Raw genomic sequence first — 115,343 nt, 5'->3', positions numbered from 1 at the left:
CACCGCACCGTCCTGATCGGACACCAGCGGCAGCCGCGGGTCGCGCAGCGGGCAGTCGCCGAACGCCGCGGCCGAAGCCAGGTGCCGCAACGCCTCGAACGCGGGTGCGTGCACCGGTGGCCGCATCGTGTACAGCGAATAGCCGCCCACCGCGCTGATCCGCCGGGTGAACTCCGCCAGTTCACCCTCGCGCAGCGAGACCATGTGGAAGCCGTCGTCGACGACGCCGGAGATCTCGTACCACGAGAGTTCGCCGAGGACCGTCCGCCAGCCGTCGTCGGGCACCCGCATGACGGTGTGCGTGACGACGTCCTGGTGGTGTGACGCGAAGTACTCCGCTTCGCAGGCCGCCTGGACCGCGGTCAGCCGTACCGCGTCGGCGAAGGCCAGCGCGCCGGAGTACACGGCGGCGGCCTTCTGCCCGAAGCTGACCCCGGTCACCGCGCCGGGGCGGATCGGGACCCCGTCGCCCAGTGCGACGCAGCTGACCAGGAAGGCCAGCTGCGCGGCGGCGGAGTAGTCGTCTTCGCTTGCGGCGTAGGCGTCGAGCACGGAGTAGCCGACGACTTCGTCGGCTTCCGCGACGCGCCGCCTGCCGCGCGGGTTCAGCACGAGGAACTTCGTCAGCTCCGCGAACCGGCTCGGCGCCATGCCGGGGAAGACGAGCGCGGTGCCGCTCATCCGGCGAGCCCCGCGCCGGCCCTGGCGAGCTCTTCCATGTGCTTCTTGTCCGGCTTCCCGTTGCGGTTGACCGGGAACTCGTCCACGACGACGACCCGGTTCGGCTGCTCGTAGGCGGGCAGCACCTCGCCCAGCACCTCGCGCCAGTAGCCGCTTTCCCGCCGTTGCGGGTCGGCGACGAAGAACACCAGCTGGGCGCCCTTGCGCTCGTCGGGCAGCGAGACGATGCGGGTGCTGCAGCCCCGCGCGGCGACCTTCCGCTCGATGATCTCCGGGTGCAGCGTGTAGCCCATGCGGTGCACGGCGGCCTTGCGGCCGGCGATGAACAGGTTGCGGTTCGCGTCCAGGTAACCGAAGTCCCCGGTGGGGTACCAGCCCTGCTCGACCGGGGTGACGACGCCGTCGTCGCCGAGGAGCCCGGTCAGCATGTCCGGGCAGTCGACGACGACCTCGCCGATCTCCGTCGCGGCGACCTCGCGGCCGTCGTCGTCGACCACCTTGACGCCGATGCCGTCCATCACCTGGCCGGTGCCGACCGGGTTGTCCAGGGTGGCGAAGGCGAGGTTGCCCAGCTCGGTGCTGCCGTAGCTGTCGAGCAGCGTCATGCCGAACTCGGCCTCGTACTCGGCGACCACCGGGCTGTCCAGCGGGGCGGCACCGCTGCAGAACATCCGGACCTTCGCCAGCGCGGCCCGGGCCTCCGGGCGCTTGCGCACGATGTTCAGCATGCTCTGGTAGGTGCTCGGGGCCGCGTCCACGACGGTCGCGCCGCACTGGCCGGCCATCCGCAGCGCGCGGTCCAGCCGCCGGTAGGGCGCGATCACCAGCGAACAGCGGGTCAGCCAGGCGATCATCACCATGGAGATGCCGTACTGGTGCGAGAACGGCAGCAGCGGCAGCAGCACGTCGTCCGGCCGGTGCCCGACCTGCTCGGCGTTGCGCCGCATGTTCTTCAGGAACCGGGCGCCGTTCTTGACGATGCCCTTCGGCGAGCCGGTGGAGCCGGACGACCACATGATGATGCTGTCGGCCAGTGCGGACCACCGGTCGAAGCACAGCCGCTCGCCGGGCTCGGCCGGCACGGCGTCGGCGAGGAGTTCGTAGAGGTACACGGGGGTTTCGTCGTCCGGCAGCGGTGCGTCGTCGTCCACTATGGACATCCGGACGCCGGCCCGGTCGAGGATCTCGCGGGTCGGCTGGGCCTTCTCCTGCGGGTCCACGAGGACGATCGAGACGCCCAGGTGCATCAGCGCGAAGAGCGTGGTCACGTAGCCGGCGGAGTTGCCGGCCTTCAGCATCACGCGGTGGCCGGGCAGCAAGCCCCGCGCGCCCAGCGCGTCGGCCACGCCCAGTGCGCGCAGCTCGAACTCGTCGAGGGTCTGCACCGAGTCCGCAGCAAAGAGTTTCGCCGGCATCGGCCCGTCCTTTCGGTGGAATTTCCGATCCGAGGTGGGCTCGAATATAGGAATGGACGGCGAACGCGCGCCACCCCTATCTCCACCCTCGGCCGTTAGGGGTCCATCGCCAGGTCGGGACCTAGGGGCGGTTAGGGGTGGGGGACGGCCGCCGGATCTCGGTAGCCTCCCGGCAGGGTGCGGGAATTCCGCGTGACGAGCCCGCCGATTCCCGTCGGAAATCGACCGCTGGAGAACGAGGGAAAAATGGTGAACCCCATCCGGGACCTCGGGGCCCTTTCCGACCACGACCGTTCCCGCGTCCTCGGTGAATTCGTCCGGGCGCACCTGGCTGCCGTGCTCGAGGAGCCGCCGGCCGGCGAGCACCGCTCGTTCCTGGACCTCGGCCTGGACTCGGTCGGCGCGGTCGCGCTCCACGCGCGTCTCGCCGAGGCCACCGGGTTGAGCCTGCCGGTGACCTTGGCGTTCGACCACCCGACGCCGGCGCGCTTGGCCGCGTACCTGCGGGACCGGCTGCTCGGCGGGACGGCTCCGGCCGCCGCCGACGTCCCGTCGTGGTCCGGCGAGCCGATCGCGATCGTCGGCATGAGCTGCCGGTTCCCCGGCGGCGCCGGCACCCCGGAGGAGTTCTGGCGCCTGATCGCCGACGGCGGCGACGCCACTTCGGACTTCCCCACCGACCGCGGCTGGGACCTCGAGGCGCTCTACGACGCCGACCCCGACCGGCCCGGCACGACTTACGCGCGTCGCGGCGGTTTCCTGCACGACGCCGCCGGATTCGACGCCGCCTTCTTCGGCATCAACCCGCGCGAAGCCGTCGCGATGGACCCGCAGCAGCGGCTGCTGCTGGAAAGCACCTGGCACGCCTTCGAGGACGCGGGTTTCGACCCGACGGGCCTGCGCGGCAGCCGAACCGGTGTGTACGTGGGCGCCGAGTCGCAGGACTACGGCCCGCGGCTGGAGGACGCGGACGGCGCCGAGGGCTACCTGGACATCGGCACCGCGGGCAGCGTCGCGTCCGGCCGGATCGCCTACACGTTCGGCCTGGAGGGGCCCGCGATCACCGTCGACACGGCGTGCTCGTCGTCGCTGGTCGCGCTGCACCTCGCGGTGCAGGCGCTGCGCCGCGGCGAGTGCGGGCTGGCGCTGGCCGCCGGTGTCGCGGTGATGTCGAGCCCCGGCGGGTTCCTGTCGTTCAGCCGTCAGCGCGCGCTCTCGGAGGACGGCCGCTGCCGCGCGTTCGCCGCCGACGCGGGGGGCACCGGGTGGGCGGAGGGCGTGGCCACGGTGGTGCTGCAGCCGCTCGCGGAAGCCCGCGCGCGGGGGCACCGGGTGCTGGCCGTGGTCAGCGGGAGCGCGGTCAACTCCGACGGCGCGAGCAACGGCCTCACGGCGCCGAGCGGCCCGGCCCAGCAGCGGGTGATCGAGCAGGCCCTCGCCGACGCCGGGCTGCCGCCCGCCGAGGTGGACGCGGTCGAGGCCCATGGAACGGCGACCCTGCTCGGCGACCCGATCGAGGCGAACGCCCTGCAGGCGGTGTACGGAACGGCCCGCCCGGAAGGGCAGCCGCTCTGGCTCGGCTCGGTCAAGTCCAACATCGGCCACACCCAGGCGGCCGCGGGGCTGGCCGGGGTGATCAAGATGGTGCTGGCCATGCGGGCGGGGGAGCTGCCGCGGACGTTGCACGTCGAGCAGCCGACCCCGCACGTGAACTGGGCCGGTGGCGGGGTGGAGCTGCTGACGGAGCCACGGCCGTGGCCGGAGACGGGCCGTCCGCGCCGGGCCGGGGTGTCGTCGTTCGGGATGAGCGGAACGAACGCCCACGTGATCCTGGAGGCAGCTCCGGACGAGGTGGACGCGGCGGTGGGAGCCGGGGGACCGGCGGCCGAGCCCGGCCGGCCGGTGGCGGAGCCTGGCGAGTCGTCGGCCGAACCCCGTCAACCCGCGGCCGAGCCGCCCGGCGACCAGCCGGGCGGGCCGGTCCTGCTGCCGATCTCCGCGAAGACTCCCGCCGCCCTGCGCGCTCAGGCTGCCGCACTCACCAGCCACCTCGACCGCTACCCCCTGGCCGACCTCGGTGCCGCGCTGGGCACCACCCGGGCCGCGCTCAAGCACCGCGCCGTCCTGCTCGCCGACGACCTCCGCTCCGCCCGGGCCCAGCTCGAAGCCCTCGCCGCCGGGGAAGATGCCCCCGGCCTGGTCCGGGGCCGGGTCACCGACGGCGGCCTCGCCGTCCTCTTCCGCGGTGAGGCGCCGCGGGACCTCGACCTGCTCCGGCGCACCTACCCCGTGTTCGCCGCCGCCCTCTCCGAGGCCTGCGGTCACCTCAACGTGCAGCTCGACACCGCGCTCCTCGACCCGGCGGCACCCGAACCCGGCCGGCCCGAGTTCGCCTTCGCCGGGGAGGTGGCCCTCTACCGGCTGTTCGAGTCCTGGGGCGTGGCCGCGGACGTCGTCGCCGGGGCCGGCTTCGGCGAGCTCGCCGCGGTGCACGTCGCCGGGGTGCTTTCCCTTCCGGACGCCTGCGCACTCGCCGGGGCCGTGGCCCGGGGCGCGGGAGAAGACGAGCTGCGGAGGCTCGTTCGGGCACTGACCTTCGATCCCCAGCGGAGGCCCGTGCTCGACGTCACGACCGGTGACCGGCGGGAGGCCACGACCCTGGCCGACGCCGGGCACTGGGCGCGGCTCGCGGAGCCGGTCCAGCCGGAAGCCGGCTGGCTGGACCGGCACGGCGTGCGCGACCTCCTCGAGCTCGGCCAGGCGGCGAACACCACCGAGGCACTCTCCACGCGCTACGTCCGCGGCGCCGGCGTCGACTGGCGCGCGGTCCACCCGGACCGCGACGTGCGCGACGTGCGGCTCCCCGGGTACGCCTTCCAGCGCGAACGGTTCTGGCTGAACGCCACGAGCCCGCGCCACACGCTCTTCGAGACCGTCCTCACCCACGCCGCCAAGGACGAGGTGACGCTCACCGGACGCTTGTCACCGCACACCCACCCCTGGCTCGGCGACCACCGCGTGCAGGGCGCCGTCATCCTGCCCGGCACCGCGTTCCTCGAGCTGGCCGTGCAGGCCGGCGGGCACGCGGGCTGCCGCACGGTGGCCGAGCTGACCCTCCACACCCCGCTCGTCCTGCCCGAGGCGGGCGTGACGATCCAGGTCACCGTCGGCGAGCCGGACGCGCGGGGCCACCGCGCCTTCACCGTCCACTCGCGACAGGAGGGCCCGTGGACGCAGCACGCCGACGGGGTCCTGGCCGTCGCGCCGGTCACCGCCGGGAGTGCCGTTCCCCGGCCGGAAGCCGGTGGCGTCGACATCAGCGGGGTGTACCCGGCGCTCGCCGGCACCGGGCTCGGCTACGGACCCGCCTTCCGCGGCCTGACCGCGGCCTGGCGCACGGACGACGCCGTGGTCGCCGAAGTCGTGTTGCCCGAAGGGGTTCCGGGCGGCTTCGCGCTGCACCCGGTCCTCTCGGACGCGGCCCTGCACGCCCTGGAGCTGTTCGAAGGTGCCTTCGGGGGCGACGGACGCGCCTGGCTGCCGTTCTCGTGGAGCGGCGTCACCGTCCACGCGACCGGCGCGACCCGCGCCCGGGTGCGGCTGACCCGGACCGGCGAGGACACCGTCGCCGTGACGCTGGCCGACCTCGAAGGCACGCCGATCGCCACCGTGGAATCCCTGACGCTGCGGCCGATGCCGGTGGTGGCCGACCCGCTGTACACCACCCAGTGGGTTCCGCTGACGGCGGAAGAAGCCACCGGCACCTGGGCGACCCTGGGTGAGCCCGCGCACCCGGACCTCCCCGCGCTGCTGCTGTCCGAGGTCCCGGACTTCGTGCTCGCTCCCGTGCCGGCGACCGCCGGTCCGCACGCGGCCGCGGCCGGCGTCCTCGGCCTGCTCAAGTCCTGGCTGGGGACCCCGCGGACGGCGGAGTCCCGGCTCGTGGTCCTGACGGCCGGCGCCCTCGCCGCTGTCGGCGGGGACGCCGTGCCCGGCCTCGCGCAGGCCACCGTCCCCGGGCTGGTGCGGTCCGCGCAGGACGAGGAAACCGGCCGGATCCTGCTCGTGGACACCGACGGCAGCGCCCCGAGCGAAGCCGCGCTCCCCGCCGCGGTGACGGCCGCCGTCGCCGCGGGGGAGACCGAACTCGCCCTGCGCGACGGCGTGGCGCTGGTCCCGCGGCTCGGCCCGCGACCGTCGACTGAGGACGGCAGCGGACTCGACCCCGAAGGCACCGTGCTCATCACCGGCGGCACCGGCGTGCTCGGCCGGCTGGTCGCCCGGCACCTCGTGCGGCACCACGGGATTCGCCGCCTGGTCCTGCTGAGCCGCACCGCCCGCCCGGACGCGGACCTGACCGGTCTGGACGCCGACGTCGAGGTTGTCGCCTGCGACGCGGCCGACCGGGACGCCCTCGCCGCGGTCCTCGCCGGCATCCCCCGGCTCACCGCCGTCGTGCACGCCGCGGGGGTCCTCGACGACGGCGTGCTCGGTTCGCTCACCGCCGAGCGGCTGGCGAACGTGCTCCGGCCGAAGGTCGACGCGGCCCGCCACCTCCACGAGCTGACGAACGACCGGCCGCTCGACGCGTTCGTGCTGTTCTCCTCGTCCGCCGCGGTGCTCGGCGGGGCGGGGCAGGCCAATTACGCCGCCGCGAACACGTACCTGGACGCCCTCGCCCAGCACCGCCGGGCCGCCGGCCTGCCCGCGCTGTCCCTGCAGTGGGGCCTGTGGGAAGAGGCCAGCGGGCTGACCGCGAAGCTCGGCGAGGCCGACCACGCCCGGCTCCGGCGTTCGGGGATCGCGCCGGTGCCGACCGACCGCGCGCTGGCGATGCTCGACGCGGCCCTGCGGACCTCGGCTCCCGTGGTGGCGCCGGTGCTCCTGGACCACCCGGCGCTGCGGGCGAAGACCGGCGTCCCGCCGCTGCTGCGCGGGCTCGTCCGCCCGGCGCCGAAGATCGCGCCCGTCGCCGAGGTGCGTCCCGCGGACCTCACCGCGCTGGTGCGCGAGCACGTCGCCGCGGTCCTCGGGCACGCCGCCCCGAACGCCGTCGACCCGGACCAGGCGTTCACCGAACTGGGCTTCGACTCGCTGACCGCCGTCGAGCTGCGCAACCGCCTCGGCACCGCGCTCGACCGGCGGCTGCCCGCGACGCTGATCTTCGACTACCCGACGCCGGCCGCGCTGGCCGCGCACCTGGCCGAGGAGGCCGGCACCCGGGTGACGGCCGCCGCGCCCACGAAGGTCGCGGACGAGCCGGTGGCGATCGTCGGCATGGGCTGCCGCTACCCCGGCGGGGTCACCGATCCGGACGGCCTGTGGCGGCTGGTCGCCGAGGGCACCGACGCCATCGGCGGCTTCCCGGACGACCGCGGCTGGGACCTCGACGGGCTCTACGACCCGGACCCGGACGCGCCGGGCAAGATGTACGTCCGCAACGGCGGCTTCCTCCCGGACGCCCTCGAATTCGACGCCGGGTTCTTCGGGATCTCGCCGCGCGAGGCCCTGGCCATGGACCCGCAGCAGCGTCAGCTCCTGGAGGTCGCCTGGGAGGCCCTCGAGCACGCGGGGATCGACCCGGGCAGCCTGAAGGGCAGCCGCACCGGCGTGTTCGCGGGCGTCATGTACCACGACCACGCGGCGCGCCTGCGCGAGGTTCCCGAGGAGCTGGAAGGCTTCCTCGGCAACGGCAGCGCCGCCAGCGTCCTCTCCGGCCGCGTCGCCTACACGCTCGGCCTCGAAGGGCCCGCGATGTCGGTCGACACCGCGTGTTCGTCTTCGCTGGTGTCGCTGCACCTCGCCGCGCAGGCGCTGCGCCGCGGCGAGTGCTCGATGGCGCTGGCCGGCGGCGTGACGGTGTTGTCCACGCCCGAGGTCTTCGTCGACTTCAGCCGCCAGCGCGGGCTCGCCCCGGACGGCCGCTGCCGCGCGTTCTCGGACGACGCCGACGGCACCGGCTGGGCCGAGGGCGTGGGCGTGCTCGTGCTGGAACGCCTTTCGGACGCCGAACGCCACGGTCACCGGATCCTCGCCGTGGTGCGGGGCTCGGCGGTGAACTCCGACGGCGCGTCCAACGGCATGACGGCCCCCAACGGTCCTTCGCAGCAACGCGTGATCGCGGCCGCGCTCGAGGACGCCGGGCTGGGCACCGGCGACGTCGACCTCGTGGAGGCGCACGGCACCGGCACGTCCCTCGGCGACCCGATCGAGGTCCAGGCCCTGCAAGCGACCTACGGCGCCGGGCGCCCGGAGGACCGTCCCCTGTGGCTCGGCTCGCTGAAGTCGAACCTCGGGCACGCGCAGGCCGCCGCCGGGGTCGGTGGCGTGATCAAGGTGGTCCAGGCCCTGCGGGCCGGCGTCCTGCCGAAGACGCTGCACGCGAAGACACCGTCGTCGGAGATCGACTGGGACGGCGGGGTGGAGCTGCTGCAGGACACCCGTCCCTGGAAGTCGGACGGCCCCCGCCGGGCCGGCGTGTCGTCGTTCGGGATCAGCGGCACGAACGCGCACGTGATCCTCGAAGAGGCACCGCCGGTCGAGACCCCCGAGCCGGCCGGGACGCCGGTGGGGCCGCTGCCGGTCGTCGTCCACGCGAAGACGCCGGAGGCGCTGCGGGACCAGGCCGCCCGGCTGCGTGACCACGTGCTGGCGCACCCGGAGTTCTCCGTCGCCGACGTCGGCTACTCGCTGGCCACCGGCCGGACTTCGTTCGCGCACCGCGGCGCGGTGGTCGCCGCGGACCGCGACGAGCTCGTGGCGGGACTCGCCGAACTGGCCGCGGGCGCGGAGTCGGCGGTGACCGGGTCCGGCTCCGCCGACGCCCGGGTGCTGATGGTGTTCCCCGGCCAGGGTTCCCAGTGGGTCCACATGGGACTGGAGCTGGCGGAGCACGAGCCGGTGTTCGCCGAACGCCTGCGGGAGTGCGACGAAGCGTTGTCGGAGTTCGTCGAGTGGTCTCTGTTCGACAAGCTGGCCGACGAGTCCGCGCTGGGGCAGGTGGACGTGGTGCAGCCGCTGCTGTGGGCGATGATGGTGTCGCTCGCCGCACTGTGGCGCTCCTACGGTGTCGAGCCTGCCGGGGTGGTGGGTCACTCGCAGGGCGAGATCGCCGCGGCGACGGTGTCCGGCGCGCTGTCGCTGAGCGACGGCGCTCGGGTGGTGGCGTTGCGGGCGAAGGCGTTGCGGGCGCTGGAAGGCGTCGGGGGCATGGCGTCGATCCTGGTGTCGGCGGACCGCGCGGCCGGGCTGATCGAGCCGTGGGGGGAGAAGCTCGCGGTGGCGGCGGTGAACGGTCCGGCGCAGGTGATCGTGTCCGGCGACGTGTCCGCTTTGGACGAACTCGCCGTGGTCTGTGAGAACGAGGGCGCGCACTACCGCCGGATCGGCGTGTCGTACGCGTCGCACCACCCGCAGGTGGGGCAGCTGGCCGACGTCATCCTCGGCGACCTCGCCCCGGTGGCCCCGGCGACCACCGCAATTCCCTTCTACTCCACGGTGTCCGGTGCGGCGATCGACACCGCCGCCCTGACCGGCGAGTACTGGCTGGAGAACCTGAAGAGCCAGGTCCGGTTCTTCCCGACCGTCGTCAAGGCGCTCGAGGACGGCTTCACGCACGTCCTGGAGATCAGCCCGCACCCCGTGCTCGGCGCACCCCTCGAGGAGGCGGCGCCGGACCTCCCGGTGCTCGCCACCCTGCGCCGCGGCGACGGCGGCCCGAGCCGGTTCCGCACGTCGGTGACCGAGTTCACCGTCGGCCAGGGCAGCCTCGACTGGACCGGCCTCTACCTGAAGGCGGGCGCGCGCAAAGTTCCGCTGCCCACCTACGCCTTCCAGCACGAGCGGTACTGGCTGGACGCCCGCCCGGGCACCCAGGACGTCGGCACCGCCGGCCTGCGCCCGGCCGGGCACGGGCTGCTCGGCGCGGTGCTGCAGGCCGCCGGCGACGGCACGGTCTACCTCAGCGGACGGCTGTCCCTGGCCACCCGGCCGTGGCTCGCCGACCACGCCCTCGGCGACACCCCGCTCCTGCCCGGCGCGGCGATGGTGGACATGGCCGTGCACGCCGGCGACCAGCTCGGCTGCCCGCACCTGGAGGAGCTCACCCACCACGCGCCGCTGCTGCTGCCGCGCACCGGATCCGTGGTCGTCCAGCTGATGGTGACCGCCCCCGACGAGGACGGCCGCTGCGGCCTGACCCTCCATTCGCGACCCGAAGGCGACGACGACTGGGAGCTGCACGCGTCCGGCCTGCTCTGCCGCGAGGCCCCCGAACGCCCGGCGGCTCCGGCCACCTGGCCGCCGGAAGGCGCGAAGCGGATCGACACCACGGACGCCTACCGCGTCCTCGCCGAGCAGGGGTACGCCTACGGGACCCTGTTCCAGGGCCTCGAAGCCGCGTGGCGCACCCGCGGCGCGCTGTACGCCGAGGTGAGCCTGCCGGACGCCCTGGAGGACGACGGTTTCGTGCTCCACCCGGCGCTGCTCGACGCCGCCCTGCACGTCATCAGCCTGGCGAACCCCGGCGAGGACACCGCGATCCCGTTCTCGTGGCAGGGCGTCACCGTGCACGCGAGCGGCGCCCGCCGCCTCCGGGTGTGCGTCACCGGCGGCGACGACGACACCGTCGCCATCACGGCCTTCGACGGCGCCGGCACGCCGGTGCTCGACGTCCGCACCCTGGTTTCCCGGGCGCTGCCGCCGCAGGCGCTGTCCCGGTTCGTCAACATCCGGGACAGCCTGTTCCAGGTCGACTGGCCGGAGTGGACGGCCGAAAGCGGTTCGGCGGTCGTCGTCGAGAAGCCGGCGTTCGGCGTGCTCGACGACACCAGCGGGCTGCGGTCCTGGTTCGCCGAGGCCGGCTGCGAGCCCGTCCTGTACCGCGGCTGGGACGAGGTCGCCGTCACCCGCGAGACGCCGGACCTGGTGCTGTGGGACACCGCTTCGCTCGTCCGCCGTCCGGTGGACCTCGACGACGGCCCGGAGCTCGCCGAGACGGCGGGCCGGCTGGTCGAAGCGGTGCTGATGCGCCTGAAGCGCTGGCTCGCGCTGCCGCAGTCCGAGCGCACCCGGCTCGTCGTGGTCTGCTGGGGCGGCCTGGCCGTCGCGGGCGTCGCCGGCCTGATCCGGTCGATGAGCACGGAGTTCCCGGACCGCCTGGTGCTGCTCGACGTCCGTGGCAAGGGCACCGTCGACGTCCCGGCCCTGATGGCGGTGCTGGCCACCGACGAGAACGTGGTGGGCCTGCGCGACGGCGTCGTCCGCGTGCCGCGGCTCGGCCGGACGGTCTCGGAGCTGGCGATCCCGGACGGCGAGGCCTGGTCGGTCGCGTCGGACGGACGCGGGACGCTCGACGGCGTCGGCCTGGTCCCGTCGGACGCGGCCACCGCCGAGCTCGGCCCGGGCGAGGTGCGCATCGCGGTGCGCGCCGCCGGCGTCAACTTCCGGGACGTGCTGATCAGCCTGGGCATGTACCCCGACGAGGGCGCGATGATGGGCAGCGAGGCCGCCGGTGTGGTCCTCGAAACCGGCGCGGACGTGCGTTCCGTGCGGCCGGGCGACGCCGTGATGGGCCTGTTCACCGAGTGCTCCGGCTTCGGCTCGCACGCGGTGACCGACGCCCGGATGGTCGTCCCGGTGCCCGAGGGCTGGTCCTTCGAACAGGCCGGCGCCGCCCCGGTCGTCTTCCTGACCGCGTTCTACGCGCTGCACGACCTCGGCAAGCTGGCCGCCGGCAAGCGGGTCCTCGTCCACACCGCCACCGGCGGCGTCGGCATGGCGGCCCTGCAGCTGGCCCAGTACTGGGGCGCGGAGGTCTACACCACGGCGCACCCGGCCAAGTGGCCGGTCCTGCGCACCCTCGGGGTGCCGCGCGAGCGGATGGCGAACTCGCGCACCGCGGACTTCGAGGCCGAGTTCCTGGCAGCGACGCGGGGCGCGGGCATGGACGTCGTGCTGAACTCCCTGGCCAACGAGCAGACCGACGCCTCCCTGCGGCTGCTGCCGCGCGGCGGGCGGTTCGTCGACATGGGCAAGACCGACGTCCGCGACCCGAAAGCCGTCGCCCACGCGCACCCCGGGGTGCGGTACCGGGCCTTCGACCTCGTCGAGGCCGGGCCCGACCGGATCCGCGACATCCTCACCGCGCTGCACGAGCTGTTCACCGCGCGGGTGCTGCTGCCGCTGCCGGTCAAGGCCTGGCCGATGCAGCAGGCCCGCCGCGCGCTGCGGTTCGTGCGGGAGGCGCGGCAGATCGGCAAGGTCGTGCTGACGCTGCCGGAGGAGATCGACCCGGACCGCCCGGTGCTCGTCACCGGCGGCACGGGCACGCTGGGCGGCCTGCTGGCCCGGCACCTGGTCACCGAGTACGGCGTGCGGGACCTGGTGCTGACGTCGCGGCGCGGCCTCGGCGCGGTCGGCGCGGCGGACCTGCGGAACGAGCTCCTCGAAGCCGGCGCGGACTCGGTCGCCGTCGTCGCCTGCGACGTCGCCGACCGTGACTCCCTGGCCGCGCTGTTCGAGCAGACCGGGCCGGTCGGGGCGGTGTTCCACACGGCGGGCGTGCTCGACGACGGCCTGTCGGTGAACCTCCGCCCCGAGCAGGTGCGGCGGGTGCTGGCGCCGAAGGTGCAGGCGGCGACCTACCTGCACGAGCTGACCCAGGACATGGGGCTGTCGCACTTCGTGCTGTTCTCCTCGGCCGCCGGCGTGCTCGGCGACGCCGGGCAGGCCAACTACGCGGCGGCGAACACCTACCTCGACGAGCTGGCCGCGCGGCGCCGCGCACTGGGCCTGCCGGCGCTGTCGCTGTCGTGGGGCCTGTGGGCGGACGAGTCCGGCATGACCGGGCACCTCGACGGCGTCCACCACGACCGCATGGCCGCGAACGGCATGCGCGCGCTCTCGGCCGGGCACGCGCTGGGGTTGCTGGACGTCGCGCTGACGTCGACGCACCCGCACTACGTGCCGATCTCCCTGACCGTCGGCGCCCAGAGCGAGCCGATCTTCCGGGCCCTGGTCCAGCCGAAGCGGGCGCAGGCCGGCGCGGGTGCCGTCGCGCAGGACGGGCTCGCCGAGCGGCTGTCGGTGCTCAACGCCGAGCAGCAGCTGGACCTGCTGGAGCAGCTGGTGGCCGCGCAGGTCAACCTCGTCCTCGGGCACGCCGAGGAGCACCCGGTCGACCCGGACCAGCCGTTCACCGTGCAGGGCTTCGACTCGCTGACCGCGGTCGAGCTGCGCAACCGGCTGGGCGCCCGGACCGGCGCGCACCTGCCCGCGACCCTGATCTACGACCACCCCACCCCGCGGCACATCACGCGGCTGCTGCACCGGACGCTCGCGCCGGAACAGGAGCCGTTGTCGGCCGACGACGAGGACAAGCGGCGGCTGCAGGAAGTCCTGGCCACCGTGCCGGTGTCCCGGATCCGGGAGATCGGGCTGCTCGACGCGCTGCTGAGCCTGGCCGAAGAGCCGGACGCCGCGGGCTTCGCCGCCTCGGCGGCGGACGTGGACGACATGGACACCGACGCACTCATCGCGTTGGCGATGGAGGGATCCGAGAACTCATGACTGCACCTGAGGAGAAGGTCGTCGCCGCACTCCGCGCGTCGGTCAAGGAGGCCGAGCGGCTGCGCCGGCAGAACCAGCAGCTCCGCGCCGCGGCCCACGAACCGGTCGCGATCGTCGGGATGGGCTGCCGGTTCCCCGGCGGGGTCGCCTCCCCGGACGACCTGTGGCGGCTGGTCGACGGCGGCGCGGACGTCATCGGCGAGTTCCCGGCCGACCGCGGCTGGGACGCGGACGCGTTGTACGACCCCGACCCGGAAACCGCCGGGAAGGCGTACGTGCGCACCGGCGGGTTCCTCCACGGCTCGAACGGCTTCGACGCGGGCTTCTTCGGGATCTCGCCGCGTGAAGCGCTGGCCATGGACCCGCAGCAGCGGCAGCTGCTGGAGGTCGCCTGGGAGACCCTGGAGAACGCCGGGATCGACCCGGTTTCGCTGAAGGGCAGCCCGACCGGCGTGTACGTCGGCGTGATCCACAGCTCCTACGCCGACCGGCTGCCTTCGGTGCCCGGCGAGCTGGAAAGCTACGTGGACAACGGGAACCTCAGCAGCGTCGCGTCCGGGCGGATCTCCTACACCCTCGGCCTGGAGGGGCCGGCGGTGTCGGTCGACACGGCCTGCTCGTCCTCGCTCGTGGCGCTGAACCTCGCGGTCCGCGCGCTGCGCAACCAGGACTGCACGCTGGCGCTGGCCGGTGGGGCCACGATCATGGCGAGCGAAAGCTCGTTCGTGAACTTCAGCCGTCAGCGCGCGGTCGCGCCCGACGGCCGCAGCAAGGCGTTCTCCGAGGACGCCGACGGCTTCGGCGTCTCCGAAGGTGTCGGTTTTCTCTTGCTGGAACGGCTGTCCGACGCGGTGCGCAACGGGCACGAGGTCCTCGCCGTGGTGCGGGGTTCGGCGGTGAACTCCGACGGCGCGTCGAACGGGCTCTCCGCCCCGAACGGTCCTTCGCAGCAGCGCGTGATCACGGCCGCCTTGGAAGACGCGCGGCTGTCCGCGGCCGACGTCGACCTGGTCGAGGCGCACGGCACGGGGACCGCGCTCGGCGACCCGATCGAAGTCCAGGCGTTGCAGGCCGTTTACGGGGTCGATCGGGCGGACCGGCCGCTGTGGCTGGGTTCGCTGAAGTCGAACATCGGCCATGCCCAGGCCGCCGCCGGGGTCGGCGGGGTGATCAAGGTCGTGCAGGCGTTGCGGGCCGGGGTCATGCCGCGGACGTTGCACGCGTCGACGCCGTCGTCGAAGATCGAGTGGGGCGGTGGCGGCGTCGAGCTGCTGCAGGACGCTCGTCCGTGGGATTCCGAGGTGCGCCGGGCGGGGGTGTCGTCGTTCGGGATCAGCGGAACCAACGCGCACGTGATCCTGGAGCAGGCACCCTCCGCCGAGGCTGAATCGGCCGAGATCGCGGGGCCGCTGCCGTTCCTGCTGCACGCGAAGACGCCGGAGGCGTTGCGGGACCAGGCTTCCCGGCTGCGGGAGCACGTCTTGGCGCACCCGGAGTTCTCCCTGGGCGACCTCGGGTTCTCGCTGGCGGGCCGGAGCCGGTTCGCCCACCGCGGCGCGGTCGTGGCTTCGAACCGCGATGAGCTGCTGGCCGGGTTGGCGGACCTGGAGCCGACCGGTTCGGGTGCCGGGCCCAGCCGGGTGCTGATGGTGTTCCCCGGCCAGGGTTCCCAGTGGGTCCACATGGGACTGGAGCTGGCGGCGAGTGAGCCGGTGTTCGCCGCGCGGCTGCGTGAATGTGACGCGGCGCTGTCGGAGTTCGTCGAGTGGTCGCTGTTCGACAAGCTGGCGGAGGAGACCAGCGAAGTCGACGTGGTGCAGCCGTTGTTGTGGGCGGTGATGGTGTCGCTCGCGGCCCTGTGGCGGTCCTACGGTGTCGAGCCGGCGGGGGTGGTCGGTCACTCACAAGGCGAGATCGCCGCCGCGACCGTGTCGGGTGCGCTGTCCCTGGGCGAGGGCGCCCGGGTGGTGGCGTTGCGGGCGAAGGCGTTGCGGGCGCTGGAAGGCCGCGGCGGGATGGCCTCGTTGCGGGTTTCGGCCGAGCGCGCGGCGGAGCTGATCGACGAGCGGCTCGCGGTGGCGGCGGTGAACGGCCCCGCGCAGGTGATCGTGTCGGGCGACGTGTCCGCGTTGGACGAACTGGCCGGGACCTGTGAGAGTTACCGTCGCATCGATGTTTCCTACGCCTCGCACCACCCGCAGGTGGGGCAGCTCGCCGACGTGATCCTCCGGGACCTGGCACCCGTCGCCCCGAAGAGCACGGAGATCCCGTTCTTCTCCACGGTGTCCGGTGCGGCGATCGACACCGCGACGTTGACCGGGGACTACTGGCTGGAGAACCTGCGCAGCCAGGTGAAGTTCTTCCCGACGGTCGTGGACGCGCTCACCCGGGGCTTCACCCACGTGGTGGAAGTGAGCCCGCACCCCGTGCTCGGCGCCCCCCTCGAAGAAGCCGCCCAAGGGCTTCCGGTGCTGTCGACCTTGCGCCGCGAAGGTGGTCAGGCGCGGTTCCGGACCGCCCTCGCCGAATTCCACGTCCACGGTGGCCACGTGGACTGGACGCCCGTGTTCGAGGGCGCCCGCCGGGTTCCGTTGCCCCCCTACGCCTTCCAGCACGAACGCTACTGGCTGGAGTCCGCCGACGGCGCCCAGGACGTGGCCGCGGTCGGCCTGCGCCCGGCGGAGCACGGTCTCCTCGGCGCGGTCCTGCACGCCGCCGACACCGGCGCGGTCTACCTGTCGGGCCGGTTGTCCCCGGCCGCCCAGCCGTGGCTGGCCGACCACGCGCTCGGCTGCACCGTGATCCTGCCCGGTGCCGCGATGCTGGAGATGGCCGTGCACGCCGGCGACCAGCTCGGCTGCCCGCGCGTCGAGGAGCTGACCCACCACGCGCCCCTCGCGCTCCCCGCGCAGGTCCAGGTCACCGTGCACGCGCCCGACGAGACCGGCCGCAGCGCCTTCTCCCTCCACTCGCGGTCCGCGGACGAGGAATGGGTCCAGAACGCCGAAGGCGTCCTGACCCAGGGCACCGCCGCGGCCGACAGCGGCCTCGCGGAATGGCCGCCACGGGACGCGCGGCCGGTCGACGTCGAAGCCTTCTACCCGGCGCTCGCCGAAGCGGGCCTCAGCTACGGGCCGGTGTTCCAGGGACTCCGGCGGGCCTGGCGGCGCGGCGACGAGCTGTTCGCGGAGGTCGTCCTGCCCGACGGCCAGGCCACCGACCGGTTCGTCCTCCACCCCGCGCTGCTCGACGCGGCCGTGCAGACCGCCGAGCTCGACGGCGACGGCACCACCCGGCTGCCGTTCTCCTGGCGCGGCTTCTCGGTGTTCGCCACCGGCGCCCGCGCGCTGCGCGTCCGGGTCGCCCCGGCGGGCGAGGACGGCGTGACCATCACCGCCGCCGACTCCACGGGGGCACCGGTCGCCCAGGTCGACGAGCTGATCTCCCGGCCCGTCCCGGTGGGCGGCCCCGCCGTCCGGCTGCGGGACGCGATGTACCGCGTCGACTGGCAGGACTGGACCCCGGCCTCGGGCTCGCAGCCGGCGCCGGCCGAGACCGTGCGGTGGCGGGTCCCCGGCGGGCAGACCGCGAGCGAGGTCATCGAAACCACGCTGCGGCGCATCCAGGAGTGGCTGGCCGAGCCGGGCGAGGCCCGGCTGGTCGTCGAATGCGCCGACACTCTCGAGACCGCCGGCTTGCCGGGCCTGGTCCGCACGGTGGCGGCCGAGTTCCCCGGCCGGGTTTCGCTGCTCGTCACCGATGGGTCCGAAGTGGACGTTCCGGCCACGGACGAACCCGTCATGGGCGTCTTCGACGGAACGGTGCGGGTTCCGCGCCTCGGCCGCGTCGGCGCCGAACTCACGCTCCCCGAAGGCGGCTGGCGGATCGGCAACGACGCCGACCCGGTGCCGTACGACACGGGCACCGCGCCCCTGGCACCCGGGCACGTCCGGGTCCGCGTGCGCGCGGCGGGCGTCAACTTCCGGGACGTCCTGATCGGCCTGGGCATGTACCCGGACCCCGACGCCGTGCTGGGCAGCGAAGCCGCGGGCATCGTGGTCGAGGTCGGCCCCGGCGTCGATTCGGTGCAGGCCGGGGACGCCGTCATGGGCCTGTTCACCGAGTGCGCCACCTTCGGCGCGGTCGCCGTGACGGACGCCCGGCTCCTCGCGGAAATCCCGGACGGCTGGACCTTCGAGCAGGCCGGCTCGACGCCCGTCGCGTTCCTCACCGCGTTCTACGCCCTCGCCGACCTGGCCAAGCTGACCACGGGCGAAAAGGTCCTGATCCACACCGCCACCGGCGGCGTGGGCATGGCGGCCCTGCAGCTGGCCCGGCACTGGGGCGCGGAGGCGTTCACCACCGCGTCCCCGGCGAAGTGGGGCGCGCTGCGCGAACTCGGCGTCCCGCCGGAGCGGATCGCCAGTTCCCGGGACCTCGGCTTCGAAGCCGACTTCCGGCGCGAGACCGGCGGCGTGGACGTCGTCCTGAACTCCTTGGCCCACGAGCACACCGACGCGTCCCTGCGGCTGCTGCGCTCCGGCGGCCGGTTCGTGGACATGGGCAAGACCGACGTCCGCGACCCGGAGACCGTCGCCGCGGACCACGAAGGCGTCTGCTACCGGGCGTTCGACCTCATCGAGGCCGGGCCGGACCGGCTGCGCGAGATCCTCACCGAGCTGTCCAAGCTCTTCGGCGAAGGCGTGCTCGAACCGCTGCCGGTGCGGGCGTGGCCGATGCAGCAGGCGCGGCAGGCCCTGCGGTTCGTGCGGGACGCCCGGCACGTCGGCAAGGTCGCGCTGACCCTGCCCGAGCCCCTCGACGCGGCCCGCCCGGTGCTCGTCACCGGCGGCACCGGCACGCTCGGCGCCCTGCTGGCCCGCCACCTCGTCGCGCGACACGGTGTCCGGCACCTGGTCCTCACCTCGCGCCGCGGTCCCGCGGCGGCCGGGGGCCTCGGCGACGAACTCCGGGAGCTGGGCGCCGAGTCCGTCGACGTCGTCGCGTGCGACGTCGCCGATCGCGAGGCCGTCGACGCGCTGGTCGCCCGGTACCCGCGGCTGGGTGCGGTGTTCCACACGGCGGGGGTCCTCGACGACGGCCTTTCGGTGAACCTCACCCCCGAGCAGCTGGCGAAGGTGCTGCGGCCCAAGGTGCACGCGGCCACCCACCTGCACGAGGCGACCCTCGCGCACGGGCTGTCGCACTTCGTGCTGTTCTCCTCGGCGGCCGGCGTGCTGGGCGACGCCGGGCAGGCCAACTACGCCGCCGCGAACACCTACCTCGACGAGCTGGCCCGACGGCGTCGCGCGCGGGGCCTGCCGGGGTTGTCGCTGTCGTGGGGCCTGTGGGAGGACGCGTCCGGCATGACCGGGCACCTCGGCGACACCGAGCGGGCCCGGCTGGCCGGCGCCGGGATGCGCCCGCTCGCGGCCGGGCACGCCCTCGGGCTGCTGGACGCCGCGATGACGTCGACGCACCCGCACTACGTGCCGATCGCGCTGACCGTCGGGGCGCAGCCGGAACCGCTGTTGCGCGCGCTGACCAGGACCACGCGGCAGACCGCCGTCACCACCACCGGAACGACCGGACCGGCCGGGCAGCTGGCCGCGCTGAACCCGGAGCAGCAGCTGCACCGGCTGGAGACGATCGTGGCGGCGCAGGTGAACCACGTCCTGGGGCACGCCGAAGACCACCGGACCGACCTGGACCAGCCGTTCACGGCCCAGGGGTTCGACTCGCTGACCGCGGTCGAGCTGCGGAACCGGCTCACCGCGCAGACCGGGGTCCGGCTGACGGCGACCCTCATCTACGACCACCCGACCCCGCGGCACGTCGCGCGGCTGCTCCACGCGGACCTCGCGCCGGGATCGGCCGCGTCTTCGGTGCTCGACCGGCTCGACAGCCTGGAGTCCGCGCTGGCCGGGGCCGCCGGCGACGAGGACCGCGCGGAGATCACCGCGCGGCTGCGGGCGCTGCTCGACCGGTGGACCGGCAGCACGGAGGGCGAGGCCGGCGGGGACGACGTCGACGACGCCTCGGCCGACGAACTGCTCGACATCATCGCCAAGGAATTCGGAAGGTCCTGACCCATGCCGAACGACGAGAAGCTGCTCAAGGAACTGAAGTGGATGACCACCGAGCTGCGGCGCAGCCGCCGTCGCCTGGTGGAGGCCGAGGACGCCGCGCACGAGCCGGTGGCGATCGTCGGGATGGGCTGCCGCTTCCCGGGCGGGGTGGCTTCGCCCGGCGACCTGTGGCGTCTGGTCACCGACGGCGCCGACGTGATCGGCGAGTTCCCCGCCGACCGCGGCTGGGACGCCGGCGCGCTGTTCGACCCCGACCCCGACGCGGCCGGGAAGACGTACGTGCGTTCCGGCGGGTTCCTCCGCGACTCGAACGACTTCGACGCGGGGTTCTTCGGCATCTCGCCGCGCGAAGCGCTGGCCATGGACCCGCAGCAGCGGCAGCTCCTGGAAGTCGCGTGGGAAACCCTGGAGGACGCCGGGATCGACCCCGGTTCCCTGAAGGGCAGCCTCACCGGCGTCTTCGCGGGCGTGCTGCAGAGCGACTACTCGACCCGGCTGAGCAGCGTCCCCGCCGACCTCGAGGGCTACCTCGACAACGGCAACATGGCCAGCACCGCCACCGGCCGGATCGCCTACACCCTGGGCCTGGAAGGGCCCACGATGTCGGTCGACACGGCGTGCTCGTCGTCCCTGGTCGCCGTGGACCTCGCCGTGCGGTCGCTGCGGAACCAGGACTGCTCCCTGGCCCTGGCCGGCGGCGTCACGATCATGTGCACCCCGGCCACCTTCACCAGCCTCAGCCGTCAGCGCGCGCTGGCCCCGGACGGCCGGTGCAAGGCCTTCTCGGACGACGCGAACGGGTTCGGCGCCGCCGAGGGCATCGGCTTCCTCCTGCTGGAACGGCTGTCCGACGCGGTCCGCGACGGGCACCGGATCCTCGCCGTGGTCCGGGGTTCGGCGGTCAACTCCGACGGCGCGTCCAACGGCCTGACCGCGCCCAACGGCCCGTCGCAGCAGCGCGTCATCCAGGCCGCCCTGCGGAACGCGCGGCTCGGCGCCGCCGACGTCGACGTCGTGGAGGCGCACGGCACCGGCACGGCGCTGGGCGACCCGATCGAGGTCCAGGCCCTGCAGGCGGTCTACGGCGAGGGCCGGTCGCCGGACCGGCCGCTGTGGCTCGGTTCGCTGAAGTCGAACATCGGGCACGCCCAGGCGGCCGCCGGGGTGGGCGGGGTGATCAAGATGGTGCAGGCGTTGCGGGCCGGGGTGCTGCCCCGGACGCTGCACGCGTCGACGCCGTCGTCGAAGATCGACTGGGACGGCGGCGGGGTCGAGCTGCTGCAGGAGGCTCGTCCGTGGGATTCCGAGGTGCGTCGGGCAGGGGTGTCGTCGTTCGGCATCAGCGGCACGAACGCGCACGTGATCCTGGAGCAGGCGCCCTCCGCCGAAGCCGAAGCCGAAGCCGACGCCGACGCCGGCTCGGCCGAGGTGGCGGGCGCGGTGCCCGTGCTGCTGTCCGGGCGGACGCCGGAGGCCCTGCGGGACCAGGCCGTCCGGCTGCGGGACCACGTGCTGGCCCACCCCGAGTTTTCCCTGGGGGACCTGGGCTTCTCCTTGGCGACGGGCCGGGCCGCCTTGGCCCACCGGGGAGCCGTGGTCGCCGCGAACCGGGAGGAACTGCTCGCCGGGCTGGCGGACCTGCCGCTGACGGGTACGGGGTCCGGCGGGCCGAGCCGGGTGCTGATGGTGTTCCCGGGTCAGGGTGCGCAGTGGGTCCACATGGGACTGGAGCTGGCCGCCGGTGAGCCGGTGTTCGCCGAGCGCCTCCGCGAGTGCGATCGGGCCTTGTCGGAGTTCGTCGACTGGTCGGTGTTCGACAAGCTCGCCGACGAGTCCGCGCTGGGCCAGGTGGACGTGGTGCAGCCACTGCTGTGGGCGATGATGGTCTCACTGGCGGCGCTGTGGCGGTCCTACGGCGTCGAGCCCGCCGGTGTCGTGGGCCACTCGCAGGGCGAGATCGCGGCGGCGACCGTGTCCGGCGCGCTGTCGCTGAGCGACGGCGCCCGCGTGGTGGCGCTGCGCGCGAAGGCGTTGCGCGCGTTGGAAGGCCTCGGCGGCATGGCGTCGATCCGGGTTCCGGCCGAACGTGCCGCGGAGCTGATCGGCGACAAGCTCGCGATCGCGGCGGTGAACGGCCCGGCGCAGGTCATCGTGTCCGGCGAAGTGTCCGCCTTGGACGAACTCGCGGCCCGGTGCGAGAGCTACCGTCGCATCGATGTTTCCTACGCCTCGCACCACCCGCAGGTGGGGCAGCTCGCCGACGTGATCCTCCGGGACCTGGCACCCGTCGCCCCGAAGAGCACGGAGATCCCGTTCTACTCGACGGTTTCCGGCGAGCGGGTCGACACCGCGTCGTTGACCGGCGACTACTGGTTCGAGAACCTGCGCAGCCAGGTCAAGTTCTTCCCGACGGTCGTGGCGGCCCTCGAAGACGGCTTCACGCACGTCCTCGAAGTCAGCCCGCACCCGGTGCTGAGCGCGCCCCTGGAGGAGGCCGCCCAAGGCCTCCCCGTGCTGTCCACCCTGCGCCGCGACGGCGGCCGGACCCGGTTCCGGACCGCACTGGCCGAACTGCACGTCCGGCACGGCCGGGTCGACTGGACGCCCCTGTTCGAAGGCGCGCGGCGGGTTCCGTTGCCCACCTACGCGTTCCAGCACGAGCGGTACTGGCTCGACGCCCCGAAGACCACGGGTACCGCGGACGCCGCCGAGGCCGCCTTCTGGGCCGCCGTCCGCGAGGAAGACGTCGACGAGATCGCGAAGACCCTCGGCGTCAAGGACGAGCAACGCGACTCCCTCGGCACGGTGCTGCCCGCCCTGGCCGACTGGCAGCGACGGCGTGCGGAGCGGGCCTCGCAGGACGCCCTCCGCTACCGGGTCGCGTGGACGCCGTTGTCCCGGCCGGCCGCACCGCGGCTCACGGGGCGTTGGCTGGTGCTGACCCCGCCCGGCGCCGAAGCTCCGCAGCTGGCCGGCCGGGGCGCCGAGATCGTGCACGCCGACGCCGCCGGGGACCGCGCCGCGTTCGCCGAGCTGCTCTCCGGCGAGCCGTTCACCGGCGTGCTGTCCCTGCTGGACCTCACCGCGACCCTGCACCTGACGCAGGCTCTGGGCGACGTCGATTCCGGCGCCCGCCTGTGGTGCCTGACCCGCGGCGCGGTCTCCACGACCCGGGACCCGAGCGCCGTCGACCCGGTGCAGGCCCAGCTCTGGGGCTTCGGCCGTGTCGTCGGCATCGAGGCCCCGCAGCGCTGGGGCGGGCTCGTCGACTTCCCGGCCGGGAGCGACCCGGACCTGCTGGTCGCGGCGCTCTCCGGCACCGAGACGGAGGTCGCCGTCCGGCCCGAAGGGCTGTTCGGGCGGCGGCTGGTCCGCAGCCCGGTCGGCGGGGCCGCCGGGCAGGAGTACCGGCCACGGGGGACCGTGCTGGTCACCGGCGGCACCGGGGCGCTCGGCGCGCACGTCGCCCGCTGGCTCGCCGGGAACGGCGCCGGCCACGTCGTGCTCACCAGCCGGCGCGGCGAGGCCGCGGAAGGGGTCCCCGAGCTGGCCGAAGAGCTGCGGACCTGGGGTGCCGAGGTCACCGTCGCCGCGTGCGACGCCGCCGATCGCGAAGCCCTGCGCGGGCTCCTGGCCACCGTCGAGCCGCTCACCGCGGTCTTCCACGCCGCCGGGGTGCTCGACGACGGCGCGCTGGACTCGCTGACCCCCGAGCGCCTGGCCACCGTCCTGCGGCCCAAGGTGGACGCCGCGCGCAACCTGCACGAACTCACGCGGGACCTCGACGCCTTCGTGCTCTTCTCGTCCTTCGCCAGTGTCATCGGCAACGCCGGGCAGGCCGGCTACGCCGCCGCCAACGCCTACCTGGACGCGCTCGCCGAACAGCGCCGCGCGGCCGGGCTGCCGGCCACCTCGGTGGCCTGGGGCGCGTGGGGCGGCACCGGGCTCGCCGCGGACGCCGCGATCGCCGAGCGGCTCGGCAGGGAGGGCGTCGCCCCGATGGCCGCGCCGACCGGCATCGCCGCCCTCGGCCTCGCCCTGGACCACCAGGACGTCGTCGTGGGGGTCGCCGACGTGGACTGGCCGAAACTGGCCGGGCGGCACGGCCCGCGGCCGCTGCTCGACCAGCTGCCCGAGGCCGTCCCGCCCGTCACGGTGGAGACCACGCCCGACGCGGGCCCGACGCTGCGGCAACGGCTCGCCGAAACGCCACCGGCCGACCGGACGGCCCTGCTGCTGGACCTGGTCCGCACCCAGGCCGCCGCGGTGCTCGGGCACGCGTCACCGGCCGCGATCGACCCCGACCGGGGGTTCACCGAGCTGGGCTTCGACTCGCTCACCGCCGTGGAAACGCGGAACCGGCTGAACGCGCTCACCGGGCTGCAGCTGCCGACGGCGTTGACGTTCGACTACCCCACGCCCGCCGCGCTGGCCGCGTACCTGGCCGGCCGGCTCGTCCCCGAGGACACCGCCTCGGCCGCGTCTCTGCTGGCCCAGCTGGACGAGCTGGGCCGCGTGTTCGCCGCCGCGGCCCCGGACGGCATCACGCGCGGCCGGCTCAAGGTCGGGCTCCAGTCGTTCCTCTCGAAATGGGCCGACCACGGCGGAGAATCGAATTCCGCCGGGGAAAACTTCGATTTCGGCAGTGACGAGGAACTGTTCGAGTTCATCGACAACGGCCTGGGCGCCTGACCCTCCCGCCCCCTGCGCCCCCGCCGAGCTCCCGCAGCTCGGCGGGGGCGCAGGGGTGTCTAGGGGAACGCTAGGGGTTGTCGGCGCCTCGGCCGGTCCATAGCGTGGAAAGCGAATCCACGGTGGTTTTCGGGGGTTCCGGGTGGCGGAGCCCCCGGCCCGGGGCGACGCCCCGGATGTCCCAGCGGTAGGCAAATCATCACGCTGAATGAGGTCGTGGCTGAATGGCGAACGAGGAGAAACTCCGGGAATACCTCAAGCTGGTGACGGCGGATCTCAAGCAGACCCGCCGGCGCGTGCGCGAGCTCGAGGACCACGATCCGATCGCCGTCGTCGGCATGGGCTGCCGCTACCCCGGCGGCGTGCACGGCCCCGACGAGCTCTGGCGGCTCGTGGCCGAGGGCACCGACGCCATCTCCGGGTTCCCCACCGACCGCGGCTGGGACCACGAAGCGATCTTCGACCCCGAGCCCGCCCGGCCCGGCAAGACCTACGTCCGCCACGGCGGCTACCTGCGCGGCGCCGACCGGTTCGACGCGGAGTTCTTCGGGATCTCCCCGCGCGAAGCGGTCGTGATGGACCCGCAGCAGCGGCAGCTGCTCGAAGTGTCGTGGGAGGCGATCGAGCACGCCGGCATCGACCCGCGGTCGCTGCGCGGCAGCCGCACCGGCGTGTTCATCGGCGGCTGGTCCGACGACTACACCGCGGCCGCGCGCGGCATCTCCGAGGAGTACGAGGGCTACCTGTTCACCGGCAGCGCGGCCAGCGTGCTCTCCGGCCGGATCGCCTACACCTTCGGCCTGGAAGGGCCCGCGGTCACCGTCGACACCGCGTGCTCGTCTTCGCTCGTTTCCCTGCACCTCGCGGTCCGCGCCCTGCGCACCGGCGAGTGCACCCTCGCCCTCGCGGGCGGCGTCACGATCATGTCGACCCCGCAGGGGCAGATCGAGATCAGCCAGCAGCGCGCCCTCGCCCCGGACGGCCGCTGCAAGGCGTTCGGCGACGGCGCCGACGGCTTCGGCGCGTCCGAAGGCGTCGGGGTCATCGTGCTGGAACGGCTCTCCGAAGCCCGCCGCAACGGCCACGACGTCCTGGCCGTCGTCCGCGGCACCGCGACCAACCAGGACGGCGCGAGCAGCGGCCTCAGCGCCCCGAACGGCCCGTCGCAGCAGCGGGTGATCCTCGCCGCGTTGCAGGACGCGCGGCTGTCCACCGGCGACGTCGACGTCGTGGAGGCGCACGGCACCGGCACGTCCCTCGGCGACCCGATCGAGGCCGACGCGCTGATCGCCGTCTACGGCAGGGACCGCACGCCCGGCCGTCCCCTGTGGCTGGGGTCGCTGAAGTCGAACATCGGGCACTCCGCCGCCGCGGCCGGGGTGGGCGGGGTGATCAAGATGGTCCAGGCGCTGCGCGCCGGCGTCCTGCCCCGGACGCTGCACGCCGCGACGCCGTCGTCGAAGATCGACTGGGCCGGCAGCGGTGTCGAGCTGCTGCAGGAGGCCCGCCCGTGGGAGCCGGACGGCCCGCGCCGCGCCGGGGTGTCATCGTTCGGGATCAGCGGCACCAACGCGCACGTCATCCTCGAGCAGGCGCCCGACGCCGAACCCGGGGAGGGCGCCGGAGCACCGGCCGGCGCGATCCCGGTGGTGCTGTCCGGGCGCACCCCCGAAGCCCTGCGGGACCAGGCTTCGCGGCTGCGCGAGCACGTGCTGGCGCACCCGGAGTTCTCCGTCGCCGACCTCGGCTACTCCCTGACCGGCCGGACGGCCTTCGCGCACCGCGGCGCGGTGGTCGCCGCGGACCGCGCCGAGCTCCTGGCCGGGTTGGCGAACCTGGAGCTGGTCGCCTCGGGGTCCGGTGGCCCGGCCAAGGTGCTGATGGTCTTCCCCGGCCAGGGTTCGCAGTGGGTCCACATGGGACTCGAACTCGCCGTGCTGGAGCCGGTGTTCGCCGCGCGGCTGCGGGAGTGCGACGCGGCTCTGTCGGAGTTCGTCGAGTGGTCTCTGTTCGACAAGCTGGCCGACGAGTCCGCGCTGGGGCAGGTGGACGTGGTGCAGCCGCTGCTGTGGGCGATGATGGTGTCGCTGGCGGCGTTGTGGCGTTCGTATGGCGTCGAGCCCGCCGGGGTGGTGGGCCACTCCCAGGGCGAGATCGCCGCCGCCACGGTCTCGGGTGCGTTGTCCCTTGAGGACGGTGCCCGGGTGGTGGCGTTGCGGGCGAAGGCGTTGCGGGCGCTGGAAGGCGTCGGCGGGATGGCGTCGATCCTGGTGTCGGCGGACCGCGCGGCCGGGCTGATCGAGCCGTGGGGTGAGAAGCTCGCGGTGGCGGCGGTGAACGGTCCGGCGCAGGTGATCCTGTCCGGCGATGTGTCCGCTTTGGACGAACTGGCGGAGACCTGTGAGCACTACCGCCGCATCGAGGTCTCGTACGCCTCGCACCACCCGCAGGTGGGTCAGCTGGCCGACGTCATCCTCGATGACCTCGAGCCGGTGTCGCCGAGCTCCACCGCGATCCCTTTCTACTCCACGGTGTCCGGTGCGGCGATCGACACCGCGACCCTCACCGGCGACTACTGGCTCGAGAACCTGCGCAGCCAGGTGAAGTTCTTCCCGACGGTCGTCGAGGCCCTCGAGCACGGCTTCACCCACGTCCTCGAGGTCAGCCCGCACCCCGTGCTCGGCGCGCCCCTCGAAGAAGCGGCCCAGGGCATCCCGGTGCTGTCGACGCTGCGCCGCGACACCGGGCAGAAGCGCTTCCGGACCGCGCTGGCCGAGCTGCACCTGCACCACGGCCACGTCGACTGGACGCCGCTGTTCGAAGGGGCCCGGCGGGTCCCGTTGCCCCCCTACGCCTTCCAGCACCAGCGGTACTGGCTGGAGCCCCGGCAGAGCAGCCGGGACGTCGCCACGGTCGGCCTGCGCCCGGCGGAGCACGGCCTGCTCGGCGCGGTCCTGCACGCTTCCGACACGGGCGCGGTGTACCTGTCCGGCCGGCTCTCCCTGTCCGCCCAGCCGTGGCTCGCGGACCACGCCCTCGGCGACACCGTGGTGCTGGCCGGGTCGGCGATGCTGGAGATGGCCGCGCACGCCGGCGAGCGGCTCGGCTGCCCGCGCGTCGAGGAGCTCACCCACCACGCGCCGCTCGTCCTGCCGCCTGCCGGCGCGGTCGCCGTCCAGGTCACGGTCAACGCCCGCGCGTTCACCCTCTCCTCCCGCGCCGAGGACGACGACGAATGGGTGGTCAACGCGTCCGGCCTGCTCGCCCCGGCCGTCCCCGGAGCGGGCGCCGCCGAACTCGCGACCTGGCCGCCGCGGAACGCCGAACCCCTGGCCCTCGATGACTTCTACGAGACCATGGCGGACGCCGGTGTGCACGCGGGCCCGGCCTTCCAGTGCGTCGGCGCGGCCTGGCGCCGCGGCGAGGACGTCTTCACGGAGCTGGCCCTGCCCCAGGATCTGCACCGCGAAGCCGGCTCGTACGTGCTGCACCCGGCGTTGCTCGACGGCGCGCTCCAAGGCGCGTGGTTCGGCGTGCTGGGCGACCCCGGGCAGGGGCGCGGCCCGTTCAGCTGGAGCGGCGTCAGCCTGCGCCGCCCCGCCGGGACGACGCTGCGCGCCCGGATCCGCGCCGCCGGCCCCGACGCGCTTTCCGTGCTGGTGAGCGACGAAACCGGCACCGAGGTCGCCTCCGTGCGCTCGCTGGTCATGCGCCCGGTCGGTGACGGCACCGCGCCGGTCGAACCGCCGCTGCGCGTCGACTGGGTCGACCACCCGGAGGTCGCGCACCCCACGACGTCCGGCACCTTCGCGCTCATCGGCACGGACGAGCTGCAGGTCGGGGCACCCGTGGCGCGGTACGCCGATCTCGCCTCGTTGGCCGCCGCCGGGGGACCGGCGCCCGAGTACGTGTTCCTGCCGCTGCCGCCCCGCCCGGCGGGGCACCTGGCCGAGCAGGCCCGGGCCCTGACCGTCTCGATGCTGAAGACCGTCCAGGAGTGGCTCGCCGAGCCGAGCCTGCGGCACTCGCGCCTGGTCGTGGTGACCAGCGGAGCCGTCGGCGACGACGCCGATCTCGCGCAGGTCCCGGTCTGGGGCCTGGTGCGTTCGGCGCAGGCGGAGAACCCCGAGCGGTTCGTGCTGGTGGACACCGACGGCACCGACGAGTCCACCGCGGCCCTGATCGGCACGCTCCTGGGCGGGGAGAACCAGTTCGCCCTCCGCGAGGGCCGCGCGTCCGTGCCCCGGCTCACCCGGATTTCTCCGCGGCAGCAAGGGGAAACGCCGAAGTGGGACAAGGGCACGGTCCTGGTGACCGGCGGCCTCAAGGGCGTCGGCTCGCTGATCGCCAAGCACCTGGTCACGACGCACGGCGTCCGCCGCCTGCTGCTGCTCGGCCGCCGGGGCATGGACACCCCCGGCGCCGGCGCGCTGGTCGCCGAGCTCGCGGAACTCGGCGCCGAGACCCAGGTGTGCGCGTGTGACGGCGCCGACCGGGACGCGCTGGCGGCCGCGCTGGCCACGGTTCCGGCCGAGTACCCGCTCACCGCCGTCGTCCACTCCGCGGGCGTCTTCGACGACGGGCTGCTCCCCGACCTCACGCCGGGCCAGGTCGAGCGGGTGTTCGCGCCCAAGGTCGACATGGCGCTGAACCTCCACGAGCTGACCACCGACCTCGAGGCGTTCGTCCTGTTCTCCTCGTTCGCCGGGACCTTCGGGGGCGCGGGGCAGGGCCCGTACGCCGCGGCCAACCTGTTCCTCGACGCCTTCGCCGCGCACCGCGCGGCCCGCGGCCTCCCGGCCACGGCACTCGCGTGGGGGCTGTGGGAGGAGCGCAGCGGCATGGCCGGCGCTCTCGGCGACGCGCAGCTGCAGCGCCTGGAGGGCGGCGGGCTCGTCCCGATGACCGCCGGGCACGGCGCCGCGTTGTTCGACGCCGCCTGTGCGTCGGGCGAGTCCGCGCTGGTCCCGGTGCCGTTCGACCGCGCCCGGCTGCGGGCCGACGCCAAGGCGGGCGCGCTCCCGGCGATCCTGTCCGGGCTGGTGCCCGCGCCGGCCCGGGGGAGCGCGGAGCCCCGGACCGTCGACGCCGCCCGCTTCCGCGCCGAGCTGGCCGCTCTGTCCACTGAGGACCGGGAGAAGCGGCTGCTGGACCTGGTCCGCACGACGGCCGCGTCGGTGCTCGGGCACGCCGGGCCCGCCGAAGTCGGGGCCGACCGCGCCTTCGGGGCGCTGGGCATCGACTCGCTGACGGCGCTGGAACTGCGCAACCGGCTCACCGCCGCGACCGGGCTGCAGCTGCCCGCGGCGCTGGTCTTCGACTACCCGAACCCGCGGGCCGTCGCCGGGTTCCTGGCCGGGGGGCTCGGCGAAGCGGACGCGCCGGTCCCGCTGCTGGCCGAACTCGACCGGCTCGAAGCCGCGCTCGCCGCGCTCACGCCCGATTCGGTGGCCGCGCTCGTCCCGGACGAGACCGCGCTCGCCCGGATCACCGGCCGGGTGCAGGCGCTGCGCCCGCTCTGGGACCAGGCCCGCGGCGCCACCGCGGTGTCGGGCGGCTCCCTCGACGCCGCCACCGACGACGACCTGCTCGACCTGCTGGGCGACCGCTTCGGCACGGCCTGACGCTTTCGAAGAGGGACAACGCATGGACAACGAGGACAAGCTCCGCCGCTACCTCAAGCGGGCGGTCGCCGAGCTGGACGACGCCCAGGCGCGGCTGGCGGACGCCGAGCGGCGCACGACCGAGCCGATCGCGATCGTCGGCATCGGCTGCCGGTTCCCCGGCGGCGCGGACACCCCGGACAGGTTCTGGGACCTCCTCGCCGGGGGCGTCGACACCGTCGCCGAGGCGCCGGGGGACCGCGGCTGGGACCTGGACCGCCTCTACGACCCCGAACTGAGCCGTCCCGGCACCAGCTACGTCCGCAGCGGCGCCTTCCTCGACGCCGCAGGCAACTTCGACGCCGGCTTCTTCGGCATCTCCCCGCGCGAAGCGCTGACGATGGACCCGCAGCAGCGGGTGCTGCTCGAGACGTCGTGGGAAGCCGTCGAGCGCGCCGGGATCGACCCGGCTTCGCTGCGCGGCCGGCGCGTCGGCGTGTTCGCGGGCACCAACGGCCAGGACTACGGCAACCTGCTGCAGCGGGCGCCGGAGGGCGAGGGCTACCTGTCCACCGGCTCGGCGGCGAGCGTCGTCTCCGGCCGGATCTCCTACACCCTCGGTCTCGAAGGGCCTTCGGTCACGGTCGACACCGCCTGCTCGTCTTCGCTGGTCACACTGCACCTCGCCGCCCAGGCCCTGCGCGGCGGCGAGTGCTCGCTGGCGCTGGCCGGCGGCGCGACCGTCGTCTGCACCACCGACCTGTTCGCCGAGTTCAGCAAGCAGGGCGGGCTCTCCCGCGACGGCCGCTGCAAGCCCTTCTCCGCGGCGGCCGACGGCTTCGGCATCGCCGAGGGCGCCGGCATGCTGCTGGTCGAACGGCTTTCCGACGCCCAGCGGCTCGGCCACCCGGTGCTCGCCATCGTCCGCGGCTCCGCGGTGAACTCCGACGGCGCGTCCAACGGCCTCACCGCCCCCAACGGCCCGTCCCAGCAGCGGGTCATCCGGCAGGCCCTCGCCGCCGCCGGACTGTCCACATCGGACGTCGACGTCGTCGAGGCGCACGGCACCGGCACGTCCCTGGGCGACCCGATCGAGGCCGACGCCCTCCTGGCCACCTACGGCCGCGACCGCACCGAGCCGTTGTACCTGGGTTCGGTCAAGTCGAACGTCGGCCACACGCAGGCCGCGGCCGGCGTCGCGGGCGTGATCAAGATGGTCCTGGCCCTGCGGAACGACCTGTTGCCGCGCACCCTGCACGCCGACGAGCCGACCCCGCACGTCGAGTGGGCGGCCGGGGCCGTCTCCCTGCTCACCGAGGCCCGTCCCTGGCCCGAGGCCGGCCGGCCGCGGCGCGCGGCGGTGTCGTCGTTCGGCATCAGCGGCACGAACGCGCACGTCATCCTCGAACAGGCACCCGTCACCGAGCCGGAAACCCCCGGCGCGGAACCGGAGATCGTGCCGCTGCCCCTGTCCGCCCGGACGCCCGAGGCGCTGCGGGCCCAGGCCGGGCGCGTGCTCGACGTCGTGCGGGCGGGGACCCGCCGCACCGACGTCGGGTTTTCGCTGGCCCGCAGCCGGGCCGGGCACGAACACCGCGCTGTCGTGCTCGGGAATCCGGAGGACGCCCTGGCCGCGCTCGCCGCCGGGGAGCCGGACGTGAACGTGGTCACCGGGTCCACAGTGGACGGCAAGCTCGCCGTCCTCTTCTCCGGGCAGGGTGCCCAGCGGCTCGGCATGGGCCGGGAGCTGGCCGCGCGGTCCGAGGTGTTCGCGGCCGCCCTGGACGCGGTGCTCGCCGAGCTGGACCCCGCGCTGCGGGACGTCATGTGGGGCGACGACGCCGCCGCGCTCGACCGGACCGGCCACACCCAGCCCGCGCTGTTCGCCCTCGAAGTCGCGCTCTACCGCCTGGTCGAGTCGTTCGGGGTGCGCCCCGGCTTCGTCGCCGGGCACTCCATCGGCGAGATCGCCGCGGCCCACGTCGCCGGGGTGCTCACCCTGGCCGACGCCGCCCGGCTCGTCACCGCCCGCGGCCGCCTCATGCAGGCGCTGCCCGCGGGCGGCGCGATGATCGCCCTCCAGGCCGGCGAGGCCGAAGTCGTCCCGCTGCTCACCGACGGCGTCGCGATCGCCGCGGTCAACGGCCCGGAAGCCGTGGTCGTTTCCGGCGCCGAGGACGCGGTCACGGCGATCGCCGGGCGGTTCGCCGACCGCAAGACCAAGCGGCTGCCCGTGTCGCACGCGTTCCACTCGCCGCTCATGGAACCGATGCTCGACGAGTTCCGCGCGGTGGTCGGCCGGCTCGCCTTCGCCGAGCCGAAGATCCCGGTCGTCTCCACCCTCACCGGCGGCGAAGCCGACCTCACCGAGCCGGAGTACTGGGTGCGGCACGTGCGGGAGGCCGTCCGGTTCGCCGACGGCGTCGCCGCGCTGCGCGAGTCGGGTGTCCGCACGTTCCTCGAACTGGGCCCGGACGGCGCCCTCTCGGCGCTGGTCGAGGGCGCGATCCCCGCGCTGCGCAAGAACTTCGACGAGCAACGGGCGGTGTTCTCCGCGCTCGCGCGGCTGCACGTCACCGGGACGACGGTGGCCTGGGATTTCCCCGGCGCCCAGCTGGCGGACCTGCCGACGTACCCGTTCCAGCACGAGCGCTTCTGGCTCACCCCGCCCGAGACCGGCGGTGACGCCGGCGCGTTCGGCCAGGCCGCGGGCGGGCACCCGCTGCTCGGGGCGACGCTGACCCTGCCCGGGGGCGCGCTGGTCGCCACCGGGTGCCTGTCCCTGCGCACGCACCCGTGGCTCGCCGACCACGTGGTCCTGGGCACGGTGATCCTCCCCGCGACCGCGTACCTCGACCTGGCCCTGCACGTCGGCGGCGGCGACGGCCTGGCCGAGCTGACCCTGGCCGCGCCGCTGGTGGTGCCGGAGCGGGGCGCGGTGGCGCTGCGGCTGCACGTCGGCCCGGCCGACGAGGCCGGCCGGCGCCCGCTGCGGCTCGACTCCCGCCCGGCCGGCAGCGACGACGACTGGACGGCGCACGCGAGCGGCTTCCTCGGCACGGACGCGGGCGGGCCACCGCGGCCGGGGGCCGAGTGGCCGCCCGCCGGTGCCGAGCCGGTCGCGCTGGACGGTCTCTACGACCGCATCGCCGACAGCGGCCTGACGTACGGCCCGGCGTTCCGGGGCGTCCGCCGGGCGTGGCGCCGGGAGAACGAGTTGTTCGCCGAGGTCGCGCTGCCGGAGCACGTCGGCGCCGGGGACTTCGGCCTGCACCCGGCGCTGCTCGACGCGGCGCTGCACCCGGCGGTCGGGCTTCCCGGCCTGCTGGCCGAAGCCGCCGACGCGGGCCTGCCGTTCTCCTGGACGGGCGTCCGGCTGCACCGGACCGGCGCCGACGCGCTGCGCGTCCGGCTGGGGGCCACCGGCGCCCGCGGCCTCACCGTGGAAGCCGCCGACGTCGAAGGCAACCCGGTCTTCGCGGCCGAATCGCTGGTCTCGCGCCCGCTTTCGCCCGAACTCCTCGCCGGAGCCCGCGTCGAGAAGGATGCGCTGTTCACCGTCGACTGGGTGCCGGTGCCGGACGCGCCCGCCCCGCGTGGCCGGGTCGCACTGGGCGCCGGTCCCGCGGCGGCGTTCGCCGACCTGGGCTCGTTCGCCGACCTGCCCGCGCTGCTGGCCGAACTGGACGACCTCCCCGCGCCCAGCGCGGTCTTCACGTCCCTGCCGGTCGAGGGCAGCGGCGCGGAAGCGGCCCACGACGCCGCCGGACAGGCCTTGCGCCTCGTCCAGACCTGGCTCGCCGAACCCCGCCTGGCGGGCACGCCGCTGGTGTTCGTCACCTCCGGCGCGGTCGCCACGACCGCGGGCGAGGACGTCCCGGACCTGGCCCACTCGACCGTGTGGGGCCTGGTCCGCGCGGCGCAGTCGGAGAACCCCGGCCGGTTCGTCCTCGTGGACACCGACGGCTCGGCCCCGCTGCTGGCGGCGGACGAACCGCAGCTCGCCGTGCGGGGATCGCGGCTGCTGGCGCCGCGGCTGGCGAAGGCCGAAGTGTCCGAAGCGGACGAGTTCCCGCTCGGCGGCACGGTCCTCGTCACCGGCGGCACCGGCGGGCTCGGCTCGATCGTGGCCCGGCACCTGGCCGCCGCCGGAGCGGAACACCTCGTCCTGGCTTCGCGCCGCGGACCGGACGCGCCGGGAGCGGCGGACCTGGCCGACCTCGGCGCCGACCTCGGCGCCGACATCGTGGCCTGCGACTTCGCCGACCGCGCCGCCGTCGAAAAGCTGGTGGCGGACCACCACTTCACCGCGGTGGTGCACACCGCCGGGGTGCTCGACGACGGCCTGGTGACGAACCTGACCGCCGAGCAGCTGCACGAGGTCCTGAAAGCCAAGGTCGACGCGGTGACGAACCTGCACGACCTCGTCGACGCCGAGGCGTTCGTGCTGTTCTCGTCGGCCTCGGGCGTGCTCGGCAGCCCGGGCCAGGCGAACTACGCGGCCGCCAACGCCTACGTGGACGCCCTCGCCCAGCACCGCCGCGCGAACGGGCTCCCGGCGCACTCCCTCGCGTGGGGTTCGTGGGAGCACACCGGCGGCGGCATGACCAGCACCCTCGCCGACGGCGACCGCGGGCGCATCAACCGCAGCGGCGTCCTCCCGCTGTCCGTGGCAGACGGTCTGGCGCTGTTCGACCGGAGCGTCCGCGGCGGAAACCCGCTGCTCGTCCCGATGCGCCTGGACCTCGCCACGCTGCGGGCGAAGGCCGGTGACGGCGTTCCCGCGCTGCTGCGCGGCCTGGTCCGCGCGCCGCGAAAGAGCGTCGAGAAGGCGCAACCGGTGACCCAGCGGCTGGCCGGGCTGTCCGGCGAAGAACGGTCGAAGGCTCTGCTGGACCTGGTCCGCACGCAGGCCGCGCTCGCCCTCGGGCACCGCGGACCGGCCGACATCGGCGCCGAGCGCGGCTTCCTGGACCTCGGCTTCGACTCCCTCACCGCCGTCGAGCTGCGCAACCAGCTCGACGCGGCGACCGGCCTGCGGCTGCCTGCCACGCTGATCTTCGACTACCCGAACCCGGCCGCGCTGGCGAAGTTCCTCGACACCGAACTGCCCAGCGCCGAAGCCGAAGCCGGCGGGGCGCTGCGCACCGCGCTGGACGGCCTCGAAGGCCTGCTGACGGCCGTCGACGCCGAAGAAGCCCAGCGCGCCGCCGCCCGGCTGCGGGCGCTGGCCGCCGAGTGCGTCGCGCGGTTCTCCGGCGACGGGGCTGCACAGGCCGAGCTGGACTCGGCGACCGCGGATGAACTTTTCGACCTGCTCGACAACGAGCTGGAAAGCTAGGGAGCCCGCTGTGGCGAACGAAGACAAGTACCTCGAATACCTGAAGCGGGCCACGGCGGACCTGCGCGAGACGCGCCGCCGGCTCCGCGAGGTCGAGGAGGCGAGCCGGGAGCCCGTCGCGATCGTCGGCATGGCCTGCCGGTTCCCCGGCGGGGTGCGCACGCCCGAGCAGCTCTGGCGGATCGTCGCCGACGGCGTCGACGCGGTCGGCGAGTTCCCCGGCGACCGCGGCTGGGACCTGGCCGAGCTGTACGACCCGGGCATGACGCGGCCGGCCACCAGCTACGTCCGCACCGGCGGGTTCCTCGACGACGTCGCCGGCTTCGACCCCGCGCTCTTCGGCATCTCGCCGCGCGAGGCCCTGGCCATGGACCCCCAGCAACGGCTGCTGCTGGAGACGTCGTGGGAGGCCCTCGAGCGCGCCGGGATCGACCCGATGTCGTTGCGGGGCAGCCGGACCGGCGTGTTCGCCGGCGTGATGTACCACGACTACCACACCCGCCTCGGCCGGGTTTCCGAGGAACTGGAGAACTTCCTCGGCAACGGCAACTCCGGCGCGGTCGCCTCCGGCCGCGTCTCCTACACCTTCGGGCTCGAAGGCCCGGCGCTGACCGCGGACACCGCGTGCTCGTCGTCGCTGGTGACCCTGCACCTGGCCGTCCAGGCGCTGCGCAACGGCGAATGCTCGCTGGCCCTCGCCGGCGGGGTGGCGATGATGGCGATCCCCGAGCCCTTCATCCAGTTCAGCCGTCAGGGCGCACTGGCGAAGGACGGCCGCTGCAAGGCGTTCGCGGACGCCGCCGACGGCACCGGCCTGTCCGAAGGCGCCGGGATGCTGCTGGTGGAACGGCTTTCCGACGCCCGGCGCCTCGGTCACCCGGTGCTCGCCGTCATCCGCGGCTCCGCGGTCAACCAGGACGGCGCGAGCAGCGGCCTCACCGCCCCGAACGGCCCCTCGCAGCAGCGCGTGATCCGGCAGGCGCTCGACGCCGCCGGGCTGTCCGCCGCCGACGTCGACGTCGTCGAAGGGCACGGCACCGGCACGTCGCTCGGCGACCCGATCGAGGCCCAGGCCGTGCTCGCCACCTACGGCCGCGACCGCGACCGGCCGCTCTACCTGGGCTCGCTGAAGTCGAACCTCGGCCACACCCAGGCCGCGGCGGGCGTCGGCGGGATCATCAAGATGGTCATGGCCATGCGCCACGGCGTGCTGCCGGCGACGCTGCACGTCGACGCGCCGTCGTCCAAAGTGGACTGGTCGACCGGGTCCGTCGAGCTGCTCACCGAAGCGCGCGAGTGGGTTTCCGACGGCCCGCGCCGCGCCGGGGTCTCGTCGTTCGGCATCAGCGGGACGAACGCCCACGTCATCGTCGAAGAGCCGCCGCCCGCCGAACCCGCCGAGCGCGCCGCGGCGACGCTGGGCCACACGCCGTGGGTGTTGTCGGGCAAGACCGCCGAAGCCCTGCGCGCCCAGGCCCGCCGGCTCGCCGACCACCTCCGGCACCACGACGTCGATCCGGCGGCCGCCGCGGCGACCCTGTTCACCGGCCGCGCCCGTCTCGACCACCGCGCGGTGATCCTGGCTCCGCGCGGCGAAATCCCCCTGGCCGACCTGGACTCGCTGGACAGCGCCATCACCGGGACCGGCACCGGCGGCGCCCTCGCCGTCCTGTTCTCCGGCCAGGGTTCGCAGCGGCCGGGCATGGGCCGCGAGCTGTACGGCACGTTCGACGTCTTCGCGAAGGCGTTCGACGAGACCTGCGCCGCCCTCGACGAACACACGCGCGTTCCGGTGAAATCCGTGGTCTTCGGCGAAGAGGCCGGGCTGCTGTACCAGACCGAGCACACGCAGCCCGGGCTGTTCGCCGTCGAAGTTGCCCTCTACCGGCTCCTGGAGTCGTTCGGCGTACGCCCGGACTACCTGGCCGGGCACTCGATCGGCGAGCTGACCGCAGCGCACGTCGCGGGGGTGTTGTCCCTGCCGGACGCGGCCGGGCTCGTCGTCCGGCGCGCCCAGCTCATGCAGACGCTCCCGCCGGGCGCGATGGCGACCCTCGCCGCGACCCCGGGCGAGCTGACGCTGGACCCGGACGCCGTCTCGATCGCCGCCGTCAACAGCCCGGATTCCCTGGTGGTCTCGGGCGACCCGGACGCCGTCGCAGCGCTCGTCGACGAGTGGAAAGCGCGGGGCCGCCAGGCGAAGGCGCTCAAGGTCAGTCACGCGTTCCACTCGCCCCACACCGAGTCGATCCTCGATCGGTTCCACGCGTACGCGGCCGGGTTGACCTTCCACGAGCCGCGGATCCCGATCGTCTCGAACGTCACCGGCGAGCTGGGCGACGGGTTCACCGACCCGGACTACTGGACCCGGCACATCCGCGAAGCCGTCCGGTTCGGGCCCGCCGTCGAGACGCTGGCCGCGCAGGGCGTCACCGGTTTCCTCGAAGTCGGCCCCGACACCACGCTGACCACCCTGGCCGGGCACACCCTCGGCGCCGGCGACCACGTGGTCGCGGCGCTGCTGCACCCCGGCAAGCCCGAGGAACGCAGCGTGCTCGCCGCGTTGGCGGCCCTGCACGCGCGCACCGCCGTCACGCCCGACCTGAGCGCCTGGCTGCCCGCCCGCGACACGGCCGAGCTGCCCACCTACGCCTTCCAGCGCAAGCGGTACTGGCTCGACGCGACGGACACGGGCGGCAACGTCGCGACCGCCGGGCTCGGCGCCGCCGGCCACCCGCTGCTCGGCGCGGCCACCGGGCTGGCGGGCGGCGACGGCTTCCTGTTCACCGGACGGCTCTCCACGGCGACCTCGCCGTGGCTCGCCGAGCACGTCGTGCTGGGCAGCGTCCTGCTCCCGGCGACGGCCTACGTCGACATCGCCCTGCACACCGGCGCCCACCTCGGCGCCGGCCACCTCGCCGAGCTGACCCTCGCCGCCCCGCTGGTGCTCCCGGAGGACGGCGCGGTGCGGCTCCAGGTCTTCGCCGGCCCCGCGGACGACCACGGCCGCCGGGAACTGACCGTGCACTCCCGCGACGAGCGGGCCGGCGACGACGAGCCGTGGCAGCTGCACGCCACCGGTCTCCTGACCGGGACCGCGCCCGCGCAGCCGGCGGCCCTGGCCGCGTGGCCGCCGCCGGACGCCACCCCCGTCGACGTCAGCGAGCTCTACGCCGAACTCGCCGCCGCCGGGCTGGACTACGGGCCGACGTTCGGCACAGTGCGGGCCGCTTGGCGGCACGGGGACGAGCTCTTCACCGAGGTCGCCCTGCCCGAAGAGCGGCACGAAGAAGCCGCGGCCTTCGGCCTCCACCCGGCGCTGCTCGACGCGGCGCTGCACGGCATCGCGCTGTTCGCCGAGGACGGCGGCGCCCCGGAACTCCCGTTCGCCTGGCAGGGCGTCGCCCTGCACGCGGCCGGCGCCACCGAACTGCGCGTGCGGCTCGCCCGCACCGAGACCGGCTCGGTGGCGGTGACGGCGTTCGACGGCGCCGGGGCGCCGGTGCTGGCCGCGGCCGCCCTCCGCACCCGCGCCGTCGCCGAGGCCCGGCCCCGGACGCGGTCGGACGCGCTGTTCCAGCTCGGCTGGACCGTCCTCGAACCGGCGAAGACCCCGCGCCCCGAGCGGATCGGCGTGCTCGGCGCGGACCCGACCGGCCTGCACGAAGCCGTGCCGTCGGTCGTCCGCTACCTCGACGTCCCGGCCGTGGCGGCCGCGGCGGAACCGCCGGAGGTGGTGTTCGCTTCCCTGTGCCAGAACGGTTCCGGCGACCTGGTCCGCGACGCCCACGCGGCCGCGGAGCAGGCGCTGGCCCTGGTGCGGTCGTGGCTGGCGGATCCCCGGCTGGCCGGCTCGACGCTGGTGCTCGTGACGCGCGGTGCGACCGCCGTCGCGGACGAGGGCGTGCCGGACCTGGCCCACGCCCCCGTGTGGGGCCTCGTGCGGTCGGCGCAGTCGGAGCACCCCGGCCGGTTCGTGCTCCTGGACACCGACGCCGCCCGGGTCTCGATCGACCCGGTGCTCGCCGCGCTGGCCGCGGGCGAGCCCCAGCTGGCCCTGCGCGACGGGCTCCTGTTCGTGCCGCGGCTCACGCCGGTCGGCCTGTCCTCAATGGACGGCCCGGCGTTCTCCCCGGCCGCCCGGGTGCTGGTGACCGGCGGCACCGGCGGCCTCGGCTCGGCGGTCGCCCGGCACCTGGTCACCGGCTCCGGCGTGCGGCGGCTGGTCCTGCTGTCCCGCCGCGGCCCGGCCGCCCCCGGTGCCGAAGAGCTGCGCGCCGAGCTCACCGGGCTCGGCGCGGAGGTCGACGTCGTGGCCGCCGACGTCGCCGACCGGGCCGCGCTGGCGGACGTGCTGGCCCGGTTCGCCATCACCGGCGTCGTCCACACGGCCGGCGTCCTCGACGACGGCCTCGTCACCGGCCTGACGCCCGAGCAGCTCCACCGGGTCCTCGCCGCGAAGGTCGACGCGGCCACCCACCTGCACGAGCTGACGACGGACCTCGAGCAGTTCGTGCTGTTCTCCTCGGCGTCGGGCGTGCTCGGCAGCCCCGGCCAGGCCAACTACGCCGCGGCCAACGCCTTCCTCGACGCGCTGGCCCAGCACCGCCGGGCGGCCGGCCTGCCCGCGCACTCGCTGGCCTGGGGCTCCTGGGAGCCCACCTCGGCCGGGATGACCGCCGGGCTCACCGACGCCGGCCGCGGCCGGCTCACGCGGTCCGGCGTCACCGAACTCGGCGTCGCCGAAGGCCTGCGGCTGTTCGACCTCGCCTGCGCCACCGACCGGGCCCTGCTGGTGCCGATGCGGCTGGACCGCGCCGCCTTGGCCGGCGTGCCCGACCTGCCGCCGCTGCTCAGCGGCCTGGTGCGGACGCGGCTGCGGCGTGCCGTGCAGGCCGCTCCGCAGGCCGAGGCCGGTGCGTTCGCCTCGCTCGACCCCGCCGACCGGCTGCCCGCGCTGTCGGACCTCGTCCGCGGCCAGGTCGCCGCCGTGCTCGGGCACGACTCGGCCGCCGACGTCGAGGAGCACAGCGCGTTCAGCGAACTCGGCTTCGACTCGCTGACCGCGGTGGAGCTGCGCAACCAGCTCGCCGCGGCCACCGGCCTCCGGCTTCCGGCCACGCTGATCTTCGACTACCCGAACCCGAAGGTCCTCGCCGCGCACCTCGCGGCGGAGCTGTTCGGGACCGGCGACGCCGTCGCCGCCGCCTCGGCCGTTTCGGCAGCCGCGGACGACCCGATCGCCATCGTCTCGATGGCCTGCCGCTTCCCCGGCGGGGCCGGCTCACCGGAAGCGCTGTGGGACCTGGTCAGCGGCGGCACCGACGCCATCGGCGAGTTCCCCGCCGACCGCGGCTGGGACCTCGACGCGCTGTACGACCCGGACCCCGACCGGCCCGGCAAGTGCTACACGACCCGCGGCGGGTTCCTCTACGACGCGGGTGACTTCGACGCCGAGTTCTTCGGCATCTCGCCGCGCGAGGCGCTGGCCACCGACCCGCAGCAGCGCCTGCTGCTGGAAACGTCCTGGGAGGCCGTCGAGGCCGCCGGCATCGACCCGCGGTCGCTGCGCGGCAGCCAGACCGGTGTGTTCGCCGGCGTCATGGGCGCCACCTACGGCACCGGCATCGGCGACATCCCCGACGAGGTCGAAGGCCACCTGAGCACCGGCGCGGCGGGCAGCGTCGTGTCCGGCCGGGTGTCCTACACCTTCGGTCTCGAAGGCCCGTCGATGAGCATCGACACGGCCTGCTCGTCGTCGCTGGTCGCGCTGCACCTCGCCGCGCAGGCCCTGAGCTCGGGGGAGTGCACGCTCGCCCTCGCCGCCGGGGTACACGTCACGCCGACCCCGGACGCGTTCGTGTTCTTCAGCCGCCAGCGGGGCCTGGCGCCGGACGGCCGCTGCAAGGCCTTCTCGGAGGACGCCGACGGGTTCGGCGCCGCGGAAGGCGTCGGCGTCGTCGTGCTCGAGCGGCTTTCCGAGGCGCGGCGGCACGGGCACCCGGTGCTCGCGGTCGTCCGCGGCTCGGCGGTCAACTCCGACGGCGCGTCGAACGGGCTCAGCGCCCCCAACGGGCCTTCGCAGCAGCGGGTGATCCGGCAGGCGCTGGCCAACGCCGGACTGTCCGCTTCGGACGTCGACGTGGTCGAGGCGCACGGCACGGGAACGCCGCTCGGCGACCCGATCGAGGTGCAGGCCCTGCAGGCCACCTACGGCGCCGGCCGCCCCGCGGACCGGCCGCTGTGGCTGGGCTCGCTGAAGTCGAACATCGGCCACGCCCAGGGCGCGGCCGGCATCGGCGGGCTGATCAAGACCGTCCAGGCGCTGCGCGCCGGCGTCCTGCCGAAGACGCTGCACGCCGCGACGCCGTCGTCCAAGATCGACTGGGATGGCGGCGGGGTCGCCCTGCTGCAGGAGTCCCGGCCGTGGGTTTCGGACGGTCCCCGGCGCGCCGGGGTGTCGTCCTTCGGGATCAGCGGAACGAACGCGCACGTGGTGCTGGAGCAGGCTCCCGAGATCGCGGTTCCCGCTCCGGGCACCGCGCCGGTCGTGCCCGTGGTCCTGTCCGGGAAGACCCCGGAAGCCCTGCGGGGCCAGGCCGCGCGGCTGCACGAGCGGGTGCTGGCCGACCCGGACCTCGCCCTGGCGGACCTCGGCTTCTCCCTGGTGTCCGGGCGCACGGCGTTCGCGCACCGGGGCGCGGTGCTCGCGGCGGACCGCGACGAACTGCTCGCGGGGCTGGCGGAGCTGGCCGCGGGGGAGGACGAGAACGTCGTCACCGGCACCGGTTCGGGGACCGACCGCGTGCTCATGGTCTTCCCCGGCCAGGGCGCCCAGTGGGTCCACATGGGACTCGAACTCGCCGGGCACGAGCCCGTCTTCGCCGCCCGCCTGCGGGACTGCGACGAGGCGCTCTCCGAGTTCGTCGACTGGTCGCTGTTCGACGTGCTGGCCGACGAAACCGCGCTCGAGCGGATGGACGTCGTGCAGCCCGCGCTGTGGGCCGTCATGGTCTCCCTCGCCGAGCTGTGGCGTTCCTACGGCGTCGTCCCCGCCGGGGTGGTGGGCCACTCGCAGGGCGAGATCGCCGCGGCCACCGTGTCCGGTGCGCTGTCGCTGCGGGACGGCGCCCGCGTGGTCGCGTTGCGGGCCAAGGCGTTGCTCGCGCTGGAAGGCACCGGCGGGATGGCTTCGGTCCTCATGACCCCGGAACGGGCCGCCGAGGCGGCCGGGCCGTGGGGGCTGACGGTCGCCGTCGTCAACGGGCCGTCGCAGGTCATCGTCGCCGGGGACACCGCCGCGCTGGACGGGTTCGGCGCGGCCTGCGAACGCGACGGCGTCCGGTACCGGCGGGTCAACGTCAACTTCGCTTCGCACCACCCGAGCGTCGAGCGGTGCGAAGCGGAGATCACCGAGGCCCTGCGGCCGGTCCGCCCGGCCGGCACCGACGTCCCGTTCTTCTCTTCGACGCGCGGCGAGGCGATCGACACCGCCCTGCTCACCGGCGAGTACTGGTTCGAAAACACGCGGAACCCGGTGCGGTTCCACGCCACCGTCCGTGCCGCACTGGCGCAGGGCTTCACGCACCTGGTGGAAGTCAGCCCGCACCCCGTCCTCGGCGGTCCGCTGGCCGACGCCGCGGACACCGCCGGCCGGCCGGTCCCGGTGCTGGCCACGCTGCACCGCGACGGCGGCCAGCGGCGGTTCCTGACGTCGGTGGCCGAGCTGCACGCGCACCACGGCGCCGTCGACTGGACGGGCTTCTTCACCCGCTGCGGGGCGCGGAAGATCCCGCTCCCGACGTACGCCTTCCAGCACCGGCGGTACTGGCTGACCCCGCGCCCCGGCCAGGGGCAGGCCACCGGCTTCACCCGGAGCGGGCACCCGATCCTGACCGGCACCACCGACCTGCCCGGGACCGGCACCCACCTGTTCACCGGACGGCTGTCCCTGAGCACGCACCCGTGGCTGGCCGACCACGCGGTGAACGGCGACCCGCTGCTGCCGGGCACGGCGCTGCTCGACCTCGCCCTGCACGCCGGGGCGCGCACCGGGCGCCCGCACGTGGCCGAGCTGACCCTGCAGAGCCCGCTGGTGCTGCCCGCGCGGGGCGCGGTGCAGCTCCAGGTGACCGTCCGCGAGGGCGGCGAGCTCGACATCCACTCCCGCGGCGCCGACGAAGACAGCCAGGGCCCCTGGATCCAGCACGCCACCGGGCTGCTGGCTTCCGCCGCTCCGGCCGCGGACTTCGCGTTGACGGCCTGGCCGCCGGCCGGCGCCGAGGAGATCGACCTCGACGGCCTCTACGGCGAGCTGGCCGCCAGCGGATTCGGGTACGGCCCCGCGTTCCAGGGCCTCCGGGCCGCCTGGCGCGACGGCGACGACGTCTACGCCGAGGTCGAGCTGCCCGAGCCGGTGCGCGAGGACGCGCCGGGCTTCGGCGTGCACCCGGCCCTGCTGGACGCGGTGCTGCACGCGATGTCGCTCGGGGAGTTCGTCGCGCCGAGCGTGCGCCCGGACGTGCTGCGGCTGCCGTTCTCGTGGGCCGGGGTGAGCCTGCACGCGACCGGCGCCACCACCCTGCGCGCCCGGCTTTCGCCCGCGGCCGAGAACATCGTCGCGATCCGGCTCGCCGACCCCACCGGGGCGCCGGTGGCCGAGATCGAGGCCCTCGAGTCGGCGGAGGTCGACACGCGGCAGCTCGGCGCGTCCGCCGTCGCCGCGAACGACACGCTCTTCGGGCTGGACTGGGTCACGGTCGGCCTGCCGGCCGGGACCACCGCCGGGGTCGCGCGGCTCGGCGTGGACCACCACGGCGTCGCCGAGGTGTTCCCCGACGTCGCCGAGCCCGCCGACGTGGTCCTGGCCGCGCCGCAGTCGGTCGCCGAAGCGCTCGACCTCGTCCAGGACTGGCTCGCCGCGGATCGGGACGGGCGGCTCGTGCTGCTGACCGCACTGGCCGCGGGCCCGGACGTCACCGACCTCGCCACGGCCGGGATCTGGGGCCTGGTCCGGTCCGCGATGTCCGAGCACGGCGACCGGTTCGCGCTGGTCGACCTCGACGGCAGCGCCGAGTCGCTGGCCGCCCTGCCGTCGGCGATCCGGAGCACCGAGCCGGAACTGCTGCTGCGCAAGGGGTCCGCGCTGGCCCCTCGCCTGACCCGGACACCGGGGGCGGTCACCGCGCCACGGACGTTCGATCCCGACGGCACGGTGCTCATCACCGGCGGCACCGGCGTGCTCGGCTCGCTGGTCGCCCGCCACCTCGTCGCGGCCGGCGCGCGGCACCTGCTGCTCACCTCCCGCTCCGGGGCCGCGGCGCCGGGCGCGGCCGAGCTGACCGCCCTCGGCGCTTCGGTGACCGTCGCCGCGTGCGACGCCGCCGACCGCGAGGCGCTGTCCGAGCTCCTCGACGGCATCCCCGGCGAGCACCCGCTCACCGCGGTGATCCACACGGCCGGGGTCCTCGACGACGCCGTCGTCGCGAACCTGACGCACGAGCAGCTGGACCGCGTCCTGCGGCCCAAGGCCGAAGCGGCGTGGCACCTGCACGAGCTGACGAAGGACGCCGACCTCGCCGAGTTCGTCCTGTTCTCCTCGGCCGGCGGGGTGTTCGGCGCGCCCGGCCAGGCGAACTACGCCGCGGCCAACACCGCCCTCGACGCGCTCGCGCAGTACCGCGTCGCCCAGGGACTGCCGGCCTGCTCGATGGCGTGGGGCCTCTGGGCGGACACCAGCGCGCTCACCGGCGGCCTCGGCGACGCCGACCGCGCGCGGCTCGGCGCCGGGCTGAGCGCTTCGGAAGGGCTCGCCCTGTTCGACACGGCCCGCGCCCACGGGGCGGCGGTGCTGGTGCCGGCCAAGCTCGACCTCGCGGGAATGCGGGCGCAGTCCGCCGAAGTCCCGGCGTTGCTGCGCGGGCTCGTCCGGCCGGCGGCGGCCCTGCGCTCGGCCGCGGCGGCGTCCGCGGCTTCGGCCGACGCCCTGCGGCAGCGCCTCACGCCGATGACCGGCGCCGAACGCGAGCAGGTCCTCCTCGACCTCGTGCTCACCGAGGTCGGCCGGGTGCTCGGCTTCGCGGCCGGCACACCGGTCGACGCGGGCGCGGCGTTCACCGAACTCGGCTTCGACTCGCTGACCGCGGTGGACCTGCGCAACCGGCTGGGGGCCGCGACCGGCACCCGCCTGCCCGCGACGCTCGTCTTCGACTACCCGACGGCGAACGCGTTGGTGGCGTACCTCGACGGCGAGCTGGCCCCGGCCGAGCCGCCGGTGCTCGCCGAGCTGGACCGGCTGGCAGCGTCCTTGGCGGGCGTCGGCGACGACGTGCGCAGCCAGGTCCGCGACCGGCTGACCGCGCTGCTCGGCACCTGGGACGGCGACCGGGCCGGCGACGACGTCGCCGACCGGATCTCCGGGGCCAGCGACGACGAAATGTTCGAGTTCATCGGCAAGGAACTGGGGATCTCATGACCGCCACGGAGGACAAGCTCCGGCACTTCCTCAAGCAGGTGACCACGGAGCTGCACCAGACCCGGCAGCGCCTGGCCGAGGCCGAGGAGCCGATCGCGATCGTCGGCATGGCCTGCCGGTTCCCCGGCGGCGTCGACTCGCCGGAGTCGTTGTGGCGCCTGGTTTCCGACGGCGTCGACGCCGTCGGGGAGTTCCCGGCCGACCGCGGCTGGGACCTGGAGGGGCTGTCCGACCCGGACGGCACCGACACCTCGTACACGCGGCACGGCGGGTTCCTCGACGGCGCCACGGAGTTCGACGGCGGCCTGTTCGGCATCTCGCCGCACGAGGCACTGGGCATGGACCCGCAGCAGCGGCTGCTGCTGGAGACGTCCTGGGAGGCCCTGGAGCACGGCGGCATCGACCCCCTGTCCCTGCGGCGCGCCAAGGTCGGCGTGTTCGTCGGCCTGATGAACAGCAGCTACGCCGGCGGCGCCACGGCGATCCCGGCGGAGACCGAGGCGCACGCGGCGCTGGGCAACTCCACCAGCATCGCCTCGGGCCGCCTCTCCTACACCTTCGGGTTCGAAGGCCCGTCGGTCAGCGTCGACACCGCTTGCTCGTCGTCCCTGGTCACCCTGCACCTCGCCGCGCAGGCCCTGCGCGGCGGCGAGTGCTCGCTGGCACTGGCGGGCGGGGCCACCGTCGTCTCCCAGCCCGACGCGTTCATCAGCTTCAGCCAGCAGGGGGCGCTGTCCCGAGACGGCCGCTGCCGCGCCTTCGCCGAGGAGGCCGACGGGTTCGGCATGGCCGAGGGCGCCGGGATGCTGGTTGTCGAACGGCTGTCCGACGCGCGGCGGCTCGGCCACCGCGTGCTGGCCGTCGTCCGCGGCTCGGCGGTCAACTCCGACGGCGCGTCCAACGGCCTCACCGCGCCGAACGGCCCGTCCCAGCAACGCGTGATCCGGCAGGCGCTCGACGCCGCCGGTCTGTCCACTTCGGACGTCGACGTCGTCGAGGCCCACGGCACCGGCACCTCCCTCGGCGACCCGATCGAGGCACAGGCCCTGATCGCGACCTACGGCAAGGAGCGCCCCGCCGGCCGGCCACTGCTGCTCGGGTCCCTGAAGTCGAACATCGGCCACTCGCAGGCCGCGGCGGGCGTCGGCGGCGTCATCAAGATGGTGCAGGCGCTGCGGGCCGGCGTCGTGCCGAAGACCCTGCACGCGGCGAACCCGTCGTCCCACGTGGACTGGAGCGCCGGGACCGTGGCGCTGGTACCGGAGAACGTGCCGTGGCCATCGGCCGGGCGGCCGCGCCGGGCCGCGGTGTCGTCGTTCGGGATCAGCGGCACCAACGCCCACGTCATCCTGGAACAGGCGGCCGAAGAGCCCGCTGCCGGCTCGCCGGACGGCGTCTTCCCGCTGGTGCTCTCGGGCAAGACGGCGTCCGCCCTGCGCGACCAGGCCGCCGCGTTGCGCGCCTTCCTCGACGAGAACCCCGCGCCGAGCCGCGCCGATGTCGCGCACACCCTGGCGACGGCCCGCGCCGCGCTCGCCCACCGCGCGGCCGTCGTCGGCGAGGACGTCCGCCGCGGCCTCGACGCCCTGGTCGACGACGAGCCGAGCGACCTGGTGGTCCGCGGGATCGCCCGCGCCCAGGGCAAGGTCGCGTTCGTCTTCCCCGGCCAGGGCTCGCAGTGGCCGGCCATGGCCCGCGAGCTCCTGGAGCACGCGCCCGCGTTCGCGGCGTCCGCCGAGGAGTGCTCGACGGCCTTCGACGCGCACCTCGGCTGGTCCGTCCTGGCCGTGCTGCGCGAAGAACCGGGCGCGCCGGAGCTGAACCGCATCGACGTCATCCAGCCGGTGCTGTTCACGGTCATGGTCTCCCTGGCGGCGCTGTGGCGCGCGCACGGCGTGCGGCCCGCGGCCGTCGTCGGCCACTCCCAGGGCGAGGTCGCCGCGGCCTACGTGGCCGGTGGCCTCGACCTCGCCGACGCCGTGCTGATCGTGGCCGCGCGCAGCAAGGCGTCGGCCCGGTTGTCCGGGCACGGCGCGATGGCGACCGTCGCCCTGAGCCAGGACCGGCTGACCCCGCGCCTCGAGCCCTGGGGCGACCGGCTTTCGGTCGCGACGGTCAACAGCGCCTCCTCCTGCGGCGTCTCCGGCGAGCCGGAAGCGCTGACCGAATTCCTCACGGCGTGCGAAGCCGACGGCGTCTGGGCGAAGCGCGTGCCCGGCCTGGACACCGCGGCGCACTCCGCGCAGGTCGACGCGCTGCGCGAAGACCTGCTGCGCGACCTGGCGTCGATCCGCCCGCGGCGTTCGACGATCCCGATGTATTCGACGGTCACCGGCTCGGTGCAGGACACCGCCGGGTTCGACGCCGGGTACTGGTACCGGAACCTGCGTCAGCCGGTGCTGTACCAGCCCGCCGTCGTCGCGCTGGCCGAAGACCGGCACACCGTCTTCGTCGAGTGCAGCCCGCACCCGGTGATCGCGATGCCCACCCGGCAGACCCTGGAGGCCGCCGGCACCGAAGCGGCCGTCGTCGCTTCCCTTCGCCGCGAGGACGGCGGACTCGCGCGGTTCCACGCCGCGCTCGCCGAGGCCCACGTGCACGGCGCCGTCGTCGACTGGGCCGGCGTGGTCCCGGGACACTTCACCGACCTGCCCACCTACCGGTTCCAGCGGCAGCGCTTCTGGCTGGACGCGCTGAAGACGGGCACCGGCGACGTCGCCGCGGCCGGCCTCACCGGCACCGGCCACCCGCTGCTCGGCGCGGCCGTGTCCCTGCCCGAGTCGGACGCGGTGCGCTACACCGGCCGCGTCTCCCTGGCCACGCACCCGTGGCTCGCCGACCACGCCGCGATGGACGCCGTGCTGCTGCCCGGCACCGCGTTCGTCGAGATGGCCGTCTCCGCCGGGGCCGAGCAGGGCTACGGGACGCTGGCCGACCTCACCCTGGCCGCCCCGCTGGTCCTGCCGCCCGAGTCCCCGGTGCAGCTGCACCTGGCGCTGGGACCGGCCGGCGCCACCCGCTCGGTGGACGTCTACTCCCGGACCGACGGGACGGAGTGGACCCTGCACGCCACCGGCTCCCTGCTGCCGACCACCGACCCGGCCGAGCCCGGCCCGTGGCCGCCCGCGGACGCCACGCCGGTCGACCTGACGCACATCTACGCCGAGCTGGCCGCGATCGGCCTCGGCTACGGCCCGGCCTTCCAGGGCGTGCGCTCCGCCTGGCGGCGCGGCGACGAGGTGTTCGCCGAGGTCGACCTCGACGCCGCCCCCGACGGGTTCGCCGTCCACCCGGCGCTGCTGGACGCGGCCCTGCACGGGGCCCTGCTGGGCGGGCTGCTCGGCACCGGGCGCCCCGGGCTGCCGTTCTCCTTCACCGGCGTGCGGGTGCGGCCGTCCGCGACCACCGCGTTGCGCGTCCGGCTGTCGCCCGGCCCGGACGGGATGCGGCTGGTGGCGGCGGACCCCGCCGGCGTCCCGGTGTTCTCCGTCGACGCCGTGCAGACCCGGGACCTGGCTCCGGTCGACCCGCTCTACCAGGTGGACTGGACGCCCGTCGCCGTGCCCGAGTCCACTTCGGACATCGCGGTGCTGGCGCCGGACCGGCTCGGCCTCGGGCTGCCGGTGATCGATGCGCCGTCCTCCGCCCCGGCCGTCGTCCTGGCCACAGTGGACACTTCCGGCGCGGACCTCGCCGAGTCGGCGCGGAACGCCGCGCGGTCGGCCCTCGATCTCGTCCGCCGCTGGCTCGCGGAAGGACCGCCGGACAGCAAGCTCGTGCTGGTCACCCGCGGTGCCGTGGCGACGGCGCCGGGGGAGCAGGTGCCGTGCCCGGCGGCCGCGGCCGCCCGCGGCCTGCTGCGGTCGGCGGCCGCGGAGGAGCCCGGCCGGTTCGGGCTGCTCGACCTCGGTCCCGGCGACGTGCTGCCCGCGGTCTCCGACGAGCCCGAACTGGCCGTGCGCGACGGCGTCGTGCTGGCCCCCCGGCTGGCGAAAACTCCTTCGCCCGCCTCTCCGGTCCAGCTGAACCCCGACGGCACCGTGCTGATCACCGGCGGCACCGGGGCGGTCGCCGGGCTGCTCGCGCGGCACCTCGTGACGTCCTACGGCATCCGGAACCTGCTGCTGGTCAGCCGTCGTGGCCCGGAAGCGCCGGGCGCCGACGCGCTGTCCGCCGACCTGGCCGCCCTCGGCGCCACAGTGACGGTCGCGGCGTGCGACACCGCCGACCGCGGCCGGCTCGCGGAGGTGCTGCGGACGGTTCCCGCGGCGCACCCGCTCACCGCCGTCGTGCATTCCGCGGTGGTGCTCGACGACGGCCTGGTCAGCGGCCTGACCCCGGAGCGCCTGGACCGCGTGCTGCGGCCGAAGGTCGACGCTGCGGTGGCGTTGCACGACCTGACGGCCGGTGCCGACCTGGCGGCCTTCGTGCTGTTTTCGTCCGCGGCCGGCGTCTTCGGCAACCCGGGACAGGGCGCCTACGCGGCGGCCAACGTCTTCCTCGACGCCTTCGCCGAACATCGCCGGGCTTCGGGCCTCCCCGCGCACTCGATGGCGTGGGGTCTGTGGGAGGAACGCGGCGAATCGACCTCCGACGTCACCGGAAGCGGTCTGCCGACGGAAGCGGGTCTGGCGCTGTTCGACGCGGCGCTGGCCGGGTCCCGGGCGCTGTCGGTGCCTCTCCGGCTGGACCTGCCCGCCGTCGTGCGGGCCCAGGACGGCGCGGTGCCGCCGCTGCTGCGGCGTCTGGTGCGGGTGCCGGCCCGGCGGAAGGGGGCTTCCCCGGACCAGTTCCGCGCGCGGGTTCTCGGCGCGGAGCAGGCGGAAGCGGAGAAGCTGCTGGTCTCGCTCGTGCGGGGGCACCTCGCCGACGTCCTCGGGCTGGGCTCCGCCGAGGAGATCGATGCTTCGTCCCGGTTCCTGGAGCTGGGCGTCGACTCGCTGACCGGGGTCGAGCTGCGCAACCGGATCAACGCCGCCACGGGGCTGACATTGTCGGCGACGCTGGTGTTCGAGCAGCCGACGGTCCTCGACGTCGCCTCGACGGTGGCTTCGGCTCTGCGGGGTGCTGCTGCTCCTGCTGCTCCTTCCGAACCGGCGGGGGTGTTCGGCCCGATGCTGGCGGAGGCCGGCCGGACGGGCCGGTTCGGCGAGTTCGTCGAACTGCTGGCCCGCGCGGCGCGGTTCCGGCCGTCGTTCGACGCCGGGTCCCGGCCCGGCGGCGTCGACGTCGTGCGGCTGGCCAAGGGGACGGCGGGGACCGAGCTGATCTGCGTGCCGTCGGTGCTGGCGATGTCGGGGCCGCAGGAGTACGCGCGGTTCGCGGCGGCCCTGCGGGACCTGCGGGACACGTCGGTCCTGACGCTGCCCGGCTACCACGCGGGCGAGCCGCTGCCGGCGTCGGTTCCCGCGCTGGTGGAGGAGCTGGCCGACGTCCTGCTGCGGCACACCGCGGGCCGTCCGTTCGCCTTGGCGGCACACTCGTCGGGCGGTCCGGTGGCGCACTCGCTCGCCCGGCACCTGGAGAGCCGGGGTTCCGCTCCGCGTGGGCTGGCTTTGCTGGACACGTACTTGCAGAGCGCGGACGTCCTCGCGGACGTCCAGGGCGAGCTGGCCGGGGAGATGACCGGCGCCTCGGTCAGCGACGCCCGCCTGACGGCCATGGGCGGCTACCTCTCCGTCTTCGACGGCTGGGCACCCTCGCCGCTTTCCACGCCCGTCCTGCTGCTCCGCGCTTCGGACCCGCTGCCGTCCTGGCGGAACCGCACCGGCTGGCAGGCCACCTGGACCGACGCGGCAGCGATCGAGGACACCCCAGGCGACCACTTCTCGATGATGCGCGAACACGCAGCCTCCACCGCCCACCGAGTCCACACCTGGCTCCCCACCCCCTGACCCGCCCTCCAGACACGCGAGTTCCGGCCTCAATGACGTGACATCCGGCTTCCGTCACGCGCGATGCCTGCTCAATCACGCGTGATGCCTCTCCAGTCACGCGTGATGCCCTTTTCCGCACAGCCTGCGGTGAGGTGCTTGGTGGGGTCGGGGTCCAAGAAACGGCTTCGCCGGGGCGTGGGCTGAACGGCAGCTCGTCGACCTTGCCGACCAAGCGGGTCCTGCGCAGGTGGCCGGTGCCGGATTGCGGATCATTGCCCGCCTTGACCCCGACCGTTCCGACGAAACCGGCACCCGCGCCAGCGCCGTGCTCGGCTCCTTTGCCGAGCGCCGCCGCCTCCGCCGGCTCGTCTCGGCGGGCCTGCGCCGCGCCCTCTACCTGCGCGACTGCGGCTGCTCCTGCCTCGCCGCTTGAACGAAGCACAGCGAAAGGCCCGCAGCCACCCGGCTGCGGGCCCATCGCCACGCGCTCAGCAGAGGCGAACCCCTACCAGGAAGCCACCTCATGCCTCGGCATCTGCTCCACATCACCGGCGTGCGCCAGCCACCGGTGCCCGCTCGGCAGCTCCGTCCGGCGGTTGATGTTCAGCTTCCGGTAAACCCGCGTGAGGTGTTGCTCCACAGTGGACACCGTGATGTACAGCTTCCGCCCGATCTCCCGGTTCGTGTGCCCCAGCGACGCCAACGACGCCACCCGCTGCTCCGCCGCGCTCAACGCCGACGGACTCCCACCCAGCTCCTCATCCGCAGCAGACGCGCCAGACGCACCAGACGCAGCAGACGCAGCAGCAGCAGCCACCGCCGGCGCCCCGGCCGGAGTCAGGCTGCGCCACAACGGGTCCGCGCCGCACGACTTCGCCAGCTGGACCGCACGGCGCTGCGCCGTCCGGGCCCGGTTGTAGTCGCCCAGCATCTGGGCGCACTCGCTCAAGCCGGCGAACACGTGCGCGAGCTCGTACCGGTCGTCGCACGTCTGCAGCTCCTCCGCCGCCTTGCGGAGCATCGGCAAGCGCTCCTTGAACTCGCTCACCTCCGCCAGCGCCCGCAGACCCACCGCGTGCGCGCGGACGCGGTCGTCGCCGCACCGCTCGAGCTGGTCGCGCAACAGCTTCCGCGCCTGGTCCGCGTGGCCCAGCCGGGCGTGCGCCTTCGCCGCGCTCAACCGCCACGGCACCAGCTCCGGGTGGTCGATGTCCCACCGGACGGCCAGGGTGCGGACCGTCGCGAAATCCTCCAGCGCCGCGTGGAGCCGGTCCGTGGCCAGGTAGTGATCGCCGCGGGCCATGAGGTACTGCAGCCAGAAACCCGTCCGGCGCAGGCCCGGCGGGAGGTCGCGCTTCAGCTCGGCCGCCGCTTCCTCGTAGCGGCCCATCTTCGTCAGCGCGTCCACCAGGTGCGCCAGCGGCAAACCGAGCACCGTGCCCCAGTTCTGGGCCGGCAGGATCGTCAACGCCTCCCGCGCACACCGCTCCGCCGCGTGCAGGTCACCCAGCCGCAGCGCCACCCCGGCCTTGACGTCCGTGATCACCGCCCGCAACGTCGGCGAGTCCCGCACCGCCTTCATCCGCAGCAGCTCGTCGCTCCAGCGGTCCGCCCGGTGCGGCTCACCGGCGAGGACCAGCGCCTGCAACGCGGCGACGACCTCCTCCAGCTGCGGCACCTCGATCAGCCAGCAGCTTTCCAGGACCTGCTCGGCTGCCGCCAGCGCCTCCTCGCGGTACTTCGACGACAGCGAGAGCGTCAACGCCTGGCCCGAGCACGTGCTGTCGTAGCGCCCCGGCGCCCGGCGCTCGCCCGCCACCTCCGGGTACCACACCCGCACCCACTGGCTGTCCGCGAAGCACTCCGCCGCCGGCTGGGCCAGCACGGTCGCGGCCCGGTCCAGCCGTCCGTGCCACAGCAGCGAATAGACGTAGTCGGCCGTGTTCTGCGTGCTCAGGTGACCCTCGTCGAACGACGCGCCCAGGGCGCCGAGCCGCAGTGCCGCGGCCGTCGGGTTGGTCCGGTTCTGGATCTGGACCAGCCGGGCCGTGAACGCCGCCGCGTCGCGCGGGCTCATGCTCTCCGGCTTCGGCAGCGTCAGGTACGCCACGGCGACGTCGGTGCGGCTCTCCCGCAGCGCCTCCTGAGCGGCGTTCCACAGCACCGGCAGCGCCCACGGCTCGGCCGTCCCGCCGCGCAGCAGGTAGTCCGCGACGACCGCGTCGGGCTTGCCCTGCTGGTGCAGCCGCAGGGCGGCTTCGAGGTGCAGCGCCCGCGTCTCGTCCTCGGGCAGCTCACCCCGCACGGCCTTCGCGGCCCGCTGGTGGCGGAACCGGTTGTCCTCGATCAGCCCGCTGTGCTCGAGCGTGTGCAGCGCCGCGGCCACCTTGGACGGATCCAGCCGCAGGATCTGCGCCAGATCCTCCTGGTCGCCGTGGCCGTCGAGGACCGCGACCGCCCGGGCCGTCCGCACCAGGTGCGACGGACTGCGGTGCAGGCAGCTCAGCACCGCGTGTTCGTACGCGACGCCCGCGGTGAGCTCCGCGGCGCCCGCCGACTCGTAGTCGTCGGCGAGGGCGTGCGTGAGCAGCGGGTTGCCGCCGGTGAGCCGGTGGCACGCCCCGGCCAGCCTGCCGGCCGCCTCCGGGCCGAGCCGCCCCGCCAGCACCTGCGCGACCCCGCCGACCGACAGCGGGGGCACGGTCAGGTGCCGCGCGTGCGGCTGCCGGATGATCTCCGAGTGCAGCCGCGACCGGGCCGGCCGCGCGCTCGCGCTCTCCGTCAGGATCATCAGGATGCGGGAGACGCCGATGCGGTGCTGGATGTAGAGCAGCGTGCGCAGCGACGCGCGGTCCGCGAACTGCATGTCGTCGACCACGACGACCAGCGGCCGCTCCTTGGACAGCTCGAGCAGGGCCACGCAGATGCCGTGGGCGATCCGCGCGTCGAAGCGCAGGCCGTTGCTCGTGTCCGCGTCGGCGGCGGCGCCCATGATGCGGTGGGCTTGCGTGACCGTCTCGGGCGGCAGCAGGGGGTTGCCGAACAGCTGGTCCAGCAGCCCCAGGTGGACGTCTTCTTCCGCGAACGAGCCGCAGGCGCTCAGCACCAGAGCCCCGGAGTCACCGGCCCGCTCGGCGAACCGGCGGAGCAGGCTGGTCTTGCCGCTGGCCACGCCACCGGTCAGGAGAGCGACTACCCCGTTGCCGCGCCGGCTTTCGTCGAGAAGCTCGATCAGATTGTCTAGAACCTTTTCCCGTTCAACCAAAGCCATGTGTCTATCACCCCAGTGATGTTCCCCGCCGAAGGAGTGTGACCACCCCAGTGACGCCCTTCGACGTAGCTTGCTATCCCCAGTTACTTCCTGTGACGAAGAGCTTGTCACCATCAACGAAGTCCTCTTCGGCAAAAACAAACGTAGCCGCCCCGGCACGGGTTGACCAGCGCAGGTGGAGGGAGGTGGGAGTCCGCCCCGGCGCCGCCGGCCACCGCATTCACCAGGGTGAAAACCATTCGATTTCTCCCGAGGTCCGTCGAGCACATCCGCGCCCTCAATCACCCATACGAGTGAAAAACTGGTTTCGGAGCGTCAGATCACCCGGGTTTTTGACGGTTGGTGGCAGACCCGTCACGCAGGGATGCAGATCGCACGACCGGGGCAGCCGGGACGAATGCGTCGAATCGGACAGGACGTCGGAATCGATCGAGGGTCTAACTCGTTCGGCCTAAACTAGCGCGCTCCGTGGCCGAAGCTCCCGCCCGCCGCTACTCAGAGTGGTAGCGCCTAATGGGGGAGCGGGGCTGTCAACCAGGCAGTGTGCGGTCTTCCCGAGATGATCTCCAGGTCGGGGCCGGGTCATGGGGTCACCCTCGGGGTCTGATCCCTGACGTGCCGTCATATGCCGTCACTCGTTCGGACTAGAACCGCGCTCCACCCGCCTCCGAAGCAGACCTTCGAGGTCTCCACCCCGGACGAGCCGGATTGTTGTGACCCAGACCTTCGGCCGACCCGCGGTACTAGGGGTCGAGTAGGGGTTCCGGTCGGGTGGGGCACCCCTGAACCGGGCAAAAGGGGCGCCGAAGTCCGGTGGTGGAGTTTCGGTCTCCACCCTTCGCGGTCACCTCCGCGACCACGCGGAGGCCCGCGATGTCCGTTTCCGGTGACGCCCGCCCGCCGCGATGTCACGGTCGCGGGAACGAATGGGGAACCGCGGGAAAACCGCCGGGAATTCGGGTGGGAGCCCACCGGCTGGGAACGCCGGATCCCGCTGAGCGGGCCTGACGCGAAACGCGAGAAGACCGCCTCGACAACGCTGTCGAGGCGGCCTTCGCGGGGGTCGGGAACTACAGGCTGGTCACCGTGGTGACGTCGGCGGCGGCGCCGGTCGTGTCGAACAGGCGGGTCGCCTCGCCGAGCACGTCGGCGGTGTATTCGCGGTGCGGCTGCAGCAGCACCACCAGGTCGGCGCCGGCCAGCGCCGCGGCCAGGTCCGGGACGCACTGCAGGCCCGCGAACACGTCGATGTACGGGTCGTGGAACGCCACGTCGGCGCCGCGGTCGCGGAACTGCCGGATGATCGGCTCGGCCGGGGTCTCGCGGGTGTCCGCGACGTCGGGCTTGTAGGTGACGCCCAGCACGAGGACCTTCGCCCCGTCGACCGCGACGGAGTGGTCTTCCAGGTGCTTGCACACGCGGTCGGCCACCCAGAACGGCATGCCCTTGTTCACGTTGTGCGCCGTCTCCGCCATCTTGAACCGCAGGCCGAGCGTGGTGGCGTGGTGCACGAGGTACAGCGGGTCGGCCGGGATGCAGTGCCCGCCGACGCCCGGACCCGGCCAGAAGACCTTGAACCCGTACGGCTTGGTGGCCGCCGCGCGGATCGTGTCCCAGACGTCGAGGTCCATGCTGTGGCACAGCTGGGCGAACTCGTTCACCAGCGCGATGTTCACCTGGCGGAACGTGTTCTCCAGGATCTTGGCCGCCTCGGCCTCGCGCATGCCCTTGGTCAGGTGCACGAGGGTGACGCCGCGGTAGAAGTCGGCCGCCCGGTCGCGCGACTGCTCCGTCAGCCCGCCGACGAGCCGGGGCGTGTTGCTGAGGTCGAACTTCGCGTTGCCCGGGTCGATGCGCTCGGGCGAGTACGCGAGGTCGAAGTCGACCCCGGCCAGCAGGCCCGACTCCTCGAGGATGGGCAGCAGCAGCCCGTCGGTGGTGCCCGGGTAGGTCGTGGACTCCACGATCACCAGCTGGCCCGGCTTGAGGTGGTCCCGGACGGTGGCCACCGCGGACTCCAGCGGCACCAGGTCGGGCTGGTCGTCTTCGCGGACCGGGGTCGGGGCGCACACGACCACGACGTCCGCCTCGGCGAGCACGGACGGGTCGAGGGTGGCGCTCAGGTTCCCGGCCACTTCGGCCAGTTCGGCGTCCAGCACCGTGTCGACCGGGGAACGGAGGGCGTTGACGGCTTCGACGCGCTCGGCGCTGATGTCGAAACCGATGACCTGACGGCCGAGGCGCGCCTGCGCGACAGCCAAGGGCAGACCGGTGTACCCGATCCCCAGAACTACGATATGCCGATCGGTGTCAGCCATGGCGATATCCTCGGATTCTTTGTGGTGTTTTCGCGGGCGGTTACCAGGACATCCGGTACGGGACGAAGGATTCGCCGTATTCCCAGCAGTGCGAGCCGCCGGTGGCGGCGTCGATGGTCCGGACGTGGTTCAGCGAACGGGGCTGCCGCCCCGGGCGCATCTGCGTGCCGTAGGCGCGCAAAGCTTCTTCTTTTTCGGCCCAGTGGGCGGAGGTGTCGACGTGGACCCACCACGGTTCGGAGTCGGCGGACCAGCGGTCCTCGACGCCCCGGTAGCCGAGCACCATCCGCGGGGTCGGCTTGAGCCCGGGGCCGTGGATCCGGGCGGCGGCGAAGGCCGCGCGGAACACCGCCTGGTGGTCCTGGTGGTAGCCGCCGGCGGCCGGGATGACCAGCGCCTCCGGGCGCACCGCGGACAGCGAGCATTCGTCGTGCTGCTCGATGAGGTTGACCAGGTCACGCTGCCGGGTCGTGATGTCCAGCTCGCCGGTCTCGTCGATCCACGCGATCGTCCGGGAGGTGACGCCCAGCGCCTTGCACGCGGTCTCGAACTCGGCGAGGCGGGTGTCCGGATCGCTGTGCGAGCCCCACATCTTCGCGGCCCGCACGGTCACGCACAGGACGTGCACGCCGATGCCGGCGGCGGCCAGCCGGGCGACGGTGCCGCCGGGGCCGATGGTCTCGTCGTCGGGGTGCGGGGCGACGACGAGGACCTGGTCGCCCGTCGACAGCCCGAACGGGTGTCGTTCAATTTCGTTGGTCATCAGCGCGGACTCTTTCGTCTTTTAGGCCGCGTGCTCCCGCCGAATCGAATGCGGAATTCAGGGCGGCTGATTTCCGGAAAACTCCGGAACCGTTTGCCAGAAGGCTAGTAAGACGAAGATGGGCGGACAACCCCTGCCGGGATTCGGCGACCCCTAGCAGCCCCCTGGATCGGTATCGCGGGGAATAGGGGTGCGGAAATCAGTCGGCGAGCCCGTGCCGGTAGACGTAGCGCACCGCTTCGCTGCGATTGCGGACGCCGATTTTCATGAACACATTGTTGGCGTGCGTTTTCACCGTCGCCTCGCCGATCACCATCGCCGCCGCGATCTCGGCGTTGCTCAGGCCGCGGGCGATCAGCGACAGCACTTCGGACTCCCGGGCCGTCAAGCCGTGGAGCCCGGTGCGGCAGCCGGTGCGCGCGCCCCGCTGCGACGGCGTCGCCTGCGCGGGCACGGCCGCGTCCGGGGTGAGCGCCGCGACCAGCCGCTTCGACACCGCGGCGTCGAACGTGATCTGCCCCGCCGCGGCGGCGCGCAACGCGGCCGCGATCTGCTCCCGGCCGGCGTCCTTGGTCACGTAGCCCTTGGCGCCGGCGTGCAGCGCGGCGGCGATGGACTCGTCGTCGACGTAGGTGGTGAGCACGAGCACCGCGACGCCGGGGTGCTCGGCGGCGATGCGCTTGGTGGTCTCGATGCCGTCGAGCACCGGCATGCGCAGGTCCATCAGGACCGCGTCGGGCGGGTCCTCCGCGATCGCGCGGAGCGCCTCTTCGCCGTTGCCGACGTCGCCGATGACCTCGATGCCGTCCATCAGGTCGAGCAACGCCACGAGACCTTCCCGCATGATCTGCTGGTCGTCCGCCACGATCACGCGGATCGCCGGTGCGGTCATTCCGGGACCTCGGCGGTGACGAGCCAGCCGCCGCGGGCCGGGTCGGCCGGCCGGGCGACCAGCGAGCCGCTGACCAGAGCCAGCCGTTCGCCCATCCCGACCAGGCCGTAGCCCGACGACTCCGGCGCCGGATCCGGCGGTGCCGGCACCGGGTCGTTGTGCACCCTGAGCGTCACCTTCGCCGCCGAGTAGTCGAGCAGCATGCTGATGGGCGCGCCGGGCGCGTGCTTCGCGGCGTTCGTCAGCGCTTCCCGCCCCGCGCGCAGCAGGGAGATCGACGTCTCCGGCCGGACGGCGCGCGGGGTGCCGGTGGCCTCGAAGGAAACCGGCACCCCGTGGTCGTGCTCGTGTTCCGCGGCCATCTCGGCCAGCGAAGCCGGCAACGGCGGCGTGTTCCGGCGCAGCGCGGCCACGGCCCGCCGCGCCTCGTTCAGGCCTTCGTTCGCGAGCCGCCGGGACCGCCGCAGGCGTTCCAGCGCCCCTTCGCGGTCGCCTTTGACGCTCAGCAGTCCTTCGGCGAGATCCAGCTGCACACTCAGGGCGCCGAGCGAATGTGCCAGCACGTCGTGGATCTCCCTCGCGATGCGGGCGCGTTCCTGCAGCGCCGCGGCTTTGGCGTGTTCGTCGTGCATCAGGCGCGTCTGCTTGAGCAGCAGTTCCGCCTGGTGCGCCTGGACCTGGTACTGCCGCCGGTTCAACCCGAACAGCGTCGAGATCAGCATCACGATGGCGTAGCCGAGCATCGTCACCCACGACTGGTGGGCGAGGGCGCAGCTGGCCACCTCGACGGCGATCTCCGCCCCGGCGAAGCCGATGATGAGGTTCGCGCTGACCCCGGTCAGCGCCGCGAACACCCCCAGCGGGACGCCGGCCATCAGGATCGCGGTGCCGTCCGTGCTCAGCCCGACCACCGGGACGGGCAGGAACGAGCACAGCGCCAGCGAGGCGGTCGCCACCCTCGGCCACGTCCGGTCGGACAGCGCGAACAGCAGCCAGCAAAGGAAACTGGCGCCGCACACCGTCCACACGAGGGGGGACGCCCTGGCCGTGAGCAACGCGCCGAGGAGCAGCAGCGTGCTGACGACCTGGACGACGAGCCACCCCGGGGCGACCCGTTCGGCCAGCCCCAGTTCGGTGTCCTCGTCGCCGGTGCCCCGCACGGTTCTTAGCTCTTCTTCTTGAACATCAGGACGATCACACCCAGGAACAGGATCGCGAGCAGGGCGATCCCGCCGATGATCAGGTACCGGTGGAGCATGATGTCCATGACGTCGCTCAAGCTCGTGTCGGCGAGCACTGTCGTGGTGTCCATGGTGGGTCCTTCCCCTCAACCGCTCTTGCGCTGTGCCCCGGCCGGCGTGGTCAGTCGGCGTCCTTGTGCTTGACGTGGCCCTGCTTTTCGCGCTCGCTCAGGTAGTCGAGCGCTTTGGTGCCGAGCGCGCCCTTGTAGCCGTTGCTCTTGTTCAGCTTGTTGCGCACGACGGGTTCCACCATCTGCTTCGCCTGGTCGAATCGGCCCGTCTTCTTGAGCGCGACCACGACCACGCCGAGCAGCAGGAGCAACAGGATGATTCCGCCACCGATCATGGCGAAACGGAGAAGCATGAAACCGATTACTTCACCCATGGCAGATTACCTCCGGATAGAAACTGTCGCGGCACCCGTTTCGGAGTGCTCTTCCTCGCCGGTTCCGACTGCTTCCGACGTGTTGGACACTAGTGCTCCACCCGGGTGGAGCAGGACCTCCGCACGGTGGAGATCCGGGTGGACTCCGGGGACGGCGCCAGGTGGGGCCCGATCGGGTGACGCGGGCGAAAAACCGCCGCTGACCTGCACAGACAGCAGCCGGGCGCGCTGTTCGCGCGCCCGGCTGCTGTCATGACCCCGGAGCGGGCGCCGGGGGGAGTGTGCGCCGGCTCCGAGGTGGCTCGCACGGGTCCGGCCCGCCCGCGACCAATCGTCGATCAGTCCATCGGCAGGTCGACCGGGGCCAGTTCGGAAAAGAGGTCGCCCGGCCCCGGATTGCCCGGAACCGTCGTGCCGCCGAGGTGGTTCAGTACGCCCCAGACCGCATTCAGCGCCGTTGTCACGGCGCCTTCCGCGAAACCGCCTGTCCACGATATGTCATCACCGGCGAGAAAGAAACCCCGCTGTTCGGGGGACATGTCCTGCTGCATGAAATGGGTGTACAACCGCCGCTGGTAGCGGTAGTGGCCCGGCAGGTTGGCCTTGAAGGCGCCGTTGAAGTTGGGCTCGTTCTCCCACGTCACGGTGATCGGCGGGCCGACGATGCGCTGCCGGATGTCGACGCCGGGGTAGATGCGCTCCAGTGCCGCCAGGATGCTGTCCATCCGCTCGTCGTCGTCGAGGGTGGCCTGCTTCGCCGAGTCGTCGTTCCAGGTGTAGGACAGGCACATCACGCCGGGCCGGTCCGGGCCGTCGTCCATCAGGTACACGCTGCGCGGGCCCCGGTCGGTCAGCGTCATGCTCAGCGTGTCGCGGCCGGTGCCCGGGTCGGTGTCCCGCCAGAACGGGCGGTCGGTGAGCACGAAGACCTTGGACGAGCCCATGTAGTGCGTGCGCTCCACGGCGGTCCACAGTGGACGCGGCAGCAGGCGGTCGTCGGTGCGGATCCGGGTCAGCAGCAGCCGCACGTGCGGGGTGAAGACCACCGCCCGGTACGTCCGCGTGTCGCCGCCGGTGTCGCGCACCACGATGCCGTCGCCGTCCCGCTCGAGGCGTGCGACGCCCGGCCGCGGGTGCCCGCCGTGCAGGCCGGCGAGCGACGTCCCGTCCGGCCAGTGCGCGGCGCCGTGGTGGCGGTGGGTCCAGAGCCGCTCGGGCAGCTGCTGGCAGCCGCCGACGATGCTGCGCTGCTCGTCGTCGGCCCCGCTGAACACCACCCGGAGGATCTCCAGGATGGAGTTGGGGAAGTCGGTGTCCCAGCCGCCGGTGCCGAACCCGACCTGGCCGAAGATCTCGCGGTGCCGGAAGGAGGAGAACGACGTCGAGTTCGCCAGGAACTCGTAGAAGGACTGGTCGTCGAGCCGGGAGACCAGGTTGTTCCAGATGGCCTTGATGCTCCCGACGTCCCGGCGGCGGATGGCGTCTTCGATCGCCGAGCGCTCGGCGTTCTCCTGCAGCGCCTTGTCCCAGGCGTCGGACACCTGCTGGTAGATCGACGGCAGGTCGGCGGCGGTGCGCGCCCAGTGGCTGCGGCCCTCCAGGTCGACCACCGTGCTCGGGGTGTCCGGGCCGAGCGGGTTCGGGAACGGCTTGGTGCCGAGGCCCGCTTCGGTGATGTAGTGGTAGAGCGCGGTGGCGGAGACGGGGAACCGCATCGCGCCGAGCTCGGCGACCGCGTCCGGGTGGCCGTCGAAGGCCGCCGAGCGCATCCGGCCGCCGAGCTGCTGCTCCGCCTCGTAGACGACCGGCCGCAGGCCCAGGCGGAGGAGCTCGTGCGCGGCGACGAGGCCGGCCATGCCGCCGCCGACCACGGCCACTTCGGTGCCGAGGACCCCGGCGGGCAGCGTGCCGAGGCCGCCGGGGTGGGCGATCCAGTCGTCGTAGGCGAACGGGAAGTCCGGCCCGAACATCGTCAGCGGACCGGAAAGCGTCCCGTTCTCCCGCGGACGCTCGAGGGGAAAAGTAGTCATGCGCGATCGTGCCTTTCTGCGGGCCGGGTTCGAATGCGGGCAGAGCACGAATTCGAGAATGACGACGCCGTGCGCGCCCGGATACCCCTGGCCACCCCTAGCTCACTCGGCGACCCTGGTGCGGCCGCACCAGGCGAACACCGGCACCTGGTCGCCGCCGCTGGTCGTGGTGAACTCGCCCGCGTGGGAAAAGTGCTCGTAACCGGCCCCGAAGCTGACCTTGGCGACGTCGCCGAGGTCGCCGACCGTCCACTCGCGATACCGCTCGGTCAGCGCGGCGGGACCACCGGAAAGCGTCACCTTGATTTTCGACATGATGCATCCTCCGTGGGTTCGTCTGGCGCGGGATGAAAGAACGGAAATGTGTTCTGCGTCTCCCGACGATGCCGGACGGCAGATCGGCGTGTCAAGGTGGGCGGCTCCTATTCCGGAATGGCGGCCGAGCAGGGGTCGCGGCTATTCCGATAGGGGTTGTCCCCGGTGCCGCCGGGCTGCGAATCTGCTGCGGAAGACCTTCCGGAGAGGGGAGAACCGTGCACGAAAGCAGGTGGATCCGGAGTTTCCACCGCCGGTCCGGCGACGGCCACCGGCTGGTGTGCTTCCCGCACGCCGGCGGCTCGGCCAGTTACTTCTACCGGCTGGCGAAGGAGTTCGCGGCGGCTCCGGACGGCCCGGCGGAAGTGGTCGCCGTGCAGTACCCCGGCCGCCAGGACCGGCGCGCCGAGCCGTTCGCGAGCGGCATCGGCGAACTGGCCGACGAGGTCGCCGCCGTGCTGGCCGGCGCGGACGACCGGCCCGTGACGTTGTTCGGGCACAGCATGGGCGCCACGGTCGCGTTCGAAGTCGCGCTGCGGCGGCCGGTGGCGGCCGTGGTCGTGTCCGGGCGCGCGGCGCCCGCGGCGTCCCGCGGCGGGACGGCGCACCTGCTCGGCGACGACCAGCTCATCCGGGAGGTGCGCGCGCTGGCCGGCACGGACGCCGCCCTCTTCGGCGACGACGAACTGGTGCGGATGGTGCTGCCGGCGATCCGCAGCGACTACCGGGCGATCGAGACCTACGAGCCCGTCCCGGGCGCCGCGCTGGACGTCCCGGTCGTCGCGCTGACCGGCACCGAGGACCCGCGCGTCACGGTGGCGGAGGCCGCCGCCTGGGAGCGGCACACCCGCGGCGCGTTCGAGCTGCACACCTTCCGCGGCGGGCACTTCTACCTCGACCACCACCTCCCCGCGGTCGCCGCCCTGCTGGGGCCGCGGCTAGGGGTGGCTAAGGGGTTGTCGCTGTCTCGGCCGCGGACCTAGTGTCGCAAGCACGGATTCCGTCGGCGTCCACAATGGAAGGTGGAGAGAACCGTGCGAGTTCTGTGCACTGTGACCGGCTCGCCCTCGCACGCCAGGGCGATGCTCCCGATCGCCAGGGGACTGGCGGAGGCGGGGCACGAGATCCTCGTGGCCACGTCGGACTACCTGGTGAAGACCTACGACGGCGAACCGGTCGACGTCCACGTCACCATGCCGGACCTCGGCGAGGTCATCCTCAACATCCGCGAGTACTCCGCCGTGCACAACGGCGGCGTGCCGGACGAGCGGCTGGACATGATTTCGTTCGCCGGCGAGAAGCACGTCACCGCCGCCTACGAGAAGACCATCCCGCTCGCCCGGGACTTCGCGCCGGACCTGGTCCTGCGCGACGGCTCGGAGCTGGCGGGCTGCCTGATCGCCGAGGCGCTGGATGTGCCGCTGCTGTCCGTGCCCTCCGGCGCGGGCAACACGCTCGACCCGGACGGCCTGCTGCCGCTGCTGAACGAACGCCGTCGCGAGGTGGGTCTCCCCGAGAGCACCGACCGCGACGCGATCCACAAGAACGGCCGCATCGACTGCATGCCGCACCGCTACTCCTTCGCGAACTACGGGCCGCCGCGGGCGTTCGCCTACCGGCAGCCGCTGGACGTCAAGCGCAACCTGCGCCTGCCCGACGAGGTCGCCGCGCTGTCCGGCGACAAGCCGCTCGTGATCGCGTCGATCGGGACCACGCTCGGCATGGTCAAGACGATCCGCGAACAGGGCGTCGCGGCGGACGAGCACTCGCCGGAGGCGGCGACCCCGCTGGCCGCCATCGTCCGCGGGTTGTCCGAAGTGGACTGCCACGCCGTCGTCGCGACCGGCGGCTACCCGGTGGAGGTCCCGGTCGGGGCCAACGTCCACCTCTACGACTGGATCCCGCAGCCGCTGCTGCTGCAGTGCGCGCAGGTGTTCCTGACCCACTGCGGCTACAACAGCACGCGCGAAGCGGTCGGCGCCGGTGTCCCGATGGCCGGGCTCCCGCTGATGGGCGACCAGGAGTACCACGCCACCCGTGCCGAAGAGATGGGCCTGGGCAAGAAGGTCCCCGAGGAGAGCGGGCCCGCCATCGCAGAGACCGTCACGGCGCTGCTCGGCGACGGCGAGGTGCGCGCCGAGATGCGCCGCGCGCACCGGGAAATGCTCGCCCTGCCGGGGGTCGACGGCGTCGTCGAGCACCTCGAGCACGTGGTGGCGCGGGCGCGATGAGCGGCGAGTTCGCCATCGAGGCGGCCGGGCTGACCAAGACGTTCGGGAAGGCCCGCGCGGTGGACGGCGTCGACCTCGCGGTCCGCACCGGCGGCGTGTACGCGATCCTCGGCCCGAACGGCGCCGGGAAGACCACCACGGTGCGGATGCTGGCGACGCTGCTGCCCCCGGACGGCGGCACCGCCCGGGTGCTCGGCCACGACGTCGTGACCGAGGCCGACCGGGTGCGCGGCCGGATCAGCCTCACCGGGCAGTTCGCCTCACTGGACCAGGACCTGACCGGGCGCGAGAACCTGGTGCTGCTCGGCAGGCTCTTCGGGTTCCGCGGCCGGGAAGCGCGCGAGCGGGCCGACGAGCTCCTGGACGTCTTCGACCTCACCGAAGCCGCGTCGCGCCCGGTGAAGACCTATTCGGGCGGGATGCGGCGGCGGGCGGACATCGCCGCCGGGCTGGTGGTCGCGCCCGACCTGATGTTCCTCGACGAACCGACAACCGGGCTCGACCCCCGCAGCCGCAACCAGGTCTGGACGATCGTGCGCGCGCTCGTCGCGGCTGGCACCACGGTGCTGCTCACCACGCAGTACCTGGACGAAGCCGACCAGCTCGCCGACCGGATCGCGGTGGTCGACCACGGCCGCGTGATCGCGGAAGGGACGTCCGGGGAGCTCAAGGCGTCCGTCGGTGCGGCCGCGCTGCGCCTGCGGCTCACCGACCCGGCCGACCGCGAGCGGGCCCGCGCGCTGCTCGCCGGCCGGCTCGGCGTGCCGGTCCACGCCGGCGCCGAGCCGGGGACGCTGACCGCGCAGGTCGCCGACCGCGCGGCCGAGCAGGCGTCCGCCGCCCTGACCGGGCTGTCCGGGGCGGGCATCGGCATCGCCGACTTCGGCTTGAGCCACCCGAGCCTGGACGAGGTCTTCCTGACCCTGACCGGGAAACCGGCCGCCGGCCGGGCCGCGTGAGAAAGGCGTGCTGACGTGACGCAAGCGCAAGTCCCGGAGATCGCACTGGCACACCTGCGCGGCGTGCTCACCTCGCGCCCGCGGCCGCCGCGCCCCGGCCCGCTCACGACGTCGCTGGTGTTCGGCACGCGGACGCTGCTCAAGCTCAAGCACCTGCCCGAGCAGCTCGTCGACGTGACGGCGTTCCCGGTCATGCTGACGCTGATGTTCACCTACCTCTTCGGTGGCGCGATCGCCGGCTCGACCGGGGACTACCTCCAGTACCTGCAGCCGGGGATCCTGGTGCAGACCATCGTGATGATCACGATGACCACCGGGAGCGCGCTGAACACCGATCGCGTGTCCGGGGTGTTCGACCGGTTCCGTTCGCTGTCCATCTGGCGGCCGTCCGCGCTGGTCGGCGCGCTGCTCGGCGACGGCGTCCGCTACCTGCTCGGCTGCGCGATCGTGCTGGCGCTGAGCCTCGTGCTCGGGTTCCGCCCCGCGGGCGGCTTCGGCGGGGTGCTCGCCGGGGTCGCGCTGGTGCTGGTGTTCTCGTTCAGCCTCGGCTGGCTGTGGACGACGCTCGGCCTGCTCCTGCGCACGCCGCAGGCCGTCACCAGCCTCAGCATGTTCGTGATGCTGCCGCTCACCTTCGCCAGCAACATCTTCGTCGACCCGAAGACGATGCCGGACTGGCTGGGCACGGTGGTGGGGCTCAACCCGATCACCCACCTGACCACGGCGGTGCGGGCGGCGATGCAGGGCACGCTGACCTCCGGGCAGACGGGGGTGGTGCTGCTGTGGTGCGCGGCGCTGGTCGGGGTGTTCGCGCCGGCGACCATGCGGCTGTATCGGACCCGGCACTGAGCGTCATCGTTTGGTACGGTGAAATCGAAGATCAAACAGGGAGGAACCGGAAAAATGGGATTGATCTCCAAAATTGCGGGGATGCTGGGCGGCAAGAAGGGTGTCGACCGGGAGCGGCACAACCGGGAAAAGGACCTGGACAAGGAGCGCCGGCGCGACAAGAACGGCAACCGCCGCTAGGTCTCGGCTCGGCCTTGCCTTGCCCCGCAAGGCAAGGCACGGGTTAACTCCCCGCAAGAAGGCTGCTTAACTCAGACATTTCACCGGCCCGGCGGACGCCGGTCGGCTCGCGTTCCGCCGTCGTTCACCCCGCACGCCCGCCTATTTCATTTGCGGTCCCTAAGTTTCTCGGCGCAAGCCGGGAACAAAGGTAAGGGACCCATGGACGCACCCTTGGCAGTGAGAGCGCGCGGGATCACCAAGTGCTTCGGTGACGTCGTCGCGCTCGACGGCATCGACCTGGACGTGGCGCCGGGGCGGATCCACGGGCTGGTCGGCCCGAACGGCGCGGGCAAGACGACCCTGCTCGGGCTGCTGCTGAGCCTGGCGGTCGCCGACGACGGCAAGCTCGAAATCCTCGGCACACCGGTCGGCAGCGCCCTCGCCGGGGTCGCGGGGTTCGTCGACGGACCCGGCCTCTACCCCTCGCTCACCGCCCGGCAGAACCTCAGCGCGCTGGCCCGGCTCCGCGGGCGCGGTTCGCGGTCCGCTGACATCGATGACAGCCTCGGCCAGGTCGGGCTGACCGACGTCGCCGACGACCGGGTGCGGGGCTTCTCCCTCGGCATGCGCCAGCGGCTCGGCCTCGCCGCCGCGCTGCTCACCGAACCGCGGCTGCTGGTGCTCGACGAGCCGGCCAACGGCCTCGACCCGGCCGGCAAGAAGCACGTCCACGGCGTCCTCGACCGGCTCGCGGCGGAGGGCACCACCGTGGTGCTGTCGAGCCACCGCATGGACGACCTCGAGGCCCTGTGCTCCGAAGTCACCATCCTCGCCGCCGGCCGCGTCGTCTTCACCGGTCCCTTGGCGAAGCTGTCGGCCGAAAACGACGAACTCGACTACCGGCTGCGCACCTCCGACGCCGGTTCCGCCCGGCGGGTGCTCGAGGACACGGCGGGGATCCGCCTCCTCGAGGACACCGGCGCGCAGCGGGACGCCGAGGTGTTCGTCCTCCGCGCGCGGGTGCCCGCGGTGGACGAACTCGTGCTGCGGCTGGCGAAGGACGGCGTCGCCGTGCGCGAACTCGCCCCCGTGGTGTCCCCGCTGGAAGCCGCGTTCCTCGCCCTCACCGAGCAGGAGACCGCCCGATGACCGCGTCCGTCGCCGTCGCCCGTCCCGTTCCCGTGTCCCGCGGCTACCGCTTCGAGCTGGTCAAGCTGTTCTCCACCTGGCGGATCCGCCTGCTCGTGCTGGCCTGCTGGATCGCGCCCGCCCTGTTCGTCGCCGCGGTGAGCGAGCAGAGTTCGCTGCCGGTCGACACCCTCTTCGGCCGCTGGATGAACGCCACCGGGTGGGCCGGGCCGCTCGTGATGCTCGGTTTCGCGGGCACGTACGCGCTTCCGCTGCTGACGTCGGTGGTCGCCGGGGACGTGTTCGCGGCCGAGGACCGGCTCGGCACCTGGCGGCACCTGCTCGTCGCGGTCCGGTCGGCCCGGCGGATCTTCGTCGCGAAAGCGCTTGCCAGTCTCACCGTCATCCTCGTGCTCGTCGCCGGGATGGCCGTGTCGAGCACGGCGGGCGGGCTCCTCGCCGTCGGGAACCGGGCACTGGTCGGCTTCGACGGCCACCTGCTGACGCCGGGGGACGCCGCCGCGCAGGTCCTGCTCGCGTGGGTCTGCGTGCTCGCCCCGACCCTCGCGCTCGCCGCGATCGGGCTGCTCGGGTCCGTCCTTTGGGGACGGTCGCCGATGGGGCTGCTGCTGCCCGCCGTCGTCGCCCTCGTGATGGCGCTCGCCCAGCTGCTGCCGCTGCCCGTCGCCGTCCGCGTCGCCCTGCCCAGCTACGCCTTCATCGCGTGGAACGGCTTGTTCACCGACCCGGCCCAGCTCGGGCCGCTGCTGATCGGCGTCGGCGTCGGCCTGGCGTGGGCGGTGCTCGCGACCGCGCTGGCGTACCTGCTGTTCGTCCGCCGCGACTTCACCAACCTCGCCCACGACGGCTCGGGGCGCCGCGCCCTCACCGTCGGCGCGCTGCCGCTCGCCGGGCTCTTCGCCGTCACGGTCGCGGTCCTCGCCGCGTCGACGCCGGCCCTGGGCACCGGGATCGAGCAGGACAAGGTGCAGCAGTCGGTCGCGACGGCGTTCGCCCACCTCTACCGCCTGCAGACCGCGCAGCTCAACCGCCCGGACGTCACCGAGGCGCAGCTGGCGGCCACGGCCGCGTGCACCAAGGGCGACGGGCTGGTCGCCCCCGAAGGGCCAGGCAACGACTGGCGGTGCGTCGTCTCCTGGCACCTGCCCGGCATCGACGCCACGGGGTCGGCCGTCTACCAGCTCGACATCACCTCGGACGGGCGGTACGTCGCCGACGGCGACGGACCGAAGGAAGTGAACGGCTACTTCCAGGTGCGGACCCCCGAAGGGGACCAACCCAACCCGCTCTGGCAGTTCGACGCGAACGTCGAGCTGCTCTCCTCCACCCCGAAGGGATAACCCATGCAGGTAACACGCCGCAGACGGCGTGTCGGGAAGGCCCGCTCCGGCCTTCTCGGTCACCTCGGTGGTCACCGGTTGCGCTTCGCGACGGCCGGTTCCGCCACGCTCGTGCTCGTCGCCACCGGCACCGGGATCGGTGTCGCTTCGACGCGGCAGTTCGGCGAGGAGCACGTCGGCCAGGTCACCGAAAACGGCCAGGTCGTCTCCGCCGACCAGTACATCAAGCCGATCGGCGACCGCCTGGTCGTCAACAACGGCAAGATCATGGCGTCGTCCGTCAGCCCGGACGGCAGCCACCTCGCCGCGCTGACCACCGACGGCGGGATCGCGCTCACCATCGTCGACCTCAAGAGCTGGAAGGTGCAGCAGCTCGTCGGCAACTCCGCGACGGCGAACCTGCGCATCGCCGGCAACGACGTGGGTCAAGAAGGACCCTCGTACTCGCCGGACGGCAAGGCGCTGTGGCTGGCGCAGACCGACGGCTACACGCGCTTCACCGTGAACGCCGACGGCACCGTGTCGGCTCCGACGTCGGTCAAGATCCCGGCGGACGGGCCGAAGCACGCGCTGGTGGCGCAGGCGGTGTTCTCGCCCGACGGCTCGACCGTGTACTCCGCCGTCAACGGCCAGAACCGCGTCGTCGCGCTCGACGCGGCGACCGGGGCGATCAAGCAGAGCTGGGCCGTCGGCAACGCGCCGCGTGACCTGGTCAAGGCCGGGAACAAGCTGTACGTCAGCAACGAAGGCGGCCGCCCGGCGAAGCCCGGCGAGCCGACGCTGAACTCGTACAACACCCAGGTGCCGGCCAGCCCGACCACCGGGGCGACGACCAGCGGCACGGTCAGCGTCATCGACCTGGCGAACGCGGCCGCCGCGCCGAAGAGCATCGACGTCGGCCTGCACCCGACCGCGGTGTACTTCAAAAACGGCGCGCTGTTCGTCACGAACACGGCGAGCAACACCGTTTCCGTCATCGACACGAGCCGCGACCAGGTCGTGCAGACCATCGCGACCCAGCCGTGGCCGCAGGCCTCGGTCGGGTACGAGCCGGACGGGGTGACCCTCACCGGCGACGGGCACCTGCTGGTGACGCTCGGCCGCGCCAACGCGGTCGCCGTCTACCGCTACCAGCGGGCGCAGGAGCCGGTGAGCTACGTCGGCCTGCTGCCGACGGACTACTTCCCGACCGCGATCACCACGGTCGGGCCGGACGTCCTGGTCTCCAACACCCGCGGGATCGACGCCCTCCGCCCGACGACGGCGGCCGGGCACGGCACGCACGACACGACGTCGAGCCTGCAGAAGTTCCGGCTGCCGGACGACCGCGCGATCCGCGGGTACACGGCCCAGGTCTTCGAGCAGAACGGCTGGACGAACAACTCGGTCCAGGTGGCCACCGACAACGGCCACCGCAACCCGGTGCCCGTCCCGGCACGGCTCGGCGACCCGTCGACGATCAAGCACGTCTTCCTGCTGGTCAAGGAGAACCGGACCTACGACCAGCTCTTCGGGGACGACGCGCGCGGCAACGGCGACCCCACGGTGGCGCAGTTCGGCGAGAACGTGACGCCGAACCAGCACGCGCTGGAGCGGCAGTTCGGGTTGTACGACAACACCTACGACATCGGCACGAACTCCGCCGAGGGCCACAACTGGCTGATGCAGGCCGACAACCCCGAGTACACCGAGTCTTCGGCCGGTGAGTACCTGCGCAGCTACGACACCGAGGACGACGCCCTCGGCCACCAGAGCTCCGGGTTCCTCTGGACCGGCGCGCAGGCGGCCGGGAAGTCGGTGCGGAACTTCGGCGAGTTCCAGCAGTTCCTGACCAAGCCGGCCGGGGCCAGCTGGCAGAACCTGTACTGCGACTCGAAGAACATGGCGGCGACCGGCGAGCCCAGCGCCTACCCGCTGGTTTCGACGTCACCGATCCCGTCGCTGAACGACGTCTCGGTGCCGGCCTTCCCGAAGTTCGACACCTCGGTGCCGGACCAGTACCGCTACCAGATCTGGAAGAACGACTTCGAGAAGAACGGGCCGGCCAACCTGAACATGTTCTGGCTGTCCAGCGACCACACCGGCGGCCCGCCGAACGCGGCCGCCCAGGTCGCCGACAACGACCTCGCCGTCGGCAAGATCGTCGACACGATCTCGCACAGCCAGTACTGGAAGGACTCGGCGATCTTCGTCGTCGAGGACGACTCCCAGGCCGGTCTCGACCACGTCGACGGACACCGGGCGCCGGTGCAGATCATCAGCCCGTACGCCCAGCACGGCGTCGTCGACAGCCACTTCTACTCGCAGATCACGATGATCCGGACGATCGAGCAGATCCTCGGGGTCAAGCCGATGAACCAGAAGGACACCGCGGCGACGCCGATGAGCGCGGCCTTCACGGCGAAGCCGGACTACACGCCGTTCACCGCGGTGCCGAACCGCACCTCGCTGACGGGCGGCCTGGCGGCCCAGCCGTCGTGCGGCCCGGACACCCCCGCCCCGGCGAACCCGGCCGCCGCGCCGGTGCCGTCGTCGGTGGTGCCCGCGGACAAGCGGGAAGTGGCGGCGCAGTGGCAGGAGTGGACGACGCACCAGCGTCTGACCGGCCCGGACGCCGTCGCGGACTACGCCAACCCCGCGCAGCTGAACCACTTCACGTGGTACCAGACGCACGGCTGGGAGCAGCCCTACCCGGGGGAGAACCAGGTGTTCGCCCCCGACCGGGTGCCGGGCGCGTACCTCCCGTCGGCGGAATCCGACGGCTGAGTGAACACCGGGAGGCCTCCGCGGCAGGAGGCCTCCCGGTCAGCCCGGCGGGGGAAGGACCTTGCCGGGGTTGAAGATGCCCAGCGGGTCGAGGGCGCGTTTGACCGCGCGGTGCAGCTCCAGGACCTCCGGCCCGAGCTCGCGGGCGAGGCCGGGCCGCTTGAGCAGGCCGACGCCGTGTTCCCCCGTGACGGTGCCGCCGAGGTCGAGGGCGCCGGCGATGATGTCCTCGAACGCGGCCTGGGCGTGCTCGCGGGCGGCGTCGTCGCCGGGCGGGGTGACCAGCAGCGGGTGCAGGTTGCCGTCGCCGATGTGGGCGACGTTGGCGATGCGGACGTCGTGGCGCAGGGCGGCCGCGTCGATGCGGGCGAGCATCTCGGGCACGGCCTGGGTGGGGACGCAGACGTCCTCGGTGAGCACCGGGCCGAGCCGCTCCAGGGCGGGGTAGGCCAGCCGGCGCGCGGCGAACAGGGCGTCGGCCTCGGCCTGGTCGGTCGACTGGGCGGCCCAGGTCGCGCCGGCCTGTTCGAAGCAGTCCAGGATTTCCGCGGCCTCGTGCTCCCCGAGCGCGCCGGGGGCGTCGGTGCGGGCGAGCAGCACGACGTTCGCGTCGGCGCTGAGCCCCATGTTCTTCCACGCGTCGACGGCGGCGAGGCAGTGCCGGTCGACGAGCTCGAGCGCCGACGGCAGCACGCCGCGGGCCGCGACCGCCGCCGCGGCCCGCCCGGCGGCGACGGTCGTGTCGAAGTACCCGGCGACCGTGCGTTCGGCGGCGCGGGCGGGCCGCAGGCGGACGGTGACCTCGGTGATCACGCCGAGCGTGCCCTCCGAGCCCACCACCAGCCCGGTCAGGTCGTAGCCGGCGACGCCCTTCGCGGTGCGGCGGCCGAGCCGGACGAGCTCGCCGGTGCCGGTGACGACCTGCAGGCCCAGGACGTAGTCGCGGGTGACGCCGTACTTGACGCAGCAGACGCCGCCGGCGTTGGTGGCGACGTTGCCGCCGAGGGTCGACCACGGCGAGCTGGCCGGATCGGGCGGGTACCAGAGCCCGTGCCCGGCGCAGGCGGCGCGCAGGTTGTCGTTGACCACGCCGGGCTCGACGACCGCGTACCGCTCGTGCTCGTTGATCTCCTTGATCGCGGTGAGGCGGTCGGTGACCAGCACGACACAGCCGTCGACGGCGTTCGCCCCGCCGGACAGGCCGGTGCCGGCGCCGCGGGTGACGAGCGGGATCCGGTGGTGCAGGCAGGCGCGCACCACGGTCCGGACCTCGTCGGCGGTGTGCGGCCGGACGACCACCGCGGGCGGCGCGTAGGGCGCCCATTCGGCCTCGTCGTGCGCGAAACCCCGCACCACGTCCGGGTCACGGACCAGCCGGTCGGCCGGCAGGGCGGCGGCCAGGTTGTCGATCAGCATCCGCGGGAACCTCCTTCGTCACCGTGCCCCCACAGCAAGGCCTACGGCCATCTTGCCGGTCAGCCCAGGCCGGCGCGCTCCGCGAACGCCGCCAGCTCGTCGCGCTGCCGCGCCGGGTCGGCCGTCGTCGGGGTGACGACGAGCCGGGTGACCCCCTGCTCGGCGAACGCCTCGATGTCCTTTTCGGACAGGTCGAGGGAGCCCCACCGGGTGTGCTGCAGCGCGTCCGGGTCCCGGCCGGCGTCGAGCGCCGCCTTCCGCGCGAGCTCGAACTGGAGCCGGCGTTCGTCCGGCGTGAGCGTGCCGCCGGGGAAGTAGCCGTCCCCGCGCCGCCCGGCCCGCCGCGCCGCGGCCCGGCTCGAACCACCGACGTGGATCGGCAGGCCGGCGAGCCCGAGCGGCTTCGGGAAGCTGCAGACGTCTTCGAAGGCGAAGAACTCCCCGGCGAAGCCGACGCCGTCCTCGCCGCCGGCCCACAGCAGCCGCAGCACGTCGATCGCCTCGTCGGCCCGGCGGCCCCGGGTGGCGAAGTCGACGCCGGCCGCCCTGGCCTCGCCGGGCAGCGCGCCGACCCCGACCGTGAGCAGCCGCATGCGGCCGCCGGACAGCACGTCGATCGTCGCGAGCCGTTTCGCGAGCACGACCGGGTGGTGGTAGGGCAGCAGCAGGACGCCGGTGCCGAGCAGGATGCGCCGCGTCCCGGCGGCGACGAAGCTCAGGCACTCGAGCGGATCGCCGTAGGGCAGCGACGGCGGCAGCTCCCTCGGCCCGATCTTCGCGCCGGGGTACAGCGCGATGTGCTCCGGCAGGTACAAGGACTCGAACCCGCAGTCTTCCGCGTCCCGCGCGAACCGCAGGATCCGGTCCGGGTCGACGCCGAAGTGCGGTGTGCTGTAACTGATCCCGAATTCCACCGTCGCGAAGCTAGCCCTTGACGTCGACGTCAAGGCAACCCGACGGCCGTCGCCGGGCGGCCGGTCGTCGGCTAGGTTGGAGGATCGGGTCGGCGCCGCCCGCGGGGGAGGATCGTGAGTTCGGACGAGGGGCAGGGCAACAGCCGGTTCGGCGAGCAGCTGCGGCAACTGCGGCGACAGGCGGGGATGACGCAGGAGCAACTGGCCGAGCGGGCCACCGTCGGCGTGCGCACGGTCCGCAGGATCGAGAGCGGCGAACTCGCCGGGTCGAGGCCGGGCACGCAGCGGCTGCTGGCCGAGGCGCTGGGGCTCCAGCCGGAGCTGGCCGACGCACTGGTGGCCGGCACCCTCGACGTCCCGGGGTCCGTGCCGCGCGTCCGCGACGTCGCGCCGGACGCCTTGCTGGCGTACGGGACGACCGTGCCCTACCTGCCGAGAGACGTCGACGCGGCATTGGACCGGGCGTTGGCGACGCCGGGGATGGTGGTGCTGGGGTACGACTCGGACGCCGGTGCCCGCCGCACGGCGTACGAGGCGGTGCGCCGGACCCTGCCCGACGCGGCCCTGCTCGTCGAGCCGGATCTGCGCTTCCTGCCCGAAGGCCCGGCGGACGCCGTGGTCTGGCTCGACGACACCTTTTCCCCCGAGAGCCTCGCCGGCGCGGACCTCTCCGCGCTGGGGGCGTGGCTGCGGGGCCCGGGCCGGCGCTGGGGCCTGGCCATCGTCCGCGAAGACGTGCTGCAGTCGAGCGAGAAGCGCCTCCGGGAGTCGCTGAACCCGCGGGTCGTCCACCTGACCGGACAGCTCAGCGACCGGGAACAGCAAGCGCTGCGGGAGCTCTTCCCGTCCGCGGCCGACGTGCGCACCCTCGCCGGTTTCCTGAGCCTCGCGGACGACGGACACCCGATCCGCCCGGGTCCGCGCCACGTCGCCGACTACCAGGCCGACACCGACGAGGGGGCCGATCGGCTCGGCGTCACCACGGACGTGCTCATGCTGGCCGACCTGGTCGCGTCCCGGCTGGTGGAGCCGCCGCTGTCGATCGGGTTGTTCGGGGACTGGGGCTCGGGCAAGAGCTTCTTCATGCGGCTCATGCGCGAACGGATCCGGAGCCTGGCCGTCGCCGCGGGAGAAGCGGAGGCGGCCGCCGGCAGGCGAGGTCGTTCGGTGTCGTCGTACTGCTCGGCGATCCGGCAGGTCACCTTCAACGCCTGGCACTACACGGAGTCGAACCTCTGGGCCAGCCTGGCCGCGCACATCTTCGACAACCTCGCCTCCGGCAGCTCCGAAACCGATCTGCAGCGCCGGGCGGACGACCTGGCCGAGAGCCGGCGAGCCGAGGAATCGCTGCTGGGGCAGCTGAGCGCGGTCCGCATGGAGCGGATGCTGCTGACCGCCCAGCAGGAACAGCGGGCCGCGCGGGGCCGCCGCCCCGGCGCGATGGCCAAGGCGTTGCTCCGCAGCCTGTCCCGTGAGGACAAGGCCTGGATCGCGGCCGAACTGGGCGTGGACGAGCTGACCGTCGAGTCCGTCCAGGTCTTCGCGGACGAAGCCGCCGGTCTGTCCGTCGACCTGAAGGGACTTTGGCAGTGGTTGCGCCGGGACCCCTGGCCGGGCCTGGTCCTGCTCGGGGGCGCCGCGGTGGTGGGCGTGCTGGCCGCCGTCGTGGGCTGGACCGGCTGGACCGGGCTGGCGGGCGCACTGGCCGTGGTCGGCGCGTGCGGGACCGCGGTGGTGCGCGTGCGTGCCGCGGTGGCCCGGATCCGCGCGCTGGTGGGCAAGCTCGACGCGCCCGACCGCAAGGCCGCCGAGACCACGCGCCGGCTGGCGGAACTGGACGGGGAGGCGGAACGCCTGGAGCAGGCGATCGCCGAACTGGCTCCCGGCAACCACATCGCCGCGTTCGTCGACGCGCGCCGCGGGAGCCAGGACTACCGGCGGCACCTGGGCGTGATCTCGCTGCTGCGCCGGGACCTCGAGACCTTCGCGGCGATGCTGGCGCGGGACCGGGAACTGCCCGGCGGCGGGGCCGGGATCGAGCGCATCGTGCTCTACATCGACGACCTCGACCGCTGTGCGCCGAAGGTCGTCATCCAGGTCCTCGAGGCCATCCACCTGATGCTGGCGCTCCCGGTCTTCACGGTCGTCGTCGGCGTCGACGCCCGCTGGCTCGCCCGCGCGATCCGCCAGCACTACGCGGACATGCTCGAAGGCACCCTCGACCGGGACGCCGACGGTGAGCTGCTCGCCGCCCAGTACCTGGAGAAGATCTTCCAGATCCCGCTCGTGGTGCGGCCCATGGGCGACGAAGGCTTCGTGGACTTCATCCGCGCTCTCGCCTCGAAAGGGGAGGCCGAGGACGGCGGGCCGCCGGATCGCGGCGACCCCGGGGAGCCGGCGGAACCGCCCGGGGAGCACCGCGTCGAAGGCACGCGGTCGGTAGCCCCGGCCCCGGCGCCAGGCGCCCGGCCGGCGTCCGGGCCGCCACCGCTGGACCTGCTGCCCGGACGGCTGGCCGTCTCGTCGGCCGAGTTCGCGTTCATGGCCACGCTCGGCCCGCTCGTCCCGACGCCCCGGGCGGCCAAACGCCTGGTCAACCTGTACCGGCTGCTCCGCGCGCGGTTCCAGGGACCGGCACTCGACGAGTTCGTCGACGAGGGCTCCCCCGAACCGCCGCACCGGGCCGTGTTGCTCCTGCTCGCCGTCATGGTGGGTGATCCCCGCGCGGCCGAGAGGCTGTTCGGCGCGCTGGCCGAGGCGGCTCCCGACCGCACCCTGCCGGACCTGCTCGACGGGTGCGGCGACCCGCTCCTGCGTGACCGGCTGACCGCCGTCCGCGCCGCCGCCACCGGACTCGCGCCCCCCGAACTCGCCGGCTCCTACCAGCGTTGGCTGCCCCTGGTCCGGCGGTTCTCCTTCCCGACCGCCTGACCCGCTCAGCCCGCCGTTTCCGTCCAGGTCACCGGCAGCTCGTGGACGCCGTAGATGTTCATGTCGGTCCGCAGCTTCACCTCGCCGGCGGGGACGGCGAGTGCGAGGTCCGGGAACCGGCGCAGCAGGCCCTCGAACCCGGCGCGCATCTCGACGCGGGCCAGCTGCTGGCCGAGGCACTGGTGGACGCCGTGGCCGAAGGACAGCAGGCCGCGGGCGTTGCGGTGGAGGTCGAGGGTGTCCGGGTTCTCGAAGCGGCGGGGGTCGCGGTTGGCGGCCAGCAGCGAGACGACCACCGTCGAGCCGCGGGGGATCGTCTCCCCGCCGAGTTCGAGGTCCTCCGTGGCGTAGCGGAAGAAGATGTCGGCGACGGACAGGTACCGCAGGAGCTCCTCGACGGCGGCGGGCAGCAGCGCCGGGTCGGCGCGCAGCTCGGCCAGCTGCGCCGGGTGCTCCAGCAGCGCGAAGGTGCCCAGCGAAAGCATGTTGGCCGTGGTCTCGTGCCCCGCGAGCAGCAGCAGGAAGGCGGCGCCGGTCAGCTCCTCGATGGTCAGGTCTTCGTGGCCGGCCAGGTCCGACAGGATGTCTTCGCCCGGTTCGGCGCGCTTGCGCGTGACCAGTTCGGACAGGTAGGTGTTCAGCGCGATGTACGCGCCCATCTTCTGCTCCAGGGTCTGGTCCCGGACCATGAACTGGGCGGAGTCGGCCTGGAAGGACTCCCGGTCCGCGTAGGGGACGCCGAGCAGTTCGCAGATCACCAGCGAGGGCACCGGCAGCGCGAACTCCCGGACCAGGTCGACCGGCGGGGTCAGCTTCGCCAGGTGGTCCAGCTGCCGCTCGACGACGTCGGCGATGTGCTCTTCGAGCTGCTTCATCCGCTTGACGGTGAAGGCGCCGGTGAGCCGCTTGCGCAGCCGGCTGTGGTCCGGCGGGTCCATGGCGATGAACATGCCGGGCAGCTGCGGGGACGGCTCGGTGGCGGCGGGCATGCCGGGCGTCTCGTACGGCACGTGGACGACGTCGAGGTCCAGCCGCGAGCTGAACCGGGTGTCGGCCATCATCTGACGGACCTCGTCGTAGCCGGTGACCAGCCAGCCCTCGTGACCGTCGGGGAAGACCAGGGGACTGACCGGGCGCGCCGCGCGCAGCCGGGTGATCCCGCTCGGCGGGTCGAAGGGGCCGGCGTCGCGCTCCATCGGGAGACCGTGCGGGGTGTCGACCGTCTGGCTCATCGGGAGTCCTCTCGTGGTGGGGGGCGTGCCGCCACGTTCGCCGAAGGGCCTGACACGGCCCTGACACGGCTCGGACACGGGAGGTCCTGATCACCCGTGGCAGACTGGGCCGGGTGCAGATCGGGATGCTGGGTCCATTCGAGGTTCGCGCGGACGACGGCGTTCTCGCCGACGTGCCGGGAGCGCGGCTGCGCGGGCTGCTGATCGCCCTCGCGCTCGAACCGGGTCACGTGGTCCCGAAGACGGCGCTCGTCGACTGGATCTGGGGTGAGCGGCCGCCCGCCGACGCGACCAACGCGTTGCAGCGCCTGGTTTCCCGGCTGCGGAAGGTCCTGCCGGACGGCTCGGTCGACGGCCTGCCGACCGGCTACCGGCTCGCGGTGGCCCCCGACGCCGTCGACGCCGTGCGGTTCGAACGCCTCGTCGCCCAGGCCGGCGGCGACCGGCGGCGGCTGCGCGAAGCCCTCGCGTTGTGGCGCGGGGCCGCCATGCAGGACGTCGGCCTGACGGAGAGCGACGCGTTCGACGCGGCGGTCGTCCGGCTGGAGGGCCTCCGGCTGGCCGCCCTCGAAGACCGCTTCGACGCGGAGACCGATTTCGGCCAGGGCGAGGTCACCGAGCTGACCGACCTGGTGGCCGCGCACCCGGTCCGCGAACGGCTGGTCGCCGCGCTGATGCGCGCGCTCGCCGCGACCGGTCGCGAGAACGAAGCCCTGCGCGTCTACGAGCGCACCCGCGAAACCCTGGCCGACGAGCTGGGCGTCGACCCTTCGCCGGAGCTGTCCGAACTGCACGTCGCGCTGCTGCGGGGCGAGCTGGGCCGGCGGGAGGAGCCCCGGAAGACCAACCTGCGGGCCGAGCTGACCAGCTACGTCGGCAAGGAGGCCGACGTCGCCGCGGTCCGCGAGCTCGTCGACGGCCACCGGCTCACCACCCTGGTCGGGCCGGGCGGCTCGGGGAAGACCCGGCTGGCCACCGAAACCGCGCGCGCGATGCTCGGCGACGTGCCGGACGGCGCCTGGCTGGTCGAGCTCGCGCCCATCGGCGCGGACGGAGACGTCGCCCAGGCGACGCTCGCCGCGCTGAAGCTGCGGGACGCCCTGCTCGGCGACGCGCCCGACGCGTCGCCGGCCGACCGGGTCGTCGCCGCGCTCCGCGAGCGGGACCTGGTGCTGGTCCTGGACAACTGCGAGCACGTGATCGAGTCCGCGGCGACCTTCGCCCACCGGGTGCTCGGCGAGTGCCGCCGGTTGCGGATCCTCGCGACGAGCCGCGAGCCGCTCGGCATCACGGGTGAAGCCCTGTGGCCGGTCGCCCCGCTCGTCATGCCCGCCGAGGACGCCGACCCGGCCGAGATCGAGTCCGCGCCCGCCGTCCGGCTGCTGCGGGACCGGGCCGGTGCTGTGCGCGGGGACCTCGGGACGGACGCCGCGACGCGGTCGACCCTGGCGCGGGTCTGCCGGGCGCTGGACGGGATGCCGCTGGCGATCGAGCTCGCCGCGGCCCGGCTGCGCACGATGTCGCTCGAGCAGCTCGCCACCCGGCTCGACAACCGGTTCCGCCTGCTGACCGGCGGCAGCCGGACCGCACTGCCGCGGCACCGGACGCTGCGCGCGGTGATCGACTGGAGCTGGGAACTGCTCAGCGACGCCGAACGCCTGGTCCTGTGCCGGCTTTCGGTGTTCTCCGGCGGCGCGACCCTGGAAGCGGCCGAGCGGGTCTGCGCCGGCGACACGGTCGAGGAGCTGCTGACCGCCCTGACCGAAAAGTCGCTGCTGGTGGTCACCGAAGGCGACCGGGCCCCGCGCTACCGGATGCTCGGCACCATCAAGGAATACGCCGAGCAGCGGCTCGCGGAGGCCGGCGAGGCGGATTCGGCGCGCCGGGCGCACCTGGAGTACTTCACCGAACTCGCCGAGACCGCCGAGCCGCACCTCCGCCGGGCCGGACAGCTGGACCGGCTCGCCGCGCTCGAGGCCGAGCACGACAACATCGCCGCCGCGATGCGCGGGGCGCTGGCGGCGGGCGAGGCGCCGGGGGCGATGCGGCTCGCGGCCGCCGCCGGCTGGTACTGGTGGCTCGGCGGGCACAAGGCGGAGGGCAACGAGCTGCTCATGGCGGCCACCGCCGTGCCCGGCGAGGTGCCGGACCGGATCCGGGCCACCGTGTACGCGTTCGTCACGGGCTTCCTGACCGCCGGCCGGGAGAGCGACCAGCACCAGGCGGCCGAGTGGATCCACCAGGTGTACGAGATCGGCCGGCGCCTCGAGCACCCCCACCCGGCGGTGTCGCTGGTCGCCGCCCTGGAACAGATGCTGCGCGCCCCGGATGCGTTCCTGACCGCGTGGGAACCGCTGATCGCCGACGAGGACCCCTGGGTCCGCGCCCTCGCCCGGCTGCAGCTCGGCAAGACGCGGATCCAGCTCGGCCGGGACGGCCAGGACGCCGATTCGTACCTCGAAACGGCTCTCGCCGAGTTCCGCGCGCTCGGCGAACGGTGGGGGACTTCGTTCGCCCTGACCGAGCTGGCGGACCTCATGGCCATGCGAGGCGGCTTCGCCGGTGCGTGCGAGCACTACGAACAGGCGATCGCGGTGGTCACCGAGGTCGGCTCGGTCGAGGACGCCGTGCGGATGCGCTCGCGGCAGGCCCAGCTCTACTGGCTGGCGGGTGACGAGCAGGCGAGCGCGGCCGCCATCGCGCAGGCGCAGGAAAGCGCGGAACGGGTCGCCTGGCCGGGCGCGCTGACCGAGCTGGCCCTGGCGAAGGCGGAGCTGGCCCGCTGGACCGGCGATGCCGAGCAGGCCCGCCGTCAGCTCGGCGTCGCGACCGCCATGCTGGGCAACGCCGCCGAGCGGGCCCAGGTCCGCGCGACGACCGAGGACCTCCTCGGCTACCTCGCCGAGGATCTCGCCGAGGCCCGCAGGCACCGGGCCGAGGCCTTCCGGGCGGCGTCCGAGGTGGGACACGCACCCCTGGTCGCGCAGGTGCTCGTCGGGATCGCGGACCTGGCGTTGCGCCGCGAACAGTACGAGCAGGCCGCGCGGCTGCTCGCGGCGAGCGCCGGCGTGCGCGGCCTGCCGGACCTGTCCCGGCCGGACGTGTCCCGGATCGAGCGGGACGCGCGGAATCGCCTCGGTGACACGAAGTTCACCGAGGCGACTCAGGAGGGGGCGCAGGCGGACTGGAGCGACCTGGCCGCCGTCACGCTCGCTTCTTGAACGTCGAGTTCGCCCACAGGTACCCGGCGACGGCGATGCCGACGCACCAGGCGATCGCGGCCATCGCGTAGCCGGTCGAGGGCGTGCCGTTGAGCAACCCGCGCACGGTTTCGATGATCGGCGTGAAGGGCTGGTACTCCGCGAACTGCCGCAGGCCCGGCCCCATCTTCTCCGCCGGGGCGATCGCGCTGCTGAAGAACGGCAGCATGACCAGCGGCACGGAAGCCATGCCCGCCGTTTCCGGGGACTTCGCGAACAGGCCCAGCGCGACCGTGAGCCAGCCGGCCGCGACGGCGAGCAGCACGACGATCCCCAGCACGCCGAGCCAGTCCAGGAAGCCCGCCGACGGGCTGAAGCCCAGCAGGAAGGCCACCCCGACGAGGGCCGCGATGGCGATCAGGTTGGTCAGCACGCCGGCGACGACGTGCCCGGTCAGGACCGCGCCGCGGGAGACGTCCATGACCTTGAACCGGTTGATGATGCCCTTCGTCATGTCGGAGTTCACCGCCGTGGCGGTGGCCCCCAGCCCGTAGCAGACGGCCAGCAGCATCAGGCCCGGTGTCGCGTAGTCGACGTAATCGACTCCGACGTCGAAGGCGTCTCCCAGCATGTACACGAACATCAGCATGATCACGATCGGCATCAGGACCGCGTTGAAGACGGACGTCGGGTTCCGGGCGATGTGCTTGAAGTTGCGCCGCAGCATGACTGTCGAGTGGGACTTGCTCATTACGCTGCCACCTCCGTGGTGTGGCCCGTGAGGGCGAGGAAAACGTCGTCGAGGTCGGGGGTGTGGACGGAGAAGCCTTCGGCGCTGATCGCGTACTCGTCGAGCCGGTCCAGCAGCGTCCGCAGGGACTTGGTGCCGCCGTCGCCGGGCACCCGCAGGGTCAGCGCGTCGTCGTCCCGGGTGGACTCGGTGAGGATCCGCGCGGCCGCGTCGAGCTCGGCGACGGTCGCGAACCGGAGCCGGACGTGGGTACCGGGGATCTGGCGCTTGAGCTCGTCGGGCGTGCCCTGGGCGACCAGGTGACCCCGGTCGAGCACCGCGACCCGGTCGGCGAGCTGGTCGGCTTCCTCGAGGTACTGGGTGGTGAGGAAGATGGTCACGCCGTCGGCCACCAGTTCGCGGATGATCGTCCACATCGTGCGGCGGCTGCGCGGGTCCAGGCCCGTGGTCGGCTCGTCGAGGAAGATGATCCGCGGGTTGCCGACGAGCGTCATCGCCAGGTCGAGCTTGCGGCGCATGCCCCCGGAGTAGGTCGATGCGGGCTTGCGCGCCGACTCGACCAGGTCGAACCGCTCCAGCAGCCCGCCGACGACCCGCTTGCCCTCCTGGGCGGACACCGGGCTGAGGTCCACCATCAGCTGCAGGTTCTCCTGCCCGGTGAGCAGCTCGTCGACCGCCGCGAACTGCCCGGTGACCCCGATGGCCGAGCGCACCGCCTTGGCCTCGGCCGCGACGTCGTGCCCGGCGACGCGGACCGTGCCGCCGTCGGCCTTCGCCAGGGTGGTCAGGACGTTCACCGTCGTGGTCTTGCCGGCACCGTTCGGGCCGAGGAGGGAGAAGACGGTCCCCGCCCGGACGTCCAGGTCGATGCCGTCGAGGACGACTTTGTCTTGGTAGGCCTTCCGGAGCCCGGAAGCCGTGATCGCCAGTTCTGTCATGCGCTCACTGTGTGCGGCGGGCCTGACGCCCACCTGACACGCCCCTGACACGGCTGTCAGGCGAAAGTGCGGCGGTACGCCGAGGGGGAGGTCTTCATGGCGCGGGTGAAGTGGTGCCGGAAGGTCACCGGGCTGTCGATGCCGACGGCCGCGCCGATCTCCTCGATCGACAGCGCGCCCTGCTCGGCGGCCGCCACGAACTGGGCCTGGCCGCCCTCCCGGTGCGGCGGCCCGACCAGCTGCCGCGCCACGGCGTTGGCGAGCCGGGCCCCGTGGTCCTGGCGCACCAGGTGCAGGCACAGGTCGAGCCCGGCGGCGTTGCCCGCGCCGGTGAGAACGTCTTCGCCGTCCACGTAGAGGACGTTCCGGTTCACCCGGACCTTCGGGTAGCGCTCCTGCCGCAGCTCGGCGTACTGCCAGTGGGTGGTCGCCTCGCGGCCGTCCAGCAGCCCGGCCGCGCCGGCGCGAACGCGCCCGTGCAGATCGAGACGACCCGGCTCCGGCTCCCGCTCGACCGAGCAAACCCGCAGGTCGTACGCGGTGACGGCCGGCGGCTGTCCGAAGACCTCGGCACCTCCCCGTGGACCGCCTCGATGTGGTTGGCGTACCACAGCTTCAGCTCCGTGCCCGCCCGGAGCACCGTGTCGTTCAGGGAAAAACCGGCCCCCGCGCGGGCGAGCAGCAGGCGGCGGCTGGTCCAGCCGGGCCGAGCTCGAAGGGAGCCATGCCGTCGAAGGCCGGCACCGAGACGACGTGCCGGCTACCGGGCGACTGACCGAAGAGGATCGGTGACGGCGGCACCGATTTCGATATGCCTGCGATATGCCGCGCCTCGTAGGATCGAACAGGTGCGTGTGCTGATCGTCGAGGACGAACCCTATCTGGCGGAAGGCATCCGGGACGGGCTTCGCCTCGAGGCGATCGCCGCCGACATCGCCGGGGACGGGGACACCGCTCTGGAACTGCTCAGCGTCAACGCCTACGACCTCGCCGTCCTCGACCGGGACATTCCCGGGCCGTCCGGGGACGAGGTCGCCGCGCGGATCGTCGCCTCCGGGAGCGGGATGCCGATCCTCATGCTCACCGCCGCCGACCGGCTCGACGACAAGGCGTCCGGGTTCGAGCTCGGGGCCGACGACTACCTCACCAAGCCGTTCGAGCTGCAGGAGCTCGTGCTCAGGCTCCGGGCCCTCGACCGCCGGCGCGCCCACAACCGGCCGCCGGTGCGGGAGATCGCCGGGCTGCGGGTGGATCCGTTCCGCCGCGAGGTCTACCGGGACGGCCGGTACGTCGCCCTGACCAGGAAGCAGTTCGCCGTGCTCGAAGTGCTCGTCGCCGCCGAAGGCGGGGTCGTCAGCGCCGAAGAGCTCCTGGAACGGGCCTGGGACGAGAACGCCGATCCCTTCACCAACGCCGTCCGCATCACCGTCTCCGCCCTGCGCAAACGGCTCGGCGCGCCCTGGCTCATCGCCACCGTGCCCGGCGTCGGCTACCGCATCGGCGCCGGGGGCGACCATGGCTAGGAAGCCCGGCTTGAGCGTCCGCCTCAAACTCACCCTCAGCTACGCCGGTTTCGTCATGCTCACGGGCGCCCTGCTCCTCACGGCGGTGGGGCTGTTCCTCATGCACTACCAGCGGCTGGGCATGGAGACGATGCAGGTGGTGATGGCACCCCCGGGCCGCGTCCTCATCCGCGCGTTCGCCCCGGCCGCGGGCGCGGTGCTGATCTTCCTGCTGGTGTTCGGCCTCGCGGGCGGCTGGGTGCTCGCCGGCCGGATGCTCGCGCCCCTGAACCGCATCACCGAAGCCACCCGCGTGGCCGCGGACGGTTCGCTCTCGCACCGGATCCGGTTACCGGGCCGCCGTGACGAGTTCCGCGAACTCTCCGACGCCTTCGACACCATGCTCGAACAACTCGAATCCCACGTCACCGCCCAGCAGCGGTTCGCGGCCAACGCCTCCCACGAACTGCGCACCCCGCTGGCGGTCACGCAGACGCTCCTCGACGTGGCCCGCAGCGACCGCACCCGCGACACGGGCGAACTCGTCGACCGCCTCCACGCCGTCAACACCCGGGCGATCGACCTCACCGAAGCCCTGCTCCTGCTCAGCCGCGCCGACCAACGGTCCTTCGCCCGCGACGACGTCGACCTGTCCCTCGTCGCGGAAGAAGCCACCGAGACACTTCTTCCCCTGGCGGAAAAACGCGGCGTCACCGTCGAGACGTCCGGCGACGTCGCCCCCACCGTCGGTTCCCCCGCGCTCCTGCTGCAGCTGACGACGAACCTGGTGCACAACGCGATCGTCCACACCCGGCCCGACGAGGGCGCCGTGTGGGTCACGACCGTCGTGCAGCCCGGGACGGTGGTCCTCACCGTCGAGAACACCGGCGAAACGCTGACCCCGCAGTCGGTGTCCAAGCTCGTCGAGCCGTTCCAGCGCGGCACCGAACGCGTCCGCACCGACCACGCGGGGGTCGGCCTCGGCCTGGCCATCGTCAACAGCATCACCCAGGCCCACGACGGAACCCTCACCCTCACCCCGCGAACCGGCGGCGGGCTCGTCGTCGCGGTGCGGCTCCCGGCCGCGTCACCGTCCTCATGAGACGGACCGGCGTCGCACGGCGACGGCAGTGAGCACGTGCCGGGCCAGGACGACGTCCGCGTCGGGGGCGCCGGCCGCCGACGCGCGGGCCGACATCGCCGCGATCCGCCCGGGATCGGTGAGCACCGGGATCAGGGTGGCCTCGATCCAGGCCGGGCTGAGGACGCTGTCGTCGACGAGCAGCGCCCCGCCGGCCGCGACGACCGGCCCGGCGTTCAGCCGCTGCTCACCGCCGCGCCGCGGCAGCGGGACGTACGCGGCCGGCAGCCCGACGGCGGCGAGTTCGGCGCATGTCATCGCCCCCGAGCGGCAGAGCACGAAGTCGGCCGCGGCGTAGGCGTACTGCATCTCCTCGACGTAGGGGACGACGACGTAGGGCGGGTCGCCGTCCGGCACCTCGACCACGTGCCGCGGCCCGGTGATGTGCAGGACCTGCACCCCGGCCGCCCGCAACTCCGCGGCCGCGCCGGAGACAGCGGCGTTGAGGGCCAGGGCGCCCTGTGAACCGCCGGTGACCAGCAGGACCGGCCCGTCGGGCCGAAGGCCGAACCGACGCCGGGCCGTACCGCGCAGGGCGAGCCGGTCGAGCCCGGTGATCGCGGGCCGCAGCGGGATGCCGATGGCCGTGGCGTGGGGCAGCCGGACGCCCGGCGCCGCGGTGAACACGTGCGCCGTCATCCGGGCCGCCAGCCGGTTGGCCACGCCGGGCCGGGCGTTCGCCTCGTGCACCACGATCGGCACGCCCTGCCGGCGGGCCGCGAGGTAGGCCGGCCCGGCCACGTAACCGCCGAAGCCCACGACGACGTCGGCCCGCACGCGGTCGAGCACCGCCCCGGCCGCCAGCACCGCGTCGCGCAGCCGGCCCGGCGTTCGCAGCAGGGCACGGTCCAGGCTGCGCGGCAGCGGCGCCGGCGGGATGAGTTCGAGCGGGTAGCCGCGGGCGGGGACGAGCGTGGTGTCCAGGCCGCGGACGGTGCCGAGAGCGGTGATCTCCGCCGCGGGCTCCAGCCGGCGCAGCGCGTCGGCGAAGTTCAGCATCGGCTCGATGTGCCCGGCCGAATGGCCGCCGGCCACGACGACACGCGGCGCCGTCACTTCGTCGCGATCGGTCATGTGATGGGGAAGTCGAAGTACGTGTCCGGGTAGGGCTCGTCCTCCAGCGTGTAGTGCCACCACTCGCGCTCGTACGGGCGGAACCCGCAGGCCTCCATGAGGGAGCGGAGGTGCCGCCGGTTCCTCGCCGCGGCCTGGGTGATGCCGCTCGCGTCGTGGTGGGAGAGCGCGTCCATCAGGTCGTGGCCCCCGCCCATGGCCGCGAGTTCACCGGTTTCCAGGTGGTAGAGCGTCAGGTCGACGGTGCTGCCCCGGCTGTGCCCCGACTTGGCGGCCACGTAGCCCTTCGCGAACATCTCGGCCCGGCCGATGTTCGGGTAGTGCCGCCGCTTCGTCCGGCCGTCCTCCGGCCGCCGCGACCAGCGCAGGAAGCAGTCCACAGCACGCTGCGGGCGGTAGCCGTCCCACAGGAGCAGGCCGAAGCCGAGGGACTCGGCCTTTTCCCGCGCACCGTCCAGCGCCGCGCACAGGGCCCTGGTGCCGGCGACCCGGTTCACCAGGTAGCCGTCCACCGGTTTGCCGGTGAAGTTGTCCCAGGTGGCGTACTTGGCGTCCCAGCGGATCCCGGGGACGAGCTCGTCCACGAAGGCGAAGTCGTCGTTCACCGGGGTTCTCCGGTCAGGGCCAGGGAAACCATCCGGTCGATCACCTCGCCGAGCGACAACCCCGCGGCGGCCATCATCCTCGGGTAGCGGCTGTACGACGTCAGGCCGGGCAGGGTGTTGACCTCGTTGAGGACCACCGTCCCGTCCTCCTTCAGGAAGAAGTCCACTCGCGACAGTCCGCGGCAACCCAGCGCGCGGTAGACGGCCTTCGCCGTCTCCTGGACGAGCGCGCGCGACTCCTCCGGGATGTCCGCGGGCACGATGAACGTCGAGTTTTCGGAGCCGCTCTCGGGGTTGCTCTCCTGGTGGATCTTGAAGAAGCCGTGGGAGAGCGCGACCCGGTCGAGCTCGCCGACGACCAGGTCCGGATCGTTCCCCAGGACCGAACACCCGATCTCGCTGCCCGCCACGGCTTCTTCGACCAGCACCTTCGAGTCGTACTGCCGCGCTGTCTCCACCGCACCCGGCAGCTCCTCCTTGCCGGAGACCTTGCTGACGCCGAACGAGGACCCCGACCGGGCCGGCTTGACGAAGACGGGATAGGTGAGCTCGTCGGGGTCGATCTTGTCGTCCGCCGCGACGATCCGGAAGTCCGGTGTCGCGATGCCCGCGCTCCTGGTGACGAGGTAGGTGAGGGCCTTGTCCATGCACAGGGCGGAACCCGGGACGTCACAACCGGCGTAGGGGATGCCGGATAATTCCAGTAAACCCTGCACCGTCCCGTCTTCGCCGAGCCGGCCGTGCAGCACGGGCAGCACGACGTCGAGGCGGATCGTCCGGTATTTTCCCTGCTCCAGGACGAGCAGTCCGTGGACGCCGGGGTCCGGTGACAGCACGACCGGGAGGCAGTCGCCGTTCTCCCAGTCCGCGCCGGGGCCGTCGCAGAGCTGCCAGGCGCCGCTGCGGGTGATCCCGATCCAGAACGGCTCGAACTTTTCGGTGTCGAGGTGGTTCGCGACCTCCTGGGCCGACTTGACGGAGACGGGGTGTTCTTCGGTGGCGCCCCCGAAGATGATTCCGACCTTCAACTTATCCATGCCGCGTCCTGCTTTCAAAGGTCAGGCAGTTGATGAGACAGTTTTCGACGGTGTCGCTCAGTGCGTGGTCCGTGTAGTAGGCGGTGTGCGGGCTGATCAGCACGTTCGGCAGGCTTTGCAGCCGCACCAGCGGTTCGCTCCCGAGGGGCCGGTTCCGGCAGTCGGCGTAGAAGACCCCTTCCTCACCTTCGACGACATCCAGCGCGGCGCCGCCCAACCGGCCGCTTTCCAAGGCCGGGATGAGGGCCTCGGTGTCGATGAGCGAACCGCGTCCGGTGTTGACGACGAACGCGCCGCGTTTCAGGTGCGCGATGGTCTTGTGGTTCAGGAGGTGGTGGGTGTCCGCGTTGAGGGGCGTGTGCAGGGTGACGATGTCGCTCAGCTGCAGCAGTTCGTCGAGGGGAACGTAATCGGCCGAACTCTGGGGACGGCTGTCGTAGGCCAGGACGCGGGAACCGAAGCCGCGCAACCGGTCCATGACCGCGGTACCGATGCGTCCGGTGCCGATCACGCCGACGGTCAGGTCGCGGAGCTCTTTCCCGCGTACGTCGTGCAATCGGTAGTCGTAGACGTCCGCACGCCGGATGGTGGATTTCGCGTTCCGCACCGCCATCAGCATCAGCATCAGCGTGTAGTCGGCCACGCTGTCCGGCGAATAGGCGACCCCTTCGACGGCGATGCCGACACTCTCCGCACAGGCGACATCGATGTGGTCGTACCCGACGCTCCTGGTGGAGATGTACTCGACGCCGATCTGGCTGAGCGCGAGAAGAGTGGCGTCGGTGATTCGCGCTTTGTGCCCGACGCTGATGCAGCGGTTTCCGGAAGCCAGTTCAACGGTGCCCTCGGAGACGGCGGCCTCGGTGATGGTCGGAACAACGCCACAGCGAGGCCCCATCTCCCGGAACAAGGCCGCCTCGTCCGGCGCGCATCCGTAAACGGTGATCCCCATGACCGGGTCGCTGTAGGTCATACGCCCCAGTCAAGACGGCGTGGTGTTGCTGCCCCGTATGCGCTTTCGGATACGTGGGCAATATGCCACCGGCGAGTACCTGGCATACTCCGGATCACGCTCCACAGCCGCACTCAGGGGGCAGCACGTGAATTCCACCAGGCACGACAGAGACACCTGGGACCTGGCGTCCAGCGTCGGCGCGACCGCCACCATGGCCGCGGCGGCGCGGGCGATCGCGACCCGCGCGGATCGTTCGCTCATCGACGACCCGTTCGCCGAACCGCTCGTCCGGGCGGTCGGCGTCGACCTCCTCACCCGGCTCGCGAGCGGCGAAGTGCCCCCCGGCGACCTCGTCGAGCAGGTGTTCCTCGACGTGGCCAAGGTGCGCGCCAAGTTCTACGACGAATTCTTCCTCGACGCGGCCAACGCCGGCATCACGCAGGCCGTGATCCTGGCTTCGGGCCTGGATTCCCGCGCCTACCGGCTGCCCTGGCCGGCCGGGACCGTGGTGTACGAGGTCGACCAGCCGCGGGTCATCGACTTCAAGACGCGCACACTGGCCGAGCTGGGTGCCGCGCCCACCGCCGACCGCCGGGTGGTCGCGGTCGATCTGCGCGACGACTGGCCCGCCGCCCTGTGCGTCGCCGGCTTCGACCCGGCCCGGCCGACCGCGTGGAGCGCCGAAGGCCTGCTGGGGTACCTGCCGCCCGAGGCGCAGGACAGCCTGCTGGACACCATCACCGAACTCAGCGCGCCGGAAAGCCGCGTGGCCACCGAAAGCCGGCCGAACCCGCGGCCGGGCGACGAGGACAAGACGAAGGAACGCCTGCAGGGCATCTCCGAACGCTGGCGCGAGCACAGCTTCGACACCGATATGGCGCGGCTGCGCTACTTCGGCGAGCGCAACGAAGCCGCTCCCTATCTGACCGAGCTCGGCTGGGCCGTGAACGGGAGCACGATCCGGGACCTGCTCACCGCCGGCGATCTCCACTCCCTCAAGGACGACGACCTCCGCCTGGGCGACACGCGGTACGTCAGCGGCACCCTGGTGCGGCACGTCTCCCGGGGCTGACGGAGTTCAGCCCAGCGCGGCCGCCTTGCGCAGCAGCACCGAGCGTTCGGGCAGGTTGGTGCACAGCCGGGCCGCCAGCTCCAGCTCGGCCCGCGCCTCGGCGCGGCGGCCGAGCCGGGCCAGCAGCTCGCCGCGCACGGTCGGGACCAGGTGTGAACCGGGGAGCCGGTCCGTGGCGACCAGCTCGTCGACGATGGCCAGGGCCGGCGCCGGACCCGTGGCCATCGCCACGGCGACGGCCCGGTTGAGCTCGACCACCGGCGAGGGCGCGACCCGGCCCAGTGCCTCGTAGAGCACCACGATCCGGTCCCAGTCGGTCGCCTCGACCGACGGCGCCGACGCGTGGGTGGCGGCGATCGCGGCCTGCAGGCCGTAGGGGCCGAGACCGCGGGCCGACGCCTTGGCCAGCGCGGCCAGCCCGCGGCGGATCGCCGAGAAGTCCCACCGGCGCCGGTCCTGGTCCTCGAGCAGGACCGGCGTTCCGTCGGGGCCGGTCCGGGCCGGGAAGCGCGCGGCCGTCAGCTCGCACAACGCGAGCAGGCCGTGCACCTCCGGCTCGTCGGGCTGCAGCGCGGCCAGCGTGCGGGCCAGCCGGATCGCCTCGTACGCCACCTCTGGGCGCAGCAGCCGGTCCCCGGACGTGGCCGTCGACCCCTCGGTGAAGATCACGTAGATGACGCTGAGCACGCCGCCCAGCCGCTCCCGGCGCTCGTCGGCCGGCGGCAGCTCGAACGGCACCCCGGCCGCCGCGATCGTCTTCTTGCCGCGGGTGATGCGGGCCTGCACGGTCGGCACGGAGACGAGGAACGCCCGGGCGATCTGCTCGCTGGACAGGCCGGCGACCACGCGCAGGGTCAGCGCCACCTGGGCTTCGCGGGACAGCACGGGGTGGCAGCTGATGAACATCAGCGCCAGCACGTCGTCGTCGATCCGGTCGGGGTCGGCTTCTCCGTCGTCGGCTTCTTCCTCGGGCGCCAGCCGGGCGTACCGGTCCTGGAGGGCGGCCCGGCGGCGGATCGTGTCGATCGCCCGTCGCCGGGCCGTGGCCATCAGCCAGCCGGCCGGATTGGCCGGAACGGCGAGCGGCCAGGCCACCAGCGCCTCGGCCACCGCCTCCTGGGCCGCGTCCTCGGCCAGCCCGAAGTCGCCGGTGAACCGGGTCAGCGCGGCGACGATCCGCGCCGACTCGATCCGCCAGACGGCCTCGACGTCGGCTGTCCCCATCAGTTCCGGCCGTCGGCAGGCGGGGCCTCGTCGCTCCCGGGCACCCGCCGGACCTCGACCTTGGCCCCGCGGGCCGCCGGGACCCGCTTGGCCCACTCGACCGCCTCCTGTTTCGAGGCGACGTCGATCAGGAAGAACCCCCCGAACAGTTCCTTGGTCTCCCCGTACGGCCCGTCCGTGACGACCGGGGCTTCGCCGCTGAAGTCGACCACGACGCCCTGGGCCGGATCGTCCAGCCCTTCGGCCCCGACGTAGACCCCGGCCTTGAACAGGTCCTCGATGAACTGGCGGCTCGTGGCCATCATCTCGTCGATGTCGGCCATCATGGCCGCGTTCGACTCGTCGGTGCCCCGCATGATCAGCATGTACTTCGGCAACGCCGTCTCCTCGTCCGGTGGGGCAGCCTCTCGGCTCTCACACCATCACGTCGAACGGGCGGCCCGCAGATCGACACGGCCGCGGAAAAATCTCCCCGCCCGCGGGTTCGTCGTCACCGCGTGCCCGGTTCGAGGGCGGCCGTGCGCAGCGCCGCGGCCACGCGGGCCGCGGGTTCCGTCAGCCGTTGCGGGAGGTGGGCGAGCACGATGCGGCGTTGCTCTCCCGGACCGCCGCGGACCGCCATCACGCGCACCCCGGCGGGTACCACCGGGTCGAGCGCGCCGGGCACCGTCGTGATGCCGCAGCCTGCGGCCACGAGGTGCAGCTTGGCCAGCCAGTCGCGGGCGGTGTGGGCGATTTCGGGCCGTTCGTCCAGGCCGGGCCAGACGCCCAGCAGCCGGTTGTCGCCCGAGCCGGCGATCCAGCGCTGCCCCCGCAGGTCGACGACGTCGATGTACGCCCGGCGCGCGAGCGGGTGGTTCGCGGGGACGGCCACGTGCAGGCTGCGCTCGGTGAGGGTGTGCAGCACCAGGGCCGGGGTTTCGGTGTCCGGCGGCCGGAACGGGGGCGCGGAGGCGAGCAGCGCGAGGTCGACGGTGCCGGCGCGCAGGGCACGGACCAGCGCCGGCGTGCCGCCTTCGCGGCTGAGCACGGTGATGGCCGGGTGGGTGCTCCGCAGGGCGGCCAGCGCCCGGGGGACCAGGGCGGCCCCGGCGGTCGGGAACCAGCCCAGCCGGACCGTGCCCTGTTCACCGGGCAGCCCGGCGAGTTCGCGGGCGGTGGCGTCGAGCTGGTCGAGGACGTCGGCGGCGCGGCGCACCACGATCTGCCCGGCCGAGGTGAGCCACACCCCGTCGTGGCGCCGCTCCAGCAACGACGTCCCCGCGGCGCGCTCCAGCGATGCGATCTGCCGCGAAACCGCGGACTGCGTGTAGCCGAGCGCGGCGGCCGCGGCGGTGAGCGTCCCGCGTTCGGCCACCTCGCGGAACACCCGCAGGGCGGTCAGCGACGCATCGGACAAGGCCATGACAGGAATGCATACCAGGTCTGCGGTTCTTTCGCTGTTCGCATGGTCCGCCCGGTTCTAGCTTGGAGTCGTGAACCTGCTCAAGACCCCCTCGGCGTCGAGACCGCGCGCGCCCTGGACCCTCTCCGAAACCCTGCTCACCAAAGGAATCGCATGACCCCGAAAGTCGCTCTCGTCACCGGCGCCACCCAGGGCCTGGGGCTCGCCCTCGTCGAAGGGCTCGCCGCCCGCTTGTCCACTGAGGACACGGTGTACCTCACCGGCCGCGACGCCGGGCGCGTCGCCCAGGCCGCCGAAGCCCTGCCCGCGGGCGGGGCCCGGGTCCGCGGCGAGGTCCTCGACGTCGCCGACCCCCACGAGTCCGGCCGCCTGGCCGCGCGGCTGCGGGAGCGGCACGGCGGCGTCGACATCGTGTTCGGCAACGCGGTCATGCGCGTCGGCCCCGACGACGACCCGCGCGCGATCGTCGAGGACTACGCCGAGGTCAACAACTTCGGCACCACCCGGCTGCTGCGGGCGTTCGCGCCGCTCCTGCGCGACGGCGGCCGCTTCCTCGTCGTGGCCAGCTCGTTCGGCACGCTGAACCACCTGGCGCCCGCCCTCCACCCCCAGTTCGACGCTCTGTCCTCCTTGGACGAAGTGGACAAGCAGGTGGCAGCCTGGCGCGACGCGGTGAGGGACGGCACCGCCCGCGCCGGCGACTGGCCGGGGTTCGTCAACGTCCCGTCCAAGATCGGCCAGGTCGCGGCGGTGCGCACCCTCGCCGCCGAGCGACGCGAAGACGACCTCGCGCGCGGGATCCTGCTCGCGGCCGTCTGCCCCGGCATGATGAACACCCCGACGTCGGCGATGTGGTGGGACGTGAGCGACGCACCGAGCCCCGCCCAGGCGGCGGAGGTGCTGCTGGACCTGGTGTCGGAGCCGGTCACCCCGGCCCACTACGGCGAGCTGATCCGCAACGGCGAGGTCCTGCCCTGGCGATGACGGTTGCTACCGGGCCGCGCTCTCCCGCAGGTAGCCGGGCAAGCCGTCCCACCAGACAGCCGCGGTGCGGATCCGAGCCGGGAGATCGGGCTGGGTGATGACTTCGCCGAGCAGGTTCCGGCGGCCGCTGATCCCCATGCAGTACACCAGCCGATCCAGCACCGACGCCGACCGTGAACCTCGATCCCGCCGCGCCTGCTCGGCGTGCAGCAGGAAGGCCCGCCGGTAGAACTCGTCGGAGCTGGTGCCGCCCACGTGCCCGAGGGCGTACGCGGCGGAGTCCTTGATGTCACTCCTGAGCTGCTCGGACAGGACCATCGCCTCGATGAGGCGCCGTTCCGGTTCTGCGCCGAGGATCCGCAGGGCGTCGAGCAGCCGTTGCATCCAGTCGGGGCGGCCACGCTGCCGGAGCGTGCCGACCAGTTCACGGGCCAGTGCCCCGGCCAGCGGCGCCCGGTACGGCGTCGCGTAGAGGAGGAACATCGTGCAGAGCCGGACGTCGAACACCGGATCGTGCAGCATCTCGTGGATGAACACCGGCAGCAGCGGGTCGGGTGGGGCCGCGCCGGTGGGGTCGATCGCCTCGAGCGTCTCGGCGCCGAGCCGTTCGGCGACCGGGGTGGTCGGTGGTGTCACGGCGGCCAGCACCATGGCCCAGAGGCGGTTCGGGACCTTGGCCCGGAGTTCCGGCGGGAGAAGCTGCAGCGTTCTGGCCGCGAGGGGCGATCGCTCCGGGTTGCCGGACGCCACGAGGCTGCAGAGGATCGGCAGCAGTGCCGCCGTCTGCTGCTCGTCGAAGTGGCCGAACCTGACCTTCTTGACGCTGGTGAGCAAGGCTCCGTAGAAGGTCCGGTCGGTGAGCGGATCCGTGAGGTGCCGGACGACGGAAGAACTCGCGTCGGGGTGCGCGCTCGCGCTGAACACGCCGAGCGTGCCGATCAAGCTTTGCGCCGACGAGTCCGCGGCCGCGGCGGCGGCCGTGGCCAACGCCGCCCGCTGGCCGACCGGGTGGACGATGAGCCGGTGGAAGGCTTCCGCCCGGCGCATCCACGACACCCCGTCGGCGATGCACATCTCGGTGAGCAACCGTTCCGAGAGCCGGAGCCAGGTCGAGGCGGGGCTCAGCACCAGCTGGGGCCGGCAGGCGAGGAGTTCGGTCAACCGGTCCCATTCGTCGCTGCTGACGACGGCGTCGGTGCCGGCCGAGTCGATCAGTTCGTCGAGAGGGGCTCCCGGCGCCGGGCGGCGGTGCCGGGCCCAGGGCGGGACCGTCCGGGTCGGCGGCGTGAGGTAGCGGGCCACGGTGTCGTTGACCGCGGCCAGCAGGCCGGGGCGCAGGTCGAGCAGCTGTTCGTACCGCCGCACGGCGGCGCTCGGCACCGTGGTGCGGCGGTTCTCCCAGCGAGACACGGTGCTGATGGATACGGACGGGGTCCGGCCATCGGCGTCGAAGTCGGCGGCGAACGCCGCAAGACGGCGGTACCGCGGTGCTGAGCCGAGAACCCGGTTCGTCCGTAACAGCCACCCGACTCGCCGGCCGGCGTTCACCCTCTGCATCGCGCGCTCCTCCCCGGTACAGAAGACATCGCGTCGATGCCGCCTGGCGAGCGCCGTTGCAGAATTGCGGCGAAAGGTCTCGCGGTCTCCCCTGAACGCGCCGGAAGCGTTCAGCCGTGCGCCGTCGTCAAGGGGCGTTGCAGGGAAATCCGGAGCTGCGAATCCGGCCGCTCACCCGGTGGCTCCTTCGTACCGTCGGAAGCTCGATTTCGGCGAACACGAAGGAGAAATCCATGAAGAGCCCGGAAATCCGCGTTGCCCGGCCGCGCCGTCCGGGACGGGTGGCACGGGCAACCGGCATCGCGGCGGCCGTCGGTCTGCTGATGGCGGGCGTCGCGACGGAAGCCACTGCGAGTTCGTACCCGGTGCACGTCGGCAACAGCAGCGTGGCGCTCCGCGACTGCTACCACCCGGCCAAGCAGCCCTACCCGCGTCAGGCGTGCACCCTCCAAGCCACCTTGCCGGCCGGGCTGAACATGACTTTGGTCTGCCAGCACGAGGGCCAGGACATTTACGGCGACCCGGTCTGGGACTACGTCAGCACGCCGTACGGCTACGGCTACGTCTCCGACTACTACGTCTACACCGGCTACTCGAGCTGGGTGCCCGGCGTGGACTACTGCAGCTACTGATCAGGCCGGACTTCGAACACCACGGTTCTGGAGGGAAACATGATGTCGGCCAAGGATGGCGTCGCCCGGCGATCGGCAACGCCCCTCTCGGCACGCCGTCGGCGACTCGCCGCGAGGGTCTCGGTGGAGTCGCACTAGGCGGGGACGTCCCGGTACCGCAGGATTCCTTCGACGCCGCGGAGGAAGGTCTCGCAGATCGGGGCCGGGTCGGTGAGGCAGCCCGCGGCCATGGCGCCGTCGCGGAGCATGACGAAGTGCTGGGCGGCCGGCTCGGGGGCGGTTTCCCCGGTCCCGGCGAGCAGTTCGGTGACGGTGCTCAGGAACCACTGCCGGTGCGTGAGGACGGCCTGGTGCACCGGGTGAGCGGGGTCGGGGTATTCGGCGGCGGCGTTGAGGAAGGCGCAGCCCCGGAACCCGGGGGACCGGATGCCGTCGGCGATCGTCGCGGCTACCGCCCGGACGACGTCGTCCGGGGGGCCTCCCGCGGTGCGGACCGCGTCGATCTGGGCGCGGATGGCCTGGTCGGCCTCGGTCAGGTAGGCGACCAGCAGGTCGTCCTTGCTCGGGAAGTGCCGGTAGAGCGTCGCGCGGGTCACGCCCGCGTCGGCGATGACCCGGTCGATGCCGACCGAGTGGAGTCCTTCGGAGTAGAACAGCCGGCTCGCCGAGGTGAGCAGCCGGGCTCGAGCTTCGGACATTGTGCTCCCTACCTGCTGGTTCGTTGGATCCAGCCTACCAGATAGAACGGTCTGTCTTGACGTTGGCGGTGACCCCTGCCATAGTCGGACAAGACAGATCGTTCTATCTACTTGGAGGATCCATGACCACCGAGACCGTTCCGGCCGCCGGAGTCGCGCAGACCCTGCGGAGGCTCTACTTCGTCCGGTTCGCGTTCGCGGTCGTCTGGGCGGGCCTGCTCTTCGCGACGGCGTCGAGCCTGGGCCCGGTCAGCGGCGCGTTGCTGGTGCTCTACCCGCTGTTCGACGTGGCCGCCGCCGTGGTCGACGCCCGCTCGTCGAAGGCAGGCGCGGCGCTGTATGTCAACATCGCGATCAGCCTGCTGGCCGGTGCGGGCCTGGCCGTCGCGGTCTCGTCCGGGATTCCGGCCGTCCTGCGCGTGTGGGGTGCCTGGGCGATCCTGGCGGGCGTCGTCCAGCTCGTCGTCGGCGTCCTCCGGCGCGGGCTGGGTGGCCAGTGGCCGATGATCCTCAGTGGCGCGATCTCCGTCCTGGCCGGAGCTTCGTTCATCCTGCAGGCCACAAAGGACGGTGCTTCGCTGACGACGCTGGCCGGCTACGCCACCTTGGGCGGCGTCTTCTTCCTCGTCTCCGCGGTGCGGCTGGGCCGCGCGTCGAAGAACGCGGTCACGAACTCCGGCCCAGACCGGCGTCCCGCGCGCGGATGATCGCCGTCGCGCGGTCGGCCACCTGGAGTTTCGTGAAGATCGCCGAGACGTTGTTGGCCACCGTTTTCGGGGCCACGCCGAGACGGCGGGCGATGGCCGCGTTCGGCAGGCCGGCGGCGAGCAGGTCGAGGATCTCGCGCTCCCGCTGGGTCAGCTGGGGGAAGGGGCTGTTCGCGGCCGGCGGGGTGGTGAGGAACCGCAGGACCTGCTGCGCCACCGCCGGGCCGAAGATCGCTTCGCCGGCTGCCACCGCGCGGATGGCGCGGGCGATCTCGTCCTGCTCGGCGCCCTTGACCAGGTAGCCGCGGGCGCCCGCGCGCATGGCGGCGAAGACCGACTCGTCGTCGGAGAACATGGTCAGGACCAGGACCGCGACGCCGGGTGCGGCGCGGGTGATCGCCTTGGTCGCGGCGATGCCGTCGAGGCCGGGCATCTGCAGGTCCAGGACGGCGACGTCGGGCCGGGTGGTGACCACTTCGCGGACGGCCTCGTGACCGTCCGCGGCGACTCCGGCGACGGTGAACCCGGGCAGCGAAGCCAGCAGCGCGGTCATGCCTTCCCGGACGATGGGGTGGTCGTCGGCGACGACGACGCGGATGTCGCTCACGAGGACACCGCCAGGGGGAGCCGGACGTGCACCCGGCCGCCGGCGGCGGACGGGCCGGCTTCGAAGCCGCCGCCGAGTTCCGCCGCGCGCTCGCGCATCGCGTGCAGGCCGACCCCCGGGTGCCAGGGCCCGTCCGGCGGGCCGTCGTCGACGATCTCGAGGTCGAGCTCGCCGTCGCAGCGCAGGCGGAGCACGGCACCGGACGCGCGCGAGTGCCGGACCACGTTGGTGAGCGCCTCGGTCGCGATGCGGTAGGCGGCGACCTCGACCGCGGCCGGCAGCGTGGGGACGTGGTCGGGGACGTCGAGCCGGATCAGGAGCGCGCCGCCGTCGGCCCGCCGGCCGAGGTGCTCGGTCCGCTGCCGCAGCGCGCCGATCAGGCCCAGGTCGTCCAGCGCCGGCGGGCGAAGGTCCTCGACGAGCCGTCGGACGTCGGCGATCGCGGCGCGGATCTCCGTGCGGATGTGGCCCAGCAGGTCCCGCGCACGGTCCGGGTCGGTGGCGAGGAGGTTCGTGGTGGCGTCGGCGGTGAGCGCGACGCCGGTCAGCGCGGGGCCGAGGCCGTCGTGCAGGTCGCGGCGCAGCCGGCGCCGTTCCTCCTCGCGCGCGGTGATCAGCCGCTCGCGGGACGCCTGCAGCTGCGTGGAAAGCCCGGTGGCGTGCACGGCGACCGCCAGCGGTGCGGCGAGCACCGCGAGAGCCGCGTGGTCGGCTCCGCCGAGCTCGCGCTCACCCGGCCGCGCGCCGACGCGCAGTTCGCCGACGGCCGTGCCGCCGTACTCCAGCGGAACGACGCTCACCTCGTCCGGGGCGGCACCGTCTTCGACGAGGACGGTGCCGGCCGTGGCGAGCGCGACGTACGGCACGCGCAGCGCGGCCCGGATCGCCGCCACCACGCCGTCGAGGCCGGAGCCGGTCAGCTGCTCGCCGACCCGCGAGACCACCCGCGCGGGGTCGCTCCGGTCGCCGTACAGCGCGCGGTCGACCGCCCGCTGCAGGCGCGGCAGCACCGGCGCGACCAGCAGGGCGACCACGATCGTGGCGACCGCCGAGCGGCCGAACCCGGCGGTGACGACCCGGTCCAGCAGCGTGACCAGCGCGCCGTAGACCAGCACGACCCCGGCGGACAGCAGCACCCACGCGATCACCCTGGCCACCGCGAGCCGGATGTCCAGCAGGCGGTGCCGCACGATCGCGATGGTCACCGCCACCGGGATGAGCGGCAGCGAGAACAGCACGACGACCGGCGTCCCCGCGACGAGCGACCACGGCGTGACGAACGCGGCCGCGGTGATCGTGGCGAGCAGCAGCCAGAGCAGCTGACGGCGGCGCGCGTCGTCACCGCGCCGGTACCGCACGACCAGCGCGCCGATCGCGAGCGCCAGCGCGGCCAGCGTCCGCACTTCGCCGACTGTCCACAGAGGAGCGAGTTCGGCGTAGCGGGACAGCGTCGGGAAACCAGGCGGCAGGCCCGGTGCCGGTGGCTCCGGGCTCGTCCCGAATTCGAGGACGAAGAGCGGCGCGGTGACGACGAGGGCGAGCACCGCCGGCCGCCAGCGCCGGCTCGGCAGGTGCCCGTCGGGGAACAGGACCAGCGCCAGTGGCAGGAAGAGCCCGATCGACCACGGCCACGACCAGGCGCACAGGGTGGCGACCAGCCGCTGGAGCCCGAGCGGCGCGCCGCCGTCGTGCAGGGCCTGCAGGACGGGCGCGGCCAGCGCGGTGGTCGCGTGGCCGAGGCCGTCGGCGGCGAACAGCCAGCCGATCCGGTTGCGCGGGCGGTGCCACGCGATGACCGCCCCGCAGGTGGCGAAGGCGACGCCCATCAGCGAGTTGGTCACCACGAAGGCGGCCAGCGCCTGCTGCCACGACCAGCCGACCCCGGCGCTGACCGCGACGGCCGCCCCGGCCTCGGTCGCGGCGAGCGTGCCGACGCCGGTCGCGAGGCCGCGCCCGAGTGTCATGCGGCTCAGTATCCGTGCTCGCGGTCCCGGTGTCCCGGGACCGCGATCCCGTCGTGACCGGGCGATTTCCCGGCCGGGGGGAACGCCGCCTCGGGCCGGGGGTACCGGCCGGGCGCCACTGTGGACCGGTCCGCACCACCCCGATCCCGGAGGTTTCCGTGTCCCGAACACACCGTGCCGGACTGCTCGTGCTCGGCGGGCTGTCCGTCCTCGATCTGCTGCTGCCCCTGGTCACCGACGGCGAGCACCCGCCCGTGGCCGTCGCGGTGGCCGCCGCCGTGCTGGGCCTGGCCAGCCTGGTGCTGGTCGTCGCGGCCTGGCGGGGTGCCCGCCGCGCGGTCGTCCCGCTGGTCGTCCTGCGGGTGCTGTCCGCGCTCGCCGCGGTGCCGGCGGCGCTGACGCCCGGCGTGCCCGGCCCGGTCGTGCTGCTCGCCGGGGCCCTGGTGCTGATCGCCGTCACCGGCGTCGCGCTCCTGCTGGCGCCCCGGCTCACGGCGGGCCGGCGATGACCGGGCGGGCGGCCCGCTGGGCGGCGGCGGTCCTGCTGCCGGCCGGCCCGGCCGCGATCGCCGTGCTCCGGCTGGTCCTGCCGTACGACACCACCGACGACGCCGTGGCGGTCGCGCGGAAGGTCGCCGCCCACCCGGGCGCCCAGTCCCTGGTGGTCTGGCTGGGGTTCGCCGGCGCCCTCACGCTGGTCCCGGCGGTGCTGTGGGTCGCGAGGCTCAGCCGCGCCGGGGCACCGCGGACGACCGCGGCCGCGTTGCTGTTCCTCGTGCCGGGGTACCTCTCGCTCGGCCTGATCGTCTCGAGCGACGCCGCGCTGCTCTTCGGCGTCCGCAACGGCATCGCCGAGCCGGTGCTGGGCCGCCTGTTCGAGAACATGCACCCGGCGACGGTGGTCGCGGGCGCGCTGTTCGTCGTCGGCCACGTGGTGGGCACGGTGCTGCTCGGCATCGCCCTGTGGATTTCGCATACGGTCCCCCGCTGGGCGGCGGTGCTCACGGCGGTGTCCCAGCCCCTGCACTTCGTGGCGGCCGTGGTCCTGGCCAGCCACCCCCTGGACTTCGCGGCGTGGGGCCTGAACGCGCTCGGCTTCGCGGTGGCGGCGCTCGCTTTGGTGCGCTCACCAGGGAAAACGCCGGAAATCGAGCGGCACCCAGCACCGGCGACAGCGGACCGGTGACCCGCGGCGAGGGGGCCGCAATCCAGGAGACGTCGGCGTTCCGCCCGATCGGCACCATGGAAACACGCACGGCGAAGGTATGAGGAACGCATACGAACGGCAGATGGATCGCACCCAGTGGTGGGCCACGCCGAAGCAGCCTCTAAGCCGGGCGTTGACCGTAACCGATCGACAAAAGGGAGTACCCGCACATGTTGGAGATCTTCGAGTCCTTCGAAAACGAGAACGAGCTCGCCATCCTGGCGAACAACAACGTCGCCCCGGAGATCGAGTTCAGCTGGGACGAGGACTGATCTCACGATGATCGGATTGGTCCCCGGGGTGCGTCCCTAGCACACCCCGGGGGCCATCCGGCACGTCCAGGGTAACGCGCGCAGCGGCGTGGAGGAAGCAGATGTCACCTGAGTGGATCGCCGGGCACGTACGGGTCGTCGCCGAAGGGCCCGACCGATGCCTCCTGGTACCGCCGAGCCGGACCGTTCTTCGCGTCCGCGTCGCGGCCGAGCGGATGCGGGGCTGGCTCGCCCTCCTGGACGGCACCCGGACCAAGGAAGAGCTGCTGGCCGCGGCCCCCGACGCCGGTGAGTTCGGCGAGGTCTGGGACGCGCTGACCCGCGACGGCTGCGTCCAGCCGGTCGCCGATACCCGCGACCGGTCCTGGTACCGGCTGCTCCCGCAGGCCCTGCGCACGCAGCGGCTTCGCGACTACCGCTTCCTGTGGCTCGGCCCGGCGGGGCCGGTCACCGCGCTGGCGGAGGCATGGCAAGCCGCCGGCCTGCGCACCGAGGCCCATGCGTGCGCCCAGGACGACCTCCTCGCCGCCGCCGAACAGGCGCTCGGCGACTTCGGGTCGCGCCTGGTCGTCTGCCCGGTGTTCGACCACGCGCCGGCGAAGGCCGTGGTCGCGCTGGACGACGAACTCGAACGGCTCGAGGCGCTGCGGCTGGTCGTCCGCCTGCTCGACCACAAGATCCACGCCGGGCCGGTGATCAAACCCGGCGTCGGCGCGACGATGTCGGACGTCTACCGCCGCCGGGAGGCCGCCGCGGCGTCGCCGGCGTTGTTCCAGGCCGAGCACCGGGATCCACCGCCGCCCGCGCCGGATGCCCTGCGGCCCGCGGAACTGCGCTGGGCCGCCGCGACGCTGGCCGTCCAGGCCGAGCGCTGGCTGGCGGGGGCCGCGCGCGCCGAGGTCCAGTCGGCCGAGCTGGTGCTGGACTGCGCCCACCTGACCGTCGACCACCACGGCATCCTCGCCCTGCCCGACCAGGCTGACCGGCGTCGCGCGGTCCGTCGCACCGACGCGTGGCACCTGCGCGATCCCGAGGCCGGGGTGATCCGGTCGGTGAAGACGCAGCCGACGCCGGCGCACTTCCCGCGGTCACTGCACATCGCGGTGGCCCGCGCGGCCGACATGCGCCGGGTGATGGACTTCCCCAACGACCTGACCGCGTTCGGTTCCAGCTGGGAGAGCGCCGCGGCCGCCGAAGGCCCGGCGATCGGCGAGCTGATCGAGCGGTACTGCGCGAACTGGGTTTCGCCGCGGACGCCGATGGTTTCCGCGAGCCACACCGAACTGACGCGCCGGGGCCTGGCCGCGGTGGCGCCGAGCGCCTTGGTCGGGTACTCCGCGGAACAGCACGCGGAGCGCGGATTTCCGTTCGCGCCGCTGGACGAGGACACCACCGTGGCGTGGGTTCCGGGCCGTGGCCTGGTGAGCGGCGCCGAGCGGTGGGTCCCGGCGTGCTGGGTGTACGTGTCGTGGAACTCCGTCCGGCCGGACGGCGAACAGCGCCACCTCTACCCGAACCTGTCCGGCATCGCGGGCGGGCGGACCTGGGCGGAAGCCGTCGCGAACGGCCTGTCCGAGACGATCGAGCGCGATGCCTCCATGGTCTGGTGGGCCAACACGCCCGTGCTGCCGCACGTTCCGCTCGAGGATTTCGCGCCGGAGCTCGCCGCCGAACTCGGCGACCGGTTCCGGACGTCGATCATCCCGATCTCGGACCGGTACGGGCTGGCCACCGCCGCCGCCTGCGTGCAGGACGTGCAGTCGGACTTCCTGGCCATCGGGTTCGCGACCCGGCCCGGTTTCGCCGAGGCGGGGCGGAAGGCGCTGGCCGAGGGCATCGGTCTGCAGTGGACCGGGCTGACGATGGCGGGGGCACGGCCGGGCAGCGCGCAGGCGAACGTCCTGTCCTCGCAACGGAACCTCAAGCCGTTCCGCGAGGATTCGCGCTACCTCGACTCGTACCGGGCCGACTTCCGGGACGTCAAGGACCTGTCCTGCCAGCTGCAGATCTACCTGGACCCGCGGGCGGGCGCCCACGTCTCGCCGTGGACGTTCGACGTCCCCGCCGGTCCCCGCCCGGCCGAGCCGGCGCGGGAACCGGAGTCCGCGGACGCCCTGATCGGGCAGGTCGCCGGGGCGCTGCGGGCGGAATTCGGCGAAGAACCGATCGCCGTCGACCTGACGACGCCGGACGTCGCGGAAGCCGGGTTCTCGGCGGTGCGCGTGCTCAGCCCCGGCCTGGTCCCGAACTTCCCGGCGGCGTTCCCGCAGTGGGGCCGGGAACGGGTGAGCCGCGCCGCCGTCGACCTCGGCTGGCGTGCGACGCCGTTGCCGGAGTCCGGGCTGAACCGCTTTCCGCTGGCGCACTACTGAGGAGGCCGGATGTTCGCCCGCTGGACGCAGCTCGACCTCACGCGCATCCCGCGTGGCCGGTCCGTGCTCGCCTCGGTCGCCATCGACTCGGTGGCCAGTGGCGCGCTGGTGCCGTTCGTGCCGCTGTACTTCGTCTTCCGGGCGGGGCTTTCCCAGTCGGCGGTCGGCGTGCTGATGACCCTGGCCGCGATCCTGGCCCTGCCGGCCGGGACCCTGGCCAGCCGGTTCGTCGGGCGGTTCGGCTCGGCACGCTGCCTCGTGGTCATCAACTACGTGCGGGCGCTCGCCGCGGTCGGGGCGCTGTTCGCGACCAGCCGGGTGCTCGCCCTGGTCGTCCTGCTGCTGTCGACGGCGGGGGACAACGCCTTCTGGGCCGGCAACTCGACGTTCGTCGCCGACATCACCGGGGACCAGCGGCGCCGGTGGTACGCGCTGGAAGGCAGCATCCGCAACGCCGCCATGGGGTTCGGTGCCCTGGTCGGCGGGATTTCCGTCGGGTTCGCCGGCAACGGCGGGCTGACCGTGTTCATGGCGCTGAACGCCGTGTCGTTCCTGGTCGCGGCCGTGCTGCTGCGCGGGGTGCGCACCGCGCCGCGGGTCACCGACGCCACCCGTCCGGCCCGCGCATTGTCCGTCTACGCGGACGTCAAGTTCAGTGTCTTCCTGATCGCCTCGGTGCTGCTGGTGGTGCCGTTGCTGGCGATGCCGTCCGTGCTCACGTTGTCCATGGTCCAAAGAGGACAGTGGGGCGCCGGCCTCGCCGGGGCGCTGATCGCGCTCAACGTCGTGATCCTCGTGCTGACGCTGCCGGTGGTGTCGCGGAAGGTGGAGCGGTACCGGCACCGGACGGTGATGATCGCGGCGGCGCTGTCGATCGCGGCCGGGGCCGCCGTGCTCGCCGCCGGGTTCCTGCTGCCGTCCTGGGGGACGGCGGTGTGCGCGGTGGTCGGCATGGTCGGGCTGACCGCCGGGGAACTGCTGAGCACGTCGGTGATGAACGACTTCGTGGCCCGGATCGCGCCGGCCGCCCGGCTGGCCCAGTACATGGCGGCCTACCAGCTCGGCTGGGCCGCCGCGGGGCTGCTCTGGCCGGTGGTCATGCTGTCGCTGACCGCCCGGGGCGGCGCGCTCGTGTGGCTGGTGACGGCGGGGTGCGGTGCGGTCGCCGCCGGGGCGTGCACCCTGGTCCGCCCGGCCGCCGTGGAGCCGGCTGCCGTCGCCGTGGCGGTCCCGTGATGCTCGCCGAGCGGCAACGGGGCCGCGCCCTGCAGACGGTCTGCGTCACCTTCGGTCGGGGGCAGCGCGACGAGCCGCTGCCGGGCTTGGCGCACCTGGTGGAGCACGTGTTCCACTGCCGCGGCGAGGCCGGGTCGGGGCCGTTCTTCGCGTCGTTGCGCACGGCCGGGGCGATCTGCAACGCCTACACCGGCGCGGATTACGTCCAGTTCTGGGTGAGCGTGCCGCCGGCCGGGCTCGGCCGCTGGGCGCGGATCGCGCGGCGGCAGCTCGTCGACCCGGTGCACGAGCCCGACGCGGTGCGGCGCGAACTCGACGTCATCGCGCAGGAGGTGGCGAGCAAGGTGCTGCGGCACCCGCAGCGCGGGTTCAGCGTGCAGTACAACCGGGAGGCGCTGTTCGACGACGAGGCCAACGCGCACAGCGGCTTCGTCGACAACCCGGCGCTCCGGGAGCTGACCCCCGGCGACCTCGACCGCTGGTTCCGGTTCTTCCTCGACCCGTCGGTCGCGCAGGTCGCGACCGTCGGGCCGCTCGGGCCGGACGAGGTGGCGGAGCGGCTTTCGCCGTTGCTCGAGGTGCTCGGCGGGGGTGCCGTGCCCGACGCGCCGCGGCCGCACGAGCTGAGCGGGCCGAGGGTGGTCCGGATCGAGCGGGCCGACGACTCGCCGCACGCCCGGGCGGTGTGCTTCCCGGTGGTCCGGACGGGGCGCTGGCTGACCGATCTCGCGGTGGCCCAGGTCGTCGCCGCGCTGCTGGGGCAGGGGGGCGGGCGGTCGCTGGTCGGCCGCCGGGCGCCGGTGGGGACGAGCGTGACGGCGCGGGCCGGGATCAGCGGCGACCCGAACGAGGACCGCTCGCCGACGTGCCTGACCGTGGAGGCGACGGGAGACCCGGACTGGCTGCCGGACGCGCTGAACTCGGCGCTCGGGACGCTGGCCGGCGGGCTCGAGCCGGCGGTGGTGGCGGATGCCGCGAGGTGGGTGCGCACCGGTGCGCTCAAGCGGTTCGACCGGCCGGTCCCGCGCACGCGCGCCGCCACCTGGCTGCGGATGTTCGCTGGCGCGTCCGTCGACGGCTACCTCGCCGAGTTGTCCGCTGTGGACAGCGGGCAGGTGGCGAAACTGGCGGTCGAGCTGGCCGCGCACGGTGGCCGGGAGGTCGTGCTGTGACCGCCGTCCTGGACTGCCTGCCCGAGCGGATCTCGACCCGCTGGGCGCATGCCGATGTGTACCGGTCGGGGATCGGGTCCGGACTGGCGCACGTCCGGTGGACCCTGGACGCGACCGGCGCGAACGCCGCCGAGGCGTGGAAGCGGGCGGTCATCGCGCGGCCGGAGTGGCGGGGCGTCGCCGCGAGCACCGGCGCCGGAGTGGGCACGAAGGTCCTCGCCGGGAAGCCGGCGTTGTCGTTCACGGTGACCGAAGACCGTCTCGGCCAATTGCTCGGATTTCTCGGCGGTACGGCCTTGACCTGGGCGGATCTGGACGTCGCCGACGTCGGACGGCCGGGAAGCCCGCGGCTCGCCGCCCGGAGGCTCGCCGCGGGGGAAGATCCGGACGTCCGGACGGACGGTCCGCTCAAGACGCACCTCACGGTCCTGGCCGACCTCGACGGAACCGCCGAGCCCGTCACCGTCCGCGAAACACCACCGGACATCAGGGAGCCGAGACGCGGCGGCGAAACGCGCCGGGCCGGAAGCGGCCGGCAGGCCTGGTACGCCGTGTGCTGGGACCTGCCGCAGGTGGACGCCGAACAAGCCGCGGCGGCGGAGTTGTTCCTGTTCGGCGTGGCCGGAGCGCCGTTCGCGCCGCTGTACCAGGCCCTTCGCGACGAGCTCGGGATCAGCTACGGCCTGCGCACGAGCGTCCAGCGCCGTCCGGGCGCCGCGCGGGCGTGGCTCGAACTGGGTTTCCCGACCGAGCGCGAGGCCGAGGTGCGCGAGGCGACCGAGCGGGTGCTGGGGCACCACGACGTCCGGCGGTGGATGGAGAACGCGCGGAACGTGCTGCTCTCGTCCGTGCTCGCCGCGCTCGATTTCGGGAGCGGGCAGGCGGACGCGCTGGCGTTCGGGCACGTCGTCGGTGATCCGGCATACTCGTGGAAGGTCGCGGGCCACCTGGGCGGCACCGACGTCGGCCGGCTGCTGGACCGCGTCCCGGGCGCGCTGGGCACGCTCGAGACGGCGAACGCCGGCAGCTATCACGCGTGAGGAGAAGAACCGTGCGGATCCGAGCGGCCGTCGAGGACGACCTCACCGCCATCGCCGAAGTCGGGCACCGGACCTGGCCACCCACGTACGAACCGCTGGCGGGCAAGGAATACGTCGCCGACGGACTGGCGCGGTGGTGGTCCGGCGACCTTCTCCGCCAGGCGCTGGAGCGCACGTTCGTCGCGGAGGACGCCGCCGGGGAGATCGTCGGGATGACCAGCTTCGGCCCGGTCGACGACGCGCTGGTCGTGTGGAAGCTCTACGTCGTGCCGGAGGCGCAGGGCTCCGGCGCCGGAACGGCGTTGCTGCGCAAGGTGCTCGCCACGGCCGAGGGCCGGACGGTCCGGCTCGCGTACGTCGAGGGGAACGACCGGGCGGCGAAGTTCTACGCCGGCCACGGCTTCACCTTCCTCAAGCGGGAAGCGGGCGCGAACGGCGGCCCGGATTCCGTGTGGCTGGAACGGGCCGCCTGACGTCGTCGCGGCCGATCAGCCCCGCGGCTCGTCCTCGAGCGCGCCGACCTGCTCCGGGTCCTCCGGAGCGGGCATGTGCCGGATGCTGTCGTCGCCCTTGTGGTCGTGGGCGCGGGAGTACCGGGAATCCAGCACCCGCCCCAGTTTGTGCGCCGCCCCGGCGTATGCCTCGTCCACAGTGGACGCGTGGTGGGTGACCGCGACCGGTTGCTTGCCGGCGGGCCGCGCCTCGATCACGCACTTCAGGTCGTCCGGCTTGCCACCGCCGTCCTCGCTGAGGTGCACCTCCACCCGGGTCAGCCATTCGCCGAACCGGGACAGGCTGTTCTCCAGGTCGGTGGTCACGTGGGTGGCCAGTCGTTCGCCACCGTGGACGTTGTGGTCGGTGTTGACCTGGATCTGCACGAGCACCCTCCAAAGCGGACGACGATGATCTCCGTCAGTACCACGGGGGCGGCAGGCTCAAACCCGCGCTCACCCGGTCGCCTGGGCCAGCGCGACGAGGATGCCCGCGGGGCCGCGGAGGTAGCAGAGCCGGTAGCTGTTCTCGTACTGCACCAGTTCGCCGAGGAGTTCGGCGCCGTGGGGCCGCAAGCGCTCGAGGGTGTCGTCGATGTCTTCGACGGCGAACATGACGCGGTGCAGGCCCAGCGTGTTCGCCGGCGTGTGCGGGTCGGTTTCCCGGACCGACGGTGAGTGGTACTTGGTCAGCTCGAGCCGTCCGTGACCGTCGGGGGTGCGCATCATCGCGATGTCCGACCGGACGCCCGCGAGCCCGATGAGGCGATCCACCGCGCTGCCCTCGACCGTCGCCTCGCCTTCCAGGTCCATGCCGAGTGCGCCGAAGAACGCCTTGGCCTCCGCGAGGTTGTCGACGACGATGGCGATGTTGTCCAGCCGCCGGATCGTCCCGGTCCGGGTGTCTTCCATGGTGTTCCTTCTCAGTCGTAGTAACGGCGGGCGCTGGACCCGACGCGGGTGATGTCCGTGCCGTAGATGTGCAGGCTGACGGCGGTCTCGTCGCCGACGTTGCGGATGCGGTGGATGTCGCCGGGCGGCGCGAACCCGCCGACCTCGCCCGGAGGGTTGTCCCGCGTGCCGATGGGGTTGAGCGCTTCGTCGAACAGTTCCTCGTGCTCGATGCCCGAGAGCACCCCCACGACGCACCAGGTGATGTGGTCGTGGATCCGGGTGGTCTGCCCCGGGCGCCAGACCAGGCCGAGCACGGAGAACGCCCCGTCGGGCTCGGCGTGCAGCAGGTGGCCCGCGACCCGGTCGGGCCGGCCGAGACGCTGTTCGGGCGTCAGGACTCCGGGGCCGGGCAGGTGCGCGCGGGCCTGCCCGGCGACCAGTTCCGCGGTCTCCGTCCAGCCGGCCCGGACGTCGACGGCCTTGCGCACGGCCGCGATGAGCTCGGTGAGCGTCGCCATGGCTGCGTCCTCCTTCGCTGTCCGGCTCAGCTTGCCGCGCCCCGACTCATTCGTCTAATAGCAATACTTGGGCGAACACATGTGTAACCTTGATGAATGCTTGATATCCTGCGGTTACGGGTCCTCGCGGCGGTCGCCGCGCAGGGTTCGGTCACCAAGGCCGCCAAGCACCTCAACTACTCGCAGCCCGCCGTCAGCCACCACCTGGCGAAGCTGGAGGCCGAGACGGGGGCCAGGCTCGTCCAGCGGGTCGGCCGGGGCATCCGGCTCACCCCGGAGGGCGAGCACCTGGCCCGGCGCGCCACCGAGATCGTCGGCCGGGTCGACACGGCCGCCGCGGAGCTGTCCGCGATGGTGGGCCTGCGCACCGGCCGCGTCCGGGTGGCCGGCTTCCAGTCGGCGCTCGCCGCGCTGGTGCCGCACGCGGCGGGCACCCTGCGCCGCGAGCACCCCGGCATCGAACTGCACCTGGTCGAGGCCCACCCGCGCGTGGCCCTCGACCTGCTGCGGGCCGGCGAGGTCGACGTCGCGGTCGTCTTCCGCTACGACGACCCGGCCCCGGACGACGTCCGCGCCGCGCCCCTGTTCGACGACCCGATGTACCTGCTCAGCCTCGAACCCGGCCAGACACTGGCGGGCAACCGCGACTCGGCCTGGATCGCGGGCTGCGAGAACTGCCGCCGCGAGTTCCTCGAGGCCTGCGACCAGGCGGGTTTCGTCCCGCCGATCGCGTACACCAGCGACGACATCATCGTCCAGCAGGCACTGGTCGCCGCGGGCATGGGCGTGACCACGATGCCGGGCCTGGCCCTGCGCACCCACCGCGCACCGGGAATCGAGGCGAGCATCATCACCACCTTCCGCCGGCACGTGTACCTGGCCACGTACGGCGACCCCCCGGACCCACCCGCGACGACGGCCTTCGTCAGCGCCCTGCACCACGCGGTCCAGGAGACCCGCCCGGGCGAGCCGACCTAGCCACCGATTCCTCCGGCGGGCGCGGCCGGTCTGCACTAGCAGTCCGAGGGTCTTCGAGAAGCCGAGGAGAGCCATGCCCGCCGTGCCGTCCGACGAGGAGTTCCGGACCTACAACCAAGGCGTCATCACCGAGTTCCGCACCCATCACGGCGTGGTCAGCCGGCCGCCGTTCCCGATCCTGCTGCTGACCACGACCGGGGCACGCACAGGACGGCGGTCGACCGTGCCGCTCGGCTTCGCCACCGACGACGAGGGCCGTGTCTTCGTGGTCGCCTCCAAGGCGGGCGCCCCCAGACATCCGGCCTGGTTCCACAACCTCCGAGCCAACCCCACGGTGACGGTCGAGCTCGGTGACAGCTCCTACCAGGCCCGGGCCCTCATCACGGCAGGGGAGGAACGTGACCGCCTCTACCGCCTGGTTTCCGACGGTACCTCCGCGTACGAGCACAAAACCGACCGCGAATTCCCGGTGATCATCCTCGAAGGCGTCCCCGCCCCGGCCTGACGCCTGCCATCTCCCATAGCCTGTTGCCGTGGTGTCGAAGAGGTGGGCCGTGCGCACCGGCAAGCTTCGCGGGATCGAACATCGTCGTGATCCGCTGCTCCGGCGTTCGCCGGGCCCGAACCCCGAGCCGGGCGCATGACACGACCGAGGGGAGCGGACGGAGTGGCACGTCTCCATGTCGGCTGCGCGATGTGGACCCACAAGGTGTGGCCCGGGCGGTTCCTGCCGCCGTCGCTGCCGGCCAAGGAGCGCCTGCGGGCCTACGCCGGCTGGTGCAACGCGGTCGAAGGCAACACCACCTTCTACGCGACCCCCGCCCGGAGCACCGTCGAGACGTGGGCGCAGCAGACCGGCCCCGGCTTCCGGTTCGTGGTCAAGCTGCCCAAGGTCGTCACGCACGAGCGCCGGTTCGCCGGGGTCGAGGCCGAGATGCGGGCGTTCCTGGACGCGATCGAACCCCTCGGCGACCGGGCCGTCCTGTGGACCCAGCTGCCCGGCTCGTTCGGCCCGTCGGACGTCGACGCCCTCGGCCGCTTCCTGCGCCGCCTCCCCGCCAACCGCCGGCGCGCCGTGGAGGTCCGTCACCCCGGGTTCTTCACCGACGCCGGCTCGACGTCGCTGCTGGAGACGGCCCTCGCCGAAGCGGACGCCGAGTGGGTGCCGTTCGACACCACGGTCTTCTTCGGGAGCCCGCCGATCAGCGAGACCGAGCAGGAGACCTGGACCAAGAAACCACGGCTGCCCCGGCGGACGCGGGCCCTGACCGACCAGCCGATCGTCCGCTACCTGGGCCGCGACTCGGTCGAGCAGACGGTCGAGGGCTGGCAGCCGTGGACGGAGGTGGTCGCCGGCTGGCTGCGCGAGGGCCGGTCACCGACGGTTTTCGTGCACACCCCCGACAACGACGACGCACCGGCCCTCGCCCGCCGCTTCCACGACGACGTGCGAGCGCTGGTGCCCGGCCTCGAGGCGCTGCCCGAGCCGGAGCCGGTGGAACCCGCGACCCTGTTCTGAGCGGAGCGGGACGCGCGCTGAGGCGGGCGGGCCCGGCTGTGCACGGAGCCCGCCGCTCAAGCTAGGGCGTGTCTGACAATGCCTTGGTCCAGGTGATCACGGCGTGGAGGACGACCGCTGATCGGTAGACGATGGCCAGCTTGTCGTAACGAGTCGCCAGGCCACGCCACTGTTTGAGCAGGTTGAACCGGCGCTCGACGACGTTGCGACCGCGGTAGTCCACCGAGTCGAAGGCGGGTGGTCGCCCGCCGCGGGAACCGCGGCGTTTGCGATGCCCGGCCTGATCAGCTGGCTCGGGGATCACCGCGATGATGCCGCGGTCACGCAGATACCCGCGGATCGCCCGCGAGGAGTAGGCCTTGTCACCGCGGACACGGTCAGGCCGGGTCCGAGCCCGGCCGCGCCCAGCCCGGCGGATGCGCAAGTGCCGCATCAGGTGCGGGAACATCGGCGCGTCCCCGGCCTGCCCAGGCCCGACCAAAGCCACCAGTGGCCGGCCGTTCCCATCGACGAGATGGTGCACCTTGGTGCTCCAGCCACCGCGGGAGCGGCCGATCGCATGGTCAAGCGGCTCGGTCAGCAGATCCGTGTAGTTCGACCCAGCCCCCTGTGGAGCGGGTGATGTTCGTGGCGTGCTGATGCGCCCGCGCGATCGTGGAATCCACCGACACCGACCAATCAACCAGGCCGGCCGCGTCAGCGTCGGTAAGCAGGCGCTGCAGCACGATGTCCCAAGTGCCGTCACCGGCCATCCGCCGATGCCAAGTCCAGATCGTCTGCCACGCACCGAACACCGCCGGCACATCCCGCCACGCCAGCCCGCACCGATACCGGTAGATGATCCCCTCGACCATCGCCCGCGCGTCCGAGAACGGACGACCACGCCTACCGGTCCGGACCGGCAGCAGATCCTCGATCAACGCCCACTGATCATCGGAGAGCAACTGGAACCGCGACACGACCAGCAGCATCCCAGCTACAAGCCGAGACTTTTGTCAGACACGCCCTAGCGCTGCAGGGTCAGCACGCCCGGCCGGTAAGGCAGGAGGCCGTAGTCCATGCCGTCCGAGCCGGGGTCGCGCCCTTGGTAGAGCAGCTGCAGGTTGCAGGGATCCACGGTCTTGGTCTGGTCGGGATTGGTGCGAACCAGATCGCCGTGGCTGATGTCGTTCGTCCACGTGGCACCACTGTTGGCCTTGCCCGCGAAGGGATTGCTCTCGGTCGCGGCCTGCGGGGTCCACGAGCCGCCCAGGCTGGTGGCGGTGAACGAGCGGAAGAACCGCCGCTCGTTCGTCCCGCGCGCCTCGACGATCATGAGGTACTGGTTTTGGCCCTGGATCTTGTAGACCTCGGGCGCTTCGAACAGGTTGAGGGGTGAATCGCTCATGATCTTCGTGTACGACGAACCGAAACTGCCCGGGAAGTTCCCGATGGGCATGCCGGCGCGGTAGATGCCGCCGTTGTCGTCGGCGAAGAACAGGTACATGTTCGTGTCGTCGCCGATGATGGTCTGGTCGATCGGAGCTCCACCGGCGATGGTGCCCGTGAACAGCGACTGCGGCGCGGACCAGCCGTTGGGGTTGGTGGGGTCGCTCGACGTCCGGTAGGAGAACGTCGGGCCGCCCCACTGGTAGGCGAGCACCCAGATGTTCTTCGGGGCGAAGTAGAACAACGTCGGCGCGATGGCACCGATGGACAGCGTGTTCTGCCCGGCGGTGGCCAGGTCGGACCAGTTCGTGAAGGGGCCGAAGCTCATCGAGCCCCAGTTCGATCCGGCGTCGTGCGTGGTGCCGTAGACGACGTGCTTGCCGTTGTAGACGACGTTGGTGAAGTCCTTGAGCGCGACCCACCCCGGCTTCGGGTTCGCCAGCGGGCCGGTCGAGGACCAGCGGTACGTCGACGGCAGCGTGCAGGTGCCGGTGCTGCCCCCGTCGACCTTGACGAGCTGCCACTGCTGGTTGCTGCCGTTCCAGTCGCTCCACTGCACGACGCCGGCGCCGTCGGCGGTCGAGGCACCCTGCACGTCGACCGCCTTGCCGCTGTTGCGGTTGACCAGCCGGACGTACCCGTTCCCGGAGTCGGCGAGGCTGAACTGCTGGTTGGCGCCGCCCTTGTCGGTCCACTGCACCACGGCGGCGCCGTCGGCGGTCGACGCGCCCAGCACGTCGGCGACCTTGCCGGAGTGCCGCGCGCGCAGCTGGTAGAAGCCGCCGCCGGCGTCCGCGAACTGGAACTGCTGGTTGCCGGCGTTGGTGCGGGTCCACTGGACGAGGTTCGCGCCGTCGGCGGTCGACGCGCCGTTGACGTCGAGGGCCTTGCCACTGTTGCGGTTCACCAGCACGTACCAGGCGGCGGTGTCCACCGTGGCGGCCGACGCCGACACGGGGGCCACGGTGAGCAGGCCACCCACGGCCGTCACGACTGCGGCGGCAGCCAACCCCGCCCGCCACCGACGACGCCACCTCACGGTGCGCGCAAACCCGACCGACATGGCATCTTCCCCTTCGTTGGCGAAGTGTTAGCGTTAACATTTCAGGCGGCGATCCGGGCCGGGAAATATCGAGGTTCGGAGGTGGTAGGGGCCCGTCGGTGCGGTCGGCCGCACCACGAGGACTGTGAACGATGACGTCGGCCGCGTCAAGGCGTGGCGGGAAGTTCCGCGTGACACGCTGGTGGTCCGATGTGGTG

General features: G+C 73.2%; 65 protein-coding genes and 2 pseudogenes (1 of these 67 running past the window's edge). 34 read left to right on the top strand and 33 right to left on the bottom strand.

Features of this window, described 5'->3' with window-relative positions:
* Positions 1-681, bottom strand: the 5' portion of a protein-coding gene (locus ACH54P_RS22240; RefSeq protein WP_489915685.1) for an ACP S-malonyltransferase. 219 nt of this gene lie to the left of the window's left edge; the window shows 681 of its 900 coding nt (coding positions 1-681); the start codon lies at positions 679-681; the stop codon falls past the left edge of the window.
* A complete protein-coding gene (locus ACH54P_RS22235) occupies positions 678-2,096 on the bottom strand; it encodes a class I adenylate-forming enzyme family protein (RefSeq protein ID WP_489915684.1) in 1,419 nt (472 codons plus the stop codon). The genes ACH54P_RS22240 and ACH54P_RS22235 overlap by 4 nt, the downstream gene beginning before the upstream one ends.
* Positions 2,097-2,345: 249 nt before the next feature.
* Here ACH54P_RS22235 and ACH54P_RS22230 point away from each other — a divergent pair, with 249 nt between their 5' ends.
* The 8 genes and pseudogenes from ACH54P_RS22230 (at position 2,346) to ACH54P_RS22195 (ending at position 52,172) form a co-directional block, all read left to right on the top strand.
* Positions 2,346-13,664 carry an SDR family NAD(P)-dependent oxidoreductase gene (locus ACH54P_RS22230; RefSeq protein WP_489916568.1) on the top strand — a complete coding sequence of 3,773 codons (11,319 nt, stop codon included), beginning with the start codon at positions 2,346-2,348 and terminating at the stop codon, positions 13,662-13,664.
* A complete protein-coding gene (locus ACH54P_RS22225; RefSeq protein ID WP_489915683.1) occupies positions 13,661-19,753 on the top strand; it encodes an SDR family NAD(P)-dependent oxidoreductase in 6,093 nt (2,030 codons plus the stop codon). Before ACH54P_RS22230 ends, ACH54P_RS22225 begins: the two co-directional genes overlap by 4 nt.
* Before the next feature lie 21 nt (positions 19,754-19,774).
* Positions 19,775-24,445 (top strand): type I polyketide synthase, encoded by a 4,671-nt coding sequence (locus ACH54P_RS22220; RefSeq protein WP_489916566.1) that lies wholly within the window; start codon positions 19,775-19,777, stop codon positions 24,443-24,445.
* 224 nt (positions 24,446-24,669) lie between these two features.
* Positions 24,670-30,069, top strand: a complete 5,400-nt coding sequence (locus ACH54P_RS22215) for a type I polyketide synthase (protein ID WP_489915682.1) — start codon at positions 24,670-24,672, stop codon at positions 30,067-30,069.
* 52 nt (positions 30,070-30,121) lie between these two features.
* A pseudogene (locus tag ACH54P_RS22210) lies at positions 30,122-35,389 on the top strand (type I polyketide synthase); the annotation flags it as partial.
* Positions 35,349-45,863, top strand: a complete 10,515-nt coding sequence (locus tag ACH54P_RS22205) for an SDR family NAD(P)-dependent oxidoreductase (protein ID WP_489915681.1) — start codon at positions 35,349-35,351, stop codon at positions 45,861-45,863. The pseudogene ACH54P_RS22210 and the gene ACH54P_RS22205, both read left to right, overlap by 41 nt.
* A 38-nt stretch (positions 45,864-45,901) precedes the next feature.
* A complete protein-coding gene (locus ACH54P_RS22200) occupies positions 45,902-51,757 on the top strand; it encodes a beta-ketoacyl synthase N-terminal-like domain-containing protein (protein ID WP_489916564.1) in 5,856 nt (1,951 codons plus the stop codon).
* A 244-nt stretch (positions 51,758-52,001) separates the two neighbouring features.
* Entirely contained in the window at positions 52,002-52,172 is a 171-nt protein-coding gene (locus tag ACH54P_RS22195) for a hypothetical protein (protein WP_489915680.1), read from the top strand.
* Between the two features lie 72 nt (positions 52,173-52,244).
* Here the strand turns inward: ACH54P_RS22195 and ACH54P_RS22190 are convergent, their stop codons facing one another.
* The 9 genes from ACH54P_RS22190 to ACH54P_RS22150 all read right to left on the bottom strand — a co-directional run bounded on the left by ACH54P_RS22190 (position 52,245) and on the right by ACH54P_RS22150 (position 62,954).
* Positions 52,245-55,010 (bottom strand): helix-turn-helix transcriptional regulator, encoded by a 2,766-nt coding sequence (locus tag ACH54P_RS22190; protein WP_489915679.1) that lies wholly within the window; start codon positions 55,008-55,010, stop codon positions 52,245-52,247.
* 1,070 nt (positions 55,011-56,080) lie between these two features.
* Positions 56,081-57,328 carry a nucleotide sugar dehydrogenase gene (locus ACH54P_RS22185; RefSeq protein ID WP_489915677.1) on the bottom strand — a complete coding sequence of 416 codons (1,248 nt, stop codon included), beginning with the start codon at positions 57,326-57,328 and terminating at the stop codon, positions 56,081-56,083.
* 40 nt (positions 57,329-57,368) lie between these two features.
* Positions 57,369-58,091 (bottom strand): PIG-L deacetylase family protein, encoded by a 723-nt coding sequence (locus ACH54P_RS22180; protein ID WP_489915676.1) that lies wholly within the window; start codon positions 58,089-58,091, stop codon positions 57,369-57,371.
* 199 nt (positions 58,092-58,290) lie between these two features.
* A complete protein-coding gene (locus tag ACH54P_RS22175) occupies positions 58,291-58,983 on the bottom strand; it encodes a response regulator (protein WP_489915675.1) in 693 nt (230 codons plus the stop codon).
* The gene (locus ACH54P_RS22170; protein ID WP_489915674.1) at positions 58,980-60,143 is read right to left on the bottom strand and encodes a sensor histidine kinase; all 1,164 of its coding nucleotides are present in this window, start codon (positions 60,141-60,143) and stop codon (positions 58,980-58,982) included. The genes ACH54P_RS22175 and ACH54P_RS22170 overlap by 4 nt, the downstream gene beginning before the upstream one ends.
* A 5-nt stretch (positions 60,144-60,148) precedes the next feature.
* Entirely contained in the window at positions 60,149-60,295 is a 147-nt protein-coding gene (locus ACH54P_RS22165; protein ID WP_257918517.1) for a hypothetical protein, read from the bottom strand.
* A gap of 50 nt (positions 60,296-60,345) precedes the next feature.
* On the bottom strand, positions 60,346-60,588 hold the full coding sequence (locus tag ACH54P_RS22160; RefSeq protein ID WP_489915672.1) for a hypothetical protein: 243 nt from the start codon (positions 60,586-60,588) through the stop codon (positions 60,346-60,348).
* Between the two features lie 359 nt (positions 60,589-60,947).
* A complete protein-coding gene (locus ACH54P_RS22155; protein WP_489915670.1) occupies positions 60,948-62,639 on the bottom strand; it encodes a flavin monoamine oxidase family protein in 1,692 nt (563 codons plus the stop codon).
* 102 nt (positions 62,640-62,741) lie between these two features.
* On the bottom strand, positions 62,742-62,954 hold the full coding sequence (locus tag ACH54P_RS22150) for a DUF5988 family protein (protein WP_489915668.1): 213 nt from the start codon (positions 62,952-62,954) through the stop codon (positions 62,742-62,744).
* 218 nt (positions 62,955-63,172) lie between these two features.
* On the opposite strand from ACH54P_RS22150, the gene ACH54P_RS22145 reads away from it, so the two are divergent.
* The 8 genes from ACH54P_RS22145 to ACH54P_RS22110 all read left to right on the top strand — a co-directional run bounded on the left by ACH54P_RS22145 (position 63,173) and on the right by ACH54P_RS22110 (position 72,410).
* The gene (locus ACH54P_RS22145; RefSeq protein WP_489915666.1) at positions 63,173-63,937 is read left to right on the top strand and encodes a thioesterase II family protein; all 765 of its coding nucleotides are present in this window, start codon (positions 63,173-63,175) and stop codon (positions 63,935-63,937) included.
* A gap of 51 nt (positions 63,938-63,988) precedes the next feature.
* Positions 63,989-65,185, top strand: coding sequence for a glycosyltransferase (locus ACH54P_RS22140; RefSeq protein ID WP_489915664.1), 1,197 nt, complete (start codon positions 63,989-63,991; stop codon positions 65,183-65,185).
* A complete protein-coding gene (locus ACH54P_RS22135) occupies positions 65,182-66,144 on the top strand; it encodes an ATP-binding cassette domain-containing protein (protein WP_489915662.1) in 963 nt (320 codons plus the stop codon). The genes ACH54P_RS22140 and ACH54P_RS22135 overlap by 4 nt, the downstream gene beginning before the upstream one ends.
* Before the next feature lie 15 nt (positions 66,145-66,159).
* The gene (locus ACH54P_RS22130; protein ID WP_489915660.1) at positions 66,160-66,993 is read left to right on the top strand and encodes an ABC transporter permease; all 834 of its coding nucleotides are present in this window, start codon (positions 66,160-66,162) and stop codon (positions 66,991-66,993) included.
* Positions 66,994-67,011: 18 nt separating this feature from the next.
* On the top strand, positions 67,012-67,173 hold the full coding sequence (locus tag ACH54P_RS22125) for a hypothetical protein (protein ID WP_489915658.1): 162 nt from the start codon (positions 67,012-67,014) through the stop codon (positions 67,171-67,173).
* Positions 67,174-67,392: 219 nt separating this feature from the next.
* Positions 67,393-68,304 (top strand): ABC transporter ATP-binding protein, encoded by a 912-nt coding sequence (locus ACH54P_RS22120; RefSeq protein WP_489916562.1) that lies wholly within the window; start codon positions 67,393-67,395, stop codon positions 68,302-68,304.
* Positions 68,301-69,644 (top strand): ABC transporter permease, encoded by a 1,344-nt coding sequence (locus tag ACH54P_RS22115; protein ID WP_489915656.1) that lies wholly within the window; start codon positions 68,301-68,303, stop codon positions 69,642-69,644. The genes ACH54P_RS22120 and ACH54P_RS22115 overlap by 4 nt, the downstream gene beginning before the upstream one ends.
* Before the next feature lie 3 nt (positions 69,645-69,647).
* Positions 69,648-72,410: a bifunctional YncE family protein/alkaline phosphatase family protein gene (locus ACH54P_RS22110; protein WP_489915654.1), complete on the top strand. Its 2,763-nt coding sequence runs from the start codon at positions 69,648-69,650 to the stop codon at positions 72,408-72,410.
* A gap of 39 nt (positions 72,411-72,449) precedes the next feature.
* On the opposite strand, the gene ACH54P_RS22105 is transcribed toward ACH54P_RS22110, so the two are convergent.
* The gene (locus ACH54P_RS22105) at positions 72,450-73,826 is read right to left on the bottom strand and encodes an FAD-binding oxidoreductase (protein ID WP_489915652.1); all 1,377 of its coding nucleotides are present in this window, start codon (positions 73,824-73,826) and stop codon (positions 72,450-72,452) included.
* A gap of 59 nt (positions 73,827-73,885) precedes the next feature.
* Positions 73,886-74,740 carry a TIGR03619 family F420-dependent LLM class oxidoreductase gene (locus ACH54P_RS22100; protein WP_489915650.1) on the bottom strand — a complete coding sequence of 285 codons (855 nt, stop codon included), beginning with the start codon at positions 74,738-74,740 and terminating at the stop codon, positions 73,886-73,888.
* 114 nt (positions 74,741-74,854) lie between these two features.
* On the opposite strand from ACH54P_RS22100, the gene ACH54P_RS22095 reads away from it, so the two are divergent.
* A complete protein-coding gene (locus tag ACH54P_RS22095; protein WP_489915648.1) occupies positions 74,855-77,671 on the top strand; it encodes a P-loop NTPase fold protein in 2,817 nt (938 codons plus the stop codon).
* A gap of 5 nt (positions 77,672-77,676) precedes the next feature.
* On the opposite strand, the gene ACH54P_RS22090 is transcribed toward ACH54P_RS22095, so the two are convergent.
* A complete protein-coding gene (locus tag ACH54P_RS22090) occupies positions 77,677-78,903 on the bottom strand; it encodes a cytochrome P450 (protein ID WP_489915646.1) in 1,227 nt (408 codons plus the stop codon).
* A gap of 113 nt (positions 78,904-79,016) precedes the next feature.
* Between ACH54P_RS22090 and ACH54P_RS22085 the strand changes: the two genes are divergently transcribed.
* Positions 79,017-82,124 (top strand): AfsR/SARP family transcriptional regulator, encoded by a 3,108-nt coding sequence (locus tag ACH54P_RS22085; RefSeq protein WP_489915644.1) that lies wholly within the window; start codon positions 79,017-79,019, stop codon positions 82,122-82,124.
* Here ACH54P_RS22085 and ACH54P_RS22080 read toward each other — a convergent pair.
* The 3 genes from ACH54P_RS22080 to ACH54P_RS22070 are packed head-to-tail and all read right to left on the bottom strand — an operon-like array spanning position 82,108 to position 84,403.
* The gene (locus ACH54P_RS22080) at positions 82,108-82,854 is read right to left on the bottom strand and encodes an ABC transporter permease (protein ID WP_489915642.1); all 747 of its coding nucleotides are present in this window, start codon (positions 82,852-82,854) and stop codon (positions 82,108-82,110) included. The two genes, ACH54P_RS22085 and ACH54P_RS22080, sit on opposite strands and share 17 nt — an antisense overlap.
* A complete protein-coding gene (locus ACH54P_RS22075; RefSeq protein WP_489915640.1) occupies positions 82,854-83,792 on the bottom strand; it encodes an ATP-binding cassette domain-containing protein in 939 nt (312 codons plus the stop codon). The genes ACH54P_RS22080 and ACH54P_RS22075 overlap by 1 nt, the downstream gene beginning before the upstream one ends.
* Before the next feature lie 56 nt (positions 83,793-83,848).
* Entirely contained in the window at positions 83,849-84,403 is a 555-nt protein-coding gene (locus ACH54P_RS22070; RefSeq protein ID WP_489915638.1) for a hypothetical protein, read from the bottom strand.
* Between the two features lie 237 nt (positions 84,404-84,640).
* Here ACH54P_RS22070 and ACH54P_RS22065 point away from each other — a divergent pair, with 237 nt between their 5' ends.
* Together ACH54P_RS22065 and ACH54P_RS22060 are read left to right on the top strand one after the other, a co-directional pair.
* Positions 84,641-85,315, top strand: a complete 675-nt coding sequence (locus tag ACH54P_RS22065; RefSeq protein WP_489915636.1) for a response regulator transcription factor — start codon at positions 84,641-84,643, stop codon at positions 85,313-85,315.
* The gene (locus tag ACH54P_RS22060) at positions 85,308-86,396 is read left to right on the top strand and encodes a sensor histidine kinase (RefSeq protein ID WP_489915634.1); all 1,089 of its coding nucleotides are present in this window, start codon (positions 85,308-85,310) and stop codon (positions 86,394-86,396) included. Before ACH54P_RS22065 ends, ACH54P_RS22060 begins: the two co-directional genes overlap by 8 nt.
* On the opposite strand, the gene ACH54P_RS22055 is transcribed toward ACH54P_RS22060, so the two are convergent.
* The 4 genes from ACH54P_RS22055 to ACH54P_RS22040 are packed head-to-tail and all read right to left on the bottom strand — an operon-like array spanning position 86,391 to position 90,124.
* Positions 86,391-87,509: a UDP-N-acetylglucosamine--N-acetylmuramyl-(pentapeptide) pyrophosphoryl-undecaprenol N-acetylglucosamine transferase gene (locus ACH54P_RS22055; RefSeq protein WP_489915632.1), complete on the bottom strand. Its 1,119-nt coding sequence runs from the start codon at positions 87,507-87,509 to the stop codon at positions 86,391-86,393. The two genes, ACH54P_RS22060 and ACH54P_RS22055, sit on opposite strands and share 6 nt — an antisense overlap.
* Positions 87,506-88,114 carry a D-Ala-D-Ala dipeptidase VanX gene (gene vanX / locus ACH54P_RS22050; protein ID WP_489915630.1) on the bottom strand — a complete coding sequence of 203 codons (609 nt, stop codon included), beginning with the start codon at positions 88,112-88,114 and terminating at the stop codon, positions 87,506-87,508. The genes ACH54P_RS22055 and vanX overlap by 4 nt, the downstream gene beginning before the upstream one ends.
* On the bottom strand, positions 88,111-89,151 hold the full coding sequence (gene vanA / locus ACH54P_RS22045) for a D-alanine--(R)-lactate ligase (protein ID WP_489915628.1): 1,041 nt from the start codon (positions 89,149-89,151) through the stop codon (positions 88,111-88,113). The genes vanX and vanA overlap by 4 nt, the downstream gene beginning before the upstream one ends.
* Positions 89,144-90,124: a D-isomer specific 2-hydroxyacid dehydrogenase family protein gene (locus ACH54P_RS22040; RefSeq protein ID WP_489915626.1), complete on the bottom strand. Its 981-nt coding sequence runs from the start codon at positions 90,122-90,124 to the stop codon at positions 89,144-89,146. Before ACH54P_RS22040 ends, vanA begins: the two co-directional genes overlap by 8 nt.
* Positions 90,125-90,251: 127 nt before the next feature.
* Here ACH54P_RS22040 and ACH54P_RS22035 point away from each other — a divergent pair, with 127 nt between their 5' ends.
* Complete coding sequence (locus ACH54P_RS22035) at positions 90,252-91,178, top strand: class I SAM-dependent methyltransferase (protein WP_489915624.1); 927 nt, start codon at positions 90,252-90,254, stop codon at positions 91,176-91,178.
* Between the two features lie 6 nt (positions 91,179-91,184).
* Here ACH54P_RS22035 and ACH54P_RS22030 read toward each other — a convergent pair whose 3' ends face one another.
* The 3 genes from ACH54P_RS22030 to ACH54P_RS22020 form a co-directional block, all read right to left on the bottom strand.
* On the bottom strand, positions 91,185-92,402 hold the full coding sequence (locus tag ACH54P_RS22030) for an RNA polymerase sigma factor (protein WP_489915622.1): 1,218 nt from the start codon (positions 92,400-92,402) through the stop codon (positions 91,185-91,187).
* Complete coding sequence (locus ACH54P_RS22025) at positions 92,402-92,779, bottom strand: YciI family protein (protein WP_489915620.1); 378 nt, start codon at positions 92,777-92,779, stop codon at positions 92,402-92,404. Before ACH54P_RS22025 ends, ACH54P_RS22030 begins: the two co-directional genes overlap by 1 nt.
* 113 nt (positions 92,780-92,892) lie before the next feature.
* Positions 92,893-93,807 carry a LysR substrate-binding domain-containing protein gene (locus ACH54P_RS22020; protein ID WP_489915618.1) on the bottom strand — a complete coding sequence of 305 codons (915 nt, stop codon included), beginning with the start codon at positions 93,805-93,807 and terminating at the stop codon, positions 92,893-92,895.
* A 153-nt stretch (positions 93,808-93,960) separates the two neighbouring features.
* On the opposite strand from ACH54P_RS22020, the gene ACH54P_RS22015 reads away from it, so the two are divergent.
* Complete coding sequence (locus tag ACH54P_RS22015) at positions 93,961-94,791, top strand: SDR family NAD(P)-dependent oxidoreductase (RefSeq protein WP_489915616.1); 831 nt, start codon at positions 93,961-93,963, stop codon at positions 94,789-94,791.
* 6 nt (positions 94,792-94,797) lie between these two features.
* Here ACH54P_RS22015 and ACH54P_RS22010 read toward each other — a convergent pair whose 3' ends face one another.
* Positions 94,798-96,201 (bottom strand): hypothetical protein, encoded by a 1,404-nt coding sequence (locus ACH54P_RS22010; RefSeq protein WP_489915614.1) that lies wholly within the window; start codon positions 96,199-96,201, stop codon positions 94,798-94,800.
* 380 nt (positions 96,202-96,581) lie between these two features.
* Between ACH54P_RS22010 and ACH54P_RS22005 the strand changes: the two genes are divergently transcribed.
* Complete coding sequence (locus ACH54P_RS22005) at positions 96,582-96,980, top strand: hypothetical protein (RefSeq protein WP_489915612.1); 399 nt, start codon at positions 96,582-96,584, stop codon at positions 96,978-96,980.
* A gap of 134 nt (positions 96,981-97,114) precedes the next feature.
* Here the strand turns inward: ACH54P_RS22005 and ACH54P_RS22000 are convergent, their stop codons facing one another.
* Positions 97,115-97,678 carry a TetR/AcrR family transcriptional regulator gene (locus ACH54P_RS22000; protein WP_489915610.1) on the bottom strand — a complete coding sequence of 188 codons (564 nt, stop codon included), beginning with the start codon at positions 97,676-97,678 and terminating at the stop codon, positions 97,115-97,117.
* 122 nt (positions 97,679-97,800) lie between these two features.
* On the opposite strand from ACH54P_RS22000, the gene ACH54P_RS21995 reads away from it, so the two are divergent.
* Positions 97,801-98,385: a hypothetical protein gene (locus tag ACH54P_RS21995; RefSeq protein ID WP_489915608.1), complete on the top strand. Its 585-nt coding sequence runs from the start codon at positions 97,801-97,803 to the stop codon at positions 98,383-98,385.
* Here ACH54P_RS21995 and ACH54P_RS21990 read toward each other — a convergent pair.
* Both ACH54P_RS21990 and ACH54P_RS21985 read right to left on the bottom strand, forming a co-directional pair.
* Positions 98,345-98,992: a response regulator transcription factor gene (locus ACH54P_RS21990; protein WP_489915606.1), complete on the bottom strand. Its 648-nt coding sequence runs from the start codon at positions 98,990-98,992 to the stop codon at positions 98,345-98,347. The genes ACH54P_RS21995 and ACH54P_RS21990 overlap by 41 nt on opposite strands.
* Positions 98,989-100,956: a sensor histidine kinase gene (locus ACH54P_RS21985; RefSeq protein ID WP_489915604.1), complete on the bottom strand. Its 1,968-nt coding sequence runs from the start codon at positions 100,954-100,956 to the stop codon at positions 98,989-98,991. Before ACH54P_RS21985 ends, ACH54P_RS21990 begins: the two co-directional genes overlap by 4 nt.
* Positions 100,957-101,114: 158 nt before the next feature.
* On the opposite strand from ACH54P_RS21985, the gene ACH54P_RS21980 reads away from it, so the two are divergent.
* From ACH54P_RS21980 to ACH54P_RS21950, 7 genes are all read left to right on the top strand, one after another.
* Positions 101,115-101,465, top strand: a complete 351-nt coding sequence (locus tag ACH54P_RS21980) for a hypothetical protein (RefSeq protein WP_489915602.1) — start codon at positions 101,115-101,117, stop codon at positions 101,463-101,465.
* Positions 101,462-102,142 carry a hypothetical protein gene (locus ACH54P_RS21975; RefSeq protein WP_489915600.1) on the top strand — a complete coding sequence of 227 codons (681 nt, stop codon included), beginning with the start codon at positions 101,462-101,464 and terminating at the stop codon, positions 102,140-102,142. The genes ACH54P_RS21980 and ACH54P_RS21975 overlap by 4 nt, the downstream gene beginning before the upstream one ends.
* Positions 102,143-102,536: 394 nt before the next feature.
* Positions 102,537-104,807: a YcaO-like family protein gene (locus tag ACH54P_RS21970; RefSeq protein ID WP_489915598.1), complete on the top strand. Its 2,271-nt coding sequence runs from the start codon at positions 102,537-102,539 to the stop codon at positions 104,805-104,807.
* A gap of 9 nt (positions 104,808-104,816) precedes the next feature.
* Entirely contained in the window at positions 104,817-106,043 is a 1,227-nt protein-coding gene (locus ACH54P_RS21965; RefSeq protein ID WP_489915596.1) for an MFS transporter, read from the top strand.
* Positions 106,043-107,215 carry a M16 family metallopeptidase gene (locus tag ACH54P_RS21960; RefSeq protein ID WP_489915594.1) on the top strand — a complete coding sequence of 391 codons (1,173 nt, stop codon included), beginning with the start codon at positions 106,043-106,045 and terminating at the stop codon, positions 107,213-107,215. Before ACH54P_RS21965 ends, ACH54P_RS21960 begins: the two co-directional genes overlap by 1 nt.
* A complete protein-coding gene (locus ACH54P_RS21955) occupies positions 107,212-108,255 on the top strand; it encodes an insulinase family protein (RefSeq protein WP_489915592.1) in 1,044 nt (347 codons plus the stop codon). The genes ACH54P_RS21960 and ACH54P_RS21955 overlap by 4 nt, the downstream gene beginning before the upstream one ends.
* An 11-nt stretch (positions 108,256-108,266) precedes the next feature.
* On the top strand, positions 108,267-108,728 hold the full coding sequence (locus ACH54P_RS21950) for a GNAT family N-acetyltransferase (protein WP_489915590.1): 462 nt from the start codon (positions 108,267-108,269) through the stop codon (positions 108,726-108,728).
* A gap of 15 nt (positions 108,729-108,743) precedes the next feature.
* Here the strand turns inward: ACH54P_RS21950 and ACH54P_RS21945 are convergent, their stop codons facing one another.
* The 3 genes from ACH54P_RS21945 to ACH54P_RS21935 form a co-directional block, all read right to left on the bottom strand.
* Positions 108,744-109,139 carry an HPF/RaiA family ribosome-associated protein gene (locus tag ACH54P_RS21945; protein ID WP_489915588.1) on the bottom strand — a complete coding sequence of 132 codons (396 nt, stop codon included), beginning with the start codon at positions 109,137-109,139 and terminating at the stop codon, positions 108,744-108,746.
* Positions 109,140-109,202: 63 nt separating this feature from the next.
* Positions 109,203-109,658 (bottom strand): VOC family protein, encoded by a 456-nt coding sequence (locus tag ACH54P_RS21940; RefSeq protein ID WP_489915586.1) that lies wholly within the window; start codon positions 109,656-109,658, stop codon positions 109,203-109,205.
* 11 nt (positions 109,659-109,669) lie between these two features.
* Entirely contained in the window at positions 109,670-110,158 is a 489-nt protein-coding gene (locus ACH54P_RS21935) for a cysteine dioxygenase family protein (protein WP_489915584.1), read from the bottom strand.
* 96 nt (positions 110,159-110,254) lie between these two features.
* Here ACH54P_RS21935 and ACH54P_RS21930 point away from each other — a divergent pair, with 96 nt between their 5' ends.
* The 3 genes from ACH54P_RS21930 to ACH54P_RS21920 all read left to right on the top strand — a co-directional run bounded on the left by ACH54P_RS21930 (position 110,255) and on the right by ACH54P_RS21920 (position 112,655).
* Entirely contained in the window at positions 110,255-111,136 is an 882-nt protein-coding gene (locus ACH54P_RS21930) for a LysR family transcriptional regulator (protein WP_489915582.1), read from the top strand.
* A gap of 73 nt (positions 111,137-111,209) precedes the next feature.
* Entirely contained in the window at positions 111,210-111,641 is a 432-nt protein-coding gene (locus tag ACH54P_RS21925; protein WP_489915580.1) for a nitroreductase/quinone reductase family protein, read from the top strand.
* 162 nt (positions 111,642-111,803) lie between these two features.
* Positions 111,804-112,655, top strand: coding sequence for a DUF72 domain-containing protein (locus tag ACH54P_RS21920; protein WP_489915578.1), 852 nt, complete (start codon positions 111,804-111,806; stop codon positions 112,653-112,655).
* Between the two features lie 61 nt (positions 112,656-112,716).
* Here the strand turns inward: ACH54P_RS21920 and ACH54P_RS21915 are convergent.
* Both ACH54P_RS21915 and ACH54P_RS21910 read right to left on the bottom strand, forming a co-directional pair.
* A pseudogene (locus tag ACH54P_RS21915) lies at positions 112,717-113,626 on the bottom strand (IS5 family transposase).
* A gap of 35 nt (positions 113,627-113,661) precedes the next feature.
* The gene (locus tag ACH54P_RS21910; RefSeq protein ID WP_489915576.1) at positions 113,662-115,146 is read right to left on the bottom strand and encodes a non-reducing end alpha-L-arabinofuranosidase family hydrolase; all 1,485 of its coding nucleotides are present in this window, start codon (positions 115,144-115,146) and stop codon (positions 113,662-113,664) included.
* Between the last annotated feature and the right edge of the window lie 197 nt (positions 115,147-115,343).

It is taken from the genome of Amycolatopsis sp. N2S4-7 (assembly GCF_058119595.1).
Note: the sequence above shows the minus strand (reverse complement) of the source record. Positions and strands in the feature narration are given on the sequence as shown.

Bases quoted from the DNA above. Each gene is read 5' to 3' on its own strand.
- ACH54P_RS22205 (WP_489915681.1), top strand. From the start codon at position 35,349: ATGAACTTTTCGACCTGCTCGACAACGAGCTGGAAAGCTAGGGAGCCC.
- ACH54P_RS22160 (WP_489915672.1), bottom strand. From the start codon at position 60,588: ATGCTTCTCCGTTTCGCCATGATCGGTGGCGGAATCATCCTGTTGCTC.
- ACH54P_RS22040 (WP_489915626.1), bottom strand. From the start codon at position 90,124: ATGACCTACAGCGACCCGGTCATGGGGATCACCGTTTACGGATGCGCG.
- ACH54P_RS22235 (WP_489915684.1), bottom strand. From the start codon at position 2,096: ATGCCGGCGAAACTCTTTGCTGCGGACTCGGTGCAGACCCTCGACGAG.
- vanA (WP_489915628.1), bottom strand. From the start codon at position 89,151: ATGGATAAGTTGAAGGTCGGAATCATCTTCGGGGGCGCCACCGAAGAA.
- ACH54P_RS22165 (WP_257918517.1), bottom strand. From the start codon at position 60,295: ATGGACACCACGACAGTGCTCGCCGACACGAGCTTGAGCGACGTCATG.
- ACH54P_RS22185 (WP_489915677.1), bottom strand. From the start codon at position 57,328: ATGGCTGACACCGATCGGCATATCGTAGTTCTGGGGATCGGGTACACC.
- ACH54P_RS22150 (WP_489915668.1), bottom strand. From the start codon at position 62,954: ATGTCGAAAATCAAGGTGACGCTTTCCGGTGGTCCCGCCGCGCTGACC.
- ACH54P_RS21970 (WP_489915598.1), top strand. From the start codon at position 102,537: ATGTCACCTGAGTGGATCGCCGGGCACGTACGGGTCGTCGCCGAAGGG.
- ACH54P_RS22180 (WP_489915676.1), bottom strand. From the start codon at position 58,091: ATGACCAACGAAATTGAACGACACCCGTTCGGGCTGTCGACGGGCGAC.
- ACH54P_RS21985 (WP_489915604.1), bottom strand. From the start codon at position 100,956: ATGACACTCGGGCGCGGCCTCGCGACCGGCGTCGGCACGCTCGCCGCG.
- ACH54P_RS21930 (WP_489915582.1), top strand. From the start codon at position 110,255: ATGCTTGATATCCTGCGGTTACGGGTCCTCGCGGCGGTCGCCGCGCAG.
- ACH54P_RS22135 (WP_489915662.1), top strand. From the start codon at position 65,182: ATGAGCGGCGAGTTCGCCATCGAGGCGGCCGGGCTGACCAAGACGTTC.
- ACH54P_RS22000 (WP_489915610.1), bottom strand. From the start codon at position 97,678: ATGTCCGAAGCTCGAGCCCGGCTGCTCACCTCGGCGAGCCGGCTGTTC.
- ACH54P_RS22090 (WP_489915646.1), bottom strand. From the start codon at position 78,903: ATGAGCCAGACGGTCGACACCCCGCACGGTCTCCCGATGGAGCGCGAC.
- ACH54P_RS22055 (WP_489915632.1), bottom strand. From the start codon at position 87,509: ATGACCGATCGCGACGAAGTGACGGCGCCGCGTGTCGTCGTGGCCGGC.
- ACH54P_RS22075 (WP_489915640.1), bottom strand. From the start codon at position 83,792: ATGACAGAACTGGCGATCACGGCTTCCGGGCTCCGGAAGGCCTACCAA.
- ACH54P_RS21935 (WP_489915584.1), bottom strand. From the start codon at position 110,158: ATGGCGACGCTCACCGAGCTCATCGCGGCCGTGCGCAAGGCCGTCGAC.
- ACH54P_RS21910 (WP_489915576.1), bottom strand. From the start codon at position 115,146: ATGTCGGTCGGGTTTGCGCGCACCGTGAGGTGGCGTCGTCGGTGGCGG.
- ACH54P_RS21975 (WP_489915600.1), top strand. From the start codon at position 101,462: ATGACCGGGCGGGCGGCCCGCTGGGCGGCGGCGGTCCTGCTGCCGGCC.
- ACH54P_RS22115 (WP_489915656.1), top strand. From the start codon at position 68,301: ATGACCGCGTCCGTCGCCGTCGCCCGTCCCGTTCCCGTGTCCCGCGGC.
- ACH54P_RS22110 (WP_489915654.1), top strand. From the start codon at position 69,648: ATGCAGGTAACACGCCGCAGACGGCGTGTCGGGAAGGCCCGCTCCGGC.
- ACH54P_RS21960 (WP_489915594.1), top strand. From the start codon at position 106,043: ATGCTCGCCGAGCGGCAACGGGGCCGCGCCCTGCAGACGGTCTGCGTC.
- ACH54P_RS22105 (WP_489915652.1), bottom strand. From the start codon at position 73,826: ATGCTGATCGACAACCTGGCCGCCGCCCTGCCGGCCGACCGGCTGGTC.
- ACH54P_RS22215 (WP_489915682.1), top strand. From the start codon at position 24,670: ATGGCGAACGAGGAGAAACTCCGGGAATACCTCAAGCTGGTGACGGCG.
- ACH54P_RS22225 (WP_489915683.1), top strand. From the start codon at position 13,661: ATGACTGCACCTGAGGAGAAGGTCGTCGCCGCACTCCGCGCGTCGGTC.
- ACH54P_RS22155 (WP_489915670.1), bottom strand. From the start codon at position 62,639: ATGACTACTTTTCCCCTCGAGCGTCCGCGGGAGAACGGGACGCTTTCC.
- ACH54P_RS22005 (WP_489915612.1), top strand. From the start codon at position 96,582: ATGAAGAGCCCGGAAATCCGCGTTGCCCGGCCGCGCCGTCCGGGACGG.
- ACH54P_RS22080 (WP_489915642.1), bottom strand. From the start codon at position 82,854: ATGAGCAAGTCCCACTCGACAGTCATGCTGCGGCGCAACTTCAAGCAC.
- ACH54P_RS22030 (WP_489915622.1), bottom strand. From the start codon at position 92,402: ATGGGGACAGCCGACGTCGAGGCCGTCTGGCGGATCGAGTCGGCGCGG.
- ACH54P_RS22020 (WP_489915618.1), bottom strand. From the start codon at position 93,807: ATGGCCTTGTCCGATGCGTCGCTGACCGCCCTGCGGGTGTTCCGCGAG.
- ACH54P_RS22060 (WP_489915634.1), top strand. From the start codon at position 85,308: ATGGCTAGGAAGCCCGGCTTGAGCGTCCGCCTCAAACTCACCCTCAGC.
- ACH54P_RS21995 (WP_489915608.1), top strand. From the start codon at position 97,801: ATGACCACCGAGACCGTTCCGGCCGCCGGAGTCGCGCAGACCCTGCGG.
- ACH54P_RS22190 (WP_489915679.1), bottom strand. From the start codon at position 55,010: ATGGCTTTGGTTGAACGGGAAAAGGTTCTAGACAATCTGATCGAGCTT.
- ACH54P_RS21965 (WP_489915596.1), top strand. From the start codon at position 104,817: ATGTTCGCCCGCTGGACGCAGCTCGACCTCACGCGCATCCCGCGTGGC.
- ACH54P_RS22175 (WP_489915675.1), bottom strand. From the start codon at position 58,983: ATGACCGCACCGGCGATCCGCGTGATCGTGGCGGACGACCAGCAGATC.
- ACH54P_RS22015 (WP_489915616.1), top strand. From the start codon at position 93,961: ATGACCCCGAAAGTCGCTCTCGTCACCGGCGCCACCCAGGGCCTGGGG.
- ACH54P_RS21925 (WP_489915580.1), top strand. From the start codon at position 111,210: ATGCCCGCCGTGCCGTCCGACGAGGAGTTCCGGACCTACAACCAAGGC.
- ACH54P_RS21940 (WP_489915586.1), bottom strand. From the start codon at position 109,658: ATGGAAGACACCCGGACCGGGACGATCCGGCGGCTGGACAACATCGCC.